Here is a 93,860-nt window from a genome sequence, read left to right on the forward strand (position 1 = left end):
CAACCCACCGAGGCAGGACAGCGCCACCGCCTCGACCAGAAATTGCAGCAGCACTTCGGACGCGACCGCACCGATGGCAAGGCGGATGCCGATCTCGCGGGTGCGTTCGGTCACCGACACCAGCATGATGTTCATAATCCCAATCCCGCCGACCAGCAGGCTGATCGCCGCCACCGCCGACACGATCGTCGTCAGCAGCGTCGTGGTGCTGGTGATGGTGGCGGAGATTTGCGCGGTGTCGAAGATGTTGAAGTCATCTTCCTTCCCGCCCGAAATGTTGCGGCGTTCGCGCAGCAGCTGGGTGAGCGATTGCTGCACCTGTCCGCCGTCATAGGCCGGGTTCACTCCGACCAGCATCAGGCGGATGTCGCGCGTGCCGGTGAAGCGGCGCTGCACCGTCTTGATCGGCATGATGACGACATCGTCCTGATCGCCGCCGAACCCGGCCTGCCCGCGCGTGCTCAGGGTGCCGATCACGTCGCAGCTGACATTGCCGATGCGGAAGCGCGATCCGACCGCCTCTCCGCCGGCGAACAAATTGGTGCGCACGGTATTGCCGATGATGCACACCGCCTTGCCCGCCGCCTCCTCGGCCGGGGTGAAGGTGCGGCCCGACACCAGCGGCCATGGCTGGACGGTGAAATAGGCGTTGGTGGTGCCGTTGATCGTCGTCGACCAGTTGGCCCCGTTATAGATGGCGGTGGCGGCGGATTGCGCCTGCGGGGCGACGGCGGTGACGCCGGCGATCTGGTCGCGGATCCCCTCGACATCGGCTTCGTCGAAATCCGGCGGACGCGGACCGCCACCGCCGCGCCCGAAGCCCTGGCCGGGCCGGACCTGCAGGATGTTACTGCCGAGGCTGGCGATGTTCGACTGGACCGCGCTGGTGGTGGCTTGGCCGAGCGTCGAGATGGTGACGACGGCGGCCACGCCGATGATGATGCCGAGCGTCGTCAGGAACGAGCGGAGCTTGTGGCGCAGGATCGAGCGGATCGCGAGGAGGAAGGTGGTGCCTAGCATGGGGTTATCCTTCCCCAAAGATTTCCGTTTGGTTCGAGCAGCGATCGAGCCTGTCGAGAGCGCGTGTCGAGAACGGGGTTCCGCTGGGGCGACCTATGTCGGTTCCGTTCGGGGCAGGCCGTTCTCGACGGACGCTTCTCGACTGCGCTCGAAGCTGCTCGAACCAAACGGAATGGGAGGATGGTAAGCGTCACGCCACCACCTCGCCCGGCGCATGGTGCGCCTCGATCCGTTCGACCAGTCCGTCCTTGAAATGCACCACCGTCCGCGCAAACACGGCCATGTCGGGTTCGTGGGTCACCATCAGCACGGTGATCCCGCTGGTCCGGTTGAGGTCGGTCAGCAGGTGCATGATCTCGACCGAGCGTTCGGAATCGAGATTGCCGGTCGGTTCGTCGGCGAGCAGCACATCGGGGTTGGTGACGATCGCACGGGCGATGGCGACGCGTTGCTGCTGCCCGCCCGACAATTCGGCGGGGGTATGGTCCCACCATTGGTCGAGCCCGACCTTTTCGAGCGCCGCCATCGACGCGCGTCGCCGCTCGGCCTTGGCATCGCCGCGATAGAGCAGCGGCAGTTCGACATTTTCGAGCGCGGTCGTGCGGCTCAGCAGGTTGAACCCCTGAAACACGAAGCCGAGATAATTGCGCCGCAGCAGTGCGCGCTGGTCGCGGTTCAGCCGTTCGACGTGATGGCCGCGGAACAGGAAGGTGCCGTCGGTCGGCACGTCGAGACAGCCGAGAATGTTCATCGTCGTCGACTTGCCCGACCCCGACGGCCCCATCACCGCGACGAAATCGCCGGCGGTGATGTCGAGGTCGACCCCTTTCAGCGCCTGAAACTGCGTCGCGCCGGTACCATAGCTTTTGGTCACGCCGCGGAGCGCGATGAGGGGGGCGTCAGCTGCCACGCGGACCCCCGCCGCCCTTCGGCGCGCCGCCTTTGCTGCTGCTCTTGCCACTGGGGTCGGCCAGTTGTGCGGTGATGATCTTCATGCCGGCGCGCAGGCTCCCGCCGGTGACTTCGGTCATCGCGCCGTTGCTGTTGCCGGTGGTGATCTGCACCGGCTGCGGCTTGCCGTCGTCGCCGAGGATATAGACGGTCTGTTGCGAGCCACGGCCGATCGTTGCCGCCTTGCCCTGTCCGCCGCCGCCGCGCCGCCGGGGCGGGCCGAAGGCGCTGGCAAGGCCGCCGCCGCCCGCCGCCGCATCGCCGTCCTGTGGGCGGAAGCGCAGCGCCGCATCGGGGATCAGCAGCGCGCGCGGCCGCTCCAGCGTCACGATCTCCGCGGTCGCGGTCATGCCGGGGCGCAGTTTCAGGTTCGGATTGGCGACCGACAGCGTCGCGGCATAGGACACGACCTGCCCGGCGGTGCTCGCCGTGCTGGTCGTGGTGCTGCTCGACGACTGCGCCGACAGGTTGGAGCCGAGATCGACGCGGGTGATCTTTGCCGGGAAAGTTTCCCCGGGGAAAGCATCGACGGTGAAGTCGGCGCGCTGTCCATCCTTGACCTGCCCCACATCGGCCTCGTCGATGGCGACCTCCAGCTTCATCCGGCTGAGATCCTCGGCGATCACGAACAGGGTCGGGGTGTTGAACGATGCGGCGACGGTCTGGCCGGGTTCGACCTGCCGCGCCAGCACCACGCCGTTGACCGGCGAGCGGATGATCGCACGATACCGCTGGGTCTGGCTGGAGTTCAGCTGTGCGCGGGCGGCGACGACGTTCGCCTGCGCCTGTCGCACGCCGGCCTCGGCGCGTTGGACCGCCGCCTGTTGCGTCTGGAGTTCGGTGGCCGACGGCACGCGCCCGCCCGACAGGCGACGCACTTCCTCGAGCCGCTGCAACTGTGCGCGCGCTTCGGACAGCGTCGCCTGCGCGGTCGCGACCTGTGCCTGGTTGGCGTTGACCTGCGCCTGCCCCTGCCGGATCGCATCGTCGAGCTGTTCGGGATCGATCAGCGCCAGCGGTTGCCCGGCACGGACGCGGTCGTTGACGTCGGCGACGACCTGCGTGACGAGGCCCGACAGCTGCGACCCGACCTCGACCTGATTGGTCGGGGCAAGCTTGCCGGTGGCGGAGACGGTGACGGTCAGCGGGGCCTGTTCGATCACCGTCGTCGCATATTTCGGCGCGTCGTCGCCCTTGACGCAGCTGCGCACCGCAAGGCCGAGCAACACCACGCCCAGCGCGATCAACGCCCATTTCAGCCATTTGCGCCAGCGCGGTTGCGCCTTCACGCGCAGGAGCTGATCGAGATCGGGGTCGGTCGGATCGGCCATCAGCGGTCCTCGGTATAAACGGCGCGGTCAGGGACGGGGGCGGTGACGGGATCGGGGATGGCGGCGTCGCTCCATCCGCCGCCCATCGCGGTCATCAACTGCACCAGCGCGGTCGCGCGGTCGGCGCGCGCCTGCACCAGCCCGTTCTGCGCCGACAGCAACGACGATTCCGCCTGGTTGAGCGTCGTGAAATCGGTCAGGCCCGAGCGATATTGCAGCCGCGACAGCAGCGCGAAGTTGCGCGCCGCATCGGCGGCGACCGCGAACTCGCGTTCGCGCGCGGTGGCGCTGTCGACCGAGACGATGGCGTTCTCGACATCCTCCAGCGCGGTCAACACCGTCTGTTTATACGTGGCGAAGGCGGCGTCGGCGGCGGCGCGCTGGCCGCGTACCTGCGCGCGCAATCGCCCGCCATCGAAGATGGTCTGCGCGATCGAGGCGAACAGCCGGCCGTTGATGATGTCGGTCAGCGCGGTGAACGAGGTGGCGTTGGTATCGACCGTCCCGCCGAGGCTGAGCGCGGGATAGAGCTGCGCGGTGGCGACCCCGATCTGCGCGACGGCGGCGGCGAGGTTGCGCTCGGCCGCCCGGACGTCGGGGCGCAGCCGCAGCGTGTCGGTCGGGATGCCGGTGCCGATCCGCGCGTCGGCGGTCGGGATCGCGGCGGCCCGCGCCATCGCCGTCCGCAGCGCGCCTGGTGCCTGCCCGGTCAGCACGCCCAGACGGGCGACGGCGGCGGCGTAGCTCGCCTCGATCTGCGGCAATTGCGCGGCGGTCTGCGCGCGGGCGGTGCGCGCCTGTTCGACGTCGAGCGAGGACACGAGCCCCGCCTGTACCCGAAAGCCGGCAATCTCCAGATTGTCGTCCTGCAGCGCGATCGACGCGCGGGCATTGGCGAGCTGTGCCTGTGCAAGCCGCGCGGTCAGATAGTTGCGCGCAATCTCCGACTGCGCCGACAGCAGGATCGTCGCATAGTCGTAGCGGGTGGCGTCGAGCTGCGCCCGGCTCGCGTCGATGCTGCTGCGCACGCCGCCGAACAGGTCGACCTGATACCGGGCATCGCCGCCGACCGAGAAACTGTCCGACGCACCGATATTGCGCTGGACGATCGTGCCGTCGGGCAGGGTGGTGGTGCCGCCGCCGCCGCGCAGCACCTCGAGTCGCGAATAGCTGCCCGAGGCGGACAGTTGCGGGAACAGCGACGCGCGGCTCTGCACCAGCTGTTCGCGCGCCTGTCGCAGCCGGGCAACCGCCTGCGCGACGTCGAGATTGTCGGCGGCGGCCCGGTCGACCAGCGTCGCGAGCAGGGGATCGTTGAACCGCGCCCACCATCGCGTCAGGTCCTCGCGGGGGGCATCGCTTCGCGTGACCGAAAAGGCAGGCGGCACGCCCAGCGCGGTGTCGACCGGCGCGCGATAGGCGGATCCGGTGGTACAGGCACTCGCCAGGAACGCGAGGCCCAGCAGGGCGGTGCGGCGCAACATCGATAAACGATATGCCGAAACGGTGCGGTCGTCCAGCGCCAAACTGTCGCAGTTTGTCGCCGACGATCGGGCCGGACAATGATCCGAAATGGTGGCGATGATCCGCGCGCCGTGCGACATGGTAGCCCGACGTTAACGACATTGCGCTATGGTTGACGCCAAGCGGATCAGAGTGGCGAATGGGCATGGCAGACAGTATCGGCGTACGGGCGCTGCGGTTTCTCGATGCGCAACGGCTGGATCATAGCCCCGAACATTATGCGTTCGCGCATCGATATCTGACCGGTGCCGATCGCGAATTTTCCGATGCGGTCGATCGCGAGATCGAGGGCGGGGTGCGGCTGCGCGAGGAAGCGGTCCGTTCGCTGATGCCCGACATCGCGTCGCCGTTCAGCGACGGGACGTTCGACCGGCTGACGATCCAGCTGCTCGAATTGCTGACCAAGGTGTCGGCGACGACCGGTGGGCTGAACCAGGACCTGACCCGTACCGCCGCCGAACTGGTATCCGCCGAACCGCAACACATCCACCGCCTGGTCGTGTTCATGATCGACCGCACCGCCGAGGCGGAGACCTCGCTGTCGGCGGCGCTGCAACAGGCGCAGGTGCTGCGCGACACGCTGAACGGCGTGCGCGAGGAGATGGGGCGAGATCCACTGACCGGGTTGCCGGGGTGGGAAGCGATGGTCGAGCGGCTCGACGCGTGTTTCGCCACGATCGGCCATTGTTCGGTGGCGGTGGTCGATATCGACCAGCTCGACGAGTTCGTCGCGACGCATGGGCCGGCGATGGGCGACCGGGTGCTGAAGGCGGCGGCGATGACGCTGAAGGACGCATGCGCGCCGTATCAGGTCGGGCGGTGGGGCGACACGTCGTTCCTGACCGTCATCGACGAACCCGATCTGGCGACCGGGATCGCCCGGCTGGAAAGTGCCTGCGCCGAAATGGCGTCGCGCCACCTGCGGGTACGCGAGACCGACGAGCCGCTGGGACAGGTCACGCTGTCGGCCGGCGTGGCGACCAGTCGCGGACGGCTGCCGCGCGACCTGACCAAGGCGGCGGTCCGCCTGTCGCGCAAGGCCCGCAAACAGGGCGGCAATCGCGTTTTGGCCGAAGCGCGGCTGATCGAAATCGGCTGACGCGCTTCGAAACGGGCGTGTTGCGCCCGCGAAGCGTTGGCCGGATGGGCGAAGGCGTCCCGCGGGACAGGTTGGCGATCGGACGACGACCTCCAAGTACAGTATAGTAACGGCCGTGTCCGTTACTTGAGACGGTCCAAAGGACAGGCGCAGCGTCGACGGCGTCCGGATCCGGACGTCGACACAGCGTCGCGGTCCGTTTCATGCGCCGTCCGCGCAGTGCCGATGCGCCAAAACGGCTCTGGTGCGCCGCAACAGCAATCGTCCTAAGTATCCGATCTATTGAGATATTATAACGTGTTGCGAATCATGGTAAACGGACCGGCGTTATGTCCGACAATGGTTGCCGGCAACCCGGCAAGATGTGGCCGGCGGACCATTTCGACGTACGATGAAGCGGTAGAATTCGTCGATGAATGGCATCGCTCGATTTTGGTTCCGACAACCGTTCCAATTTGGCGCGATTCTTGAACGTCTCATCGCCTGACTGTCGACGGTGAAGGGAGCATCGCATAGCCGCCAGAATAACGGCAACGGGCAACGGTGTCGTGCCGATCTCGTTACGAATAACGGGGCCGGCGGTGCGAACGTGTATCGTTGTAACAAGTATTTCCAAAAGTCGGATTATGGATCGGCGGAAAGCGGCCGGGTTGTCTTCGGGCAACGGGCGGTCGTGTGTTTGGCAACAATCTGGATCGAGCATCTCGAGCGGGGATATTGATGACTATTTCGAGCGCGGTTTCTAATGGTGAAGTGTTCTTGCAGGGTACCTATCTCGGGATAGGGATCAACGAATGGGGCGGGCTTGGCACGACCAAGAATGCACCGAAGGGGTTCGCCTCGGATGCCGACAGCGGGTATCTGCGCACCGGCATGGTCGCCGACCTCGACGGCTTCGGCAAGGGCCAGGAAACGACCCTCGACGACGCGCTGCTGCAAGGCCGCGCGATCGAGGGGTTCAACATCGGCTACAACCTCGGCTCGACCAAGGTCGTGCAGAGCAACCAGCTGCTGACCGGCTATTATCAGGTCAAGGGTTCGCTCAACGAGGCATCGTCCAAGGGTAACGGCGTCGCGAACTGGGCCGGTGAGACCAAGGACAATCTGGGCGTCGCGCAGACGATCACCCTTGCCGACGATGCGAAGTATATCCGCATCGACGTGGTCCTGACCAACAATTCGTCGTCGACGATGAGCGACGTCCGGTACATGCGGACCGCCGATCCCGATCAGTCGGGCAAATATGCCACGACCAACAAGATCGAACAGCAGGACAGCAAGGGCGCGCTGGTAACGGCGCTGCTGCAGAAGGACACGCCGTTCTTCCTGTATTCGCAGGATTCGCGCGCCGATGCGTCGTTCTACGGCTTCGTGAACCTCGATCCCTATGCCGCGAGCGCGACGTCGCAGGCGGAGGGCTATACGAAGACCGTCGACCAGACGCTGAACCTGACCTTCAGCCTCGGCACGCTGCGGGCCGGCCAGTCGACCAAGATCACCATGTACATGGGCGTCACCGACAATCTGTCGGCGACCATCTCGCAGATCAATTCCGGGACGGTCACGTCGCCGCCACCGCCGCCGCCCCCGGTCGAAAACCTCGCCCCGATCGCGGTCGCCGACGCCTTTTCGGGCAAGGAAGACGGTCGCCTGTCGGGCAACGTCCTGTCGAACGACCGCGATCCGGAAGGCAAGTCGCTGAGCGCGAGCCTGGTCGACGGGCCCAGCAACGGTACCATCCAGTTTTCGGCCGACGGCAGCTTCGTCTATGTGCCCAAGACCGGCTGGAACGGCAGCGACAGCTTCGTCTATGCGGCGTCGGACGGCGTCAACAAGACGAGCGCGGTGGTCAAGCTGACCGTCGATGCGGCACCGGTCATCATCGATCCGGTCACCGACCCGACGCTCGACCTGATTCAGAACTATAACATCATCAACGGCAGCCACACCGATAACCAGGTGCTGCGCGGCACGGCCGGTTCGGATGCGTTCTACTTCGAAGCCGCCGCGTCGAGCGGGAACGATCGCGTCGTGAACTTCGGGTCGGACGACCTGCTGGTGTTCGACAAGAAGCTGTACGACGGCAATAACGACAACCTGATCCGCCTGACGAACAACCGGGTTACGATCGATGCCAGCGGCGACACGGTGCAGGTCGACGGCGTGTCCGTGCTGCGTCTGCTGGGCAGCGACGACGAAGGCCACTTTTTCTATCGTGACGACAGCATCCGTCCGCGCGGCGCGAAGGAAGGCACGTTCGCCAACAACGTATTCAACGGCGATGCCGCCAATGAATCGCGGAACATGTTCTTCTTCGACACCCGGCTCGGGATCGATCTGGGCGATGATACGATCAACCGCTTCGGCAAGGACGATCTGATCATCACCACGACCAAGCTGTTCGACGGCAACAACGACGGCATCATCATGGGCAGCAAGGGCAATCTCTCGCTGCCCGACGGCACCGGCACGGTTTCGCTGACCGACATCGACGGCAATGCGCTGACCACCGTCGAGTTCGACGGATCCGTCACCAACGACGGCATCACCTATTATGTCTACTCGCTGGTCGGGTCGAACGCCGGCCTTGGTGGCCTCGTCCTGATCTGATCCGCAGTCCTGCTGCCGAAACGGACGTCGATGCGCTGGCGACAGCGGGTCGGCGTCCGTTTTCGTTTGCCCGCCGGTGCAAACGCACTGGCCGCTGCCGCGTGCGTTCCGCTATTGGGGGTGGAAACGTTCGGGAGGGGATATGTCGATGACGTTCTGGGGCCGGTTGCTCGCGTCCGCCACACTGCTTGCCGCGCTACCGGCGCTCCCCGCCGCCGAGGCGAAGCCGAAACCGCGGCCTGCCGCGCATGTCCGGCCGGCACCCGGCCTATCCGCCGAACGGCTCGCGCGGCTGTCATCGCTGTTGAAGGCCTATGTCGATCAGGGGCGCATCGCCGGTGCGGTCGTGCAGATCCAGCAGGATGGCCGCACCGTCTATGCCGATGCGGTGGGCTGGCGCGATAAGGAAGCGCGCGACCCGATGCGGCAGGATGCGATCTTCCGCATCGCGTCGCAGACCAAGGCGCTGACCAGCGTCGCCATCCTGATGCTGATGGAGGACGGCAAGCTGTTGCTGTCCGATCCGGTCGGCAAATACCTGCCCGCATGGGGCAAGACGACCGTCGCGGTGGCCAACGACAAGGGTGGCTACGACGTCGTGCCGGCGAAGCGCGCGATCACCATCCGCGACCTGCTGACCCACACCGCCGGTATCTCCTATGGTGGGGGAGCGGGCGAAAAGGCGTGGCGCGACGCCGGCATCTACGGATGGTATTTCGCCGATCGCAACGAACCGGTCGCGGACGTCGTGGCGCGCATGGCGGCGCTGCCGATGGCCGAGCAGCCGGGCACCAAATTCGTCTATGGCTACAGCACCGACATATTGGGCGTGCTGGTCGAGAAGATCAGCGGGCAGCCGCTCGACGCGTTCCTGCAGGCGCGGATCATCGGACCGCTGGGAATGCGCGATACGTCGTTCTACCTGCCGCCGGCCAAGGCGGGACGGCTCGCCGCCGTCTATGCCGCCGATCCGGCCGGCGTGCGGCGCAACCCCGATCCGGGGATGTGGGACGGCGGCGGCCATGTCGGGCAGGGCCATTATCTGCGCGGCCCGCGCGTCGCGCTGTCGGGCGGGGCGGGGCTGTTGTCGACCGCGGCGGATTACAGCCGCTTCCTCGAAATGCTCCGGCGTGGCGGGGAACTGGGCGGGCGGCGCTATCTCGGGCGCAAGACGGTCGAGCTGATGATCAGCGACCAGCTGGTCGACATTCCCTATGAACCGGGCAAGGGGTTCGGCCTGGGGTTCAACCTGCGCACCGATCTGGGCAAGGCGGGGGAGCCGGGATCGGTCGGCGAGTTTGGCTGGGGCGGTGCCTATCACAGCAGCTATTGGGTCGATCCGGTCGAGCGGCTGACCGTCGTGTACATGACACAGCTGCTCCCCGCCGGGAGCATCGACGACCATGGCAAGCTGCGCGCGTTGATCTATCAGGCGCTCGAATAGGACATGCGCTGGAGATAGCGAACGATTTCATACCCTTGCCAAGCATCGTCCGCCGCCTATGGTAGCGGTAACGAAATAAGGTGAGCGGGGGGATGATCGTGGGTCGCATGGCAGGGCTGGTTGCTGGGATACGGGTATCGGGCGTGCCGGCGGGGTGGCAGGTGCGCGGCGGGCGGATCGTCCTTGCCGTGGCGCTGTCGCTGGCCGGTCCGGCGGTGGCGCAGAATAGTAAGGAAGCCGCGCGCGCCATCGCCGGCGAACCGGCGACGACGCCGCAACGGCTGACGCTGGTCGACCTGCCGAAGCCGGCGGGCAGGAAGGTCGCATTGTTCGACGGGCGGACGCTGAAGGACTGGCAGCCATGGCTTGGCTATGCCGATCCGGCGTTGACCTATCGCAACCCGCCCGACAAGCCGGTCGGGACGAGCCGCGATACCAGCGGCGATTTCGCGGTGCGGACGGTCGATGGCACCCCGGCGATCTGGGTCCGGGGCGAGACATGGGGCAGTCTGGTCCACCGCGCCGACCTGCGCGACTATCACCTGCGCCTGCGCTTCAAATGGGGCGCGAAGACCTATGCCCCGCGCGAGACGCAGCCGCGCAACAACGGCCTGCTCTATCATACGCACGGGACGCCCGGTGAAGTGTTCGGCACCTGGCAGCCATCGGCGGAGTTCGAGATCATGACCGGGTCGACCGGGATGATCGTCGCGGTCGGTCCGAAGCTGCGCGGGCATACCGATGTCGGCTTCGACCCGTCGCTGATCGCGCCGCACCTTCGCTATCGCGCAGGCGGGCGCACGATCGATATCGTCAACGGCACCCCGACCTGGAATGTCGAGGCGGCGACCGATGCCGAACGGCCGGTCGGCGAATGGAACACGATCGACCTGTACGTCGTCGGCGACCGCGCGGTGCATGTCGTCAACGGCGTGCCCGTCGCCGAAGTCCGCGACCTCGCCACCATCGCCGCCGATGGCCGCCGGCAACCGCTCACCCATGGCCGCATCCAGCTCCAGTCGGAGGGGGCGGAGACCTGGTTTCGCGAGATCACCGTCGAACCGATCCGGACACTGCCGCGCATCGTGGTGGGTAGGTAAGCGGATCAACCAGCCCGGTCGGGCAGGCGAAAGCGGTCGCAGCGGACGCTGTGCGTCGTCGGGTCGATCCGCGCGGCGGCGGGGCTGTCGCAGATGACCAGCAGGTCGCGTCGCCCCTCGGGCAGGTCGATGAGGACCAGCCCCTCCGGGTGATCGTCGCCGCGCCCGAACGGCAGGTCGATGATCCGGTCGGGCCGATGCCGCCGCACGATCTGGTCATGCCGGGGCGGATCGCCCAGCCAGTCCGTCCACCGATACACCGCGCACGGCCCGTCCAGCCCGGTGGTCGGGCCGGCGAGGATCAGCAGGTCGGCCCCGTCGCGCTTCAGGTCGCGAATGCCGAGGCCGTCGAGTTCCAGCAGGCGGATGTGCATCGGGCCGAGGATCTTGAGGCGACCGGTCCGGGTCGGCACGACCTCCACCTCCAGCAGCACGGCATAGGTCTGGATCACCGGACCGCGCATGCCGATGGCGATGCGGTTGCCGGCGACCGCGATCCCCTCCAGATCGACGCCGCCCTCTTTGGCGGCGATGCGGGTGAAGGGGCGCAGCAGCGCGCTTTCCTGCATCAGCCGCGACAGCCGGTTGCCATATTTGGTCTGACGCAGCATCCCCGCGCGGCGATCGCCGTCGCGCCGCACCGGCAGCACCGCGCTGTCCAGTTCGGGGTCGGCGGCCAGCGGCAGGCGCGCAAGCAGGCAGCGCGGCCGGGTATTCTTCAGCGTGGCGAACTGGGTCAGGTCGATCCGGTCGTCGCCCTGCTTGCCGATCTTCGGCCGGGTCCGGGCATGCGATCCCAGCACCCATAGCCAGCCATGCTCCTCGGCCAGCCCCTCGATATCGGCCTCGCCCGACGCGTCGAGGTCGAGGATCGCGTCGAGCGGGAAGCGGCGATGCTGCCCCCAGCCACCCTCGCCATCGCCGATCAGCCGTTCGAGCCGGACGCCCTCGTCGCTGCCGAGGAACATCGTCTGCCCATGCCGCGCCGCTGCCGACAGGTCGAGCGCGGGATCGTCGGCGTCGCCGCGTTCGGCATTCAGGATCAGGCGTTCTGTGCCCGATAGCGGGGTGGTCGCGGGCCATGGCGTGGACGGATCGGACATCGGCAAACCCTCGAAAGCCATGCTATGGTCGTGCCGGACGGAAGGTGGGCGAGCCCCCGGCCCGACCGGACGATATGGCCGAAGGGTACGGCCGTCGGCCGCGATTGCAATTCCCGCTTTCATCGGACCGCGGTGAAAATGCCGAACGGAGCCAGACCGCGCCTTTATCCTGGCGTAAGCGAGACCCTTGCGAACGTCGTACGCTGAGCCAGAAACTCGCCGTACCCCCGCGAAGGCGGGTGTCCAGAGGCAAGCAGAACAACGGCTTGCGCCTGGAACTCTGGACCCCCGCCTGCGCGGGGGTGCGCTGTTGGGCATTTTTGCAGTTGGGCATTTTCGCAGACATTTCGTCCGAGCGCGTCCCGCCGTTCCTGCGGCATCGCTTCCGGCACTCCCCCTTCGCATGCCATACCGGGTGCATATCCGGTCTTGCGGTGATCGGCCGGGTTGACCATCAGCGGTGCACGCCGATCCTTTCAGGGCGTCTGCATGGGGCCTGCCGTTTGACGGTATGATCCTGCTCGCCTTTCCTGCATGAGTTGAACCGATGACCGAACTTTGGAACCATATCGTCGCGGACTTCGCCAATATCGGCAGTCCGTCCGCGCTTGCCGCCTTTACGCAGGTCGTGCTGATCGACGTGATGCTGGCCGCCGACAATGCGATCGTCGTCGGCGCGCTGGCCGCCGGCCTGCCCGCCGACATGCGGCGCAAGGTGATCCTGATCGGCGTCGGTGCGGCGCTGGTCCTGCGCGTCGCCTTTGCACTGGTCGTGACGCAGTTGTTGCAGCTCACCGGCCTCGTCTTTGCCGGCGGGCTGCTGCTGGTGTGGGTAGCGTGGAAGATGTGGCGCGAACTGCGCGATCATGACGATACGCCGGGCGAGCACGGCGCGATCAAGGCCGCTGCCCCGCGCAGCTTCGCCAGTGCCGCATGGGCGGTGGCGGTCGCCGATGTCAGCATGAGCCTCGACAATGTGCTGGCGGTCGCCGGCGCGGCGCGCGAGCATCCCGGCATCCTCGCCGTCGGCCTGATCCTGTCGGTCGCGCTGATGGGGCTTGCCGCCAACGGGCTGGCGCGGGTGATCGAACGCTATCGCTGGGTCGCCTATATCGGCCTTGCCGTCATCGTCTATGTCGCCTGCCGCATGATCTACGAAGGGCTGGTCGATCCGTCGCGCGGTATTCTGGCACTGTTCGGTTGAGCCGGACGGCGGCGGGTGCCACCCGTCGCCGATCGGTCGATAGCGGAACCGAACCGACCGCGCTCCGTTCGTTACCCTAGCGATATCAATCGTCTGGAGGGCATTCCCTCCATCGCATCGGATCACCGGCGGGGACAGCGACATGGTAGCACAGGACGAGACGGGACCGGCGACACAGCGCGGCGGAGGGGGCCGTTGACCGTCGTGTCCGTCGCGATCTGCATCCCGGCGCGTGACGAGGCGGAGCGGTTGCCGCGCCTGTTCGCGGCACTCGACCGGTTGATCGTCCCGCCCGAAACCGCGCTGACGCTATGCCTCTTGCTCGACGGCTGCACCGACGCCAGCGAGGGTCCGATCGCCGCCTATCGTGCGACCGGTCGCCATCCGCTGATCGTCGGGATCGTCGATCGCGCCGCTGCCAATGCCGGCCGCGCACGCGACCGGGCGATGCGACTGGGGCTGGCGAGCGTGGGGCAGGGGGATGCGATCCTGCTGACCACCGATGCTGACAGCCTGCCCGCCCCCGATTGGGTAACGGCAATGACGGCGGCGCTGGAGCAGGCAGACCTCGTCGTCGGCGATGTGGTCCGCAGCGGCCGGGGCGGCAATCCGGATCAGGACCGGATCGAACGTCATTATGCCAACCTCTACGCGCTGCGCCGCCGGATCGATCCGGTCGCGTGGGAGGCACCCGCCGTCCATCATCATGCCAGCGGGGCCAATATGGGCCTGCGCGCCACCACCTATGTCGCGCTCGGCGGGTTCGTGGCCCTGGCGCGGGGGGAAGATGCGCGACTGGTCGACGACGCGGCGCGCGCCGGGCTGCGCGTGCGGCGCGATGCGGCGAGTATCGTCCATACCTCCGACCGGCGGGTCGGGCGGGTGCGCGGCGGACTGGCGACGACATTGTGCGATCTCGATCGCGATGGTCTGGGGTCGGTCAGCGTCGCGCATCCCGCCGACCAGCTATGGCAATATCGCCTGCACGCCGCCGCCCGCCGGGCCTTTGCGGGAGGCGATTTCGTCGCGTTGAGCGCGCAGGTCGGGCTGGATCGCGACCATCTGCTCGGCGTCGCCCGCGACTGCCCGAATGCGGAGGCGTTCGCGATGCGCGTCGTGCCGGTGCCGCCGGGCGGCATGCGCCACATTCCGTTCGTCGCCGCCGAAGCCGCGCTCGCGGCGCTGACCGCTACCCCGGCGGCAGCGGCGTGAGCGACCTGCGCGACCGGATCGCCGGACTGACCACCGAACTGGGCGACCCGGCCGATCCCGCCGATGCGCCGGCGCTGCTCACCCTGTTGCGGCTCCTCTACCGCGTCGGGCGCGCGGACCTGCCGCTCGGGCGATTGTTCGAGGGCCATGTCGATGCCGCGCAGATCGTGTCGCGCTATGGCAGTGCGGCGCAGCGTACCCGGCTGGCCGCGATCCTGCGCGACGGCGGGGCGCTGGGTGTCTGGAATGCCGATCTGCCGGGCGACGGGCTGCGGCTCGACGGCGACCGGATCGATGGCGGCAAGAGTTTCGCGTCGGGCGCGGGGGTTCTCAGCCATGCGCTGGTCAGCGTCGATGCGCCGGGCGGGCGGCAATTGCTGCTCCTCGACCTCGCCCGCGTTCCGCCCGCCATCGACCGCAGCTTCTGGCGCGTGGTCGGCATGCAGCGTTCGGAGACGCATATCGTGCGCTGGGCCGGATTGCCGATCGCGCCCGACGACCGCATCGGCGCGCCCGGCGATTATGTCCGCGAACCATGGTTCAGCGGCGGTGCGCTGCGCTTTGTGGCAGTGCAGGCGGGCGGTGTCGCCGGCATTGTCGATGGCGTCCGCGATCATCTGGTGACGACCGGCCGCGCCGCCGATCCGCATCAGGCGGGCCGGCTCGCCCGGCTGTACGCGCTGGGCGAGGCGGCGGCCGGGGCGGTGCGAACGGCGGCGGCGGCGTGGTTCGCCGACGATGCCGCGCGCCTGCCCGCCGTGTCCGCCGCGCGCGCCGCCGTCTATGCGGCCGGGGGGGAAGCGATCGCGGTCGCGCAGGAGGCGGTCGGCGTCGCCGCGCTGTTCCACGACCATCCGCTGTCCGCGCGGATCACCGACCTTGCCATGTATCTGCGGCAGCCGGGCCCCGATGCGCAGCGGATGCTGGTCGGTGCGGCGGTGGCCGCCGGTACGCTGACGGTGGCGCTGTGATCCGGCCGGGCGGGCTGCTGATGGTTGCGCCGCATCCCGATGACGAGACGATCGGCGGCCATGCCATGATCGCGCGGATGCGCCGGCGCGGCGTGCCGGTCCGCGTGCTGATCGTCAGCGACGGTGCCGGATCGCATCGCGGCAGCACGGCATGGCCACGCCAGCGACTGGTGCGTGAACGACGACGCGAGACGCGGATGGCGCTGCACCGTATCGGCGTGACTGCCCGCGTCATCACGTTCCTCGACCTGCCCGATGGCGATGTCGCCGCGCATGGTGGCGCGATCTCCCGGGGCGTGGCGCGGGCCCTCGCCACTCTGCCGCGACCGGTGCTGGCGCTGGCCCCGTCGCCGCGCGACCACCATCCCGACCACCGCGCCGTCGCCGCCGCTGCGCGACCGGCGCACGGCGTCCGCTGGCTCGCCTATCCGGTATGGCCGACCGGGCAGCGCCTGCCCGCCGCCCGCGCGATGCCGCTGACCGCGCAGGAGCGCCTCGCCAAGCGGCACGCCATCCGCCGCTATCGTACCCAGACGGGGCGGATCACCGACGATCCGACCGGCTTCGCCCTTTCCGCCGCACAGATCGCCGCGTTCAGCCGTCCGGGCGAAGTCTTTGCGGCGATACGGCGATGAGGGCGATCACCCTTGACGGGTTCGAGCGGACCTTCGCCGCCGATCCCGACCCATGGCAGACCTTTCGCAACCGCGACGAGGCGGTGAAGCGACAGGCGATCCTGCACGCGATCGGGCCGGGGCCGTTGGGGCGCATCCTCGAACTGGCGGCGGGTAACGGGTCGAACAGCGTCGCCGTCGCGCCGCGTGCGCTGCGTCTCGATGCGACGGAGGCGACGGCGGCGGGGACGACGCTGGTGGCGAAGGCGCTGGCCGGGACGGCGCGCGCCCGTGCGATCCGGCTCGCGGTGCCGGCGCGACTGCCGCGCGCGACCTATGACGGCGTGGTCGTCGCCGAGCTGCTCTATTATCTTTCCCCCCGCGCGATGCGGCGTACCGCGTGCGATGTCGCCGGCGTGCTGCGGCCGGGCGGGACGCTGGTCCTCGCGCATCACCGGATCGACTTTCACGACTTTGCGCAGCATGCCGCCCCGCTACACCGGCAGTTCCTGCACGCGACCGGTTGCGACTGGCGGGTACGCCCGGTGCACCGCAACCGCCGCTGGGCGGTGCTCGCCTGTATCCGGGCCTGACCGCACCCGTCGTGGACGCTTTGCCGATGCGCGCGGCGTTTACCGAAGTGCAACCGGGTCCGACGTACCCAGGGGGGAATCGTGCCGTTATCGCCGCAGCAGGACTTTGAATGATGCGTTCCATTTCTCCTGCGGACTCCGGCTTCGGTCGCCGGCAACGCCTAAGCCGGGTCGCGCCGCTGCTGCTGCTGGCGCTCGTTCCGGGCTGTGGCGGGGGTAGCACGTCCGGCAGTGGAACGATCGTCGCGCCCGCCGTCACCCCCGCTCCGACACCTACGCCGACCCCGACGCCATCCCCTGTCGCGACCGTGCGCGAACCGGCCACCGGCGCGGATTTCGCGACCTCGGTCGAACAACTCTATACCGCCACCCCCAACATCGCCGCCTGCCAGACGGGGCAGTTGAAACCGGCGGTGGGGGTGCGGGTGCTGGCGGTGGTGAATGATATTCGGGCTCGTCACGGCCTGCCTTCCGTCACCTATTCGACTGCCGAGGAAGCGGCGTCGATGCAGTCGGCGTTGATGATGGCTGCCAATGGCCAGCTCAGCCATACGCCGCCGGTCGACTGGAAATGCTATACCGGCGCGGGCGCGACCGCCGCGGGACAGAGCAACATCTATCTCGGCTATGGCTCCGGCCTGCGCTATTCGCAGGATGCCGACATCATGATCGGGTTCCTGACCGACGTCGACAACCTGATCGCCAACAATATCGGGCATCGCCGCTGGCTGCTCTATCCGTTCCTGTCGAGCATCGCCTATGGTCGCGTCGCCGGGAACGAAGCCATTCGCGGGCGCGCCGACGGGGCGTCGATCAAGGTCATCAACACGACCCAGAACACCGCCGGTTCCTTGCCCGATTTCGTGGCCTATCCGTATCAGGATTACCCCACCCGTTATTTCGCCAACGGCGCGCTGCTGTCGTTCACCGTCATCGCCGACAAGAGCCGCAATTTCGGCGCGAACGCGCAGGTTCGTTTCGCCAACGCGGCGATCGTGATCAAGGCACGCGACGGCGCGGCGCTGACCGTGGGCAATATCGCCTATGACAATGACGGATACGGGTTGTCGAACAACCTGCAATGGAGCGTGGCGGGTCTGGCGGCGAACACGACCTATGACGTGACGATCAGCAATGTCGTGGTGGCGGGCACGCCGCGAACCTACAGCTATTATTTCCGCCTGACGCCCTGACCCTTGCGGTGTCCGCGGGCGCGGGGGTGCGGCACGGCGGATACCGCTGGTGGAGCCGCCATGTCCCGGACAACGCCCCCTTTGCTCAAGGACCTGCTCGGCCCCGGCGCGATCGCGACGATCGCCGATGCCGGCGTCGCAGCGTCACCGCGCTTCGATCGCGAGGCGTTCGTCGCCGCCGCCATGGCCGGGCTCGACGCGCTGTCGGTCATGGAGCGGGTGCGCCATATTGCCGATGCGCTGCATCCCGCCCTGCCGGCCGAATATGCGGCGGCGCTCGACATATTGCGCGCGATGGCACCGCGCCTGACCCATGGGTTTCAGGCGATGGCGATCACCGAATATGTGCCGCGATATGGTCTGGCCGATGCCGACCGGTCGCTGGCGGCGCTGGCCGACCTGACCCGCTTCGGCAGTGCCGAATTCGCGATCCGGCCGTTCCTGGCACAGGATGTCGACGGCACGCTGCGCACGATGCGTCGCTGGGCGGGGCACGACGACGCGCATGTCCGTCGTCTGGCCAGCGAGGGGAGCCGGCCGCGCCTGCCATGGGGCACGCGCATCGCCGCGTTCCGGCAGGACCCGACGCTGGCCGCGCCGATCCTCGATGCGCTGCGGGCCGATCCCAGCGCCTATGTCCGCAAATCGGTCGCGAACCACCTGAACGACATCGGCAAGGATCGGCCCGACTGGCTGGTCGCGCTCGTGTCGCGCTGGCCGGGCGACGATCCGCATACGGCATGGATCATTCGCCACGCGCTGCGCACGCTGGTGAAACAAGGCGATCCGGCCGCGCTCGAACGGATCGGTGCCAGCCACGACGCCAAAGTCGCCGTCGATCGGTTCGCGATCGAACCCGCGACGATCCGCCTTGGCGAACCGATCACCATCGACGTGCGACTGCAATCGACCGCGTCGATCGATCAGCGCGTCGTGGTCGACTACCGGGTCCACTATGCCCGGCCACGCGGCAAGGTCGCGTCCAAGGTCTTCAAGCTGAAGACGTTCGATTTGTCGGCGAACGCGGTGGCGACGCTGACGACGCGACAGATGATCCGCGATTTCAGCACGCGGCGGCATTATCCGGGACGCCATATGGTCGAGTTGCTCGTCAACGGTCGGACATGCGCCACCGCGTGGTTCGATCTGGTCGACCAGGGCGGAACGGTTGGTCGGTAGCCAAACGCCATATTGCGGGCCGATGGTCCCTTTCGGACTGGGCGACGGTCCCGGCAAACAGGGCCGCCACCTTTCTTTCCGACCTGTCGCGCTTGCGCAACGGATGCCTGCCATGGTTGGAATGCGGCAGGCACGACGAAAGGAAGCTGAATGACGAACCCCGAACCGCCGGCGATGCAGCCGGCCATCACCTTGTCACGGTTTCTGATCGAACAGCAGCGCCGCGATGCGGAAAGCTGCCCGGCCGAGCTGCGCCTGCTGATCGAAACGGTCGCGCGCGCGTGCAAGACGATCGGCCATGCGATTTCCAAGGGTGCCCTGGGCGATGTGCTCGGCGCGCTGAGCAGCGAGAATGTGCAGGGCGAGGTCCAGAAGAAGCTGGACGTGATCGCCAACGAACTGCTGCTCGACGCCAATGAATGGGGCGGCCATCTGGCGGGCATGGCGTCCGAAGAGATGGAGACGATCCACCGCATCCCCAACCGCTATCCCAAGGGCGAATATCTCCTGCTGTTCGATCCGATCGACGGGTCGAGCAACGTCGATGTCGACCTGTCGGTCGGAACGATCTTTTCGGTGCTGCGCGCGCCCGAGGATTGCGCCGGCCGCGACGTGACCGAGGCCGATTTCCTGCAGGCCGGGCGCGAGCAGGTGGCGGCGGGCTATGCGATCTATGGGCCGCAGACGTTGCTGGTGCTGACCGTCGGCGACGGCGTGTTCGAATTCACGCTGGACCGCGAAGTCGGTTCGTGGCGGCTGACCGACGGGCGGATGCGTATTCCGGCGGGCACCCGCGAATTCGCGATCAACATGGCGCGCCGCCGCCAATGGTCGCCGGACATCGCCCGCTATATCGAGGATCGCATTCAGGGGTCCGAGGGGCCGGGCGGCGTCGATTACAACATGCGCTGGACCGCATCGATGGTCGCGGACATCCACCGTATCCTCAAGCGTGGCGGCGTGTTCCTCTACCCTTCCGACCATCGCGACCCGGGCAAGGCACGGCTGCGGTTGCTGTACGAGGCGAACCCGATGGCGATGCTAATCGAACAGGCCGGCGGGAAGGCGACCGATGGCTATCGGTCGATCCTCGATATCGAGCCGGAGGGGCTGCACCAGCGGGTCGGGGTCGTCATCGGCGATGCGTATGAAGTGGATGTCGCCAGCGGCACCGGCGGTTAGATACTCATACGGACGATTGTCGGAACGATTCCGGGAAGATAGGGGTCGGTCGATCGCAATATACCGCTTCCCTTCTCGTGCCTGTGCGTCGATACCGTTGGGCAAGGGGGGCGGACGCCGCGGGTAGCGGACCGACCCCCCGGCGAAATGGGGGCGGGGATGTTGGCACCGATCGGGCTCGTGGCGATCGTGGCGTTGCTTGCCGCGATGCTGTCCGGGCGCATAGCGCCGCTGGTCGCGACGGTCACGGGCATGCCTATCGTTGCGGTCCCGTGCTTCAAGGTAAGGACCGGTGCCGCCCTGGGCCCGATCAGCGCAGCCTTGGGTTCGGCGCGGCGTTGCGCGCTCGGTAGCGGCGTCACCCGCTCGCTGACGCTCGACGCCGTTGGCACGGTGCCGGGCGGTTCGATGCCGGCGCTGGAAGCACCGGCGTGATGCGCGCCCGCCACCCCGCCGCTCGTTTCGCGAACATCCCCTCGTCTACGGAGTCCTGCTCGATGAACCGCATCGTCAACGCGCTGATCGTCGCCACTGCCCTGACCGCCATCCCCGCCGCCGCGCAGCCCGCCGGTCCGACCGTTCGCACCGTCGACGGTGCCGTGCGCGGTCAGGCCACCGATGGCGTCGAAAGCTGGAAGGGTATTCCCTTCGCCGCCCCGCCGGTCGGCCCGTTGCGCTGGCGCGCGCCGCAACCGGCGGCGAAATGGACCGGGCTGCGCGATGCGACCCGATATAGCTCGGACTGCATGCAGAAGCCGTTCCCGAGCGACGCGGCCCCGCTCGGCACCACCCCGGCCGAGGATTGCCTCTACGCCAATGTCTGGCGGCCGGCGGGGGCGAAGGGCAAGCTGCCGGTGCTGGTCTGGATCTATGGCGGGGGCTTCGTGAACGGCGGGGCGTCGCCACCCACCTATGCCGGTGCGAACATGGCGAAGAAGGGCATGGTGTTCGTCAGCTTCAACTATCGTGTCGGGCGCTTCGGCACCTTCGCATTGCCGCAACTGACCGCGCAGAATGCCGATGGCGGGCGGCTGGGCAATTACGGGATCATGGATCAGGTCGCGGCGCTGCAATGGGTGAAGCGCAACATCGCGGCATTCGGCGGCGACCCGGCGAACGTGACCATCTCGGGTGAAAGCGCCGGCGGCATCTCGGTCCATGCGCTCGTGACCTCACCCGAGGCGAAGGGACTGTTCAACAACGCGGTGGTGATGTCGGGCGGCGATGCGAAGGCGTTCAGCCCCAACACGCTGGCGGATGTCGAGAAGATCGGCGGCAATTTTGCAAAGACCAAGGGGATCGATCCCGCCGCGCCCGACGCACTGCAACGGTTGCGCGCGCTGTCGGCCGAGGACGTGCTCGACGGTCTTAACATGGCGCAGATGTCCGGCCGGGCCGGCGCTCCGCCGACCAATTCCGGGCCGTTCGTGGACGGCAAGGTCGTGGTCGACCTGCGCAAGGCCTATGAACAGGGCAATTTCGCGCGGGTGCCGATGATGATCGGGGCGACCAGCGCCGATATCGGCGGCAAGAGCGGTTTCATGATCGCGGGCGGGCGCGAGGCATCGGCGATGATCGCCGACAAGGGCGTGCCCGTCTGGGAGTATCGTTTTTCCTATGTCGCGGATTCGGTCGGGCAGGGCGGGGCGCAGCACGCGACCGATATCCCCTATTTCTTCGACAACACCCGGATCAAATATGGTGCGCAGACGACCGCGAAGGACGAAGGGGTGGGTCGGGCGATGAGCGGCTACCTCGGCAATTTCGTCAAGCGGGGCGACCCGAACGGCGGCGGGCTGCCGGGGTGGCCGCGCTATACCCGTGCCAGCGACACGCTCGCCGACTTCGCCGCCGACGGCAAGGTCGTGGTCGCGCGCGACCCGTGGGGTGCGGACATCGACCGCCTGTCACAGGCACTGGCGGCCGCCAAGGCATCGGGGCGCTATACCACGCTGACGACGCCGATCGGCGAGTTGCTCGACAATCCCGCGACCCGCGCGGTGCTGGAACGGCATGTGCCGGCGTTCCTGAAGAACCCGCAGCTCGACATGGCGCGGGGCACGACGCTGTACGGGCTGCAGACCTATCTGCCCGACCAGTTCACCGACCCGTTGCTGGCGACGATCGACCGCGATCTCGCGACCGTGCCGGTCAAGAAGTAGGGGGACGAACGGCGCGAGGGTGTGGTCGCCGGCGTAGGGGTGCCGGCGGCCAGCGCGAAAGACTGCCGCCGCCTTGCCGGTGATCCTGACCCGCCTACACCGCCTTTTTCAGCGGCTCGGGCTTCTTGTCGTCCGGCAAGATCTTGTTGAGATGTTCATGCACCATGCGCTGGTTGAACGGCTTGGTGATGAACGTCGCCCGCTCCGGCATGTCGCCTTCGGCGGGGGAGACATGACCGGACGCGATGACGATCTCGATCTGCGGCCACCGCACCGCGACCTGTCGCGCGAGCGCGAAACCGTTTATCGATCCCGGCATGTCGACGTCGGAAAACAGGAGCACCGCACTTTCCCAATGTTTCTCAAGCAGGACGACCGCTTCATCGCCGTCGAAGCTTTCATGAACACGGAACCCGGCATCCTCAAGGATATAGGTCGTCTCCATCATGATGATCGGGTCGTCCTCGACGACGATGGCATAGGGAACGGTGGACAGGGTCATGACGGTTCAACCGCCATGGACCATCGGAGTTTCCATCGCCGACGTCGTTTCCGGGCACGGCGGTCGTCGGGCGCTTGGCCGCGGGTCTGAACCGGCCGTTCGCCGCCGAGGTTGCGAAGTGCCGGGACGTGTGAAATCGTTATCGCCATGGTCCTTCACGGCGTTCATGATTCATATCTCGTCATCCTGTCGACGATCGTCGCGATCATCGCCGCCTTCACCGCGCTCACCCTCGCCGGACGGGTTCGCGAGTCGCGGGATCGTGCCCGGCGCGTGTGGCTGGCCAGCGCGGCGACGGCGCTGGGCGGCGGCATCTGGTCGATGCACTTCGTCGCGATGCTCGCCTTCAGCATGCCGGGCATGGTCGTGCGCTACGACCTTGTGCCGACCCTCGTCTCGCTGGCGCTCGCGATCGGCTTTACGGGCGGCGGCCTTGCGCTGATCGACTGGTCGGCACCGACGACGCGCCGGACGCTGGTCGCGGGCGTCCTGATCGGTGCGGGTGTCGCGACGATGCACTATGTCGGCATGGCGGCGATGCGGATGCCGGCCATCGTCCGCTACGATCCGTTATGGGTGGCGATCTCGGTCATTGTCGCGATCGGTGCCGCCACCGGCGCGGTCCGGCTCGCGACGCGGGACCAGCAGGTCGGTCGCCGCGCCATCGCCGCCGTGGTGATGGGCATGGCAATCGCCGGCATGCACTATTCGGGCATGTATGCCGCGACGTTCACGCAGGCGCACGCGCCCGATGTCGCCGCAGGCGGCGTGACGGGTCTGCATCCGGCGTTTCTGGCCACGGCGATCAGCCTCGTCACGCTGATCGTGCTGTTGCTGGCGCTGGCGGCGGTGCAACTGGAGCGCGTGCTGCGGGGCATGGCGCGTCGGGAAACGCGCGTCCGCTTCTTCAGCGATCTCAACGATCGGCTGTTCGTCGCCGGCCGCGCGACGGAGGCGATGACCATCGCCACGACCGCGCTCGGGACCGTGCTCGGCGCTTCGCGTTGCGCCTATGCCGATGTGCATGCCGATGGCGACCGCTTCTGGATCCGCAGCGATTATACGGCCCCCGAGCATGACAGTTCGGCCGGCGAATACAGTCTCGATCGCTTCGGGCCGGATGCGGCGGCGGCGCTCCGGTCCGGATCGCCGATCGTCCTGCGCGACATCGCTGTGGACACCGGTCCGGGCGACGGGCGCGAAATGTTTCACGCGATCGGCATCAACGCGATCATCTGCTGTCCGCTCATCAAGGACGGTCGGCTCGCCGCGATGATGGCGGTCCATCAGGATCGCGCGCGGCGGTGGACCGTCGAGGAGATCGAGCTGGTCAAGGAGGTGGCCGATCGCTGCTGGGTGCATGTCGAGCGGATCGGGGCGGAGGCAAGGCTTCGGACGAGCGAGGAGCGGCTTCGGCTGGCCGTCGACAACGCCGATGTCGGCTTCTGGGACGTCGATCTGGTCGCGGACGAGCTGATCTGGCCACCGCGTACGAAGGCGATGTTCGGCATCGCCCCCGATACGCCGGTCACCCTCAAGGACTTTTACGACGGCCTGCACCCCGACGACCGCGACGTCACGTCGCAGGCGTTCGCCGCCGCGACCGATCCCGCGCGACGGGCGTATTACGACGTCGAATATCGGAGCATCGGCCGGGAAGACGGCGTCATCCGGTGGGTGTCGGCCAAGGGGCGCGGTATCTTCGACGATCAGGGCAACTGCATCCGGGTGGCCGGCACCGCGCTGGAGATCACCGCGCGCAGGGAGGCGCAGGACGCGCTGCGCGAGCTCAACGCAACGCTGGAGGCGCGGGTCGACGCGGCGATCCGCGCGCGCGAGGAGGCGCAGGCGGCGCTGCGTCAAAGCCAGAAGATGGAGGCGATGGGCCAGTTGACCGGCGGCGTCGCGCACGACTTCAACAACCTGCTCACCCCCATCCTCGGCAGCCTCGACATGCTGCAGCGCAAGGGGCTGGGCAACGAGCGTGAGCGGCGGCTGATCGACGGCGCGGTGCAATCGGCGGAACGTGCGCGGACGCTGGTGCAACGGCTGCTGGCGTTCGCGCGGCGGCAGCCGCTGCAACCCGTGCCGGTCGATGTCGCGGCGCTGATCGAGGGCATGGGGGACCTGGTGGCGAGCACGACCGGGCCGCAGATCCGGGTGATCGTCGATGCCCCGGCCGATCTGCCGCCGGCCAAGGCGGACCCGAACCAGCTCGAAATGGCGATCCTTAACCTTGCGGTGAATGCGCGCGACGCCATGCCGGACGGTGGCACGCTGCGCATTTCGGCAAGCCGCGAATCGATCCGGACGGCGCATCGCGCCAACCTGCGGACCGGCCATTATCTGCGCCTGTCGGTCGCCGATACGGGGCTGGGGATGGACAGCGAAACGCAGGCACGGGCGATCGAACCGTTCTTTTCCACCAAGGGGGTGGGCAAGGGGACCGGGCTGGGCCTGTCCATGGTCCATGGCCTTGCCTCGCAGCTGGGCGGGGCGCTCACCATCCAGAGCAGCCCGGGTCGGGGCACCAATGTCGAACTGTGGCTACCGCAGAGCGCGACGGCGGCCGAAGCCGGTCGGGTGCCGGACGCCATCGCACCGACGACCGCATCGGGGGTGGTGCTAGTGGTCGACGATGAGCGGCTGGTGCGGATGAGCACCGCCGAGATGCTGTCCGACCTCGGCTATGCCGTTATCGAAGCCGAGTCTGGCGAAGCCGCGATGCGGTTCGTCGAGGAAGGCCGGCCCTTCGACCTCGTCGTCACCGACCATTTGATGCCCGGCATCAGCGGGACCGATCTGATCCGGCGGATCCGGACGCTGCGGCCGGGAACGCCGACGCTTCTCGTATCGGGCTATGCCGATATCGAGGGGCTCGACCCGGCCTTGCCGCGATTGAGCAAGCCGTTCCGCAAGGACGAACTGGCGGCCGGTCTTCGCGAGGCACAGTCGGTTCGCATGACGGCCGAGGTGCCTGCCGGCGTCTGATTTCGGCGCAGCCTTAGTGGGGACGAGCCGATCGGCAGCAGATCACTTCGGGGCGGAAATACGACCTTCCCGCCCCCAAGCGTGATCGGTTATGGGATCACGGGTGTCCTGCCGTGTGGACGGGTTCACGCTTCGCAGCCACCCCGCCTTGCGACAGCGAGCAGGGCGCTGCCCGCAACACCGGATTGCACCGCTCCATGACGCCACCGGGGAGTGTCACCTTGAAGTCGACTCCCGACCGCAGGGGCGCACCGGGATAATAGTCGGTGCTGACCGCCTGCGCCCCGCTCGCCGCCGCTGCCTCGGCGCGGGTGTGGCTGCCGGTACGGGCGTCGGTGGTCGGCAGGTCGCTGCGTGTCCGCACGATCACGCCCTGCCGTACCCAGTCGCGGATTCTGGCCCCGTCGACCAGCGGGTCCTGCACGATCTGCACCACCCCTTCGGCGGTGGCGGTGTCATACCATCCGAAGATCGGACGCCCCCGCAGCGAGGGGTGGCCGGCGCGATAGAGCTCGCCGACCTCCGGCCGCACGTCTAGGACGAAATACAGGCGACCGCGCGTGCGATCCAGCGTCGGCCAGCCCTGTGTGCGGACGTTGTCGCGCAAGGTCGGTGCAGTCCCGCGCACCTCGTCCGGCGTGACGATCCGGCCGGGTGCCAGCGTCGTGCGGATCTCGTCGTCCAGCGCGTCCAGCAGCGGCGCGGTGAGCGGGAGCGGATCGGTGATCCCGGCGCGTCCCGACGGCCGGTCGGCGGCGTTGATCGTAATCATGATCGGCAGATGGTGCGGGTGCGCGCGCGACCAGTCGTCGATTTCCTTCAGGCACCGGCGAAAAGTGACGCAGCCCGACAGATAGTCGACGTCGGGAATGTGGAACACCTTGAACCCCGGTCGCCGCATCGCCGCACGATCGAACCCGGTCGCTTCGCCCGCCGCCCTTGCCAGCCGTTCGCCGGCGGGGTCGGCATAGCGCCCGCCCGCCGGGTCGGCGAAGATATCGAGTTCGAGCTGGCGCACGCCCCGATCAAGCTGCGCGGTCAGCGACAGATGGTCATAATCCAGCGCATCGGCCTCCGCCGGCGATCGCGTCCGGATCGCCGCCATCACCGCATCGGGGATGCGGCGCTTGAAGCTGTTGTGCGAGCCAACGACCTGTACGTCGTTCATCCGCAGCGGCGGGCGCGGGGCCGCCGCCGTGCAGGCGACGGCGGCAGCCAGCAGGGCGGCGATGCGCATCAGAACGCGGTCCGCACGCCGAACAGGATCGTCCGGCCGTAATAGTTGATCTCGCCGAACCGGGCCTTGCTGTCGTTATAGGTATATTGCCGCGCGCCGGCGAGGTTGATCCCTTCAAGGCTGACCGTCACCTGGTCGTTCGCGCGCAGCGACAGATTGCCGTCGAGCGAACCGAACGCATCGACATAGGTCGGTGCCTGCGTCGTGCTGCCGGTGCCCGAGAGATATTTGTCGCGCCAGACATAGGACAGGCGCGCCGATACCGGACCGTTGTCGTAGAAGCCGACGAGATTGAAGCTGTTCTTCGACAGGCCGAGCAGCTGGTCGCGGATCGTCCGCGATCCCGCGGTATATTCCGCCTGTACCGAGGTGTGGGTGTACGACCCCTGCATCCCGAGACCATTGAGCGGCGCGGGCAGGAAGCTGAACACCTGCGTATAGGCGACTTCGGCACCATACACCTTGGCGCGGCCGCCATTCACCTGTGTCGCGAGGCGGACGAGGCCGCGGCCGGGAATCGTGATCTCGGTATTCTGTTGGGTGATGTAATCGTCCAGCGTCTTGTAGAATACCGCGCCCGACAACATGCCCGTGCGCGCGAAATACCATTCGAGCGACCCGTCGACCTGTGTGGCGAGGAAGGGAACGAGTTCGGGGTTGCCGCCGCTTGCCGTCGGCGCATCGGTCGACACCGTGATGCGCGGGGCCGTGTCGGTGACGTTCGGCCGGGTCAGCACCCGGCTGGCCGCCAAGCGCGCGACGAGCGTCGGCTGCAGTTCGGCGCGGAGGTTGAAGCTTGGCAGGACGTTATTGAACGTCTTGGGAAAGCTAACCGGCGTGAAGGTCGTACCGCTGGTCAGCGTCCCGCTCGACACCTGATCGGTGTGAACATAGCGCGCGCCGATATTGCCGGTGATGGGCACGCCGCCGACGCGGAAGTCGTAATCGGCGCGGACATAGGCGGCGGCGATCTTTTCGGTGACCACGAACGACGACCGGCGATCGCCGAGCGTCAGGGCGCTATTTTCGACAGCAGGCGTGAAGAACCGTGCGAGATACGCCTCGGTCACCGGCACCAGCCAGTTGCGCGGGGCATTGCCGTCGACGCCTTTCAGGAAATCGTCGTACGGCATCGCCTCATACCCGCCGCCGCCCAGGACGGCGAGCGGGGTGCCGCTGGCGGGATTGACGTTGTAGTCGCGCCGGAAATAGTCCCGCTTGCGCCAGTGATATTCGCCGCCGGCCGCCAGTTTCGACAGGAAGCCATCGAAATCGCGCGCCACGTCGCCGCGGACATAGCTGTCCCAGTCCTTGCTGTTCTTGGGCGCGATATTGAACGGGTAGAGGGCGTAGCTGGCCGGATTGGTGACATCGACGGTGGTCGTAAAGGTCGGCATGACCTTGTACCCGCCGCGCGCATCATAGGTGAGCGGCCCGTTGAAGAAGGCGCGACTGCGCACCGTGCCCCGGCGATAATCGGGATGATAGCTGTGCGCGCTCGACCAGTTGCCGTTCAGCGACAGGTGCCAGCGGTCGGGATTCCACACCTGCTTCAACCCGATGGTCAGCAGGTCGTGGCGGTTCAGGCTGTATTCGCGCGACGCCATGAACCGGGCGCGGTTGATCGTCGCGGCGACCAGCGTGTCGCCTTCGATCACTGCCGACCCCGGCACGACCGACGTCCCCGAATCGTCCGGATAGATATCGAGGCCGAATTCGTCATAGGCGACGTCGAGCTGCGTCGCGAGGATGTCGAGCGTCGTTTCCAGTTCGGGCGACGGCCGCCACTGCGCCGAGACGATGCCCGACACGCGCTTGCGGTCCTCGGTCTCGACGGTCGGGCGGGTGCGCGTCGGCGAATACAGCCCGGCGGCAAGGCCACCCGCGCCGGCCGCCGTGTAGCGGTTCAGCAGCCATCCGAAATTCATGAAGCGATCGTTGCGGACCGTCTTGCCCCAATATTGCACGCCGGCCAGCACGCCGAAGGTGCCGTCGTCGTTCTTGGCACTGGTCAGCGCGGTCATGTTCGGGCGGACGTCATGGGTCTGCGACGTGTAGGTGCCGCGCAGGTTGATCGTCGTGGTGTTGCCGGTGTCGAGCGGATGGAAGGTCTTGACGTCGATATTGCCGCCCAGCGCCCCTTCGACCATGTCGGCGGTCGGCGTCTTGATGACGTCGATGCTGGCGGTGAATTCGGCGGGCAGCATTTCGAACCGGAACTGCCGTCCCTGCGCGCCGCCATTTTCGATCAGGTCGTTGAGCGCGACGCTGCGCCCGTTGAGCTGCGTGTTCTGGAACTGCGGTCCCAGACCGCGGACGCTGACGTACAGCCCCTCGCCACGCGGGCGGGTGATGGCGACGCCGGGGATCAGCTGCAATGCTTCGGCGACGTTCTGCGTCGGGAATTTGCCGATGTCGGTCGAATTGATCGAATCGACGCCGAACGCGGCGCGGCGCTTGGTCTCGATCGCCGCCGACAGGCTGCGCGCATAGCTGCCGTTGACGACGATTTCGGCATCCGCCTCCGGATCGGTCCCGGCCGTGCTCTCGGCGGTCTGCGCATGGGCGGCGAACGGCGTGGCGACGACGAAGGCAAGCGCGGTCGTGGCGCGAAGCAGGCGCAGAAACGGTAACATGCAATTCCCCTTTGGACGGCGGATATCGCGTACCGTCCTGTTCGGGGCCGCTAACCGCTGTCCATTTCACCTTGGTGACGGAGCCGCGTCAGATTATTTGCAGGCTGAAATGAAGGGCGCGAGCGACGGTGGCCGGCACCGCCCTTCAGACGGACGTTACCTCGACGGTCAGATGCTCGAGTTCGTGCACGGGCTGGAGCCGACGCCGGATCTCGCCGGGGTCGACATTGCCCGTCGCGGCGACGCTGACGATGGCGGAACGTGCGTCGGGTCCGACCCGCCAGACGTGGAGGTCGACGATCCTCGCGTCGCCGATTTCGACGCATTCCCGGACCTCCTGCGCGACATGGTCGTCGGTCCGGTCGAGCAGGACCCCGGCGGTATCGCGCATCAGCGACCACGACCAGCGTGCGATCACGATCCCGCCGACGATCCCCATGACCGGGTCCATCCAGATCCAGCCGAGATAACGTCCCGCGAGCAAGGCCGCGATCGCCAGCACCGACGTCAACGCATCCGCCAGAACATGGACATAGGCCGAGCGCATATTGTTGTCGCCGCCATGGCCATGATGATGGCCGTGGTGATCGTGGCCGTGATGGTGACCGTGATGATGTCCATGATCGTGCCCATGCCCGCCGGACAGCAGAAAGGCGGAAGCGATGTTGACCAGCAGGCCGAGCGCCGCGATCCATGTAGCCTCACCGAACGCGACGTCGATCGGTTGGAACAGGCGCAGGATCGATTCGACGCCGATCCCCAGCGCGACCAGCCCGAGGACCATGGCGGAGGCGAAACCGGCAAGGTCGCCGACCTTGCCGGTTCCGAAACTATAGGCGCTGCTGTGCGCGTGACGCTTCGCATAGGCATAGGCGGCGGCCGCGATGCCGAGCGCGCCGGCATGGGTCGCCATGTGGAACCCATCGGCCAGCAGCGCCATCGATCCCGTGAGATAGCCCGCGGCAATCTCGCCGATCATCATCGCGGCGGTCAGCAGGACGACCCACACCGTCCGGCGCGCGTTCGCATCGTGCGCCGCGCCGAGGAAGACATGGTCGTGCCGGAGGTGTTCGGTATCGGGCAGCATCGCGGTCGGCCCCTTCACTTGGCGTACCGGCGGATGACGGTCATCAGGTCGTCGGCACCCTTGCGGCGTTCCTCAGCCGACAGCCGGTCGTCGGCGACATGCGCCTCTAAGTGTTCGACGATGATCTCGTCGAGCAGGCCGTTCACCGCGCCGCGTACGGCGGCAACAAGGTGGAGAACTTCCGCACAGTCGGCGTCGGTTTCCAGTTTCCGTTCGACCGCGTTGACCTGCCCCGCGATCCGCTTCACGCGGGCGAGCAGCGCCTCGCGATGATCGTTGATATGCGCCATTTTCTTTCCTCACGCGGCCGGTCGGGCAGGGCACAGCTTCTCGCTGGTGCCAACGGGCCGTATAGTATAGGGGGATACCCTATGCAACGGGATGGATGTTGATGCGCTCGCCTTGTGTCGAACTCTGCGGTTTCGATGCCCGTACCGGTTGGTGTCGGGGGTGTGGACGTACGCGCGACGAAGTCCGGCGCTGGCGCAATCTGCGGCCGGGCGATGCCCGTCGGGTCGCGAGCGATCTGCCGCATCGTCTGACGAAGCTGGCGTCGCGTATTGGCGAGGAGGATGCGCGCTGATGTTCTACCTTGTCGTCAAGGCGCTGGTGTCGGGTATCCTGATCGCGGCTGCATCCGAAGTGGCGAAGCGGTTTCCGGGCTTCGGCGCGCTGATCGCCTCGCTGCCGCTGGTGTCGGTGCTCGGCATGATCTGGCTGTGGCGCGACAAGCCCGATGCCGAGAACATGGCCGCGCATGCCGGGGCGACCTTCTGGTACGTCCTCCCGTCGCTGCCGATGTTCCTGCTCATCCCCGCGCTTTTGCGGGCGGGGTTGCCGTTCTGGCTGGCGCTGACCCTGGGGTGCATCCTGACGATCGTGCTCTACTCGGCGATGACCGTGCTGGCACCGCGGTTCGGGCTGCGCCTGTGATGTGGGGGGCATTCCCGCCGTGGTTCCCCGTTCGCGACTGCCGTCCTCGCCGGACGGATCACGCAGCCACCACGGCGGAGTAGCTAAGCCTCGTATCTGCAGCGGCGCGGATGCGCCGTTGCAGACAGGGCTGTCTCTATTCTTCGCTTGCGGCCGCGCCGCGCGGCTTGCGACCGAGGCCGATCGTCTTGGCCATCGCCCGACGGCTTTCGCTGTAGGTCGGCGCGACCATCGGATAGTCGGCCTTCAGATTGTATCGCTTGCGATATTCGTCCGCGGTCAGGCCGTTGCTCGAAAGATGGCGACGCAGCGTACGATAGGGCTTTCCGTCGATCATCGACAGGATGTGGTCCGGCGAAGCAAGCGATTTGCGCACCGACACTGCCGGCACATATTCCTCGTTCTCGTTCCGCGTTTCCGCGACGGCGGTCTCGGGCGCGTCGAGCTTCGTCAACGTGTCGTGCATCGCCTGAAGGAATGCCGGTACGTCGGTCGTGGTCACGCGCGTATTGGAATTGCCGAGCCACGCTATCGTCAGTTCGGTTGCGAGTTCGATCGTGTTCGTTACTTCGGTCATTCGGTTACATCCGGTACTATTGTTATGTTTACATTAGATCGAAATGATACGGATTCAATATCTACACCTGTATCCGGATCGGATTAAAGGCTGATCCCTCGTTTCATCATTTCGAATTTGGCGATTTCCTTGAGCGGATTGTCCGCCTTCGCATCGAAGATATCGGCAAGATCGAGAAGGTCGTCATTGTCGAGCGCCACGATCGCAGCTTCGATGGCGACGACACGCTGCTCGGTCCGTTCGCTTTTTTCAGCGATCCGCTTCATTCTGGTTCTCAGCATATTGCATGTCCTATGCGGCCGTTTTGCCATATCGTCCAGTGCAATACGACCTCCGCCAGGCTTGTTCCCGCAATCGATCTTGATTCGTAGCGGGTGCCGCTGTCGTTAGTCGGGATTACGGCCGATCGATCGACGCGTCATACTGTCGGAGGCCGCTTCGCCGAATATTGGGAACGGCGTTTTTCTGCCCGGATTGCGCCGCTATTAACCGCGATCGACGTTGCGTCGGTCGTCGGCGACCGACAATGCTTTCCTTCGACCACAATTCTGTCGGCCATTCGGATGGTACAAGGGTGAGGCTTTTGTCGAAAGGTCTTGCGCGATGGTCGTCCGACCGCGAAGCGAGAGGCGCCGAACGCCATCTTGCCCGCATGGTCCCGTTCGCCGATAGTCAGGACGTCGCGGCGCGACGGGTCGGGGCTAACAATTCGGCTCCCGCCGTATGAACAAACGCCTTATAAACAAACATTGTCAGGAAGAGGATGACCGATATCGTGCAGCATTCGTGGCTTTCACCGCGTACCGGTTGGAACGCCGGCCTCGCCGTGTTCGCGATCGGGCTGATTACCGGCTGTTCCGGCACCGGCAATGCGTCGGGAAGCGTGTCGGCCCCGCCAACCGCGACGGTCACGCCGGGCCCGATACCCACACCGGTCGCGACGCCGTCACCGACACCGGTCGCGACGTCGTCACCGACGATGACCGCGACGCAGTTCGCCGCGCGGATGGTGCCCGGCTGGAACCTCGGTAACTCGCTGGAGGCGATCGGTGGTGCGCCCGCCCCGACGACCGTCTCGCAGGAGACGGCATGGGGCAATCCGGTCGTGTCGCAGGCGCTGTTGAACGCGGTCGCAGCGGCGGGTTTCAAGAGCATTCGCGTGCCCGTTTCGTGGAAACAATATGCCGACGCCAACGACCGGATCGGGGCGGCATGGTTCGACCCCGTCGCGCAGGTGGTCGATCAGGCGCGTCAGGCCGGGCTGATCGTCATTATCAACGTCCATTGGGACGGGGGCTGGCTGCAACCGACCTATGCCGATCAGGCGGCAGCCAATGCGCGGCTCAAGACCTTCTGGACGCAGATCGCGACCCGGTTCCGCGATCAGGACGACCGCCTGTTGTTCGCGGGTACCAACGAAGTCATGGTCAAGGACAATTACAACGCGCCAACCGCCGAACATTGCGCCGTACAGAATGGTTTCAACAAGGTCTTCGTCGACGCGGTGCGCGCGACCGGCGGCGGCAATGCCAGCCGCTATCTGATCGTGCAGGGCTATAATACCAACATCGACCACACCATCGCGTGCAACGCCACGCTGCCTACCGACAGCGTTGTCGGACGGATGATGATGGAGGTGCATTATTACGACCCCTATGATTTCGCGCTGAACGAGAAGAGCGCGATCTGGCAATGGGGCGCGGGCGCGACCGACCCGAAGGCCGTTCAGGCGTGGGGGAACGAAGAGGGGGTCGATGCGGCGTTCCGGAAGGTGAAGGTGACCTTCGCCGACCGGGGCATTCCCGTCATTCTGGGCGAATATGGCGCGATCGCCAAGACGAAGTATGATCCGGCCGGCAAGTACCGGGCCGCATGGGACCGTTATGTCACCCGGTCGGCGGTGCAGCACGGCATGGTCCCGATCTATTGGGACAATGGTCCGACCGGCAATCACACCCTCGGCCTGTTCGATCGCGCGGCGGCCCGCGTGGTCCATGCCGATATCGTCGAGGCCATCGTGCAGGCAGCGAAATGATGACCGTTCCGACGGGCGGTTTCCTGCGACGCGCGATGCTCGCCCCGGCGATGGCGTTGGGGCTGATCGTGACGCCGGCGAGCAGCGTCCCGGGGACGGCGCAACGTGCGGCGGCGCGCGCGATCGTTATCGACGTGCGCGGGGACACCACACCGCGCGATCGCATGGCGCAGATGTCGATCGGGTCCGACTTCCCCGGCACGCTGATCCGCGAGGACAGTCTGGCGCAGTTGGCGACGGTGCAGAAGGAGCTGCGGTTCCGCTACATCCGCTTCCATCACGTCTTTGCCGACGAACTGGGTACCTATCGCGAGCAGAATGGCAGGCCGGTCCATGACTGGACCCGGCTGGACCATCTCTACGACCGTCTGCTCGGCATGGGGCTGAAACCGTTCGTCGAACTGGGCTTCACGCCCGATGCCATGAAACAGTCGGATCAGACCATCTTCTACTGGAAGGGCAACACCTCGCATCCGCAGCCCGAAAAGTGGACGGCGCTGGTCGATGCGTTCGTGCGGCATATGATCGCGCGCTACGGCCAACAGGAAGTCCGCAGCTGGTATTTCGAATTCTGGAACGAGCCCAATCTGGCCGGTTTCTGGGAAAAGGGCGACCAGCAGGCCTATTTCGACTATTATGGCCGCACCGCGCGGACGATCAAGGCGATCGACCCCGCGCTACGTGTCGGCGGACCGTCGACCGCGGGTGCCGCGTGGGTGCCCGAATTCCTACGCTATGTGGAGCGCGAGAAGCTCCCGATCGATTTCGTCACGACGCATACCTATGGCGTCGAAGGCGGGTTCCTCGATGAAAAGGGCGAAGGCGACAACAAGCTGTCGCGCAACCCCGACGCGATCGTCAACGACGTCCGCAAGGTGCGCGGGGAGATCGACGCGACGCGCTATGCCGGCCTGCCGCTGTTCTTCACCGAATGGAGCACCAGCTACAACCCGCGCGATCCGATCCACGACGATTACATGGGTGCCGCCTATATCCTGTCCAAACTGCGCCGGACCGAGGGTCTGGTGCAGGGCATGAGCTATTGGACCTATAGCGATCTGTTCGAGGAGCCCGGGCCACAGCGCAAGCCGTTCGAGGGCGGCTTCGGGCTGATGAACCCGCAGGGCATTCGCAAGGCGGCGTGGTTCGCGTACAAATATCTGGCGGAACTGGGCGACCGGGAACTCCGGACGGGTGACGAGGCGAGCATCGCGACGTTGCGGGGCAACGCGTTGCAGGTGCTGGCGTGGCGCGACGTGCTGCCCGATCAAAACGTCAGCAACCGGCCGTTCTTCACCAAAATCCGCCCGCCGGCCGCCGCACCGGACCTGACGATTCAGGCGCGCGGGTTGAAGCCGGGGTCCTATCGCCTGTCGGTGCGGCGAACCGGATATGAACGCAACGACGCCTATACCCGCTATCTTCAGATGGGCAGCCCGACGAAATTGACGTCGGCGCAACTCGGCGCGCTGCAATCGCTGACGAAGGACACCGCCGTGGTCCGTAGCATCGCCGTCGGGCGCGACGGCGTCGCGCGCGTCGATCTACCGATGCACGATCACGACGTCGTGATGATCGAACTGACCAGATCGTAACGCGCTTCGACGGGAGGGCGGGCGGACAGGCCCCGGCATCGTCCCTTCGTCGCGCCCGATACGGCTGACGGTCAGCGCAGGATGACGTCGGCTCCGTGTTTGTGCGCGCGAATTTCCGCTTCGCTCAGGCCGTTGATCTCGTGCGGGAAGATCAGCCAGTCGTTGGTCTCATGGACGTAATAGTCGGGCTTCAGGTCGGTCACGTTGCGCGATGGTTTGAAATAGACGGTCGCGACCTTCACTTCGTCCGGGATGTTGTTGCGGCAGCGTTCTTTCAGCTCCTTCAGCACCGCACGGATCGATCGGCCGGAATCGAAGACGTCATCGATCAGCAGCAGGCGATCCTCGGGGTTGAGGACGTCGATCAGATAGCCGAGGCCGTAGATGCGGACCTGCGGGTCCTGCCGGTCGATGCCGGTATAGGAGGTGGTGCGGATCGCGATGTGATCGCTCTGGATACCGCGATATTCCAGCAGTTCCTGCACCGCGATGCCCACCGGCGCGCCCCCGCGCCAGATGCCGACGATATGGGTCGGCCGGAACCCCGAATCGAAGACGAGATTGGCGAGGCGAAAGGAATCCTCAAGCAGGCGATCGGCGGACAGATAGACTTTGGTGACCACAAGACTTCCAGTATCGTTGCACGGTTGGCGCGCGCGAAAAATCCGTCCGAAACGCCGCGATCATATTGTCGGCCGTCCGCCGAAAGCGCAAGCGACCCGGTAGTTGCGAGACCTTTGCGAAGGTCGCAAACGTGGCCGAGACCTCGCCGTACCCCCGCGCAGGCGGGGGTCCAGAGCAAAGCAGAACAACGGCTTGTGCCTGGAACCCTGGACCCCCGCCTGCGCGGGGGTACGGCAGGGGGGCGGGATCGGTACTTCCGCAGAGGTTTCGCATTTGCAGAGACGCAGGAAGGAACCTGCCTAGTCGGCGGTCCGGGCAAAGGCGTCGAGGCTGGCGAGGTGGCCGGCGATCGCGGCATCGTCCATGAACGACCCGAGAAAGCTGTTGCGCGCCAGCGTCACGAGGTCCGCACGGGAGAGTTGCCGGGACCCGGCGACGGCGCGGTAGTTCGCGGCGACATAGCCGCCGAAATAGGCCGGATCATCCGAATTGATCGTCGCGCGCAGCCCGAGGGCGAGCATCCGGTCGATCGGATGATCCGCCATGTCCTTCACCACGCACAATTTGTGGTTGGATAGCGGGCAGACGGTCAGCGTCATCGCTTCGCGGGCGAGGCGGGCGGTCAGCAGCGGGTCTTCGAGCGCGCGATTGCCATGGTCGAGACGGTCGATCCGCAACAGGTCGAGCGCTTCATGGACATAAGCGGGCGGCCCTTCCTCGCCGGCATGGGCCACGCGCTTGAGACCGGCATCGCCGGCCGCCGCAAACACCCGCGCGAATTTCGACGGCGGATGGCCGACTTCCGAGGAATCGAGCCCGACGCCATCGATGCGGTCGAGCCACTTCTCCGCCTGCGCGAACGTGGCGAAGGCGGCGTCCTCGTCGAGGTGACGCAGGAAGCACAGGATCAGCTTCGACGTCAGGCCATGGCGTTCCTGCGCGCGGGTCATGCCGGCGAGCAGTCCCTCCATCACCACGTCGAACGGGATACCGCGATCGGTATGGGTTTGCGGATCGAAGAAGATTTCGGAATGCACCACGCCATCAGCCGCCGCCCGGTCGAAATAGGCGACCGCGAGGTCGTGGAAATCCTCGGCGGTGTGCAAGACGTCGGCACCGGCATAATAGATGTCGAGAAAGTCCTGCAGGTTGGAAAAGGCATAGGCGGCGCGGACCTCGTCCACCGAACGGAACGGGATGTCGACGTGGTTCCGCCGGGCAAGGTCGAACATCAGTTCCGGTTCGAGACTGCCCTCGATATGCAGATGCAGTTCGGCCTTGGGCAGGGCGGTGATGAAATCGTCATCGGTCATGCGGGCAGGCTCCATCGATTGCGCATCGTGGCGCGATGTTGCCCACCATGCGCAATCGCCGCCGCCGGCGATAGCCTCCCGACCCCAAATTCTGCCGGCGATCGGCCGGATGCGGCACCCCGGCGGCGAGCGATGCCTTTTCTCGATCGCTTCGTGCCAGAAACGGCGCTGGTGGCGGGCGGTTCGATGTCGATACCATGACCGTCATCGATCAGTGGACGGAGACCCACCCCATGCAATCGGCGACGACGGAGTTGCCCCTCGCGGGGAAAGGGCTGGCCGATGCGGCGTTCGTGCCGGCGGATGACCGGATGGCGGACGGCGTCGACGCGGTATTGCCCGCCCGGCGGCTGGTGCCGCTGGCGCTCCAGCACGTGCTGGTCATGTATGCCGGGGCGGTCGCCGTGCCGCTGGTGGTCGGTCGCGCGCTCGACCTGCCGCCCGCGCAATTGGGGCTGCTCATCAGCGCCGATCTGGTCGCCTGCGGCTTTGCCACGTTGATCCAGACGCTGGGCTTGCCCAGGGTCGGCATCCGCCTGCCGATCGTGATGGGGGTGACCTTTGCGTCGATCAGCCCGATGCTGGCGATGATCGCCACCGGCCATGCCGAAGGATCGCCGCCCGAGACGGTGCTGCGCGGTATCTACGGGGCGGTCATCATCGCCGGGCTGTTCGGGTTCCTGATCGCGCCGTTCGTCGGCCGGGTGTCGCGCCTGTTTCCGCCGGCGGTGACCGGGACGGTGATCCTGTCGATCGGATTGAGCCTGATGCGGGTCGGGATCAACTGGACGGCGGGCGGACAGCCGACCGATCCCGGATATGGCGCACCGGCGCATCTGCTGCTCGCGCTGCTGACGCTCGGCGTCGTGCTGTGCCTGATGCGGTTCGGGCATGGCCTGTTGCGCAGCGGTGCGGTGCTCGTCGGGACGGTCGCGGGGACGGCCGTTGCCGGGGCGATGGGGCATGTCGATCTGACGCCGGTCCGCGATGCGCCATGGTTCGCGCTGGTGCGTCCGTTCCAGTTCGGATGGCCGACCTTCGAAGTACCGGCGTCGATCGCGATGTGCCTCGTCATGATGACGGTGATGATCGAATCCTTCGGCATGTTCATGGCGGCGGGGCAGATGGTCGGGCGGCCGGTCGATCGCGGGCAGATGGTGCGCGGGCTGCGCGGCGACGCGGCGGGCACGCTGCTGGGCGGGGTGTTCAATACCTTTCCCTACACCTCGTTCGCGCAGAATATCGGGCTGTTGAGCATCACCGGCGTGCGGTCGCGCTTCGTTTGTGCAGGGGCGGGGGTCATCCTGCTCGCGCTCGGGCTATGCCCGAAGCTGGCGGCGCTGGTCGCGGCGGTGCCCTTGCCGGTGCTGGGCGGCGCGGCGCTGGTCATGTTCGGGATGATCGCGGCGACCGGCATTCGCATTCTGGGGTCGGTCGATCTGACCTTCGAACGGCTGGTCACCGTCGCGGTATCGATCGCCGTCGGGTTGATCCCGGTCTTGTCCGACCGGTTCTTTCAGGCGATGCCGACCGCGCTCGCGCCGTTGCTGCATTCGGGCATCGTGCTGGCGTCGATCAGCGCGGTCGGGCTCAATGCCTTTTTCAGCGGGCGGTCGAGTAGCGACGATCCGATGGCGTGACGATCAGGTGGCGCGGAGCCGCGCGATCGACCGGCGCGCGTCGGCGAGGATCGCGGACAGCGGCGCGCTGCGCAATTCGCCACCCGCTACGATGGTCCGCCCCTCGACGATCAGGTCGCGGACGCCGGCGGGCGGGCAGAGCACCAGCCCGGCCACCATGTCCCACGCGCCGGTATTCGACGCGCTCGCCACGTCCCACACCGCCAGATCCGCGCGCCGGCCGACGGTCAGTGCGCCGCAGTCGTCGCGTCCGAGCATCTCCGCCCCGCCGCGCGTCGCGAGCCGCAGCGCGGCGCGTGGGCATAAAGCGTCGGCACCGCCGACGACGCGCTGGAGCAGCAGCGCCTGCCGCGCCTCCTGCAACAGATTTCCGCTGTCGTTGGAGGCCGATCCGTCGACGCCCAGTCCCAGCGGCACGCCCGCCGCCAGCATCCGCTGTATCGGCGCGATCCCCGCGCCCAGTCGACAGTTCGAGCAGGGGCAGTGCGCGACACCGGTGCCGGTCGCGGCGAACAGCGCGATCTCGTCGGCGTCGAGCTTGACGCCGTGCGCCATCCACACGTCCGGCCCGGTCCAGCCCAGCCGTTCGGCATAGACGCCCGGCCGGCAGCCGAACCGTTCGAGCGAGAAGGCGACGTCGTCATCGTCCTCCGCCAGGTGGGTGTGCAGCATCACGCCCTTGTCGCGCGCGAGCAGTGCCGCGTCGCGCATCAGCCCCTCGCTGACCGAAAAGGGCGAACAGGGCGCGACGCCGATGCGGACCATCGCGCCGGGGGCCGGGTCGTGGAACCGGTCGATCACGCGGATGGTGTCTGCAAGGATCGCGGGTTCGCGCTCGACCATCGCGTCGGGCGGCAGGCCGCCGGCGCTTTCGCCGACGCTCATGCTGCCGCGGGTGGGATGGAAGCGCAGCCCGATATCGTCGGCGGCGGCGATCGTGTCGTCGAGGGTGACGCCGTTCGGGAAGAGGTAGAGATGGTCGCTGCTGAGCGTGCAGCCCGACAGCGCCAGTTCGGCGAGGCCCAGCCGGGTCGCGGCATGGACGTCGTCGGGGCGATAGCGCGCCCAGATCGGGTAGAGCCGTCGCAGCCAGCCGAACAGCGACGCATTGGTCGCGCCGGGCACCGCGCGGGTCAGCGACTGGAACAGGTGATGGTGCGTGTTGACCAGTCCCGGCGTGACGACGCAGTCGCGCGCGTCGATCGTCCGGTCGGCGCGCTGTCGTAGCGGTGCCAGATCGGCGGTCGCGCCGATGGCGGTGATGACCCCGTCCTGCCACGCGACCGCGCCGTCGGCGATCTCGCGACCGTCATCGTCCATGGTGACGAGCATGGCGGCCGAATGCAGGACGGTCAGGGTCATGTCGGTAGCGTCATTTGGGCGGCGTCTTGCCGTAGCGATCCCAATGGGCGAGCAATTCGGTCACCACCTTGTCGCCGACGCGGTACAGGCTTTCGACCGATGCGTTGAGACCGGCATAGCCTTCATTCTCGCGCAGCAGATAGTCGGCCGCGGTGACGCCGGGCGGCGGCAGGGTATAGTTGCTGCCGGTGCGCAGGACGAGGACGCGATCCTTGTCGACCCGCCCGATCCGCGACAGATACTCGATCGCCTGCAGCGTCCCGGTTTCCTCCATCGCGCTGGTCACGAACTGCCCCTTGGCTCCCGTGAAATAGCGGGTGTGGTCGTTGGCCCAGCGATTGAGCAGGCTCCCATGCCAGAAGGTCATCGCCGAGAACTGGTCGCCGATCAGCACGAAGGGCGGCTTTCGCGCATTGGGATGGTCGGTATAGCGCGCGCGTTCGCGGGCGATGCCCGGATCGTCGGGCAACGCCACGTCGCGGGTCAGCCGATAGGCCCACTCGGTCAGGTCGGGGTTGAGCGCGAAAACCTCACCGCCATCGGTACGCGGCGGAGCGGGATCGTCCGGCCCCTTGCGATCGAGCGGGAAATAGCCGCTTTTCCAGTCCTTGGGAATTTCGCGCGCGTCGATCTCGTGCGCCAGATCGCCGTCGACGACATAGCGCGCCCATGCCGCCGAACCGATCGAGGCATCCTCCGGATCGATGCCGGCGATGCCCGCGACCAGCCAATAGGCACGCGACAGGTCGAGCCGGGTGTCGAGCCCGAGCGCGGTGATCGCCGCCGCCGACCGTACCGATCCGACCCCGGTGACGACGCCCAGTATCTGCGTGTCCGGGTTGTAATACAGGTCGTGAAAGCCGTGGGGGAAGGGGATGCGCTGGTGCAGATTGCGCCGCGTTTTCCACAACTGGAACTCGCCGGCGGTGTCGCCTTCGTCCTTGCCGATTTCGAACATGGTCACGACGACCATCCGCACCGGCAGTGGCCGGGCGCATGGGGCGGCGATGGCGCAGAGCGGCGCGGTGACGGGGGGCTGCGCGGCGGGCGCGGCCGGTGCGGGCAAAGCGGGCGCGGCCGCAGCAAGCAACAGGCCGGTGACGAAAGCGTGCATGATCGATACTCCGGCGGGCGGGGAGGGGGCGTTCGGCCCCCTCCCCGGAAACGCCATCAGAATTTATAGACGGCGGACGCGAGGAAGCTGCGCGGACGTTCCGGCAGGACGATGGTGCTGCCGAACAATTCGGTGAAGTTCGCGCGGAAATAGCGGGCATTGGTCGCGTTCTTGACGACCCCGCGGAACAGCCACGGGCCGGTCTGGTACGAACTCGACAGGTCGAGCAGCGTATAGCCGGGCAGGCGCACTGCCTGCGACTGACCCGAAAATACCGAATCGACCTTCACCAGACTGCCGCTGAACGACAGGCCGTTGTCGAAGCCATAGGTCGCCGTCGCCGAATAGAGATTGGCGGGAATGCCGGCGCGGCGCGCGTCGCTGCGGCTGTTGATCGGGACCAGCCCGATCGGTTGCCCGCCCAGATGGAGCGTCGGGTTGGTGACGTTGACCAGATCGTCGATGCCGAAGAAACTGAACAGCGATCCGTTTTCCAGCCCGGTCAGGTTGACCACTTCGGTATGGGTATAGGCGGCGGTGATGAGGAGATGACGGTCGACCGCCCAGCGCGTCTCCGCTTCCACGCCCTTCGTCTCGACCGCCTGGTTGACGGTGATCGACTGGATGTTGAAGTCGGTCCGGTTCTGTTTGTAGACCGACAGCGCCGCATACAGCGTATCGTTCAGCCAGCTCCCCTTCACGCCGCCTTCATAAAGGCGCGAGGTGGACATGAACGCCGATGCCACCGCCTCGGGCAGGACTTCGGCACCCTGGCCGACAACGATCGTCGATTGCTGCGACGCGGTTGCATAGGGGATGATGCCGAATGGCAGCTTGTACGATGCGCTCGCGGTCCACGACCAGCCATCGTCGCTGCCTTTTGCCGAATTCAGGGTCGGCACCCGGTCCATCACCGCCGCGTCGTAGCGCGACGATGCGTCGACCTTGTCATAGCGTCCGCCCAGCAGCAGATCGAGCCCGAAGGTGAAGTCGAGGTCGAACAGCCCGGCGATGCCATAGTCGGTGGTGTGGCCAAAGACCCGGTCGGTATAGCCGCAATTGCATTCGTTCGCGAGCAGCCGGTTCGATGTCGGGGTATAGCCTTGGGTCAGGTCGACCCGGTGGAAATATTCAAAGTCGAAATCGTCGCCATAGTCGAAATTGACGTAGCGGATCGACGGCGACACCTGTGCCGAGAATTTGCCGACGCTCGTCTCGATCGATTTGGCGACCACGATCTTGTCTTCGATGACGTAGGATTTTACCCGCTGGGAAAAGCCGTAATCATTGTTGTTGATGTTCTGCGTATTGTCGAAGAACAGCTGGTTCTTGACCGTCAGATTGTCGGCACCATCGTAGGTGACGTCGTAATAGAGCGTCGTCTGCTTGTTGGTCAGCTTGTCGTTCACGCCGGTCAGCACGTCGCGGCGGCTGAGCTTGGTGGTGCCGGTGTTGACGAGGTTGAGCTGCGGATAGGTCTGGGTGAAGCAGGCGTCGGTAAAGCCGCTGGCGAACGGGCTGAAACTGCTGTTCGGGCAGGTAAAGTTGCCGAAGACCGACAGGCCGCCGGGGATCGACGCGTTGATTTCCCCCTGCGAAATCTGGCCGTCGCCGCTGGTGTCGAGCGGCTTGGCGGTGCCGGTGATGTAGGTGCCGTCATCGACCAGCTGCTGGGTCAGGCGGTTCCAGCCTCCATTTTGCTGCCCTTTGAAATTCTGATACTGGCCGCCGAATTCGATGCGGATGCGGTCGGTCAGCTGATGGTCGAACGAGCCCTGCAAAATCGTCTGCTTCGTCGACATGTTGCGGTAATAGCTGCCCGAATCCTCGATCTCTGCATACAGGCTGTAGCCGAGATCGGCACCGAGGATGCGGGCGGGGCCGCGCACTTCGGCGCGCAGATTGTTGCGGTCCCAGCTGCCGCCGGTGTAGCTGACCTCACCGCGCGGCGCGCCGAGCAACGCGCCGCCCGCGACCCGCGCCGATTTCGGCACGAAGTTCAGGTAACCGCCGGTCTTGGACGGGCCATAGATGGGCGAGGCGGGGCCGCGGACGATATCGATCCGGTCGGCGGCGGCGATCGGCGTCGGATAGTTGCCGGCATTGTCGAGCCGGCGGACGCCGCGGAAATAGGTTTCGCCCGGCGTGCCGCGAATGTCGAGCGCGCCGCCGACCCCGAAGAACGAGTTGGTGAAGGTGCCGGGCGACTGCGCGACCAGATCGTAGATGTCGGTGATGCCGAAGCGTTCGATCTGTTCGTCGCTGATCGTCGAGGCGGAGCGCGGCGTTTCGACCAGCGTCTTGTCGAACCCGAAGACCGATCCGACGTCCTTGACCGGCAGCGCGTTCAGCGATCCGGTGACGACGATCTCGTTGCCGTCCTGCGGCTCCGCCTCGGCAGAAGTCGCGGTTGCCGCTATTTCCTGCGCCTGTGCCGGTGCGGCGAGAGCCGTCCCGCACAGCAGCGACAGGAGCAGCGCGGCCCCGGTGCGACGCGTCGATTTCGGATCGTTCCCGACGATGGATACCGAACGAGCAAGCATGGTCATGGTCAGCCCCCCTGTGACGTCCGATCGGTTCCCCCGGACCGGTCCGTCGCTGTTGTTCCCCGCCTCTCCCGGCATGTGCGCGGCGTTGTCCGCCGTCGTCGCCAGCCCGTTTCGAACGGGCAGCCAGACGGCGTCCGCGTCACAATTCTGACTTCATAATTGACGTACGGGGGGCGATCGTTGCATTCAAACGCAATGATGACGACGATCCGTTGCAAAAATTAGCGCATGCCAGCCCTATCGCGGTTCATCCGGTATTTCATGGCGGTGGGGCGGCTCGGGTCGATCCGGCGCGCCGCCGATGAACTGTCGGTATCGGCGTCGGCGATCGATCGGCAGATCCTGAATGCCGAAGCGCGGCTGGGCGTGCAGTTGTTCGAACGCCTGCCGACCGGGCTCCGGCTGACGGCGGCGGGCGAGGTCATGATGTCGGCGGGCGGTCGCTGGCAAAAGCAGCTGGGCGACACGCTGTCGCAGATCGAGGATCTGCGCGGGCTGAAGCGCGGCCATGTCGACATCGCGGTGATCGATGCGCTTGCAAAAGGGTATATGCCCGCCGCGATCCATGCGATCCAGCAAAGCCATCCCGGCATCACCATCGGCGTACAGGTGCTGGGCAACGAGCAGGTGCGCCGTGCCATCGCCGCCAACGACGTCGATTTCGGTATCCTGTTCGACCCGCAATCCTATCGCGAGCTGACGGTGCGCGCCTTTGTCGATGTCGTGCTGGGGGTCGTCTCGCCGCCCGACCATCCGCTGGCGCAGCGGTCGGACGTCCGCTTCTCCGACTGCGACGGCGAGTCCGTGATCCTGCCTGCCGCCCCGCTGGCGGTGCATCAGCAGGTCGACGTGCTGCAGGCGACGTCGGGCGTCTCGCTCCACCGCCGGGTGACGTCCGACAATATTCAGATGATCGCCTCGCTGATCCAGGAGGGGGGCAGCGTGGGCATCCTCACCTCGCTGGACGTGTCGACCGAGGTTCGTGCCGGCACGCTGGCCTTCACCCGCATCGTCGACAAGGTGCTGCGACCGATGACGCTGGCGCTGTGCACCGCGACCGCACGCACCCCGTCCTATGCCGCCACGATGGTGTTGCGCGAGATCGAGGCGGGGTTCACCCAGTTCGCCTATATTCCGCCGGCGTAGGGCCGAGCGACGTTCGGTAAGGTTTCGACTACTCCCCTCCCTGACAAGGGAGGGGAGTAGCAAGCGACCGGGTCCGATGAAGGTCGATCGGTCCTATCGCGCCGCCGGACGGGCGAGCAATCGCAGCATCATCGCCTCCAGACGGGCGGGGTCGATCGTGCGGATCACTTCGGCGCGCTGTTCGCCGATACCCGGTTGATAGCCGGCGCTCCACGACAGCATGTCGCCGTAATTCGGCCCGAACTGCGTGTCGTAATCGACGAAGGCGGTGTCGTGCGCGGTGACGATGGTCGGGTCGAGCCAGACCCCGGCGGCGATTTCGTCCCACAGCGGAAAGCCGGGTTCGAGCGCGGCGATCCACGCGGCGACGGCGGGCGGCGACACGCCCCGCAGCCGGGCGATCAGCGCGGGCGTCAGCTCGGTCGCGGTCGACGGATCGGCCGGGATGATCGTGATGCGCCGCCACGGGCTGCGCGAGACGATGCTGGCCGCTTCGGGATCGAAGCGCGCGTTGAATTCGCGGCGCGGTGAGTGGAGGAATTCGCGGGCGAACTGGCTCGCCGAAACGCTGTCGCGCACCTGCCGGGGGTTCAGGCTGCCGCCCATATAGACCAGCTCCTTCGCAAGGCCGGCAAAGGCGGGGTCGAGCCGCTGGGCCAGCGCGAGGTTGGTGAGCGGCCCCATGGCGATGATCGTCACCTGTCCCGGATGCTCCCGCACCATCCGCAACAGGAAATTGGCGGCGATTTCGGGAGAGGGGCGGGTGGTCGGATTGCCGCCGGGCAGGTCGACCGGATCGTCGGCGCGGTAATAGGGCGGGGTGCTTTGCCGGGTCGGCTCGACCCATTGCCGCATCCATGCACCTTTCCATGTCAGCTTGCCGTACAGGCTTTCCCAACGCTGCGTCAGCACCTCGGAATTGACCAGCGGATAGGTCGCGCCCTGCATGACCGGGACGGTCCGCCCCATCCGCTCGACGCCCTTCAGCGCCATCGCCGTCGCGCGATTGGCCCAGACGTTGCCGGTCACGGTCGTGATGCCGAGGACCTCGACATCGGGGGCATCGAGCAGCATCGCATGGGCGAGGCCGAAGCCTTCGTCGTCGATGATGACGAGGCGGCGCGCCGGTTGCGCCTGCGCGGGCATCGCCGCCGCCAGCAGAAGGATCAGGCCCCACCAGAATTGGCGCATCAACCTGTCCCCCGATCCCAGGCGCATTCGCCCATTACATAGGTCCGTCGCACGGTGCGGTCGTCGCCCAGCACCTGCATCGCGAACAGCCGCGCCGCGAGATCGGCCCCGGCGGTCCGCCGCGCGAGCAGCGGCGTGCCGGCGTCGTCGAGCACGACGAAATCGGCCTCCTGTCCCGGCAGCAGCGCGCCGACCCGGTCGGCGATGCCGAGCAGCGCCGCGCTGCCCCCGGTCGCCAGATAGAGGGCGCGGAACGGATCAAGCCGCATCTCGCGGGCGAGCGCGGCCTGATAGGCGACGCCGGCGGTGTGCAGCATCGAAAAGGATGTGCCCGCGCCGATATCGCTGCCAAGACCCAGCCGCATCCGGTGCGCGTCGGCCTGTCCGAAATCGAAGAAGCCCGATCCGAGGAAGAGATTGGAGGTCGGGCAGACTGCGATCCCCGCGCCGGTTTCGGCGATCCGCGCGCAGCTGCGATCGGTCAGGTGGATGCCGTGCGCGAACACCGACCGGGGACCGACCAGCCTGAACCGGTCATAGACGTCGAGATAGTCGTGCGCCGCGGGGAAGCGTTCGGCGACGGCGGCGCACTCATATCTGTTTTCGGCGAGATGGGTGTGCAGCAGAACATCCGGGTTGGCGTCCAGCACGGCGGCGGCCTGTCGCAACTGTTCGTCGGACGAGGTCAGCGCGAAGCGTGGCGTCACCGCATAGCCGAGCCGCCCGCGCCCGCGCCACCGCCGGATCAGCGCCTCGCTGTCGGCGCGCGCCGCTTCGGGCGTGTCGCGCAGGCCGTCGGGGCCGAGGTCCATCAGTACCTTGCCCGACACGATCCGCATCCGCCGGTCGAGCGCCGCGTCGAACAGCGCGTCGACCGATCCGGGATGGACGGTCGGGAACACCAATGCACTGGTGGTGCCGTTGCGCAGCAACTCGGTCAGGAACGCATCGGCGACGGCGGCGGCGCGCACCGGATCGGCAAAGGCCATTTCGGCGGGGAAGATATGGCGTTCGAGCCAGTCGAGCAGCTGTTCGCCGTGCGAGGCGATCCGGTCCATCTGCGGATAATGGACATGCGCGTCAACGAAGCCGGGGACGATGATGCCGGGCAGGCGTTCGACCGGCAGGCCGGCGAAGCGCGATGCCAGGGCCGCATGATCGCCACGGGCGACGACCAGCCCGTTTTCGACCACCAGCAACCCATCGGGTTCGTGCCGGATCGCGCCGGGATCGTCACGGGGATCGGCCGAAACCGACAGCAGTTCGGCGCGGAAGAGGCGGAGGGTCATGGATATTCCGGCGTGATGCGCGCGTCGGCGGTGCCGAGCGTGAGAAGCTGGGCAAGGAGCGACAGGGCGATAACGTCCGGTTCCTTGCCGGGGATCGTGGTTAGCCCGATCGGACAGGTGAGCCGCGCGCGGGCGTCGGTCGATATCCCTTCGCGGGTCAGCCGGGCGAGAAACCGGGCACGCTTGGTCGCCGATCCGATCAGCCCGACATAGGCGAGCGGGGGACGCCGCAGCGCGGCGCTGGTCAGCGCATAGTCGAGCGCGTGGTCGTGCGTCAGGATCACGACCGCCGCGTCGTCCGGCGCGTCGGACAGGCAGGTCGGCAGGCGATTCGCGTCGACGATCGTCACGCCCGGTGTATCGGCCAGCTCCGCTCGGCTGTCGAACCATGCGAGCCGCAGCGGCAGGCCGGCGGTCCGGCGGGCGATCGCCTGTCCGACATGGCCGGCCCCGAACAGATAGAGCGGCCGCTGCCACGCGCCGGGCCGTTCGGACCATGTCGCGCCCGCCGCAGGACGCTCGCCACGGGCCGATAGCGGGACGATCGCCGCCGTCGGATCGGGCGCGCGCGCAATGTTTCCGACGTGCAGCGTCGTGGTCATCGTCGTGCCGGTCGCCGCCGCATCGATCCAGTCGCGCGCCGCGGGATCGACCCGCTCGATCAGCAGTCGCACCCGCCCGCCACAACATTGGCCGAGCAGCGGGCCGAGCGGATAATCCTGCACCCGCCAGCTGCCCGGCGGATAAGCGAGGATCGCACGTGCCTGCTCGATCGCCTGATGCTCCAGCGCGCCGCCGCCGATCGTGTCGAACGAGGCCGCTGCGTCGACCGCCATCCGCGTGCCCGCACCGCGCGGGGCCGATCCTTCGGTGGCGAGGATGGTGACCAGCGCGACTGGTTCCTGCGGCGCGGCAAGGCGCAGGCGCGTGATCCAGTCGCCGGTCATGCGCAATGCGCGGCGATCGCGCGCAGGATCGCCTCGGGCGTGGCGGGCGCGTCGAGCGGGGGAAAGGCGCGCCGATCGGGGACGGTCGCCGCCACCGCTTCGCCCAGCGCCGACAGGACGCACTGGGCCAGCATGAACGGCGGTTCGCCGACCGCCTTCGACCGGTTGATCGTCGGTTCGACATTCTCCCCGTCCCACAGCGCGATCGACAGGCGGTCGGGACGGTCGGCGGCGGTCGGGATCTTGTAGGTCGCGGGCGAATGGGTCAGCAACCGGCCGTCGTCGGCGAACACCAGTTCTTCGGTCGTCAGCCAGCCCTGTCCCTGTACGAACCCGCCCTCGATCTGCCCCAGATCGATCGCGGGGTTGAGCGACCGGCCGACGTCGTGGAGGATGTCGACTGCCAGCACGCGATGCTCGCCGGTCAGCGTGTCGACCACCACTTCGGCACAGGCCGCGCCATAGGCGAAATAGTAAAAGGGGCGGCCGCGATGGGCGGCGCGGTCATAGGCGATGTGCGGCGTGGCATAGAAGCCGGTCGACGACAGCGACACGCGCGCCAGATGCGCCTTGCGACACAGGGTGGCGAAGGGGATCGTCTCGACCCCCGCGACGATCCCCGCCGCGGTGAAGCGCACGGTGTCGGGTTCGCAGCTGCCGATCGATGCGGCGACCCCCGCCAGCCGGTCGCGGATCGTGCGCGCGGCCTCGAACGCCGCCATGCCGTTCAGGTCCGCCCCCGACGAGGCGGCGGTGGCGGAGGTGTTGGGCACCTTGTCGGTGCGCGTCGCGGTGATGCGGATGGCGCTGGCGGAAACGGCGAACACGTCGGCCACGACCTGCGCGACCTTGATATACAGGCCCTGCCCCATTTCGGTGCCGCCATGGTTCACCTGAATACTGCCATCGGCATAGACGTGCACCAGCGCACCTGCCTGATTGAGATGGGTCGTCGTGAAGCTGATCCCGAATTTGACCGGGGCGAGCGCGATCCCCTTTTTCAGCACGCGGTGGCGCGCGTTGAAGCCGTGGACGGCGGCGCGGCGCGCGTCATAGTCGCTGTCGCGGCGCAGGCGGGCGATCAGCGCGGGCGCGATATTGTCGGTGATCGTCATGCCATAGGGCGTGACGTCGCGCCCCGGCCCGTACAGATTGGCGATGCGCACGTCGATCGGGTCGCGCGCCAGCGATGCGGCGACGACATCAACGACGCGTTCGATCGCCAGCATCCCCTGCGGCCCGCCGAAACCGCGAAAGGCGGTGGCCGAGACGGTGTTGGTCTTCAGCCGTTCGGACACGATCTCGACTGCCGGCAGCCAATAGCTGTTGTCGGCATGGAACATGGCGCGATCGTTGATCGCCGGCGACAAGTCGACCGTCGCGCCGCACCGCGACGCGAGCCGCAGGCTGAGGGCGAGAATATGGCCGTCATCGTCGAAGCCGACATCATAGTCGACGTTGAAGTCGTGGCGCTTGCCGGTCAGCACGATGTCGTCGTCGCGGTCGCAGCAGAATTTGGCGGGGCGGCCGGTTTTGGCCGCGACCAGCGCGGCGGCGGCGGCGAAGGGCGCGGCCTGTGTCTCCTTGCCGCCGAACGCGCCGCCCATGCGGCGGACCTCGACCGTCACATCCGCCGACGTGACGCCGAGCAGATCGGCGACCAGATGCTGCACTTCGCTGGGATGCTGGGTCGAGCTGGCGATATGGACCTGTCCGTCCTCGCCCGGTCGGGCGAGCGCGATCTGGCCCTCCAGATAGAAATGATCCTGTCCGCCCATCGCGAAGCTGCCCGAGCGACGATGCGGTGCGGTGTCGAGCGCGGCGGCGGCATCGCCGCGCGCCATGCGCTGGGTTGGTTCGATCGACGACGCGGCGGCGCGGGCGTCGGCGATGGTCAGCAGCGCGGGGCGGGGGGCGTATTCGATCTTGCCGAGCCTGGCCGCTCGCCGCGCCGCACCCCGGCTGGTCGCCGCCACCAGAAACACCGGCTGGCCGCGATACAGCACCTCACCATCGGCGAGCAGCCGGTCGTCATGTGCGACCGGGCTGACGTCGTTGTGGCCCGGTATGTCCGCGGCGGTGAAGACCGCGACGACGCCGGGCGCGGCGCGCACCGCCGACAGGTCGATCGTGACGATCGCGGCATGGGTCTCGGTCGACTGGCCGAAGGCGAGGTGCAGCAGGTCGGTAGACTCGGGTTCATCGTCGATGTAGCGCGCGGTCCCGGTGACGTGCAGCAGCGCGCTGTCATGCGGCAGTGACGGCTTCACGTCCGATCGGACCGGGGGCGGCGCGGCACGTTCGGCCATCACAACACCGCCCGGACCGACACCGGTTCACCCTGTTCGCGGTGCCACAGACGCCACAGCAGATTGCCGGCGGCTTCCTGTCGATAGGCGGCGCTACCGCGGACATCGGTCAGCGGCGCGAAATCCTCGCGCAGCGCCGCGACGGCGCGGGCGATGGTGGCGTCGGCGAAGGGCGCACCGGTCAACGTCGCCTCGCACGCCGGGGCGCGGCGCGGGGTCGCGGCCATCCCGCCAAACGCAACCAGCGCCTCGGCGATGATCCCATCGCGCAACGTCAGATGGAACGCGCCGCAGACCGCCGAAATATCGCTGTCGAACCGGCGCGACAGCTTGGCGATGTGGACGATCGCGTCGGGGGCGGGGCGGGGGATGTGGATGCGCTCGACGAACTCGCCGGCCGCGCGGTCCTGTTTGCCATAAGCGAGGAAATAATCCTCCAGCGCCAGCGTCCGCCGCTGGTCGCCCCGGCGCAGGACCAGCGTCGCGCCGAGCGCGATCAGCGCTGGCGGACCGTCGCCGATCGGCGAGCCATTGGCGATATTGCCGCCGATCGTGCCCGCGTTGCGCACCTGCAACCCGCCGATCCGCCGTACCAACTCGCCGAGATCGGGATGGAGGCGGGCAAGCACGTCATGCGCTTCCGCATAGCGGACCGCCGCGCCCAGCGTGACCCCGGCGGCATCTTCGGTGATCGTGCGCAGTTCGGGCACGTCGCCGATGAACACCGGCACGTCGATGTCGCGCAGTCCCTTCGTCACCCACAGCCCGACGTCGGTGGCCCCGGCGATCAGCCGGGCATGGGGGTGTTCGATCAGCAGCGCGGCGAGATCGTCGGTCGATCGCGGGGCGAACCATGTCGGCCGCGCTTCCGGTGCATCCATCGCCGCAAGACCGCGCAGTGCCACGGCCAGTTGCCGGTCGTCGCGATCGATCTGCGGCACCGCACGCGCGGCGTCGAGGATCGGGCCATAGCCGGTACACCGGCACAGATTGCCCGCGATCACATCGGCGACGGGCAGGTCGTGCCCCGCCGCCCCGACGGCGCGACCATACAGCGACATCACGAAGCCCGGCGTGCAGAAGCCGCATTGCGAGCTGCCGTTGCGCGCCATGCACGACTGGAGCGCGGTCGGCGCGCCGCCCTGCGACAGGCTCTCGACGGTCAGCACCGCCTTGCCGTGGATCATCGGCAGGAACAGGATGCAGGCATTGACCGCGCGCCACGCGACGCCGTCGTCGACCGGCTCCCCGACCAGCACGGTGCAGGCCCCGCAATCGCCCTCGGCACAGCCTTCCTTCGTTCCGGTACGGCGCAGGCGATAGCGCAGGTGATCGAGCAGCGTCGCGGTCGGGGCGGCATCGACGATCTCGACGATCGTATCGTCGAGGAGGAAGCGGACCGTCATCGTTCTACGCCGCCCCCATCCATGCGAAGCGCGCGACGAAGAGCGCGGCGAGCAGGAACAGGAACCAGTCGGCGCGCGTCGCCTGTCCGCGCATCGCCTTCAGCACGGCATGGGCGGTGATGCCGAACGCCAGCCCGTTGGCGATGGAGAAGGTCAGCGGAATCATCGCCACGGTCAGGAATGCCGGGATCGCCGCCAGCGGATCGTCCCACTGCACCTCGACCAGCGGCAGCAGCATCAGGCCGCCGACGACGATCAGCGCCGGTGCGGTCGCGGCCAGCGGCACCAGTTGCGCGTACGGGGCGACGAACATGGTCAGCAGGAACAGGATGCCGGTGACGACCGCGGTCAGACCGGTGCGCCCGCCCGCCTGTACGCCCGCCGCGCTCTCGACATAGCTGGTGACGGTGCTGGTACCCGCCACCGCGCCGACCATGGTCGCCACGGCATCGGTCAGCAGGATGCGGTTCAGCCGGGGAATGCGGCCGCCCGCGTCGATCAGCCCGGCGCGCTTGGTCACCGCGACCAGCGTGCCGATATTGTCGAACAGGTCGACGAACAGGAACACGAACAGGATTTCGAACAGGCCGAGCCCGTGCCGCCCCCCTGCGCCGAACACGCCGGCCAGATCGATCTGAAACGCGGTCTGGGTGAGCATGGTCAGGCTATAGGGTTCGGGGGCCATGGTGACCTGCCCGGCCATCCACGCGACGGCGGTCGTAATGACGATCCCGATCAGCATCGCGCCGCGCACGTTCCAGACGCTCAGCACCGCAATCACCAGCAGGCCGAGCAGGCCGAGCAGCGCGCCCGGCGCGGTCAGCGGGCCGAGCGCGACGAGGGTCGCGGGGCTGGCGACGACGATGCCGGCGTTGCGAAGCCCGATAAAGCCGATGAACAGGCCGATCCCGCCCGCCACCGCCGCGAACAGATGCGGCGGAATGACCGAGACGATGAGCTGTCGCACACCGGTAAGCGTCAGGATAAGAAAGCAGAAGCCCGAAATGAACACGCAGCCGAGCGCGACCGGCCACGCTATGCCCATCTGCTGCACGACGGTGAAGCTGAAATAGGCGTTCAGCCCCATGCCCGGCGCGAGGGCCAGCGGCACGTTGGCGACCGTCCCCATCAGGATCGAGGCGAAGGCGGCGGCGAAGCAGGTGGCAGCGGCGACCGCCGCCACCGGCATCCCGGCCTGTCCGAGGATCGCCGGATTGACCAGCACGATATAGGCCATGGTCAGGAAGGTGGTGGTGCCCGCCAGCACTTCGGTCCGGACCGAGGTCCCGCGTCCGGTCAGGTCGAACCGGCGCTCCAACATGGTCGCTGCCGGTGTTTCCGTCGCTACCGTCTGTGTCATATCATTCCCCGACCGCCCTGCGCCTGTCATGCCAGCGGGTAGCCGCCCGATCTACATCAATGATCGGCATTCCGCGTTGCAAAAATGAGCGCACCATCCAGCTCGTGCGTTCGTCCGGGCGAGCGTTTTACGGCAACGCGACGTCCCGGATATTGCGATGGGCGCGCCACGATCCGTCCCATAGACAGGCGGCAAGGGGGCCTGCGCCACGACCGGCGGGCATCATCAAAGGGGGAATGACGATGAACGCCCGTTGGAATGACGGCCGCATCCGCGCGTGCTTCGGCGCGGTACAGGCGGGATGGATGCTCGCGGCGGCGATGCTGTGCGGTGCCGCCGCGCCGCGCGATGCGGCGACGCCCGAAGCGCGGACCGCCGCGTATCTCGACCGGATCGCCGACAGTCCGCCACGGCTGCGCATGTTCCTGCAGACCATGCCCAAAGGGGGCGATCTGCACAATCACGCCGGCGGCGCGATCTATGCCGAGGATATGCTCGGCTGGGCGGCGGCGGAGGGGCTGTGCCTGTCGATCGATCCGGCGGGGATGGCACCGCCGCCGTGCGACGCGCCCGGCCGGGTCGCGGCGGCGGATCTGGCGCGGGACTATCCGCGCTATGCCGCGTTCGTCGACGCCTTCTCGACGCGCGGTTTCGAGGGCGGCACCGGCGATCCGCGCGTGTCGGGCTATGATCGCTTCTTCTCCACCTTCGGCGCGTTCTGGCCGATCGCCGCGCGCCATGGCGGCAAGGTGATGGCGGTCAGCCGCCAGCAGGCCGCCGCCGACAATCTGTCCTATGCCGAATTGAGCACCGGTTCGGCGGCGACGCAGCCGTTGCTGGCGAAGGTCGGCGATGGCGACGTGCGTGACCTGGCGGCGCTGTACGCGCGGATCGCGCCCGAATTGCCCGACGCGGTGCGGACGACTCGCAAGGAATATGACGGCTATGATGCGGAAATGGCGGCGATCGACGGCTGCGCCACGCCCGCGCCCAAGCCCGCCTGCGCGACCGAAATCCGTTATCAATATGCCGCGATCCGGACCCGGCCGCCGGCACAGGTCTTTGCCGAACTGGCGCTGGGCTTCGCGCTGGTTGAGGCCGATCCGCGCTTCGTCGCGGTCAACATCGTCGCGCCCGAACATGACCCGGTCGCGCTGCGCGACTATGCGCTGCACATGCGGATGCTGCGGTTCCTGAAGGAACGCTATCCCGCCGTGCCGCTGTCGCTGCATGCCGGTGAACTGACACTGGGGCTGGTGCCGCCGCGCGATCTGGCATTCCATATCCATGATGCGGTGACGGTCGCCGGCGCGCGGCGGATCGGGCACGGGATCGACATTTCCTACGAAACCAATGCCCGCGCGCTGTTAGCGCGGATGGCGCGTGACCGGGTGGCGGTGGAAATCAATCTGACCAGTAACGCTGTGATCCTGGGGGTGAAGGGACGCGACCATCCGCTGTCGCTCTATCGGCAGGCGGGGGTGCCGGTCGTGCTGTCGACCGACGACGAAGGCGTTTCGCGCAGCGACATGACCAACGAATATCTGCGCGCGGTGACCGAGCAGAACCTACGCTACCGCGATCTGAAGCAGATTGCCCGCGATTCACTTCATTATGCGTTCCTGTCGGGCGACAGCCTCTGGCAGGATCGGGTGGGCGGTTCCCGCGTGCCGGCGTGTCGGGTCCTCGATTCGGACGCCTGCCGCACCTTTACCGCTACCCATGCGAAGGCGCGGCTTGAAGCGCGGTTGGAGCGCGACTTCGACCGGTTCGAGCGTCAGTCGTTCGACTGACCGCGCCGGTGCGCGAAAAATGCGCGCACTCGAAGCGCAATATTGTGCTTCCGATACGCGATTCGTCACCGCTACCAAGGGCCCGCTGCGGTCCGGTGCGGCACGCGATAGGAGAATGTGGCATGACCCCGGCAACCGACGACGAACGGCGACTTGCCCTGCTGCTGGCCGATCGCCTCGGGCTGACGATCCCTCCGGCGGCGCTGGACGGGGTGGTCGCCAACCAGCGGTTGCTGGCGCGGCATCATGCGGCCGTGCGCGAGGCTGCGCGATGAGTGACGCCGGCTCGGCGACGGTGATCGCTGCCGATGTCCGTGCGGCGCGGCGCTCCGCGCACGCGGTCGCGATCGAAACGCTCGACCGCATCGTGCGCCACGACCGGCTGAACGCCGCCACCCGACTGCTGCGGCAGCGGGCGCTGGCGGACGCGGCGCGGGTCGATGCCGCCGTTGCCGCCGGGCGCGATCCCGGACCGCTGGCCGGCGTCCCCTTTGCGGTAAAGGACCTGTTCGACGTTGCCGGCGAGCCGACCACGGCCGGCGCACGGCAGCTGGCGACTGCTCCTGCCGCGACGTGCGATGCACCGGTCGTCGCGCGGCTGTGCGCGGCGGGGGCCGTGCTGGTCGCGACGACCAACATGGACGAATTCGCCTATGGATTTTCGACCGAGAACGCGCATTTCGGCATCACCCGCAACCCGCACGACCTCGACCGGCTGGCGGGCGGATCGTCGGGCGGATCGGCGGCGCTGGTCGGGGCCGGGCTGGTGCCGCTGGCGCTGGGATCGGACACCAACGGATCGATCCGCGTACCGGCGAGCCTGTGCGGCATTTACGGCCTGCGTCCGACCTTTGGCGCGGTGCCGGTCGACGGGGTCTATCCCTTTGTCGAGCGGCTCGACACCGTCGGCTATTTCGTGCGGTCGGTTCAGGATCTTGCCATTGCCCATGCGGTGATGGCCGGCACGGTACCGGCATCGGACCCGATCGAGCGCATACGCGTCGCGGTGCTCGGCGGATGGTTCGCGACGCGCGCCGATGCCGCGATCTTTGCCGGGATCGATCGCATCGCCCGCCATTTGCGCGCTGGGCCGGCGGTCGTGCTGCCGTCCGCCGCCGCTGCGCGGTCGGCCGGTTTCGTGCTGACGGGGGCCGAGGGGGGACATCGCCATCTGCCGGCGCTGCGCCGCGATGCGATGGCGTTCGATCCGGTCACGCGCGACCGGCTGATCGCCGGGGCGCTCCAGCCGGTCGCCGCCGTCCGCGAGGCCGAAGCGGTCGCCGATCGCTTTGCCGGCGAAGTCGCCGACGCGCTGGCCGGGCACGACTTGTTGCTGGCCCCCGCAACGCCGATGGCCGCACCGCGGACCGATGCGACGACGGTCGTGATCGACGGCGAAACGCTGTCCGCGCGGGTCGATCTGGGCCTGCATACCCAACCGCTGAGCATTGCCGGCGTGCCGATCCTGTCGGTGCCGCTGCGCCAGCGCGACGGCGCGATGCCGATCGGCGTGCAACTGATCGCCGCGCGGGGACGCGAAGCGTTGTTGTTCGACACGGCGGCGGCGTTGGTCGCGGCCGGGCTGGTCGCCTGTACGCCGGCACCGCGATGGGCGCAGGCCGCATGACGCGCGCGACGCCCCGGTCGCTGCGCGGCATGGTCAGCGCGCCGCATCATCTGGCGGCGCAGGCCGGGCGCGATGTGCTGGCCGATGACGGCAGCGCGGTCGAGGCGGCGGTGGCGACCGCCGCGTGCCTTGCCGTCGTCTATCCGCACATGACCGGCATCGGCGGCGACGGGTTCTGGCTGGTCGCCGAACCGGACGGCCGCAACTGGGCGATCGACGGCAGCGGCGCGGCGGCGATGGCGGCGGACCGCTCCCTGTACCAGGGCCATGCGACGATCCCGTGGCGCGGGCCGCTGGCGGCGAATACCGTGGCGGGGACGGTCGCGGGATGGCAGGCGGCACTGGCTGAGAGCCATGCCACGCTGCCGCTGGATCGGCTGCTGCGCGATGCGATCCACCATGCGCGGGCCGGGGTGGTCGTCACCGCCGGTGGCGCGCAGATCGCCGCCACCGTGTCGGATGCGCTGCGCGACCTCCGCGGCGACTATGCCCGCATCTTCGAAGCCGAAGGCCGGCCGCTGATCGAAGGCGACCTGTTGCGGCAACCGGCGCTGGCGACGACGCTGGAACGACTGGCGCGCGACGGGCTGGACGGTTTCTATCGTGGCGAACTGGCACAGGCGATCGCCGAAGATCTCGTGCGGCTCGGCAGTCCGCTGGTGGCCGCGGACCTTGCGGCGTTCGATGCGCGGCCGGTGGAGCCGCTGTCGGTGGCGATCACCGGTGCGCGGCTGCTGAACCTGCCGCCGCCGACGCAGGGCGTCGCGTCGCTGCTGATCCTCGCGCTGTTCGGCCGGATGCGGGACGTCGAGTGCGACGGGTTCGACCATGTCCACCGGTTGGTGGAGGCGACGAAACAGGCGTTTCGCTGGCGCGATGCGCATGTCGGCGATCCGGCGACGATGGCGCAGGATGCGCAGGCGCTGCTGGGCGATGCCGCCGCGATCGACCGGATGGCCGGTGCGATCGACATCGGGCGGGCGGCACCATGGCCGCATCCGCCGGCGCTGGGCGACACCACATGGTTCGGCGCGGCGGATGCGCGGGGTCAGGTCGTCAGCTGTATCCAGAGCACCTATTTCGAATTCGGGTCGGGCATCGTGCTGCCGCAGACCGGCATCGTCTGGCAGAATCGGGGATGCTTGTTCGCGCTCTACGGAGATGGTCCCAATCGACTGCGGCCCGGCGCGCGGCCGTTCCATACGCTCAATCCGGCGCTGGCGCGGTTCGACGATGGTCGCGTCATGGCCTATGGCACGATGGGCGGCGAGGGGCAGCCGCAGACGCAGGCGGCGGTCTTCACCCGCCACGCGCTGTTCGGTCAGCCGTTGCAGGCGGCGGTGGATGCGCCGCGCTGGCTTTTGGGCCGGACATGGGGCGATCAGAGCACGACGCTGAAGATCGAGGCGGGGTTCGATCCGGCGCTGTACGAACGACTGGCGGCGGCGGGCCATGCGGTCGAGCGCGTGCCGGCGTGGTCGTCGATGATGGGCCATGCCGGGGCGATCGTGCGCCACCCCGGCGGCATGATCGAGGGGGCGACCGATCCGCGCAGCGACGGGATGGTGGCGACATGGTGATCGCATCCGGCGCCCGGGCGGCGGCACGCTGTCTCGACCTGTCGCGCGCGCCCTATAGCGACAGTGCGGACCGGTTGTTCCGCGGCTGGCTGACCCCGGCCTATCGCGCGACGATCGATCGGGTCGGGGCATGGATGGAAGCGGCGGGCATGACCGTGCGCCACGACGCCGCGATCAACCTGATCGGCCGGTATGAGGGCACGCACCCGGACGCGCCGGCGCTGGTGATCGGCAGCCACCTCGACAGCGTGTGCGATGGCGGGGCCTATGACGGTCCGCTGGGGGTGATGCTCGGCATCGAATGCGTCGCGGCGCTCCATGCCGAAGGACGCCGCCTGCCGTTCGCGATCGAGGTGATCGGCTTCGGCGACGAGGAAGGATCGCGCTTCCCCGCCGCGATGCTCGGCAGCCGGGCGGTGGCGGGAACGCTGGCCCCGCACGCGGCCGACATGGCCGATGCGGCGGGGATCGGCGTCGACGCGGCGCTGCGCGAGTTCGGGAGCGAGGCGGCGGCGCTGGCCTCCGCACGCCGGGCACCGGGCACCATGCTCGCCTATCTCGAAACGCATATCGAACAGGGGCCGGTGCTGGAGGCCGAAGGGCTGGCGCTGGGCACCGTTACCGGCATCGCCGCGCAACTGCGCCTCGAAGTCACGGTCGGGGGGGTGGCGGGACATGCCGGTACAGTGACGATGTCGCTCCGCCGCGACGCGCTGGCCGCCGCCGCGCGCATGGTGTCGGCGATCGAGGATATCGCGGTCGCCGACGCGTCCGATCTGGTCGCGACGGTCGGACGGATCGAGATTGCGCCGGGGGCGGCGAACGTCATCGCTGGCGAGGTGCGCTTCACCGTCGATATCCGCGCGGGCGCGACCGACCGGCGCGACCGGGCGGCGGCCGCGATCGGCACGGCGATGGACGCGATCGCCGGGGAACGGGGCGTGTCGATCATCGTGGCGACGATCCACGACCTGCCGCCATGCCCGTGCGACACGAAACTGATGGACCTGCTCGACGCCGCCATCGTCGCCACCTGGCAGCCGTCGCGGCGGTTGATGTCGGGGGCGGGGCATGACGCGATGGCGATGGTCGCGCTGGGGCCGGTGGCGATGCTGTTCGTCCGCTGCGCCGGCGGGATCAGCCATCATCCGGCCGAGCATGTCGATCCGGCCGATGCCGACGCCGCCTTTGCCGCGATGCGCGGCTTCATCGACCGATTGGGAGAAGAGTATCGTGACGCCTGACCTGTTCGGCGAGATCGATCCGCCGCAGCGGCTGTTGATGGGGCCGGGCCCGGTCAACGCCCATCCGCGCGTGCTGCGCGCGATGAGCGCCGAACTGCTCGGCCAGTTCGACCCGGAAATGACCGGATACATGAATCAGGTCATGGCGCTGTACCGTCCGGTGTTCGGGACGGAGAACCATTGGACCTTCCTGATCGACGGCACCGCGCGCGCGGCGATCGAGGCGTCTTTGGTGTCGTTGCTCGCTCCCGGCGACCGGCTGCTGGTGATCGATTTCGGCCGGTTCGGATTGCTGTTGCAGGAGATCGGCGAACGGATCGGCGCGACGGTCGAGCGGCTGTCGGTACCATGGGGGCAGACGGTGCCGATCGACGCCATCGCCGATGCGATCGAGCGTAGCGCGCCGATGGTCGTCGCCTGCGTCCATGGCGATACCTCGACCACCATGGCGCAGCCACTGGACGGGGTCGGGGCGCTGTGCCGCGGGGCGGGCGCGTATCTGTATGTCGATGCCACCGCGACGCTGGGCGGCATGGAAATCGCCACCGATCAATGGGGCGCGGACATCGTGACCGGCGGGTTGCAGAAATGCCTGGGCGGTCCATCGGGGTCGGCCCCGATCACCGTCTCGCCACGCGCGGCGGAACGCATTCTCGGGCGGCGGCATGTCGAAAAGGGTATTCGCCGCGACGACCTGACCGATGCCGGCGGGGTGCGGATCGGCAGCAACTATTTCGACGTCGCCATGATTATGGACTATTGGTCGGACAAGCGGCTGAACCACCATACCGAAGCGACGACGATGCTGTACGGCGCGCGCGAATGCGCCCGGATCGCGCTGGGCGAGGGGTTGCCGGCGCGGTTCGCGCGCCATGCGGCGGCGGGGCGGGCGGTCGTGGCGGGCGCGCGGGCGCTGGGGCTGGAGGTGTTCGGCGACGACCGTTTCCGCATGACCAACGTCACCGGCATCGTCATCCCGCACGGTGTCGACGGCGAGCGGGTCCGCGCCCGGATGCGCGAGGATTTCGAGATCGAGATCGGAACCGCGTTCGGACCGCTTCAGGGCAAGGTCTGGCGGATCGGCGCGATGGGATATAACGCCATGAAGCACAAGGTGCTGCTGACGCTGGCGGCACTGGAGGCGGTGTTGCGCGCCGAAGGGCTGGCGCTGCCCGCCGGGGCCGGGGTCGATGCCGCGCTCGAAAGCTATGACGGATGATCGCCGAACGCGATCTGATCGGATATGGCGCATCGCCGCCCGACCCCCGCTGGCCGGGTGGCGCGCGCGTCGCGGTCCAGTTCGTCGTCAATGTCGAGGAAGGGGCGGAGAACAGCGTCCTGAACGGCGATGCGGGTTCGGAAGCGTTCCTGTCGGAAATGGTCGGCGCGGCGAGCCACCCGGCGCGCGCGATGGCGATGGAAAGCCTGTACGAATATGGTTCGCGCGCCGGATTCTGGCGGCTGCACCGGTTGTTCGCCGAACGGCAGGTGCCCGTCACGGCGTTCGCGGTCGCCACCGCCATGGCCGCCAATCCGGCGAGCGTCGATGCGATGCTGTCGGCGGAATGGGAGATCGCCAGCCACGGCCTGCGCTGGATCGACTACCAGCGCGTTCCGCCGGAGGTGGAGCGCGCGCATATCGCCGAGGCGATCGCGCTGCACACCCGGCTGACCGGCACGCGGCCGCTGGGTTGGTATCAGGGGCGGACCTCGCCCGCGACCGCCGCTTTGGTCGCGGCCGAGGGCGGGTTCGTCTATGACGCCGACAGCTATGCCGACGATCTGCCCTATTGGGACCATCGCCATGCCGCCGCCAATGACGGGCGCGCGCAGTTGATCGTGCCCTATACGCTCGACGCCAACGACATGAAGTTCGTGGCGTATAACGGCTTTGCCGATGGCGAACCGTTCTTCCGCTATCTGCGCGACACGTTCGAGCAATTGCGAAGCGAAGGCGGGCGGATGATGTCGGTGGGATTGCACGGGCGCATCGCCGGCCGGCCCGGCCGCGCGGCGGCACTGGCCCGCTTCGTCGACCATGTGATCGCCAGCGGCGATGCGTGGATCGCGCGCCGCATCGATATCGCGCGACACTGGCAGCAGGTGCACCCGACATGACGATCGACGATCCGCAGGTAGTGGCCGAAGTGACGGCCGCGTTCATGGCCTATGAAGCCGCGTTGATGGCCGACGACGTGCCGGCGATGGACGGGCTGTTCCACGATCATCCGACCACCATCCGCTATGGCGTGGGCGAGGTGCTGTACGGCGCGGACGCCATTCGCGCGTTCCGTACGGGACGGGGCGGATCGCCGCAGCGCCGGTTGGGCGTTGTCGCGATCCACAGTTTCGGCCGCGACCATGCCACTGCCAATGCCGAATTCTTTCGCGAGGGCGACGCGCGGCGCGGGCGGCAGAGCCAGAGCTGGGTCCGCTTCGCCGATGGCTGGAAGGTCGTCGCCGCGCATGTCTCGATCGAGGGGGCGGGATCATGACCGAGCCTGATTTCAACGCATTGTCCTCCGAAGCATTCGTCCAACGCTACGCCGCGATCGTCGAGCATTCGCCATGGGTGGTCGAACGCGCGGCGGCACGGCGACCCTTTGCCGATCTGGCGGAGGGGATCATCGCGACGCTGGCCGATGCCACGCTTGACGAGCGGCTGTCCGTGATCCGCGCCCATCCCGAACTGGCCGGCCGCGCCGCCATCGCCGGTACGCTGACCGTCGAATCACAGAGCGAACAGGCGTCCGCCGGGCTGGACCGGATGACGCCTGACGAGTTCGAGCGATTTCATGCGCTCAACGCCGCCTATCGCGCGCGGTTCGGTTTTCCGTTCGTCATTTGCGTCCGGCGGACCGACCGGGCCGGCATCCTGCGGGCGATGGCCGAGCGGCTGGGCAACGACGATGCGACCGAGATGGCGACCGCATTGGAAGAGATCGGCCATATCGTCCGCCTGCGACTGGAGACCGTGGCATGACCCGACCCATCGGCCTTGCCGCCCTCGCCGAACAGGTCGCGCGCGACCTCGAACGCCTCGCGCATGGCGGTCCGGCATGGACCGTCCCGCAGGAAAGCGCGGAGGGCCATGTCCACGACGTCGTCATCGTCGGCGGCGGGCAGAGCGGGCTGGGCGCGGCGTTCGGGCTGCTGCGCGAACGGGTGTCGAACATCCTCGTGCTCGACGAAAATCCGGCGGGCTATGAAGGGCCGTGGGACACCTATGCGCGGATGATGACGCTGCGCACGCCCAAGCATCTGACCGCGATCGACATGGGGCTGCCGTCGCTGACCTTTCGCGCGTTCTGGGAGGCGCAGCATGGGCGCGCGGGCTGGGACGCGCTCGACAAGATTCCGCGCCGTGACTGGATGGCGTATCTGCGCTGGTATCGCGCCGTGCTGAAACTGCCGGTGCGCAACGATGCGCGCGTCACGCTGATCGAGCCGCTGGGCAGGCGGTTCCGGGTCCATCTGGCCGAAGGTGCGCCGCTGCTCGCGCGCAAGGTCGTGCTGGCGACCGGGATTCAGGGGGGTGGCCATTGGCACGTACCGCCGTTCATTCGCGATCGGCTGCCGACGACGCGCTATGCCCATACCTCGGCCACGATCGACTATGCGGCGCTGGCGGGCAAGCGGATCGCGTTGCTGGGGGCGGGGGCATCGGCGTTCGACAATGCCCATGCCGCACTGTCCGCCGGTGTGGGCGAAGCGCATGTCTTCGTCCGTCGCCCGGCGTTGCCGCAGGTCAACCCGATCCGGCATATGGAGCGCAGCGGGATCATCGGGCGCTTCCCGGCGCTGGACGATGCCGCCAAATACCGGATGATGGTCGCGTTCTTCGACCGCAGCCAACCGCCGACCAACGACACGTTCGAACGGGCATCGGCGCTGCCCGGCTTTCACCTCCATCTCGGGACGCCGTGGCTCGACGTGGCGGACAGCGGCGAAGGGGTCGTGGTCACCACGCCCAATGGGACCGAGACGTTCGACTTCCTCGTGCTGTCGACGGGGCTGGTCACCGATCCGGCGCTCCGGCCCGAGCTGGCGCTGGTCGCCGACGGTATCGCGCGCTGGGCCGATCGATTTCGCCCGGCGGACGCGGCGGCGACCAATCCGCTGATCGATGCCCATCCTTATCTGGGGCCGCAATTCCAGTTCCTGCCACGTGACGCCGATCATGCCGACAAGCTGCACGGCCTGTTCGCGTTCAACTATTCGGGTCTCATCAGCCTTGGCCTGTCGGCATCGGCGCTGTCGGGATTGCGCCACGCGCTGCCGCGATTGGTGGCGGGCGTGGCGGACCAGCTGTTCCTCGACGACCGCGAGGCGATGATCGCCGCGTATCTGGCGTATGACGAGGTCGAATTCGTCGGTTCGTGGCCGCGCGGGGAGGCGGCGGCATGACCGCGACGCTGTCGACCCATATCCTCGATACCGCGCATGGCAGACCGGCGGCCGGGGTCGCCGTCACGCTGCTCGACGGGCGCGGCACGGCGTTGTTCGACGGCGTGACCAACGCCGATGGTCGCTGTCCCGACCTCGCCGCGCTGCGGCTGTCGGCGGGTCGCCATGCGCTGTGCTTCGCGGTGGCCGAGTATTTTCGTGCCGCCGGGGTGGTGCTGGCCGATCCGCCGTTCATCGACCGGGTGACGATCGATTTCGGCATTGCGCAGGACGGCGGCCATTATCATGTGCCGTTGCTCGTTTCCCCGTACAGCTATTCCACCTACCGGGGCAGTTGATCCCGTATTGCGTACCGGAGTGCCCCGATGATCCGCCGATTGTTCGCCACCATCGAACCCTATGTGCTGATGCTGCTCGCGACCGTCGTGATCGCGACGCTGTTGCCGCCGCGCGGGATGGGCGTGCCGATTTTCGACATCGCCGCCGATACCGCGATCGTCGCGCTGTTCTTCGTCCATGGCGCGAAACTTTCGCGCAGCGCGCTGCTGGCCGGGGCGCGGCACTGGCGATTGCATGCCGCGATCCTCGCGACCAGCTTCGTCGTGTTTCCGCTGCTCGGCCTTGCGATTACCGGCAGCGGGTTGCCGGCACCGGACCTGGCCACCGGATTGCTGTTTCTGACGCTGCTGCCCTCGACGGTGCAATCGTCGATCGCCTTTACCGCGATTGCGCGTGGCAACGTGGCGGCTGCGGTATGCAGCGCGTCGCTGTCTAATCTGCTCGGTATCGCGGTCACGCCCGCGCTGGCCGCGTTGCTGTTGCCGGGTACGGGAGGCGTCAACCTGTCGTTCGGCAGCGTGCAGGCGATCGTGTTGCAGTTGCTGGTGCCCTTCGCGGCCGGGCATTTGCTGCGCCCGTGGATCGGCGACTGGATCGCCGCGCGCAAACGGTTGGTGACCACGCTCGATCGCGGGTCGATCCTGCTGGTCGTTTATACCGCGTTCGGCGCGGCGGTGACCGAAGGGCTGTGGTCGCAGGTCGGGGCGGTGGAGCTGGCCGAACTGGTCGGATGGTGCGCGGCGCTGCTGGCGGTGGTGCTGGTGCTGACCGGGCTGATTGCGCGGGCGATGAAGCTGGACCCCGCCGACGCGGCGGTGATGCGCTTTTGCGGTTCGAAGAAGAGCCTCGCGACCGGGGTGCCGATGGCGGGGGTGCTGTTTCCGCCGGCGCAGGTCGGCGTCGTGCTGCTGCCGGTGATGGTGTTCCACCAGTTGCAGCTGATCGCCTGTGCGTTTCTGGCGCGGCGACTGGCTGACGCGGCCGATGCCGCCGATGCGGTCAGGCCGGTGCCGGTGTCGCCAGCAGCGCGAACTCTTCCTTGAGCAGGTCGACGAAGCTGCTGAGATAGATCGGCATCACCCGCCCGCGTTGCAGTAGGATCGACATGCTGGCCGGGCGGACCACGCCCTCCGCCAGCGGCACCCAGCAAAGCTCGCCCGCCGCCAGCTCGCGCTCCAGCCCGATCCGCGACAGGAACGCGATGCCGATCCCCGCGCGGACGAGGTTCTTGAGCGTGTCGATCCGTTCGACCGTCGCGACCCGTTTCAGCGGCATGTCGCCCGCGTCGAACAGGTCGTGCAGCACGCTCTGCTTCAGCCAGTCGTCGTTCGGCGCCACGATCGCATGGGGGATACAGTCGGGCAGGGTGATCCGCTCGAGCGCGGCCAGCGGGTGGCCGGGCGGCACGATGACGCCGATCGGCGTCTGGACATGCGCGACGGTCGCGGTGCGCGACGTTCCCGTCAGATCGAACGCGCAGATCACGTCGGCGTCCTTCGACAGCAATTCGGCCTTTACCCGGTGATTATCGCCGGCCAGCAGCGAAAATTCGATCAGCGGAAAGCGCGACTGATACCGGGCGATGGTCCGCGGCACGAGGTCGTCGGCCAGGCTTTCGGCGGCGGCGATGCGGATCAGCCCGCGCTCCCCGCCGCGCAGCCGCAGCATCTCGTGGCGCAGCGCGACGCTCTCGCGCTTCCACCGCCGGATATAGCCGAGCAATGCCTCGCCCGCGGCGGTCGGGCGGATCCCGCGCGGCATCCGGACGAACAGCTGCACGTCGAGCTCTTCCTCCAGCTGCAACAGCTGGCGATTGACCGCCGACGACGCGATGTTCAGCGTTTCCGCCGCCTTGCGGATCGAACCGTGGCGGATCGCCTGATCGAAATAGAGTAACCCGGTCTTGATCAGGATCGCCACCTCCGCACCGAACCGGCCGGTTCGCCCGTCATCGACCGGATGCCGGTGCCGGTCGCTGGTCTGCGCCAAATCGGAGCCGCCGTCGAGCTTGCGCAAGAACTCCCTGTCAAGGTTACGAAGTTGGCACGTTGAAGGGGGTACGTTGGTCCTCGATACCGGAAACACCGCCTGATTTTACATAATAAGCATTATCGAATTTGGCTCCAGCCGCGGTCGGCGGTTCAACGGACCGAATTGCGAGGCGGCGCATCTGCCGCTTTGTTCTTTGCCGCCTGCGGATTTTGTCATAGCATTCGCGGATGATTGATCGGCGCACCGTCCTCGGCTCTTCCCTCGCGCTCGGCGCTACCGCGGCCATGCCCGCGCCGTCGGCCAATGCCGGCCGGCTCAAACAGTCGGTAAGCCGCTGGTGTTACCAGGATATTCCGCTCGACCGGCTGTGCGCGGCGGCGGCGGGCATGGGCTTGCAGGGCATCGACCTATTGCAGCCCGCCGAATATGACGTGCCGCGCCGCTACGGGCTGCGCTGCACGATGGGTTATGCCGCCGACGTGATGACGATCGCGAACGGCCTCAACCGCCGCGAGAACCATGCGGCGATCGAGCAGGCGTTCCGCGTCGGCATCCCGCAGGCGGCGAAGGCGGGCGTGCCCAACGTCATCGCCTTTTCGGGCAATCGTCGTGGCCTGTCGGACGAGGAAGGTGCGGCGAACGCCGTCATCGGCCTGAACCGCGTCAAGCGGATCGCCGAGGATCACGGCGTGACGATCTGCATCGAACTGCTCAACAGCAAGGTCGACCATGCCGACTATATGGCCGATCACACCGCATGGGGGGTGCGCGTCGCCAGCGAGGTCAATTCGCCGCGCGTAAAGCTGCTCTACGACATCTATCATATGCAGATCATGGAAGGCGACCTGATCCGTACCATCCGCGACAACATCCGCTGGCTGGGCCATTTCCATACCGGCGGCGTGCCGGGGCGTCACAATCTGGACGCGACGCAGGAAGTGAACTGGCAGGCGGTCGCCCGCAGCATCGCCGATCTGCAATTCGACGGTTATTTCGCGCATGAATTCGTGCCCGTCGGCGATCCGTTGACCGCGCTGGCTCAGGCGGTGCGTACCTGCACGGTGTGAGCGGCGGGATGGTTTCGTTCCCGTTTCCTTGACGTCACGCCGGACGTGATCCGCCGTGCCGATGCACGATCGATGCCGCGACGTTTTCGAACGCGTCCTATCGCGGCGGTTCCTGCGCGCCACCTCCCGCACAAGCCGTCCGAAACGGCAGACGCGTCCGGCGGCAGGGCGACATACAAAAAATTGTTTTCACAATCCCTTGGGTCCTTAAAGCGTTGGTAACGACCCCGGCAATAACGGGTCCACCGTGTCGTGACGAACGACGCATGGGGACAGGCGGTACATCCGTCGCGTTATTTGAGGGAAATTCTCGGTGCATCTGTTCAACTCGGTATCCGCCACCTTGCGTTGCGGGATCTCGACCGCTGCCTTACTGACCGCGACGGCTTTTCCGGTGCATGCGCAGCAAGCGGTGCCGGCACCGGTCGCTACCACCGCCGATCCCGCAGCGGTGCCGCAGGTCGATGGCGCGGCAGAAGCGCCCGTCGATGCCGGGCCGCCCGCGACCATCGTCGTCACCGGTACGCTGTTCCGCGATTCGAACGCGAGCTCGATCTCGCCGGTGACCGTGCTGACGTCGGAGACGCTCGAACGCGCCAACATCACGACGGTACAGGACGCGATCCGTTCGGTTTCCGCTGACAGCGCCGGTTCGATCTCGACCGGGTTCCGCAACGGCTTTTCGGCCGGCGGTGCCGCCGTGTCGCTGCGCGGCCTCGGCGTTTCATCGACCGTCGTGCTGATCGACGGGCTTCGTTCGGCGAACTTTCCGCTGAACGATGACGGGCACAATGCCTATGTCGACCTGAACTCGATCCCGTTCAGCGTCGTCGACCGGGTCGAGGTGCTGAAGGACGGCGCGTCGTCGACCTATGGCGCGGACGCGATCGGCGGCGTCGTGAACCTCATCAGCAAGAAGCAGTTCCAGGGCGTCGAAGGCTCGATGCAGGGCGGCACGACCGAAAAGGGGGACGGCTCGCGCTACCGCGCCACGATGACCGCCGGCTATGGCGATTATCGCGAACAGGGCTTCAACTTCTACCTGAACGGTGAATACACCTACGACGCGTACATCACCAACAACTCGCGCGGCTATCCCTTCAACACGCTCGACCTGCGGCGAAGCGGCCTGTCCGACCGCAACCTCAACGACGAATCGCTGGTCGCGCAGAACCCGCAGGCGGTCGTGGTCCGGGTCAGCCAGAGCGATCTGAACAACCCGTTGTCGGGCAAGGTCGGTGCCCCGCTGTCCAACCAGTATCAGCTGCTCAATCCCGGTTCCTGCCCGTTCGGCACCTATACGGTGAACACGGCGGCGGCGCAGGGAACGGGCTGCGCCCACAACCTGCCCGACGAATATTCGATCATCCAGCCGCAGCAGCAACGCTATTCGACCACCGGTCGCCTGAGCATCCGCCTGAGCGACAGTTTCGAAGCGTTCGCCAGCGGCAGCTATTCGCATTCCGAAGTCGACATCAAGGGCGCGCCGACCGGCATCCGCCAGACGCAGCCGTTCGGCGGGTCGGCGGCGCTCGCGTCCAGCAGCCCGGGCATCGTCCTGCCGGTCTATGTCTGCTCGGCCGGCGTCAATTGCGCGACCGCGGCCGACCGACGCCTGAACCCCAACAACCCCTATGCCGCCGCCTTTGCTAACAATCCCGGTCAGGGGGCGGCGCGCATCTATTATTCGTTCGGCGACATCCCGGCGAACAGCCACCGCTATGTCGACGTGTTCCGCACGACGGCCGGTATCTCGGGCGATCTGGGCGGCGGTTTCAAGTTCCGTCTGAACGGCGTCTATGCCCGCGACAATTTCAGCGTCACGCAACGCGGGTTCCTGAACATTCAGGGCCTGCTGAACGCGGTCAACACCGGCAGCTACAATTTCGTCAATCCGGAGCAGAACACGGCGGCGGTGCGCGAACAGGTTTCGCCCGATCGCACCACGCCGTCCTATTCGACGGTCGCGACGATCGGCGGTTCGCTGCTCAAGTCGGTGATGGTGCTGCCCGGCGGCGACCTGAACGCCGGTGTCGGTTTCCAGGTCCGTCGCGAGACGCTGATGAACCGCAACCAGAACCGCGACCTCAGCTATTACGGGCTGAACACGTCGTCGGCGCGGGGCGCGCAGACGGTGGCTGCGGGCTTCTTCGAAGTCGACGCACCGTTCTTCCGCGAATTCGACCTGAACGTGTCGGGCCGCTACGACAGCTATTCGCAGGGCTATAGCCGCTTCTCGCCGAAGGTCGGCATGAAGTTCATGCCGATCGACCAGTTCTCGCTGCGGGCGACCTATTCCAAGGGGTTCCGCGCACCGACCTTTGCCGAAAACAACCCGGCCAGCAGCTATTCGGGCTTCTCGTCGTTCACGCCGCCGGCCAGCTTCGTCGCGGCGCATCCCGGTAACACGGCCTATACCGCGACCTACAGCATCGGCGGCGGTTCGACCGGCAATCCCGACATCCTGCCCGAAGTCTCGCGCAGCTTCTCGGCCGGCGCCATCTTCAAGCCGGTGCGCTGGTTCAACCTGACCGTCGACTATTACAACATCAAGAAGTCGGACCTCATCATCAGCGGCCCGCTGCGCGCCAATGCGATCAAGGCCTATTACGAGCAGACGAACGCGACCGCCGGCTGTGCCGCGCTGGCGGCGGTGGGCGACGGCTATCGGTGCAACGTCATCGACGCGCCCGATCCCAACAACCCGGGCGCCCTGCCCCGCCTGCTCGTGTTCAACGTGCCCTATGTCAACGCGAACTATCAGGTCAGTTCGGGCGTCGACATGCAGGCGAACCTGAACGTCGCGCTGTCGGACCGGGTGCGCCTCATCAGCCGGCTGGACATCACGCAGGTCATCAATCTCGACCTCGTGACCCCGGCGGGCGTGGTGCAGAAATATGCCGGTACGCTGGGGCCGTACCAGCTGTCGTCGGGCGGCGGTACGCCGCGCACCCGTGGCAATTGGCAGAACTCGGTTGAAATCGGCAACTTCGCGCTGACCTCGACCACCTATTATGTCGGCCGGATCAAGCAGGTTGCCGCCGACCAGATCCCCGACGTCAACGGAGTGATCGACCTGTCGTGCAGCAAGGCGCTGACCGCGCAATGCTATATCCGGCCGTTCATCTATGCCGACCTGAACGCGGCGGTGGCTGTGAACGATCAGTTCCGCTTTTTCGTCAACGTCCAGAACGTGACCAACAACCGCGCACCGCTCGCATCGGGGGCCTATACCAGCAATCCGAACTATCTGAGCAGCTGGCATTATGCCGGTCTGGTCGGCCGGGCGTTCAGCGCAGGGGCCAATTTCAGCTTCTGAGCTTAAACGTCGATGCGTCCAGCGTCAGTCGGGACCGATCGCAGCGATGCGGTCGGTCCCGACATCGTCGAAGTGGAGCGTCACGCGGAAACCGGGGCGGGTATTGCGAAACTCGATCCGGCCGCCCAGTCGCTGGGTGGCCGAGCGGACGATCGCGAGGCCCAGGCCACTCCCTTCCCGGCCCGCACTCGTCGCGAGCCGCACGAAACGTTGTCCGACCCGGTCGAGGTCGTCATCGGGCAGACCGGGTCCGTTATCGGCGACGCTCAGCGTCACGCTGCCGCCTGCTTCGGCGATGCCGATCGTGACCATGCCGCCGTCGCCATTGTACCGGATCGCGTTGTCGAGCAGGTTCGACAGGATTTCGAACAACAGCGTGCGGTGGCCGGCGATCGCCACGTCGGCTTCCGGCGCATCCAGATGGATGTCCACTCCCGCCTCGATCGCCTGACCGATCCGGCGATTGATGACGGCCACCACCACCTCGCGCACGTCGATCCGTTCGCGGGGGGGCGATGCACCGGCTTCCTCGGCCCTGGCTAGGGCAAGAAGTTGCGTGACGAGGCGTTCGAGCCGGTCGGCCGCATCGGCGATCTCGCCAAGCGCCGCCGGATCGCCGCGTCGCGCCAGCGCGACCTGTACCTTCAGCACGGCCAGCGGCGTGCGCATCTGATGCGAGGCGTCGGCGGTAAAGCGGCGGATGCCGGCCGTAGCGGTGTCGAGGCGCGCTAGGAGGTGGTCGAAGGCCTCGGCTAGCGGGCGTAGTTCCACCGGGAGCGGACCGGTATCGAGGGGCGACAGATCGGGCGTCGCCCGCGTGTCGCGCGCCGCCACCGTGCCGCGCAGCCGGGCGAGCGGACGCAGGCTCCAGCCCAGCGCCGGGCGGATCAGCAGCATCGCCACGCCCACCAGCAACACCTCGCCCAGCAGCAGCGCGACCAGCAGCCGGCGTTGCAATGCGTGGCGTCCGTCGAGCGTCTCGGCGACCTGCACGATCACCGGCCCGTCGATGCGTGGCAGGTCGCGACGCACCTCGGCGATGCGGATCGGCTGATCGCGATAGCTGGCATAGCGGAAGCGCGGCGTATCGATCGCGAGATCGGCGATGCGCGGTGCCGACAGGCCGGCATAGCCGGTCAGCAGCCGCTCGCCGACCGCGATCCGGTAATAGACATTGTCGCGTTCGCTGTTTTCCAGCATCCCGAACGCGGCGGCGGGCAGGTCCATCGTCACCTCGCCGCGTTCGACCTGCACCGTTTCGGCGACCGCGCCCAGCGCGCCGCCCAGCACCCGGTCGTTGGTCCGCCGCACGACATCGGCGATCAGCGTCGCCCCGGCGAGACCCAGCAGCACCGCGATGCCGAGCAGGGGCGCCAGCATCGCCGCCAGCAGCCGGGTGCGCAGCGCCAGCGCACGACCGCGATGGTTTTCGGTGCCGGCAGGACGCTTAGCCGGCATCGAGCAGATACCCGACGCCGCGCACCGTGCGGATCGCCGGTCCATCGGGGGCGAGCTTTCCGCGCAGCCGGGTGATGTTGACCTCGATCGCGTTGGGACCGACCGGATCGTCATAGCCGAACACTTCGGATTGCAGCGTTTCGCGCGGGACGATCTGTCCGGCCCGCGCCGCCAGCGCGTCGAGCACCGCCCATTCGCGCCGCCGCAGGTCGAGCACGCGGTCGCCGATCTGTGCCTGTCCCGTCGACCGGTTGAGCACCAGCGATCCGATCACCAGTTCCGGGGTCGGATCACCGCCGCGCCGGCGGCCAAGCGCCCGGATGCGCGCCTCCAGTTCCTCGGGCGCGAACGGTTTGCGCAGATAATCGTCGGCACCGAGATCGAGCCCGCGCACCCGGTCGTCCAGCGCGTCGCGCGCGGTCAGCATCAGCACCGGCACCTTGTCGCCGCGCCGGCGCAGCGCCTGCAAGACCGCGAACCCGTCGATGTCCGGCAGCCCGACATCGAGAATGACCAGCGCATACGGCTCGTCGGCCAAGGCGATGAGCGCGTCTTCGCCCCGCGCGACCGGATCGACCGCGTGGCCGGCGCTGCGCAGCAACGCGACGATGCTGCGCGCCAGCGCGGCATCGTCCTCGACGATCAATATTCGCATCGGAAACCAATCCGGTGAAAGGTGGCTGACAGGTTCGATGCGTACGACATGCCCCAGTGCTTACCCGAACCGAGAGACGGGAAGCGAGAGGATGTGCATGAAACGACTCCTGATCCTGTTGATGACGCTGATCGGTCTGGCCGGGCCGGCGGTGGCGCAACGCCCGGCGGGCTATCCGCAGTCGTACGACGCGCTGATCGAGGCGGCGCGGGCCGAGGGCGGCGTGCGCATCTATGGCAATGCCGATGCGGCGGCGATGGCGGCGCTGATCGCCGCGTTCCGCCGCACCTATCCCGGCGTCGCCGTGCGGTACGAGGTACTCGAGTCGCGCGACATCTATCGCCGCGTCGTCACCGAAGCGCAGCGCCGGGTCCCAAGTGCCGACCTGATCTGGTCGTCGGGCATGGATTTGCAGGCCAAGCTGATCAACGACGGCTATGCCCAGGCCTATCACAGCCCCGAAAAGCCCGCTTTGCCCGCCGATGCGGTGTGGAAGAACATGGGATATGGCGTCACCTCCGAGCCGGTCGCCTTCGTCTACAACCGCCGGCTGATCCCGCCGGGGCGGGTGCCGCGGACCCATCAGGCGTTCGAGGCATTGTTGCGCGCCGGCCGCGTGCCGCTGACCGGCAAGGTCGCGACCTATAATCCGGCGCGATCGAACGTCGGCTATCTGTATCTGGCCGAGGATTATGCCATCACCCGCGACACCCGTTCGCTGGTACAGGCGATGGCGGCGACGCGGCCATGGCTGTCGCCGCAGACCGAACCGATGCTCGCGGCGGTCGCGGATGGCCGCATCGCCATCGCGTACAACGTCGTCGGCCCTTATGCGCTGGCCGCCGCGCAACGCGACCGCCGCATCGGCGTGGTGTTTCCCCGCGACTATACGTTGATCGCCTCGCGCGTCGCCTTCATCGCGCGCGATGCGCGGCGTCCGGCGGCGGCCAAGTTGTTCCTCGATTTCCTGCTGTCGCGCACCGGGCAGACGCTGCTGGCCCGGCAATGGCTGTTGCCGGTGCGCAGCGACGTGCGCGCGCCGCGCCTGTCGGCCGGACAGCAGCGCCCGATCCGCGTCGGGCCCGAACTTCTCGTCAATCTCGATACGATCAAGCGCCGCCGCTTCCTGGCCGACTGGCGCGCGATCCTTACCGAAGGAAGCAAATGATGACGCTTTTCCGAAGCGGTTGCGCGCTCGTCGCGCTGGTCGCCGCCACCCCGGCGCTGGCACAGACGCCCAGCGCCGCCGAACTGGCCGAACTGGTGCGCGCACAGGCCACCGAGATCGCGACGCTGCGCGCCCGGCTCGACCGGTTGGAGAGCGCAAGCGCCGTTGCCGCCCCGGCCACGCCCGCCACGCCCGCCGCCGTCGCACCACCGCCGGCACAGCTTGCGCAGGTGCCGTCGCAGTCGGGCGGCAACGTCACCAGCCCGTTCGCGCCGCAGTTGGTTCCCCCCGGCCCGGCCGAACGCGACGTCGCGCAGGCGCGGCAGGCCAATGCCGCCGGCGTTACCACCGAATGGGGCGCGGGCCTGCCCGTGTTCCATTCGGCCGACGGCATCTATACCTTCAAGCCGCGCGGCCGCATCCTGACCGATGTCAGCTCGACCTTCGGGTCGGACTATACCGCGCGCAACATCACCACCACCGGCATGCGCGCGCTGCGCCTCGGCCTCGAAGGCGGGGTCGGCACGCATTTTTTCTACCAGTTCGAAAGCGATTTTTCGGAGAACGAGGTCGACATCGTCACCGCGTTCATCGGGTGGCGCAACCGGATCGCGCCGGGCATCGATTACGACGTCCGCGCCGGCCACCTGTTCAACGATCGCGGGTTCGAAGGATCGACGGGTTCGGATTCGACGCCGTTCATGGAACGCACCGTCGTGTCGACCGCGATCATCCCGCAGCGCGGCTTCTATGGCATCGGCATCATGCCGCGCCTGTTCTGGAAGACCGGCCACGCGTCGCTGACGCTCACCGGCGACCGGATCGACGGTAACCAGTCGGGCAACGACAGCCGCACCGTGCTGGCCCGCGCCCATTGGAACCCGATCAAGACCGGCAACAGCGTCCTGCATCTGGGCGCATGGGGGTTCGACGAAGGGCTGGCCGCGGGCGCGACCACGCTGACCCGCAACACCGTGATCGGCGGCCGGTTCAACGGCGCGCTGCGCGTATCGTCGGGCGCGCTGACCGGCGGCACCGGCACCACCGGCTATGGCCTCGAACTCGGCGGCTATGTCGGCCCGGTGTGGCTGATGGGCGAAGCGGGGCAGCGCCATGCCCGCCTCGACGCCGGTCGCCCCGATTTCGTCAGCAAGGCGTGGAGCCTGTCGGGCGGATGGTTCGTCACCGGCGACCTGCCGCCCTATAATCCGCGTCTCGGCAGCTTCGGACAGCCGCGCGTGCTGCGTCCGATCTTCGAAGGCGGGCCGGGCGCGATCGAGCTGACCGCGCGCTACGAGAATCTCGATTACGCCGATCTGCTGACCGGTGGACAGGGCTGGGCCGCGACGATCGGTGCCAACTGGTATCTCAACAGCTTCACCCGCTTCCAGGCCAATCTGGTCCACTGGAACACCGACAATCGCGCCGGCGCCTATGTCGGGCCGGACGACGGCCAGACCGTCATGACCCGCATCGCCGTCACCTTCTGATCCCTCGGGGAGCATTACGCATATGGATCTCGCCCTGCTCGGCTTCCTGATGGTCGCCACCTTCATGACGCTCATCATGACCAAGCGGATGACCCCGCTGGTCGCGCTGATCACCGTCCCCACCGCCTTTGCCCTGCTCGCCGGTTTTGCCGGCGGCTTGGGCGACATGATGATCGACGGGATCAAGAACCTCGCGCCGACCGGCGTGATGCTGTTGTTCGCCATCCTGTTCTTCTCGATCATGACCGATACCGGCCTGTTCGACCCGCTGGTCAACCGATTGCTGAAGGTCGTGCATGGCGATCCGATGCTGATCCTGATCGGCACGGTCGTGCTGTGCGCGATCGTCAGCCTCGATGGCGATGGGTCGACGACCTACATCATCACCATCGCCGCGCTGCTGCCGCTCTACAAACGCTATGACATGAACCGGCTGTATCTGTGCTGCCTGCTCATGTGCACCAGTGGGGTCATGAACCTGACGCCATGGGGCGGCCCGACCGCGCGTGCCGCCAGCGCGCTCAAGATCGATCCCGCCACGCTGTTCCTGCCGCTGATCCCCGGCATGCTCGCCGGTCTCGCCTTCCTGATCGGTCTCGCCATCTGGTTCGGCCGCAAGGAACGACGCCGCATCGGCCATGTGAAGGCCAACGGACCGACCGCCTTCACCGGCATGGCGGTGTCGCAATTCCCCGAAGCGCGCCGCTATCACCTGCGCTGGTTCAACGGTGCGCTGACGCTGGTGCTGATCGTCGGGCTGGTGGTCGGCCTGCTGCCGCTGTCGGTGCTGATGATGCTGGCGTTCGCCATCGCGATGATCGTCAACTATCCGCAGGTCGCCGAACAGAAGGAACGCATCGCGGCCCATGCCGGCAACGTGCTGTCGGTCGTGTCGCTGATCTTCGCCGCCGGCATCTTCACCGGCATCCTGTCGGGCACCGGCATGGTCGAAGCGATGAGCAAGGAAGTCGTCGGCTTCATCCCGCCGGCGCTGGGGCCGTATATGGCGCCGATCACCGCGCTGCTCAGCCTGCCCTTCACCTTTTTCATCTCCAACGACGCCTTCTATTTCGGGATGCTCCCGATCCTCGCGGAAGCCGGCGCGCATTATGGCGTGTCGCCGATCGCCATCGCTCGCGCCTCGCTGATGGGACAGCCGGTCCATCTGCTCAGCCCGCTCGTCCCCTCGACCTATCTGCTGGTCAGCCTTGCCGGCATCGACCTTGCCGATCATCAGCGGTTCACGCTGATCCCGGCGACGGCGGTCTGTGTCGTGATGACGCTGGTCGGGATGATCGTGCTCGCCTTCCCGTTCGTCAGCTGAACCGATGACCGAACTCTGGAACCATATCGTCGCGGACTTCGCCAATATCGGCAGTCCGTCCGCGCTTGCCGCCTTTACACAGGTCGTGCTGATCGACGTGATGCTGGCCGCCGACAATGCGATCGTCGTCGGGGCGCTGGCCGCTGGCTTGCCGGCGGACATGCGGCGCAAGGTGATCCTGATCGGTGTCGGTGCCGCGCTGGTCCTGCGCGTTGCCTTCGCACTGGTCGTGACGCAGTTGTTGCAGCTTACCGGCCTCGTCTTTGCCGGCGGGCTGCTGCTCGTATGGGTCGCGTGGAAGATGTGGCGCGAACTGCGCGACCATGACGACACGCCGGGCGAAGACGGCACGCTGAAGGCGGCTGCCCCGCGCAGCTTTGCCAGCGCCGCATGGGCGGTGGCGGTCGCCGATGTCAGCATGAGCCTCGACAATGTACTGGCGGTCGCCGGCGCGGCGCGCGAGCATCCCGGCATCCTTGCCGTCGGCCTGATCCTGTCGGTCGCGCTGATGGGGCTCGCCGCCAATGGGCTGGCGCGCGTGATCGAACGCTATCGCTGGGTCGCCTATATCGGCCTTGCCGTCATCGTCTATGTCGCCTGCCGCATGATCTACGAAGGGCTCGTCGATCCGTCGCGCGGCGTGCTGAGCCTGTTCGCTTGAAACGGGACGCGGCGAACATCGTCCTACGCTTCGTCGCCGCGATCGCGGTGGGCGGAGCCGGCGGCGCGATCTTCGCCGCGATTGGCGCGCCGCTGCCATGGGTGCTGGGATCGATGGCCGCCTGCGCCGTCGCCAGCATCGCCGGCCTGCCGATCGCCGCCAGCGGCGCGACCCGCCGGCCGATGGCGGCGGTGATCGGTCTGGTGCTCGGCAGTTCCTTCCATCCCGGCCTGATCGCGCTGGCGCGCGAATGGTGGCTGCCGCTGCTGTTGCTGCCGCCGTTCCTCGCGCTGGCCGGGTTGCTGTGCGTCCTGTGGTTCCGGCGGGTCGCCGGCTTCGATCGCGCCACCGCCTATTTCGCGGGCATGCCCGGCGGCATCGCCGAAATGGTGGTGATGGGCGGCGAACGCGGTGCCGACGAACGCACCATCGGCCTGATCCATGGCGCGCGGATCTTTCTTGTCGTCTTCCTCCTGCCCTTCGTCATCCGTCATTTCCATGCGGCGGCGGCGATCGCCGCGGCACCGGTCACGTCGATCAGCCCATGGCCGTCGCCCGCGCTGTTCCTGTGGGGCGGGATCAGCCTGGCGGTGGGCCTGTTCCTCGGTCGCGCGCTGCGTCTGCCGGCATGGCATCTGATGGGGCCGCTGGCGATCAGTGCGGCGCTGCACATGACCGGCGTCACCGATTTCCGCGTGCCCGGCTGGCTGCTGGCGGCGGCGCAGATCGGGTTGGGCGCGACGATCGGCTGCCGCTTCGCCGGGCTGGATCTGCGGGCGTTCGTCCGCCTGCTGGCGCTGGCCGCCGGATCGACGCTGATCCTGATGGTGCTGACCTTCGTCGTCGCGATCCTGCTGGGCCGGGCCGCCGGGCTCGACATCGCGCTGCTCGCGCTCGCCTATTCGCCCGGCGGGCTGGCGGAGATGAGCATGGTCGCGATCAGCCTGTCGCTCGAACCCGGTATCGTCGTCGTCACCCATCTGGCGCGGGTCGCCATCGTCCTGCTGTTCGCCCCCCTCGCCTTTCGTTCGGAGAAGCCGTCATGACCCCAAAACCGACACCGCTCGTCCTGCTCCCGGCCATGGGTTGCGACGGCCAGCTATGGGCGCGACAGGTCGTCGACCTCGGCGACATCGCCCATCCCGAACTGGGCGACCTGAGCGTCGACGACAGCCTGTCGGCGATGGCCGCCCGCGTGCTGGCCCATGCCCCGCCGCGCATCGCGGTCGCCGGGGTCAGCTTGGGCGGCTATGTCGCGCTGGAGATGATCCGGCAGGCACCCGAGCGGATCGAACGCGTCGCGCTGTTCGGGACGCGGGCGACGATGGCGATGCGCGCGCGCACCGTCGATGAACAGGGGCTGCTCGCCACCGCGCCGCATGCCGATCCGATGCTGACCCCGATCGTCAGCGGTCCGGTGCAGGCGATGGCCGAACGCGTCGGTGCCGAAGTGTTCGAACGGCAGCAGCGCGCGCTGCTCGCCCGCCCCGATCTCGACCTCGCCATCGCTGCGGTCCATGTGCCGACGCTGGTCGCGGTCGGGGATCGCGACCGCATCTGCAAGGTCGAGGATGCGCAGGCATTGGCGGATCGTATTCCCGACGCCCGCTTCCATGTCATCCGCAATTGCGGACACCTGTCGCCGATGGAGCGATCGGGCGAAGTGACCATGTTGTTGCGCCACTGGCTGACCGACCGCTTGCGCTGACCACGGTGTCGCCTATGCAGGTCCGATGCAGCCAATGCGCAACATCGTCGTCCTGACGGGAGCGGGCGTTTCCGCGGAGTCGGGTATCGCCACGTTCCGCGGTCCCGGGGGCTTATGGGAAGGGCACCGGGTCGAGGATGTCTGCACCCCCGAAGCGTTGCGGGCCGATCCCCGGCTCGTGCACCGCTTCTACGATCTGCGGCGCGCGGCGCTGGCGGACGTGGCTCCCAACGCGGCGCATGTGGCGTTGGCGGAACTCGAAAGAAGCTGGACCGGCGAACTGCTGATCGTGACGCAGAATGTCGATGACCTGCATGAGCGCGCGGGGACGCGCCGGCTGCTGCACATGCACGGCGCGCTGCGGTCCGCCCTGTGCGCAATATGCGGCACCCGTGTAGCGCATACCGGCCCGTTGCCGCCGAACAGCCCCTGCGGCGTATGCGGCGGAGCGGCGTTACGGCCCGACATCGTGTTTTTCGGCGAGATTCCGTACGCGATGGACCGGATCGTCGACGCCATTGGCACCTGCGATCTGTTCGTGTCGATCGGCACGTCGGGCGCGGTCTATCCCGCCGCCGGGTTCGTCGAATGGGCCAATGATCGCGGCGCGGCGACGCTCGAACTCAACCTCGAACGCTCGGCAGGGTCGGGCCGCTTCGACGAAAGCCGCCTCGGCCCGGCAAGCGAACTGGTGCCGACATGGGTCGCGCAGGTGCTGGCCGGACGATGACGGCGACTGGAAGGCGACGCGTCGCAGCGGTGTCGTGCCCGCGCCAACCGACCGGAACCCGCCGATTTTCCCCGGCGGCACACTCGCATCGTCGACCCGCATGCCTTATGTGGACAGCATGTTGTTCTGGTCCTTCCCGCCCGTCGCGCGTCGCAATGGTGTCCCGCAATGACCTGGCTCGAAAAAATCGCGATCGTCGCCTTCATGGTCCTGTTCATGGAGTGCTTCGCGTGGGCTGCGCATAAATACGTCATGCATGGCTGGGGTTGGGGCTGGCACAAGTCGCATCACGAGGATCACGCCGGGTGGTTCGAGAAGAACGACCTTTATGCGGTGGTCTTCGCGATCGTGCCGATCGCGCTGTTCGTCGTCGGCCTGTGGTGGGAACCGCTGTGGTGGGCCGCGCTCGGCATCACCGTCTATGGCGGCATCTACGCCTTCGTCCACGACATGCTCGTCCATCAACGGGGCGGATTTCGATGGGTACCCAAGCACGGCTATTTCAAACGGCTGCTGCAGGCACATCGGCTGCACCATGCGGTCGAGGGCAAGCATGGCACGGTCAGCCACGGGTTTCTGTTCGCCCGCAAACCGGCCGTGCTGAAGGCGCAGTTGCGGGCACATGCCGACCAGCGCCAGCGCGTTCCGCAGCGCGACCGACAGGATGACCTTTTACCGTCAGACGCTGAGCGGTGAGGTCGATCGCGTCCGGATCGAAGGCGTTGCGGCGTCAGACACTGATCGGCGTATCGCTGTCGGTTGCGATCGTCGTCACCTGGCTGGCGATCCACATCACCGGCATATTCTTCTGGCAGTGGAGCATCGGCACGCTGCCGATTGCCGTTGCGCTGATCCTGATGCAGACATGGCTCAGCACCGGGCTGTTCATCATCGCGCACGACGCGATGCATGGCGCGCTGGCGCCGACCCATCCCGTCCTGAATCGGACGGTTGGTACGCTGTGCCTGTCGCTCTATGCGTGCCTGTCCTACGCCGCGCTACTGCCGCAGCACCATCTGCACCACAAGCATGCGGGCCGGCACGGCGACCCCGATTTCCACGGCGGCGATCCCCGTCTGGCGGCATGGTTCCTGCAGTTCTTCCGGACCTATTACTCGCACGGACAAATCGCCCGCATCACGGTGATGGCGCTGATCTACATCTTCGGGTTCGGCGCATCGCTTGGCAACATCGTGGTATTCTGGGCGGTGCCTGCCCTTGGCGCGGTCGGGCAGTTGTTCGTGTTCGGAACATGGCTGCCGCACCGCGAACGCGACGCGCCGTTTCAGGACGCGCATCGCACGCATAGTATCAAGGTCGGTCCGGCACTGTCGCTATTGACCTGTTTTCATTTCGGCGGCTATCATCACGAACATCATCTCTCGCCCGGTACGCCGTGGTGGGGGCTGCCCGCCCGACGCCGGGCGATCGTCGTGCGGACCGACCGGCGCTGAGCGTCGATGCGTACCACGTGATTTTCGCGATCCGTCACGCCACGCTCAGGGTCGATTGCATCAGTGCGTCGTCGGGCGTCCGGCGGTGATCGATCCACCATTTCGCATCGACCTGCGCCGCGAGTCCGGCGATGCGGGCGGGGTGCGAGCGAACAAGTTTCGCCAGCCGTTCGGTGCGGATCGTGTCGGCCCACGCCACCTGTCGCGCACTGCCGGTCAGGGGTGGCAGCGCATATCCGGCAATGGCGGCTCGATCGGCGGCGGCCTGTTCGGCCCGGGCCGTCGCCATACAGTCGGCGCAACGCTGCCGCTCCAGCCGCAATTCGGTGCGGGTTTGGTCGGCGGCGGTGAAGGTGAAGATGTCATGGTGCTGCAGATGGCCGCAGCGATGCCGGATGGTTCGTTTCATGCGCGCGACGATGAGTCGGCGAGTCGGGCCGATCCACTGGCTTGAGTCGAGACGAGTCGCCCGCGCGGCGAACCGAATCAGCCGATGGCGAACAGCCGCAGGAAATAGCCGGCGAAGCGCCGCGCCTCCGCCTCCATCCCGTCCGCCGGCGCGGGTTCGACCCCCCACAGGCGACGATTTTGTTGCGCACCGGTCATGCCGATCAGCATCCGCGCCATGTCGGTCGGTCCTTCGTCGCGCAGCCGGCCCGCCGCGATCTGTTCGGCGATGTAGGTGGCGAGCGCGCGTTCGATATGGCCTGCCGCCTGTTCGTAGAAGATCGCCCCCACTTCGGGGAAACGGCCGCTTTCGCCGACGACCAGACGCCATGCCGCCACCGCGTCGGGATGCGCGGTCTTGTTCATGAACACCCGGCAGAAATTGACGAGCGTCGCCGGCATGTCGCCGGGCGTCAGCAGCTCGTCGGTCACCCGCTGGCGAAAGGCGGCGGTGACGTCGGCAATCACCGCCGCGAACAATTCCTCCTTCGACCGGAAATAGCTCCACAATGTCGCCTTCGACCCGCCCAGCGTCTTGAGCAGGCCCGACATCGATGTCGCGGCATAGCCGTCGTCGAGGAACGACCGACGCGCGGCGGCGACGATCGCGTCGCGGCGATCCTGTTTGCGCGCTTCCCGCTTGCCGGGCGCGGTTTCTTCGGTCGTACTCATAAACTGTACCGTCGAGTACAGATAATCGTTGACAGGCGCAAGCCGCAGGATCATGGCACGCGGCGTACCCACTAGTACGGTTTTCGCATGACAACTGAGATTCTCCGGAACGCCCGTTCGCTGGTGCCGCTTGCGGTCCTGTTCCTGTCCGGCTGCGCGACCGTACCCCATCTTGCGGATGCGCCGGTGCCGCGGACGTCGGCCAGCTTCGCCGCCGACCGCAGCCTTGCGGCAACGGGCGATGCCGCATGGCCGGTGCAGAACTGGTGGCAGGGCTATGGCGACACCCAGCTCGATACGCTGATCGCCGAGGCGCTGGCCGGATCGCCCGACCTTGCCGCCGCGACCGCGCGGATCGCGCAGGCCGAGGGCTATGCGCAGCAGGCCGGCGCCGCGCAGCTGCCGACGCTCGGCGCATCGGGCAATGTCGCGGCGACCAAGCAAAGCTATAACAACGGCATTCCCGCCGATTTCGTGCCGAAGGGCTGGAACGACACCGGCCGGGTGCAGGGCGAACTGGGCTTCGATCTCGATCTGTGGGGCCGCAACCGTGCGGCCTTTGCGGCGGCACGGTCGGACGCGGCGGCGGCGCAGCTCGATCTGGCGCAGGCGCAGCTGACGCTGTCGACCAATATCGCCGATGCCTATGCCGATCTGGCGCGGCTGTTCGCCGAACGCGCGGTGGCGCTGGCGGCGCTCGACGTGCGGCGGCAGACCGCGAAGCTGACCGCCGACCGGGTGACCGGCGGTCTGGATACGCGCGCCGAGCAGAAGCAGGCGGACTCGGCGGTGCCGGCAGCGCGTGCCGATGTAGCGGCAACCGACGAAGCCATCGCCCTGACCCGCAACCGCATCGCCGCGCTGCTTGGCAAGGGGCCGGACCGGGGGCTGGCGATCGCCCCGCCCGCCGCGACCATCGCCGCGCGCGGGCTGCCGATCGGCGTCACCACCGACCTGATCGCGCGCCGTCCCGATATCGTCGCGGCCCGGACCCGGGTCGAGGCGGAGGCGCGCCGGATCAAGGTCGCGCGCGCCGATTTCTATCCGTCGTTCAGCCTGTCTGCGGTGTTCGGCCTGCAATCGCTGGGTCTGAGCAATCTGGTGAAGGGCGGATCGACCGCAGGCAGCATCGGTCCGGCGTTCAGCCTGCCGATCTTTCGCGGCGGCGAATTACAGGGCCGCTACCGCGTCGCGCGGGGCAGCTATGACGCGGCGGTCGCCGATTACGACCGGACCGTCACCGACGCCTATCGCGCGGTCGCCGATGCGGTGGTCAGCCAGCGCGCACTGACCACGCGGCTGACCGAATCGCAACAATCGCTGACCGATGCGCAGGCCGGGTATGATGTCGCGCGGCTACGCTTCGAAGGCGGGCTGTCGCGCTTCACCGACGTGCTGGTCGCGCAGGACCGGGTGTTGCAGGCGCGGCGGATCGTCGCCGACCTGCAGGCACGTGCCTTTACCCTCGATATAGCGCTCGTCCGTGCCCTGGGCGGCGGTTTTACCGCGCCGGCCACCGCACAGCAGAACAAGGACCTGACCCATGGCTGATGCCGATCCCGCCGACCGCAGCTTCGCCGAGGCCAAGGCCGCATCCGACACCCCTGCCCCGTCCAAGCGCAAGAAGCTGTTGACCGGCATCGCCGCGATCGTCCTGTTGGGCGGCGCGGGCTATGGCACCTGGTATGCGCTTGTCGGCAGCAACTATGTCGAGACCGACAACGCCTATGTCGGGGCCGAAACCGCGCAGATCACGCCGATGGTCGCCGGACAGGTGATCGCGATCGGCGCGTCGGAAACCCAGGCGGTGAAGCGCGGCGACGTGCTGGTCCGGCTCGACGACAGCGACGCGCGGATCGCGCTGGCGAGTGCGCAGGCCGATCTGGCCAAGGCACGCCGCGAGTTCGGCCAGACGTCGGCGACCAGCGGCGCGCTGTCGGCGCAGGTCCAGGCCAAGGGGGCCGAGGTGACCAGTGCCCGCGCGCAACTGGCATCGGCGCAGGCGTCGTTCGACAAGGCGCAGGTCGATTTCAACCGTCGGCAGCGGCTCGCCCCCAATGGCGCGGTATCGGGCGACGAACTGACCGCCGCGACCAATGCGCTGGCGTCCGCCCGTGCCGCGCTCGAACAGGCGCGCGCGGCAGTGGCCGAGGCCGGGTCGCAGCGGGTCGCGGCGGCGGGCAATCTCGCCGCCAATCAGGCACTGATCCAGGGGGCGACGGCCAACAGCGCGCCCGACGTGCTGGCGGCGGAGGCACGCGTGCGGCAGGCGCGGCTCGACCTCGACCGCACCATCGTCCGCGCCCCGATCGACGGCGTGGTCGCCAACCGCACCATCCAGGTCGGACAGCGCGTCGCGGCGGGCACGACGATGATGCGGATCGTGCCGGTCAACAGCGCCTATGTCGACGCGAACTTCAAGGAAGGCCAGCTGACGAAGGTCAAGCCGGGTCAGCCGGTGAAGCTCACCTCCGACCTGTATGGCGACGAGGTCGAATATCATGGCCGGGTGGTCGGTTTCTCGGGCGGCACGGGATCGGCCTTCGCGCTGATCCCGGCGCAGAACGCGACGGGCAACTGGATCAAGGTCGTGCAGCGCCTGCCGGTGCGCGTCGCGCTCGATCCGAGGGAGTTGGCGGCGCACCCGCTGCGCGTCGGGCTGTCGATGACGGCAGAGGTGGATGTTTCGGGGAAGTGATCCCGCTTCCGGCAAACCGTACCCCCGCGCAGGCGGGGGTCCAGAGTCCGACAGGATAACGGTTCGTGCTTGGCCCTGGACCCCCGCCTGCGCGGGGGTACGGGGAAAGCCGTTTCGGGGACCACCCCACCCAAGGGAGCAAGGCGGCATGGCCGGCCAGGACGATTTCAAACCCTTTACCGGCCCCAAGCTGCTGTTTGCCGGGCTGGTGCTGGCGCTGACCAATTTCATGGTCGTACTCGACACCACGATCGCCAACGTCTCGGTCGGGCATATCGCCGGGTCGCTGGGCATCTCGACCAGTCAGGGAACGTGGATCATCACCTCCTATGCGGTGGCGGAGGCGATCTGCGTGCCGCTGACCGGGTGGTTGGCCGGGCGGTTCGGGGCGGTGCGGACCTTTGTTATCGGGATGATCGGCTTCGGCATCTTTTCGATCTTGTGCGGGCTGTCGACCAGTCTGGCGATGATCGTGGTCGCCCGGATCGGTCAAGGGCTGTGCGGCGGGCCGTTGATGCCGCTGACCCAGACGATGTTGCTGCGGATCTTTCCGCGCGAACAACATGGGCAGGCGATGGGGATGTGGGCGATGACCACGGTCACCGCGCCGATCCTCGGCCCGATCCTTGGGGGCACGATTTCCGACAGCTGGTCGTGGCACTGGATCTTCTTCATCAACATTCCGGTCGCGATCTTCTGCGTGTTCGGTGCGCTGCGCCTGCTGAAACCCGCCGAGACGAAGCGCGAGAAGCTGAAGGTCGACAAGATCGGCCTCGCGCTGCTGATCCTGTGGATCGGCGCGTTGCAGATCATGCTGGATATCGGCCGCGAACATGACTGGTTCAGCGATCCGACGATCGTCGTCCTCGCGATCGTGGCGGCGGTGGGCGCGGCGGTGTTCATCGTATGGGAACTGACCGAGCGACAGCCGATCGTCGACCTGCGCGTGTTCCGACACCGGGGGTTCACGGTCGCGGTCGCGGCGCTGGCCTTTGCGTTCGGCACCTTTTTCGCCTCGGTCGTGCTGATCCCGCAATGGTTGCAGGCGAGCCTTGGCTACACGTCGACCTATGCCGGCTATGCCACCGCATTTAACGGCGTGGGGGCGGTCATCATGTCGCCGTTCGTGGCGAAGATGCTCAAGAAGCGCGATCCCCGCGCGCTGGTGTGTTTCGGCATCTTCTGGATCGCGGCGGTCAACCTGCTGCGGGTCGGGTGGACGACTGGCTCCGATTTCTGGACGCTGGCGTTTCCGCAGATGTTGCAGGGGTTCGGCATGCCGTTCTTCTTCATCCCGCTGACCACGATTGCGCTGGGCGCAGTCGATCCGAAGGAGACGGCATCGGCGGCGGGCGTTATGAGCTTCCTGCGGACGATGGCCGGGGCGATCGGGACGTCGGTGTCGATGACGCTGTATGCCGACAACATGACCGTCGCGCGCAGCGAGATGGTGTCGCGGCTGAACACCGGCGCGACCGAACAGGCGCTGACCGCACAGGGATTTTCGATCGATCAGGTGCGCGGCGCGGTGGAGATGACGGTGGCGCAGGAGAGCAGCACGCTGGCGATCAACCATATGTTCCTGTTGTCGGCGATCATCTTTGCCGGCGCGGCGCTCATCATCTGGCTGGCACCGCGGCCACAACGGGTGGCGGGACCGGGCGCGGCGCACTGACGGTAGGGTAACCGCCCGGCCGGATCACCACCCCATGCTGCCCGACACGCCCTTAAACGGTCCGGCGAGGTCGGGGGTGATCCAGCCCCCGTAGAAGCCGCCCGGTTGCGGCACGACGCGCTGGCCGTCGATGCTGCACCGGTCGAGCGGCCCGGCGTAGAAGGCGACATGATCGCGCAGCATCGCGAAGGCCGGCGTCGGATCGGGATAGCTCCACGCCACATCCCGCAGTATCTCGCCGCCGATGGCGAGGTGCCAATAGACCGCCTGCCCCTTCCATTCGCACAGCGATCGGCGGGGCGAGCGTTGCAGCACGCCCGCCGCAATGTCGCCGGGCGGGATATACCAGCTGGGCGGATGGCTGGTTTCGAGCGTGCGGATCGCGGCGCGGGTATCGGCGACCACGACGCCGCGATGCTCGATGCGGACATGGCGGTCGCTCGGCTCGGCGATGGCGGGGCGCGGATAGTCCCAGACGCTTTCCTGCCCCGGCCCGACCGGATCGGGTTGCGGCCACAGGCTCATCGCTTGTTCTCCTGCCAGATGCGGGTGGCGAGCAGCGTGGCAAAACCCAGCCACGCGACGAACGGCACGCCCAGCGCCGCCGCCGGGCGATCGACCTTGGCGGCGGTCACGACATAGGCGGTGCCGGTCGCGATCATCGCCCCCGATGCCGCCGCGCTCGCCCCGAGTTTTCGTTCGCGGAAGAATAGCTGCGTCCAGCCCCCAACCATCGCGCTGTTGACCAGCCACGCCCCAACCGCCGCGTTGCGCATCGGCCCGGCGGGTTCGCGCAACAACCGATAGCCGCCGACCGCAAGACCGGTTTCGAGCACCGGCCACACCGCGCCGAACGCGGCGTCGGGCGGGGTGAAGTCGGGCTTGTCGAGCCGGCGATACCAGCGGCGGATGCCGGGATGCGATGGATCGGGGGCGTTGCGCCGCCCGACCACCGCACTGACGCCCAGCACCGCGCCGACGATGCCCAGCGCCAGCAGTGGCGACAGACCGGTCTTGTCCGGTGCTTCTGGCGGTTGCTCGCCCTTCGGCAGATAGCGCGCCAGATCGGGCTCGGGCGTATCGCCGCCGAACATCTTGCCCGACAGCTTGCGCACCGCCGGACGGCTCGCAAGGTCGAGCGCCCCGTGCAGCAGGCGAATGCCGAGCCGGCTGTGCGGGTTCATCAGCCGCGGCGCTATCTTCGGCACGCCCTGCGCATCCTCGACCATCGGCCGCATCTGCTGTTCGTACGCGGCGAAGGCGGCAGGGACAACAGGCTGTCGGATCAGCTCCTGTGCCAGGACATAGGCCCCGGTCACCGCCAGCGTCGTACCATAGCCCGCGATCGGCGTGGCGCACCATGCGGCATCGCCGGTCAGCGCCACCCGGCCGTTCGACCAGCGCGGCATCCGCACCTGTCGCAGCACATCCAAATAGAAATCATCGGTGTCGGCCATGCCTTCCAGCACCCGCTGAGCCTGCCATCCGGCATCGGCGAAGCGTTCGCGCAGCCATGCTTTCTGCCGCGCGACGTCCCAATCCTGTTCGCCGCCGGGCGGCTGTTGCACCGACAGCATCGCGCGGGTCGTGCCGTGCCGATCGGGGCGGAGCGACACGCTGCGCCCGCCCGGCGCATTGTACCAGCGCCACAGCCGGTCGTCGTCGGCGGTGCGCGGGATGGTGAAATAGGCGATGGTCAGGTCCATCCAACGCGGATCGTTCTTGCCCGCAAACACCCTCTCACGCGTCGTCGATCCGACCCCTTCGGCGACGATCACCGCGTCATAGCGTTCGGTCGTGCCGCCGGCGAAGCCGACCGTCACGCCATCGCCATCCTGGTCGACCGTCGCGATATGGTCGCCGAAGCGATAGGTCGCGCGTTCGCTGGCCGGTTCGTAAAGCAGCCGCGCCAGATCGCCGCGCAATATCTCCATCTCGGCGGTCGGGCCGTCCTCCTCCTGATCGGCGGTCAGGAACTGCGCATCGACCTTGCCATCGGCATCGACCCAGGCGGTTCCCTCCTCGCCGGTGCCTTGTTCCAGCGCGATCCGCTCCAACCCCATGCGCCGCAACACTTCGCGGCCGGGTCCGCGCACGTCGATATTCTGCCCGCCATCGCGAAATTCGCTCGCACGTTCGACGACGGTGACGTCGAAACCGGCCCAGCCGAGCCACCACGCGACGATATTGCCGGCGACGCTGGCACCGGTAATCAGGACGGAACGGGACATGGACGACACTCCTTCGCCGCGCATAACGGTCGAAGGACGTTCGGGTCCCCTGCCCTTATTTCGGAAAGACCAGCGCGTCGGCAAAGAACGGGATCACCACCGTCTGCATCTGCGTCGCGACGCCGCTGGTATGGTCGCCGGCATAGACCTGATAGCGATGTTTGATGCCGTAGCGGTCCATCGCCGCGTGCAGCAGTTCGGCGCCTTCCTTCAATCCGTCGCGGTCACCGACGTCGAGGCCGATCGCGCGGTAACGGCGCAGGTCGGCGGCATGCTGATCGAACATCGCAACCCGATGTGTTGGCGCTCCAGCGCGCCAACACATCGGGTTGCGGCACGCCGTCCCTGATCGGCAGGTCGAGATAGAGCGGCGGCGCCTTCGGATTGGGCGACCATGCGGCGGCCGTCGCCAGTTGCGCCCGCTGTCCCCAGTTCAGCTTTTCGCTGTCGGCGGGCGACGTCATCGCCCGGAAAATCTTCTCCTGCGCGGCATCGGTGACGCCCAGCGCGCGGGTCATCAGGCAGCACGGGCTCATGATATAGAGCGCGCCGAACGTGTCGGGGTGCAGCATGCCGATGCGGGTCGTGCCATAGCCGCCCATCGAATGACCGGCGAGACCGCGGCTCCGGCGGTCGGCGACGGTGCGGTAATGGCTGTCGACATAGCCGACCAGATCGCGGGCGATGAAGTTCTCGAAATCGCCGACCGTCGCCGATCGCGAATAGAAGCTGCCGTTATGCATCGTCTTGGTATCGGGCATCGCCACGATCATCTCGCGCGCGCCCTTGGCAAAGGCGGCCTCGATCGTTTGCGGGACATGGATCTCGCGTGCCCATTGGTCGGCCCCGATCGAATAGCCGTGGAGCGCATAGACCACCGGATAGCGGCGGTTGGGCGATGTCCGGTAGCTCGGCGGAAGCAGGACCAGCACCGGCCGGTCGGCGCTGTTGCCTTCCAGATTGCCTTCGACGGCGGGCGAATGGACGGTGATGCGTTCGATCGTGATCGGTTTGGCCCCGGCGACCGTGGCAGGGGCCGGGGTTGCGACCTGCGCGGCGGCGAGGGCAGGCGACAGCAGCGCGAGGGCGGCGAGAATCGTTTTCATGGCGGCTCCGGGGTTCAGGCGACGATCAGCCGCTCGCCGCGCAGGCGGACGGTGCGGCCGGGGATCAGGTCGATATCGATCTTCATATCGTTCAGGCGGACCTGCCGCCGGCCGGCGACGCTGGCGCGCAGCACCGCTTCGTCGAGCCGCCCGCCCCGCCAGCGCAGATCGACGTCCAGCCCGCCGCGGGCGCGCAGGCCGGTGATCGATCCCTGGCCCCACGCGCGCGGCAAGGCCGGCAACAGCAGCAGTTCGTCGTCGCGGCTCTGCAACAGCATCTCCGCCATCGCCCGCGTGCCGCCGAAATTGCCGTCGATCTGGAACGGCGGATGCGAATCGAACAGGTTGGGATAGGTTCGCGCCGGCCCCAGCAGATAGGCGAGGATGCGGTGCGCATGATCGCCATCCTTCAGCCGTGCCCATAGATTCGCGCGCCACGCCGTCGCCCAACCGGTCGATTCGTCGCCGCGCAGTTCCAGCGACCGGCGCGCGGCGGCGGAGAGGTCGGGGGTATGGTCGGGGCTGATCTGGTCGCTGGGGAACAGGGCATAGAGGTGCGAGACATGTCGATGCTTCGGCTCGGGCGCGGCCATGTCCCAATCCTCGCGCCATTCCTGCAACTGGCCCGCCGCACCGATCTTGTCGGGCGCGAGGCGCGCGCGGGCGGCGGCGACCTCGGCGGCGAAGGCGGCGTCGGTGTCCAGCAGCTTGGCGGCGCGACCGACCTGATCGAACAGGTCGCGCAGGATCTGGTTGTCCATCGCCGGCCCGGCACAGATCGACGCGCCCCTGGGATGGATATTCTCGGGCGACAGCGACGGGCTGGTCAGCAACCCCCCGGTCGTCGGATCGACCTGCAACGTATCGAGGAAGAACAGCGCGGCTCCGCGCAGGATCGGATAGACCGACCGCAGGAAATCGAGGTCGCGGCTATAGTCGTAATGATCCCACAAATGGGTGCACAGCCATGCCCCACCGGTCGGCCACAGCCCCCATTGCGCGCCGTCGACCGGTGCCGTCGCGCGCCAGAGGTCGGTATTGTGGTGGCACACCCATCCGCGCGCGCCGTACATCGTCCGAGCGGTCCGCTCGCCGGTGATCGCCAGCTCGCGCATCATCGCCACGAACGGTGCCATGCATTCGGGCAAGGCGGTGACCTCGGCCGGCCAATAATTCATCTCGGTATTGATATTGACGGTATATTTCGACTGCCATGGCGGATCGACCTTGTCGTTCCAGATGCCTTGCAGGTTCGCCGGCTGTCCGCCTTTCCGCGACGATGCGATCAACAGATAGCGGCCATAGTTGAAATACAGCGCGGCCAGCGCCGGGTCGTCGGCCATCCGGTCGATCGCGACGCGTTCGTCGGTCGGCCGCAGTGCGGCGGGCGTCTCGCCGAGATCGAGCCTAACCCGATCGAACAGCGCGCGGTGCGCCCGCAACGCCTGTTGCCGGATCCGCGGCTCTCCTTTCGCCCGGGCGCGCTCGAGCATGGCGTTCGTGCTCGCTTCGGGATCAGCGCCGACATCGTCGAACCGGCGGAAACTGGTCGCCATGGTCAGCAGGATCGTCACGCTGCGGGCGTTGCGGACCTCGATCCGATCGCCGGCGGCGGTCACCTGCCCCCGCACCGCCGAAACATGCGCCCGCGCGGCGAAGCGGAGCGCGCCCGCTATTCCCGTCCGCGCGCCGTTGCGACCGGTCATCGTCAGAACGCCGTCGCTCGCCGAGATGTCGATGCCCGATTGCGGCGACGTCATCCCGACCGACAGCCCGAACGCTTTATCGCCCTGCAGCCGGACCACGATCACATCGTCGTCGGGCGCGGCATAGACTTCGCGCCGGAACCGCGTGCCGCCGATCCCGAACTGCGTTTCCGCCGTCGCGGTTTCCAGATTGAGCGAGCGGCGATACTCGCTGGCCTCCCCTGCCCCGACCAGTTCGAGGATCAGGTCGCCGAGCGGCTGATACGCCATCTGCGTCAACGGCGTCGCCATCACCCTGGCATTCGCCAGCTTTTCCGCATCGGCATAGCGTCCCGCCGCGATCAAAGCACGGACCTCGGGCAAGGTCGCACGCGCCGACGGGTTGACCGGGTCATAAGGGCCGCCGCTCCACAGGGTCGCCTCGTTCAGCTGCAATCGCTCCCGCGCGACCCCGCCGGACACCATCGCCCCCAGTCGCCCGTTCCCGACCGGCAGCGCCTCGGTCCACAGCGTCGCGGGTTGCCGGTACCACAGGGTGGTCGCGGTCGATCGCGGCGCAGCCGCTACCGCCGGAGAAAGGGCGGCGGTCGCGACGCCGACGGCCGCTCCTTTGAGAATGGTCCGGCGGTTCGCATGGGGAAGCTCAGTCATGTCGCGGAGACTAGGCGGTAAATCAGGGCGCACAAGCGCCGTGGAGGGCCCGCCAGACGTCGCCGCGACTACATTGCGAAGATTTTGGTCCGGCGAATCGAAGAAAGCTGTTGACCTCCCAATCGCCTCCCCCTAGATGGGTGTCACCGCAGCGGTGGCCGACACGGTCGCTTCTGCATCCTCCGGGACCTGGTACTGACCTGATGGTTGGTGCCATGTGTTCCGGTCTCTCTATCGCCGGCTTGCTGGCGCTTCGACCTTAGGGGTTTGGAGCAGGGAGTGCTATTTGACATTGTTGATGTAGATGAAGGGACATGTGGGTG

General features: G+C 67.4%; 80 protein-coding genes (1 of these 80 only partly in view). 47 read left to right on the forward strand and 33 right to left on the reverse strand.

Annotated features, from left to right (window positions below; translation table 11 throughout):
• The 4 genes from ASE70_RS18600 to ASE70_RS18615 all read right to left on the reverse strand — a co-directional run.
• Positions 1–1,020 carry the 5' portion of an ABC transporter permease gene (locus ASE70_RS18600; RefSeq protein ID WP_056507979.1) on the reverse strand. Its footprint begins 189 nt before the window's first position, so the window shows 1,020 of its 1,209 coding nt (coding positions 1–1,020); it begins with the start codon at positions 1,018–1,020; its stop codon lies beyond the left edge, outside the window.
• 190 nt (positions 1,021–1,210) lie between these two features.
• A complete protein-coding gene (locus ASE70_RS18605) occupies positions 1,211–1,930 on the reverse strand; it encodes an ABC transporter ATP-binding protein (protein WP_056507981.1) in 720 nt (239 codons plus the stop codon).
• Positions 1,920–3,302 carry an efflux RND transporter periplasmic adaptor subunit gene (locus ASE70_RS18610; RefSeq protein ID WP_056507984.1) on the reverse strand — a complete coding sequence of 461 codons (1,383 nt, stop codon included), beginning with the start codon at positions 3,300–3,302 and terminating at the stop codon, positions 1,920–1,922. The genes ASE70_RS18605 and ASE70_RS18610 overlap by 11 nt, the downstream gene beginning before the upstream one ends.
• Positions 3,302–4,786, reverse strand: coding sequence for an efflux transporter outer membrane subunit (locus ASE70_RS18615; protein ID WP_056508089.1), 1,485 nt, complete (start codon positions 4,784–4,786; stop codon positions 3,302–3,304). Before ASE70_RS18615 ends, ASE70_RS18610 begins: the two co-directional genes overlap by 1 nt.
• Positions 4,787–4,971: 185 nt before the next feature.
• Here ASE70_RS18615 and ASE70_RS18620 point away from each other — a divergent pair, with 185 nt between their 5' ends.
• From ASE70_RS18620 to ASE70_RS18635, 4 genes are all read left to right on the forward strand, one after another.
• A complete protein-coding gene (locus tag ASE70_RS18620) occupies positions 4,972–5,925 on the forward strand; it encodes a GGDEF domain-containing protein (protein ID WP_162236014.1) in 954 nt (317 codons plus the stop codon).
• A 720-nt stretch (positions 5,926–6,645) separates the two neighbouring features.
• A complete protein-coding gene (locus ASE70_RS18625; RefSeq protein ID WP_156356341.1) occupies positions 6,646–8,535 on the forward strand; it encodes an Ig-like domain-containing protein in 1,890 nt (629 codons plus the stop codon).
• A 142-nt stretch (positions 8,536–8,677) separates the two neighbouring features.
• The gene (locus tag ASE70_RS18630) at positions 8,678–9,979 is read left to right on the forward strand and encodes a serine hydrolase domain-containing protein (protein WP_200925686.1); all 1,302 of its coding nucleotides are present in this window, start codon (positions 8,678–8,680) and stop codon (positions 9,977–9,979) included.
• A gap of 107 nt (positions 9,980–10,086) precedes the next feature.
• Complete coding sequence (locus ASE70_RS18635) at positions 10,087–11,079, forward strand: 3-keto-disaccharide hydrolase (RefSeq protein WP_056508095.1); 993 nt, start codon at positions 10,087–10,089, stop codon at positions 11,077–11,079.
• Between the two features lie 5 nt (positions 11,080–11,084).
• Here ASE70_RS18635 and ASE70_RS18640 read toward each other — a convergent pair whose 3' ends face one another.
• Positions 11,085–12,182, reverse strand: coding sequence for a DUF3616 domain-containing protein (locus ASE70_RS18640; RefSeq protein WP_162236015.1), 1,098 nt, complete (start codon positions 12,180–12,182; stop codon positions 11,085–11,087).
• Between the two features lie 547 nt (positions 12,183–12,729).
• Between ASE70_RS18640 and ASE70_RS18645 the strand changes: the two genes are divergently transcribed.
• From ASE70_RS18645 to ASE70_RS18690, 10 genes are all read left to right on the forward strand, one after another.
• Positions 12,730–13,386 (forward strand): YjbE family putative metal transport protein, encoded by a 657-nt coding sequence (locus ASE70_RS18645; protein ID WP_056507991.1) that lies wholly within the window; start codon positions 12,730–12,732, stop codon positions 13,384–13,386.
• Between the two features lie 204 nt (positions 13,387–13,590).
• Entirely contained in the window at positions 13,591–14,598 is a 1,008-nt protein-coding gene (locus ASE70_RS19415) for a glycosyltransferase (RefSeq protein ID WP_082438870.1), read from the forward strand.
• Positions 14,595–15,569 (forward strand): hypothetical protein, encoded by a 975-nt coding sequence (locus tag ASE70_RS18655; RefSeq protein WP_056507993.1) that lies wholly within the window; start codon positions 14,595–14,597, stop codon positions 15,567–15,569. The genes ASE70_RS19415 and ASE70_RS18655 overlap by 4 nt, the downstream gene beginning before the upstream one ends.
• Positions 15,566–16,204: a PIG-L deacetylase family protein gene (locus tag ASE70_RS18660; protein ID WP_235520066.1), complete on the forward strand. Its 639-nt coding sequence runs from the start codon at positions 15,566–15,568 to the stop codon at positions 16,202–16,204. The genes ASE70_RS18655 and ASE70_RS18660 overlap by 4 nt, the downstream gene beginning before the upstream one ends.
• On the forward strand, positions 16,201–16,776 hold the full coding sequence (locus tag ASE70_RS18665; RefSeq protein ID WP_056507996.1) for a class I SAM-dependent methyltransferase: 576 nt from the start codon (positions 16,201–16,203) through the stop codon (positions 16,774–16,776). Before ASE70_RS18660 ends, ASE70_RS18665 begins: the two co-directional genes overlap by 4 nt.
• Before the next feature lie 110 nt (positions 16,777–16,886).
• On the forward strand, positions 16,887–17,969 hold the full coding sequence (locus ASE70_RS18670) for a CAP domain-containing protein (protein WP_082451144.1): 1,083 nt from the start codon (positions 16,887–16,889) through the stop codon (positions 17,967–17,969).
• A 60-nt stretch (positions 17,970–18,029) separates the two neighbouring features.
• The gene (locus ASE70_RS18675) at positions 18,030–19,148 is read left to right on the forward strand and encodes a DNA alkylation repair protein (protein ID WP_056508000.1); all 1,119 of its coding nucleotides are present in this window, start codon (positions 18,030–18,032) and stop codon (positions 19,146–19,148) included.
• Positions 19,149–19,322: 174 nt separating this feature from the next.
• Complete coding sequence (locus ASE70_RS18680) at positions 19,323–20,330, forward strand: class 1 fructose-bisphosphatase (RefSeq protein WP_056397692.1); 1,008 nt, start codon at positions 19,323–19,325, stop codon at positions 20,328–20,330.
• 159 nt (positions 20,331–20,489) lie between these two features.
• Positions 20,490–20,765, forward strand: a complete 276-nt coding sequence (locus ASE70_RS18685) for a hypothetical protein (protein ID WP_056508002.1) — start codon at positions 20,490–20,492, stop codon at positions 20,763–20,765.
• 62 nt (positions 20,766–20,827) lie between these two features.
• A complete protein-coding gene (locus ASE70_RS18690; protein WP_056508004.1) occupies positions 20,828–22,492 on the forward strand; it encodes a carboxylesterase/lipase family protein in 1,665 nt (554 codons plus the stop codon).
• Between the two features lie 94 nt (positions 22,493–22,586).
• Here ASE70_RS18690 and ASE70_RS18695 read toward each other — a convergent pair whose 3' ends face one another.
• The gene (locus ASE70_RS18695; protein WP_056508006.1) at positions 22,587–22,994 is read right to left on the reverse strand and encodes a response regulator; all 408 of its coding nucleotides are present in this window, start codon (positions 22,992–22,994) and stop codon (positions 22,587–22,589) included.
• A 147-nt stretch (positions 22,995–23,141) separates the two neighbouring features.
• Here ASE70_RS18695 and ASE70_RS19420 point away from each other — a divergent pair, with 147 nt between their 5' ends.
• A complete protein-coding gene (locus ASE70_RS19420; RefSeq protein WP_082451145.1) occupies positions 23,142–25,985 on the forward strand; it encodes an MHYT domain-containing protein in 2,844 nt (947 codons plus the stop codon).
• 97 nt (positions 25,986–26,082) lie between these two features.
• Here ASE70_RS19420 and ASE70_RS18705 read toward each other — a convergent pair whose 3' ends face one another.
• From ASE70_RS18705 to ASE70_RS18720, 4 genes are all read right to left on the reverse strand, one after another.
• Positions 26,083–27,222: a Ca2+-dependent phosphoinositide-specific phospholipase C gene (locus ASE70_RS18705; RefSeq protein ID WP_056508008.1), complete on the reverse strand. Its 1,140-nt coding sequence runs from the start codon at positions 27,220–27,222 to the stop codon at positions 26,083–26,085.
• On the reverse strand, positions 27,222–29,858 hold the full coding sequence (locus tag ASE70_RS18710; protein WP_056508010.1) for a TonB-dependent receptor: 2,637 nt from the start codon (positions 29,856–29,858) through the stop codon (positions 27,222–27,224). The genes ASE70_RS18705 and ASE70_RS18710 overlap by 1 nt, the downstream gene beginning before the upstream one ends.
• A gap of 145 nt (positions 29,859–30,003) precedes the next feature.
• Entirely contained in the window at positions 30,004–30,945 is a 942-nt protein-coding gene (dmeF, locus tag ASE70_RS18715; RefSeq protein ID WP_056397686.1) for a CDF family Co(II)/Ni(II) efflux transporter DmeF, read from the reverse strand.
• Positions 30,946–30,959: 14 nt separating this feature from the next.
• Positions 30,960–31,235 carry a metal/formaldehyde-sensitive transcriptional repressor gene (locus tag ASE70_RS18720; RefSeq protein WP_056397367.1) on the reverse strand — a complete coding sequence of 92 codons (276 nt, stop codon included), beginning with the start codon at positions 31,233–31,235 and terminating at the stop codon, positions 30,960–30,962.
• 101 nt (positions 31,236–31,336) lie between these two features.
• Between ASE70_RS18720 and ASE70_RS18725 the strand changes: the two genes are divergently transcribed.
• Both ASE70_RS18725 and ASE70_RS18730 read left to right on the forward strand, forming a co-directional pair.
• On the forward strand, positions 31,337–31,528 hold the full coding sequence (locus tag ASE70_RS18725) for a DUF1289 domain-containing protein (protein WP_082438869.1): 192 nt from the start codon (positions 31,337–31,339) through the stop codon (positions 31,526–31,528).
• Positions 31,528–31,878, forward strand: coding sequence for a DUF3147 family protein (locus ASE70_RS18730; protein ID WP_056397359.1), 351 nt, complete (start codon positions 31,528–31,530; stop codon positions 31,876–31,878). Before ASE70_RS18725 ends, ASE70_RS18730 begins: the two co-directional genes overlap by 1 nt.
• A gap of 136 nt (positions 31,879–32,014) precedes the next feature.
• On the opposite strand, the gene ASE70_RS18735 is transcribed toward ASE70_RS18730, so the two are convergent.
• Positions 32,015–32,455 (reverse strand): MucR family transcriptional regulator, encoded by a 441-nt coding sequence (locus ASE70_RS18735; RefSeq protein WP_056508012.1) that lies wholly within the window; start codon positions 32,453–32,455, stop codon positions 32,015–32,017.
• Between the two features lie 83 nt (positions 32,456–32,538).
• Entirely contained in the window at positions 32,539–32,721 is a 183-nt protein-coding gene (locus ASE70_RS18740; protein ID WP_056397353.1) for a hypothetical protein, read from the reverse strand.
• Between the two features lie 497 nt (positions 32,722–33,218).
• Between ASE70_RS18740 and ASE70_RS18745 the strand changes: the two genes are divergently transcribed.
• Both ASE70_RS18745 and ASE70_RS18750 read left to right on the forward strand, forming a co-directional pair.
• Positions 33,219–34,490, forward strand: a complete 1,272-nt coding sequence (locus tag ASE70_RS18745) for a glycoside hydrolase family 5 protein (protein WP_056508014.1) — start codon at positions 33,219–33,221, stop codon at positions 34,488–34,490.
• Positions 34,490–36,085 carry a GH39 family glycosyl hydrolase gene (locus ASE70_RS18750; protein WP_235520069.1) on the forward strand — a complete coding sequence of 532 codons (1,596 nt, stop codon included), beginning with the start codon at positions 34,490–34,492 and terminating at the stop codon, positions 36,083–36,085. The genes ASE70_RS18745 and ASE70_RS18750 overlap by 1 nt, the downstream gene beginning before the upstream one ends.
• Positions 36,086–36,156: 71 nt before the next feature.
• Here the strand turns inward: ASE70_RS18750 and ASE70_RS18755 are convergent, their stop codons facing one another.
• A complete protein-coding gene (locus tag ASE70_RS18755) occupies positions 36,157–36,708 on the reverse strand; it encodes a phosphoribosyltransferase (RefSeq protein WP_055998110.1) in 552 nt (183 codons plus the stop codon).
• Between the two features lie 300 nt (positions 36,709–37,008).
• Positions 37,009–38,022 (reverse strand): adenosine deaminase, encoded by a 1,014-nt coding sequence (locus ASE70_RS18760; protein WP_056508016.1) that lies wholly within the window; start codon positions 38,020–38,022, stop codon positions 37,009–37,011.
• 197 nt (positions 38,023–38,219) lie between these two features.
• Here ASE70_RS18760 and ASE70_RS18765 point away from each other — a divergent pair, with 197 nt between their 5' ends.
• Complete coding sequence (locus ASE70_RS18765; protein WP_200925687.1) at positions 38,220–39,662, forward strand: nucleobase:cation symporter-2 family protein; 1,443 nt, start codon at positions 38,220–38,222, stop codon at positions 39,660–39,662.
• Positions 39,663–39,665: 3 nt separating this feature from the next.
• On the opposite strand, the gene ASE70_RS18770 is transcribed toward ASE70_RS18765, so the two are convergent.
• The 3 genes from ASE70_RS18770 to ASE70_RS18780 are packed head-to-tail and all read right to left on the reverse strand — an operon-like array spanning position 39,666 to position 44,687.
• On the reverse strand, positions 39,666–41,024 hold the full coding sequence (locus ASE70_RS18770; protein ID WP_056508018.1) for an 8-oxoguanine deaminase: 1,359 nt from the start codon (positions 41,022–41,024) through the stop codon (positions 39,666–39,668).
• A gap of 10 nt (positions 41,025–41,034) precedes the next feature.
• Entirely contained in the window at positions 41,035–42,138 is a 1,104-nt protein-coding gene (locus tag ASE70_RS18775; RefSeq protein WP_082451147.1) for a purine nucleoside permease, read from the reverse strand.
• Between the two features lie 56 nt (positions 42,139–42,194).
• A complete protein-coding gene (locus tag ASE70_RS18780) occupies positions 42,195–44,687 on the reverse strand; it encodes a TonB-dependent siderophore receptor (RefSeq protein ID WP_082451148.1) in 2,493 nt (830 codons plus the stop codon).
• A gap of 228 nt (positions 44,688–44,915) precedes the next feature.
• On the opposite strand from ASE70_RS18780, the gene ASE70_RS18785 reads away from it, so the two are divergent.
• The gene (locus ASE70_RS18785; RefSeq protein ID WP_056508020.1) at positions 44,916–45,833 is read left to right on the forward strand and encodes a LysR family transcriptional regulator; all 918 of its coding nucleotides are present in this window, start codon (positions 44,916–44,918) and stop codon (positions 45,831–45,833) included.
• Positions 45,834–45,926: 93 nt separating this feature from the next.
• Here ASE70_RS18785 and ASE70_RS18790 read toward each other — a convergent pair whose 3' ends face one another.
• Genes ASE70_RS18790 through ASE70_RS18815 form a run of 6 tightly spaced genes read right to left on the reverse strand, consistent with a single transcriptional unit; the run spans position 45,927 to position 54,335 of the window.
• Entirely contained in the window at positions 45,927–47,024 is a 1,098-nt protein-coding gene (locus ASE70_RS18790) for a nucleoside hydrolase (protein WP_056508022.1), read from the reverse strand.
• The gene (guaD, locus tag ASE70_RS18795) at positions 47,024–48,313 is read right to left on the reverse strand and encodes a guanine deaminase (RefSeq protein WP_056508024.1); all 1,290 of its coding nucleotides are present in this window, start codon (positions 48,311–48,313) and stop codon (positions 47,024–47,026) included. The genes ASE70_RS18790 and guaD overlap by 1 nt, the downstream gene beginning before the upstream one ends.
• Entirely contained in the window at positions 48,310–49,260 is a 951-nt protein-coding gene (gene xdhC, locus ASE70_RS18800) for a xanthine dehydrogenase accessory protein XdhC (protein ID WP_056508026.1), read from the reverse strand. The genes guaD and xdhC overlap by 4 nt, the downstream gene beginning before the upstream one ends.
• Entirely contained in the window at positions 49,257–51,569 is a 2,313-nt protein-coding gene (gene xdhB, locus ASE70_RS18805) for a xanthine dehydrogenase molybdopterin binding subunit (protein WP_056508030.1), read from the reverse strand. The genes xdhC and xdhB overlap by 4 nt, the downstream gene beginning before the upstream one ends.
• The gene (gene xdhA / locus ASE70_RS18810; RefSeq protein ID WP_056508032.1) at positions 51,569–52,975 is read right to left on the reverse strand and encodes a xanthine dehydrogenase small subunit; all 1,407 of its coding nucleotides are present in this window, start codon (positions 52,973–52,975) and stop codon (positions 51,569–51,571) included. Before xdhA ends, xdhB begins: the two co-directional genes overlap by 1 nt.
• 4 nt (positions 52,976–52,979) lie before the next feature.
• Positions 52,980–54,335: an NCS2 family permease gene (locus ASE70_RS18815; RefSeq protein ID WP_056508034.1), complete on the reverse strand. Its 1,356-nt coding sequence runs from the start codon at positions 54,333–54,335 to the stop codon at positions 52,980–52,982.
• 242 nt (positions 54,336–54,577) lie between these two features.
• On the opposite strand from ASE70_RS18815, the gene ASE70_RS18820 reads away from it, so the two are divergent.
• The 12 genes from ASE70_RS18820 (at position 54,578) to ASE70_RS18870 (ending at position 66,368) form a co-directional block, all read left to right on the forward strand.
• Positions 54,578–56,128, forward strand: coding sequence for an adenosine deaminase family protein (locus tag ASE70_RS18820; protein ID WP_082451155.1), 1,551 nt, complete (start codon positions 54,578–54,580; stop codon positions 56,126–56,128).
• Between the two features lie 122 nt (positions 56,129–56,250).
• Positions 56,251–56,403, forward strand: a complete 153-nt coding sequence (locus tag ASE70_RS20080; RefSeq protein ID WP_156356343.1) for a hypothetical protein — start codon at positions 56,251–56,253, stop codon at positions 56,401–56,403.
• Positions 56,400–57,755 carry an AtzE family amidohydrolase gene (locus tag ASE70_RS18825; RefSeq protein WP_056508036.1) on the forward strand — a complete coding sequence of 452 codons (1,356 nt, stop codon included), beginning with the start codon at positions 56,400–56,402 and terminating at the stop codon, positions 57,753–57,755. The genes ASE70_RS20080 and ASE70_RS18825 overlap by 4 nt, the downstream gene beginning before the upstream one ends.
• Positions 57,752–59,335, forward strand: coding sequence for a gamma-glutamyltransferase family protein (locus tag ASE70_RS18830; protein ID WP_056508038.1), 1,584 nt, complete (start codon positions 57,752–57,754; stop codon positions 59,333–59,335). The genes ASE70_RS18825 and ASE70_RS18830 overlap by 4 nt, the downstream gene beginning before the upstream one ends.
• Positions 59,329–60,579 (forward strand): allantoate amidohydrolase, encoded by a 1,251-nt coding sequence (locus ASE70_RS18835; RefSeq protein ID WP_056508041.1) that lies wholly within the window; start codon positions 59,329–59,331, stop codon positions 60,577–60,579. Before ASE70_RS18830 ends, ASE70_RS18835 begins: the two co-directional genes overlap by 7 nt.
• A gap of 37 nt (positions 60,580–60,616) precedes the next feature.
• Positions 60,617–61,798: a pyridoxal-phosphate-dependent aminotransferase family protein gene (locus ASE70_RS18840; protein WP_200925692.1), complete on the forward strand. Its 1,182-nt coding sequence runs from the start codon at positions 60,617–60,619 to the stop codon at positions 61,796–61,798.
• The gene (gene puuE / locus ASE70_RS18845; RefSeq protein WP_056508044.1) at positions 61,795–62,697 is read left to right on the forward strand and encodes an allantoinase PuuE; all 903 of its coding nucleotides are present in this window, start codon (positions 61,795–61,797) and stop codon (positions 62,695–62,697) included. The genes ASE70_RS18840 and puuE overlap by 4 nt, the downstream gene beginning before the upstream one ends.
• Positions 62,694–63,074, forward strand: coding sequence for an oxalurate catabolism protein HpxZ (hpxZ, locus tag ASE70_RS18850; RefSeq protein ID WP_056508046.1), 381 nt, complete (start codon positions 62,694–62,696; stop codon positions 63,072–63,074). The genes puuE and hpxZ overlap by 4 nt, the downstream gene beginning before the upstream one ends.
• Positions 63,071–63,562, forward strand: a complete 492-nt coding sequence (gene uraD / locus ASE70_RS18855; protein WP_056508048.1) for a 2-oxo-4-hydroxy-4-carboxy-5-ureidoimidazoline decarboxylase — start codon at positions 63,071–63,073, stop codon at positions 63,560–63,562. Before hpxZ ends, uraD begins: the two co-directional genes overlap by 4 nt.
• The gene (locus ASE70_RS18860; RefSeq protein ID WP_156356344.1) at positions 63,559–64,986 is read left to right on the forward strand and encodes an FAD/NAD(P)-binding protein; all 1,428 of its coding nucleotides are present in this window, start codon (positions 63,559–63,561) and stop codon (positions 64,984–64,986) included. Before uraD ends, ASE70_RS18860 begins: the two co-directional genes overlap by 4 nt.
• Positions 64,983–65,324 carry a hydroxyisourate hydrolase gene (gene uraH / locus ASE70_RS18865; RefSeq protein ID WP_056508114.1) on the forward strand — a complete coding sequence of 114 codons (342 nt, stop codon included), beginning with the start codon at positions 64,983–64,985 and terminating at the stop codon, positions 65,322–65,324. Before ASE70_RS18860 ends, uraH begins: the two co-directional genes overlap by 4 nt.
• A 27-nt stretch (positions 65,325–65,351) precedes the next feature.
• Complete coding sequence (locus tag ASE70_RS18870) at positions 65,352–66,368, forward strand: bile acid:sodium symporter family protein (protein ID WP_056508050.1); 1,017 nt, start codon at positions 65,352–65,354, stop codon at positions 66,366–66,368.
• Here the strand turns inward: ASE70_RS18870 and ASE70_RS18875 are convergent.
• Positions 66,325–67,341 (reverse strand): LysR family transcriptional regulator, encoded by a 1,017-nt coding sequence (locus tag ASE70_RS18875; RefSeq protein WP_056508052.1) that lies wholly within the window; start codon positions 67,339–67,341, stop codon positions 66,325–66,327. The two genes, ASE70_RS18870 and ASE70_RS18875, sit on opposite strands and share 44 nt — an antisense overlap.
• A 260-nt stretch (positions 67,342–67,601) precedes the next feature.
• Here ASE70_RS18875 and ASE70_RS18880 point away from each other — a divergent pair, with 260 nt between their 5' ends.
• Together ASE70_RS18880 and ASE70_RS18885 are read left to right on the forward strand one after the other, a co-directional pair.
• Entirely contained in the window at positions 67,602–68,384 is a 783-nt protein-coding gene (locus tag ASE70_RS18880; protein ID WP_082451156.1) for a hydroxypyruvate isomerase family protein, read from the forward strand.
• Between the two features lie 394 nt (positions 68,385–68,778).
• On the forward strand, positions 68,779–71,703 hold the full coding sequence (locus ASE70_RS18885) for a TonB-dependent receptor domain-containing protein (protein ID WP_235520071.1): 2,925 nt from the start codon (positions 68,779–68,781) through the stop codon (positions 71,701–71,703).
• 24 nt (positions 71,704–71,727) lie between these two features.
• Here the strand turns inward: ASE70_RS18885 and ASE70_RS18890 are convergent, their stop codons facing one another.
• On the reverse strand, positions 71,728–73,161 hold the full coding sequence (locus ASE70_RS18890) for a sensor histidine kinase (protein WP_056508057.1): 1,434 nt from the start codon (positions 73,159–73,161) through the stop codon (positions 71,728–71,730).
• Complete coding sequence (locus ASE70_RS18895; protein WP_056508059.1) at positions 73,151–73,816, reverse strand: response regulator; 666 nt, start codon at positions 73,814–73,816, stop codon at positions 73,151–73,153. The genes ASE70_RS18890 and ASE70_RS18895 overlap by 11 nt, the downstream gene beginning before the upstream one ends.
• A gap of 97 nt (positions 73,817–73,913) precedes the next feature.
• Here ASE70_RS18895 and ASE70_RS18900 point away from each other — a divergent pair, with 97 nt between their 5' ends.
• The 9 genes from ASE70_RS18900 to ASE70_RS18940 all read left to right on the forward strand — a co-directional run bounded on the left by ASE70_RS18900 (position 73,914) and on the right by ASE70_RS18940 (position 82,351).
• Positions 73,914–74,984: an ABC transporter substrate-binding protein gene (locus ASE70_RS18900; RefSeq protein WP_056508062.1), complete on the forward strand. Its 1,071-nt coding sequence runs from the start codon at positions 73,914–73,916 to the stop codon at positions 74,982–74,984.
• Positions 74,981–76,474 (forward strand): OprO/OprP family phosphate-selective porin, encoded by a 1,494-nt coding sequence (locus ASE70_RS18905; protein ID WP_056508064.1) that lies wholly within the window; start codon positions 74,981–74,983, stop codon positions 76,472–76,474. Before ASE70_RS18900 ends, ASE70_RS18905 begins: the two co-directional genes overlap by 4 nt.
• 22 nt (positions 76,475–76,496) lie before the next feature.
• Positions 76,497–77,798 (forward strand): CitMHS family transporter, encoded by a 1,302-nt coding sequence (locus tag ASE70_RS18910; protein WP_056508066.1) that lies wholly within the window; start codon positions 76,497–76,499, stop codon positions 77,796–77,798.
• A 4-nt stretch (positions 77,799–77,802) separates the two neighbouring features.
• Positions 77,803–78,459: a YjbE family putative metal transport protein gene (locus tag ASE70_RS18915; protein WP_056508068.1), complete on the forward strand. Its 657-nt coding sequence runs from the start codon at positions 77,803–77,805 to the stop codon at positions 78,457–78,459.
• Positions 78,456–79,505, forward strand: a complete 1,050-nt coding sequence (locus tag ASE70_RS18920) for an AbrB family transcriptional regulator (protein WP_056508070.1) — start codon at positions 78,456–78,458, stop codon at positions 79,503–79,505. Before ASE70_RS18915 ends, ASE70_RS18920 begins: the two co-directional genes overlap by 4 nt.
• Positions 79,502–80,167: an alpha/beta fold hydrolase gene (locus ASE70_RS18925; RefSeq protein ID WP_056508072.1), complete on the forward strand. Its 666-nt coding sequence runs from the start codon at positions 79,502–79,504 to the stop codon at positions 80,165–80,167. Before ASE70_RS18920 ends, ASE70_RS18925 begins: the two co-directional genes overlap by 4 nt.
• Positions 80,168–80,192: 25 nt before the next feature.
• Positions 80,193–80,897, forward strand: coding sequence for an NAD-dependent deacylase (locus ASE70_RS18930; RefSeq protein WP_056508074.1), 705 nt, complete (start codon positions 80,193–80,195; stop codon positions 80,895–80,897).
• Positions 80,898–81,065: 168 nt separating this feature from the next.
• A complete protein-coding gene (locus ASE70_RS18935; protein ID WP_055998190.1) occupies positions 81,066–81,593 on the forward strand; it encodes a sterol desaturase family protein in 528 nt (175 codons plus the stop codon).
• On the forward strand, positions 81,590–82,351 hold the full coding sequence (locus ASE70_RS18940) for a fatty acid desaturase (RefSeq protein WP_235520073.1): 762 nt from the start codon (positions 81,590–81,592) through the stop codon (positions 82,349–82,351). The genes ASE70_RS18935 and ASE70_RS18940 overlap by 4 nt, the downstream gene beginning before the upstream one ends.
• Positions 82,352–82,385: 34 nt before the next feature.
• Here ASE70_RS18940 and ASE70_RS18945 read toward each other — a convergent pair whose 3' ends face one another.
• Positions 82,386–82,760 carry a hypothetical protein gene (locus ASE70_RS18945; protein ID WP_056508075.1) on the reverse strand — a complete coding sequence of 125 codons (375 nt, stop codon included), beginning with the start codon at positions 82,758–82,760 and terminating at the stop codon, positions 82,386–82,388.
• A gap of 77 nt (positions 82,761–82,837) precedes the next feature.
• Positions 82,838–83,470, reverse strand: coding sequence for a TetR/AcrR family transcriptional regulator (locus ASE70_RS18950; RefSeq protein WP_055998251.1), 633 nt, complete (start codon positions 83,468–83,470; stop codon positions 82,838–82,840).
• 87 nt (positions 83,471–83,557) lie between these two features.
• Between ASE70_RS18950 and ASE70_RS18955 the strand changes: the two genes are divergently transcribed.
• From ASE70_RS18955 to ASE70_RS18965, 3 genes are all read left to right on the forward strand, one after another.
• Positions 83,558–85,021 carry an efflux transporter outer membrane subunit gene (locus ASE70_RS18955; RefSeq protein ID WP_056508077.1) on the forward strand — a complete coding sequence of 488 codons (1,464 nt, stop codon included), beginning with the start codon at positions 83,558–83,560 and terminating at the stop codon, positions 85,019–85,021.
• Complete coding sequence (locus ASE70_RS18960) at positions 85,014–86,168, forward strand: HlyD family secretion protein (protein ID WP_056508079.1); 1,155 nt, start codon at positions 85,014–85,016, stop codon at positions 86,166–86,168. The genes ASE70_RS18955 and ASE70_RS18960 overlap by 8 nt, the downstream gene beginning before the upstream one ends.
• Before the next feature lie 148 nt (positions 86,169–86,316).
• A complete protein-coding gene (locus tag ASE70_RS18965) occupies positions 86,317–87,843 on the forward strand; it encodes a DHA2 family efflux MFS transporter permease subunit (RefSeq protein ID WP_056508081.1) in 1,527 nt (508 codons plus the stop codon).
• A 24-nt stretch (positions 87,844–87,867) separates the two neighbouring features.
• On the opposite strand, the gene ASE70_RS18970 is transcribed toward ASE70_RS18965, so the two are convergent.
• From ASE70_RS18970 to ASE70_RS18985, 5 genes are read right to left on the reverse strand one after another with little or no spacing between them, the layout of a single operon-like run.
• Complete coding sequence (locus ASE70_RS18970) at positions 87,868–88,362, reverse strand: DUF427 domain-containing protein (RefSeq protein ID WP_056508121.1); 495 nt, start codon at positions 88,360–88,362, stop codon at positions 87,868–87,870.
• A gap of 2 nt (positions 88,363–88,364) precedes the next feature.
• Complete coding sequence (locus ASE70_RS18975; RefSeq protein WP_082451150.1) at positions 88,365–90,074, reverse strand: tryptophan-rich sensory protein; 1,710 nt, start codon at positions 90,072–90,074, stop codon at positions 88,365–88,367.
• 55 nt (positions 90,075–90,129) lie between these two features.
• Positions 90,130–90,360, reverse strand: coding sequence for a hypothetical protein (locus tag ASE70_RS20835; protein ID WP_235520074.1), 231 nt, complete (start codon positions 90,358–90,360; stop codon positions 90,130–90,132).
• Positions 90,299–91,180, reverse strand: a complete 882-nt coding sequence (locus ASE70_RS18980; RefSeq protein ID WP_235520075.1) for an alpha/beta hydrolase — start codon at positions 91,178–91,180, stop codon at positions 90,299–90,301. The genes ASE70_RS20835 and ASE70_RS18980 overlap by 62 nt, the downstream gene beginning before the upstream one ends.
• Positions 91,181–91,194: 14 nt before the next feature.
• Positions 91,195–93,537, reverse strand: coding sequence for a glycoside hydrolase family 95 protein (locus tag ASE70_RS18985; RefSeq protein WP_082451151.1), 2,343 nt, complete (start codon positions 93,535–93,537; stop codon positions 91,195–91,197).
• Between the last annotated feature and the right edge of the window lie 323 nt (positions 93,538–93,860).

Origin of the sequence: Sphingomonas sp. Leaf22 (assembly GCF_001421715.1) — a bacterium.
GTDB lineage: Bacteria > Pseudomonadota > Alphaproteobacteria > Sphingomonadales > Sphingomonadaceae > Sphingomonas.

What these genes read in the sequence shown, in the direction of transcription:
- ASE70_RS18610 (WP_056507984.1), bottom strand. Translation starts at nt 3,302, where the DNA reads ATGGCCGATCCGACCGACCCCGATCTCGATCAGCTCCTGCGCGTGAAG.
- ASE70_RS18615 (WP_056508089.1), bottom strand. Translation starts at nt 4,786, where the DNA reads ATGTTGCGCCGCACCGCCCTGCTGGGCCTCGCGTTCCTGGCGAGTGCC.
- ASE70_RS18620 (WP_162236014.1), top strand. Translation starts at nt 4,972, where the DNA reads ATGGCAGACAGTATCGGCGTACGGGCGCTGCGGTTTCTCGATGCGCAA.
- ASE70_RS18625 (WP_156356341.1), top strand. Translation starts at nt 6,646, where the DNA reads ATGACTATTTCGAGCGCGGTTTCTAATGGTGAAGTGTTCTTGCAGGGT.
- ASE70_RS18630 (WP_200925686.1), top strand. Translation starts at nt 8,678, where the DNA reads ATGTCGATGACGTTCTGGGGCCGGTTGCTCGCGTCCGCCACACTGCTT.
- ASE70_RS18635 (WP_056508095.1), top strand. Translation starts at nt 10,087, where the DNA reads ATGGCAGGGCTGGTTGCTGGGATACGGGTATCGGGCGTGCCGGCGGGG.
- ASE70_RS18640 (WP_162236015.1), bottom strand. Translation starts at nt 12,182, where the DNA reads ATGTCCGATCCGTCCACGCCATGGCCCGCGACCACCCCGCTATCGGGC.
- ASE70_RS18645 (WP_056507991.1), top strand. Translation starts at nt 12,730, where the DNA reads ATGACCGAACTTTGGAACCATATCGTCGCGGACTTCGCCAATATCGGC.
- ASE70_RS18665 (WP_056507996.1), top strand. Translation starts at nt 16,201, where the DNA reads ATGAGGGCGATCACCCTTGACGGGTTCGAGCGGACCTTCGCCGCCGAT.
- ASE70_RS18670 (WP_082451144.1), top strand. Translation starts at nt 16,887, where the DNA reads ATGATGCGTTCCATTTCTCCTGCGGACTCCGGCTTCGGTCGCCGGCAA.
- ASE70_RS18675 (WP_056508000.1), top strand. Translation starts at nt 18,030, where the DNA reads ATGTCCCGGACAACGCCCCCTTTGCTCAAGGACCTGCTCGGCCCCGGC.
- ASE70_RS18680 (WP_056397692.1), top strand. Translation starts at nt 19,323, where the DNA reads ATGCAGCCGGCCATCACCTTGTCACGGTTTCTGATCGAACAGCAGCGC.
- ASE70_RS18685 (WP_056508002.1), top strand. Translation starts at nt 20,490, where the DNA reads ATGTTGGCACCGATCGGGCTCGTGGCGATCGTGGCGTTGCTTGCCGCG.
- ASE70_RS18690 (WP_056508004.1), top strand. Translation starts at nt 20,828, where the DNA reads ATGAACCGCATCGTCAACGCGCTGATCGTCGCCACTGCCCTGACCGCC.
- ASE70_RS18695 (WP_056508006.1), bottom strand. Translation starts at nt 22,994, where the DNA reads ATGACCCTGTCCACCGTTCCCTATGCCATCGTCGTCGAGGACGACCCG.
- ASE70_RS19420 (WP_082451145.1), top strand. Translation starts at nt 23,142, where the DNA reads ATGGTCCTTCACGGCGTTCATGATTCATATCTCGTCATCCTGTCGACG.
- ASE70_RS18705 (WP_056508008.1), bottom strand. Translation starts at nt 27,222, where the DNA reads ATGCGCATCGCCGCCCTGCTGGCTGCCGCCGTCGCCTGCACGGCGGCG.
- ASE70_RS18710 (WP_056508010.1), bottom strand. Translation starts at nt 29,858, where the DNA reads ATGTTACCGTTTCTGCGCCTGCTTCGCGCCACGACCGCGCTTGCCTTC.
- dmeF (WP_056397686.1), bottom strand. Translation starts at nt 30,945, where the DNA reads ATGCTGCCCGATACCGAACACCTCCGGCACGACCATGTCTTCCTCGGC.
- ASE70_RS18720 (WP_056397367.1), bottom strand. Translation starts at nt 31,235, where the DNA reads ATGGCGCATATCAACGATCATCGCGAGGCGCTGCTCGCCCGCGTGAAG.
- ASE70_RS18725 (WP_082438869.1), top strand. Translation starts at nt 31,337, where the DNA reads ATGCGCTCGCCTTGTGTCGAACTCTGCGGTTTCGATGCCCGTACCGGT.
- ASE70_RS18730 (WP_056397359.1), top strand. Translation starts at nt 31,528, where the DNA reads ATGTTCTACCTTGTCGTCAAGGCGCTGGTGTCGGGTATCCTGATCGCG.
- ASE70_RS18735 (WP_056508012.1), bottom strand. Translation starts at nt 32,455, where the DNA reads ATGACCGAAGTAACGAACACGATCGAACTCGCAACCGAACTGACGATA.
- ASE70_RS18740 (WP_056397353.1), bottom strand. Translation starts at nt 32,721, where the DNA reads ATGAAGCGGATCGCTGAAAAAAGCGAACGGACCGAGCAGCGTGTCGTC.
- ASE70_RS18745 (WP_056508014.1), top strand. Translation starts at nt 33,219, where the DNA reads ATGACCGATATCGTGCAGCATTCGTGGCTTTCACCGCGTACCGGTTGG.
- ASE70_RS18750 (WP_235520069.1), top strand. Translation starts at nt 34,490, where the DNA reads ATGACCGTTCCGACGGGCGGTTTCCTGCGACGCGCGATGCTCGCCCCG.
- ASE70_RS18760 (WP_056508016.1), bottom strand. Translation starts at nt 38,022, where the DNA reads ATGACCGATGACGATTTCATCACCGCCCTGCCCAAGGCCGAACTGCAT.
- ASE70_RS18765 (WP_200925687.1), top strand. Translation starts at nt 38,220, where the DNA reads ATGACCGTCATCGATCAGTGGACGGAGACCCACCCCATGCAATCGGCG.
- ASE70_RS18770 (WP_056508018.1), bottom strand. Translation starts at nt 41,024, where the DNA reads ATGACCCTGACCGTCCTGCATTCGGCCGCCATGCTCGTCACCATGGAC.
- ASE70_RS18775 (WP_082451147.1), bottom strand. Translation starts at nt 42,138, where the DNA reads ATGCACGCTTTCGTCACCGGCCTGTTGCTTGCTGCGGCCGCGCCCGCT.
- ASE70_RS18780 (WP_082451148.1), bottom strand. Translation starts at nt 44,687, where the DNA reads ATGACCATGCTTGCTCGTTCGGTATCCATCGTCGGGAACGATCCGAAA.
- ASE70_RS18785 (WP_056508020.1), top strand. Translation starts at nt 44,916, where the DNA reads ATGCCAGCCCTATCGCGGTTCATCCGGTATTTCATGGCGGTGGGGCGG.
- ASE70_RS18790 (WP_056508022.1), bottom strand. Translation starts at nt 47,024, where the DNA reads ATGCGCCAATTCTGGTGGGGCCTGATCCTTCTGCTGGCGGCGGCGATG.
- guaD (WP_056508024.1), bottom strand. Translation starts at nt 48,313, where the DNA reads ATGACCCTCCGCCTCTTCCGCGCCGAACTGCTGTCGGTTTCGGCCGAT.
- xdhC (WP_056508026.1), bottom strand. Translation starts at nt 49,260, where the DNA reads ATGACCGGCGACTGGATCACGCGCCTGCGCCTTGCCGCGCCGCAGGAA.
- xdhB (WP_056508030.1), bottom strand. Translation starts at nt 51,569, where the DNA reads ATGGCCGAACGTGCCGCGCCGCCCCCGGTCCGATCGGACGTGAAGCCG.
- xdhA (WP_056508032.1), bottom strand. Translation starts at nt 52,975, where the DNA reads ATGACGGTCCGCTTCCTCCTCGACGATACGATCGTCGAGATCGTCGAT.
- ASE70_RS18815 (WP_056508034.1), bottom strand. Translation starts at nt 54,335, where the DNA reads ATGACACAGACGGTAGCGACGGAAACACCGGCAGCGACCATGTTGGAG.
- ASE70_RS18820 (WP_082451155.1), top strand. Translation starts at nt 54,578, where the DNA reads ATGAACGCCCGTTGGAATGACGGCCGCATCCGCGCGTGCTTCGGCGCG.
- ASE70_RS20080 (WP_156356343.1), top strand. Translation starts at nt 56,251, where the DNA reads ATGACCCCGGCAACCGACGACGAACGGCGACTTGCCCTGCTGCTGGCC.
- ASE70_RS18825 (WP_056508036.1), top strand. Translation starts at nt 56,400, where the DNA reads ATGAGTGACGCCGGCTCGGCGACGGTGATCGCTGCCGATGTCCGTGCG.
- ASE70_RS18830 (WP_056508038.1), top strand. Translation starts at nt 57,752, where the DNA reads ATGACGCGCGCGACGCCCCGGTCGCTGCGCGGCATGGTCAGCGCGCCG.
- ASE70_RS18835 (WP_056508041.1), top strand. Translation starts at nt 59,329, where the DNA reads ATGGTGATCGCATCCGGCGCCCGGGCGGCGGCACGCTGTCTCGACCTG.
- ASE70_RS18840 (WP_200925692.1), top strand. Translation starts at nt 60,617, where the DNA reads ATGGGGCCGGGCCCGGTCAACGCCCATCCGCGCGTGCTGCGCGCGATG.
- puuE (WP_056508044.1), top strand. Translation starts at nt 61,795, where the DNA reads ATGATCGCCGAACGCGATCTGATCGGATATGGCGCATCGCCGCCCGAC.
- hpxZ (WP_056508046.1), top strand. Translation starts at nt 62,694, where the DNA reads ATGACGATCGACGATCCGCAGGTAGTGGCCGAAGTGACGGCCGCGTTC.
- uraD (WP_056508048.1), top strand. Translation starts at nt 63,071, where the DNA reads ATGACCGAGCCTGATTTCAACGCATTGTCCTCCGAAGCATTCGTCCAA.
- ASE70_RS18860 (WP_156356344.1), top strand. Translation starts at nt 63,559, where the DNA reads ATGACCCGACCCATCGGCCTTGCCGCCCTCGCCGAACAGGTCGCGCGC.
- uraH (WP_056508114.1), top strand. Translation starts at nt 64,983, where the DNA reads ATGACCGCGACGCTGTCGACCCATATCCTCGATACCGCGCATGGCAGA.
- ASE70_RS18870 (WP_056508050.1), top strand. Translation starts at nt 65,352, where the DNA reads ATGATCCGCCGATTGTTCGCCACCATCGAACCCTATGTGCTGATGCTG.
- ASE70_RS18880 (WP_082451156.1), top strand. Translation starts at nt 67,602, where the DNA reads ATGCCCGCGCCGTCGGCCAATGCCGGCCGGCTCAAACAGTCGGTAAGC.
- ASE70_RS18890 (WP_056508057.1), bottom strand. Translation starts at nt 73,161, where the DNA reads ATGCCGGCTAAGCGTCCTGCCGGCACCGAAAACCATCGCGGTCGTGCG.
- ASE70_RS18895 (WP_056508059.1), bottom strand. Translation starts at nt 73,816, where the DNA reads ATGCGAATATTGATCGTCGAGGACGATGCCGCGCTGGCGCGCAGCATC.
- ASE70_RS18900 (WP_056508062.1), top strand. Translation starts at nt 73,914, where the DNA reads ATGAAACGACTCCTGATCCTGTTGATGACGCTGATCGGTCTGGCCGGG.
- ASE70_RS18905 (WP_056508064.1), top strand. Translation starts at nt 74,981, where the DNA reads ATGATGACGCTTTTCCGAAGCGGTTGCGCGCTCGTCGCGCTGGTCGCC.
- ASE70_RS18910 (WP_056508066.1), top strand. Translation starts at nt 76,497, where the DNA reads ATGGATCTCGCCCTGCTCGGCTTCCTGATGGTCGCCACCTTCATGACG.
- ASE70_RS18915 (WP_056508068.1), top strand. Translation starts at nt 77,803, where the DNA reads ATGACCGAACTCTGGAACCATATCGTCGCGGACTTCGCCAATATCGGC.
- ASE70_RS18925 (WP_056508072.1), top strand. Translation starts at nt 79,502, where the DNA reads ATGACCCCAAAACCGACACCGCTCGTCCTGCTCCCGGCCATGGGTTGC.
- ASE70_RS18930 (WP_056508074.1), top strand. Translation starts at nt 80,193, where the DNA reads ATGCAGCCAATGCGCAACATCGTCGTCCTGACGGGAGCGGGCGTTTCC.
- ASE70_RS18935 (WP_055998190.1), top strand. Translation starts at nt 81,066, where the DNA reads ATGACCTGGCTCGAAAAAATCGCGATCGTCGCCTTCATGGTCCTGTTC.
- ASE70_RS18945 (WP_056508075.1), bottom strand. Translation starts at nt 82,760, where the DNA reads ATGAAACGAACCATCCGGCATCGCTGCGGCCATCTGCAGCACCATGAC.
- ASE70_RS18950 (WP_055998251.1), bottom strand. Translation starts at nt 83,470, where the DNA reads ATGAGTACGACCGAAGAAACCGCGCCCGGCAAGCGGGAAGCGCGCAAA.
- ASE70_RS18955 (WP_056508077.1), top strand. Translation starts at nt 83,558, where the DNA reads ATGACAACTGAGATTCTCCGGAACGCCCGTTCGCTGGTGCCGCTTGCG.
- ASE70_RS18960 (WP_056508079.1), top strand. Translation starts at nt 85,014, where the DNA reads ATGGCTGATGCCGATCCCGCCGACCGCAGCTTCGCCGAGGCCAAGGCC.
- ASE70_RS18965 (WP_056508081.1), top strand. Translation starts at nt 86,317, where the DNA reads ATGGCCGGCCAGGACGATTTCAAACCCTTTACCGGCCCCAAGCTGCTG.
- ASE70_RS18975 (WP_082451150.1), bottom strand. Translation starts at nt 90,074, where the DNA reads ATGTCCCGTTCCGTCCTGATTACCGGTGCCAGCGTCGCCGGCAATATC.
- ASE70_RS20835 (WP_235520074.1), bottom strand. Translation starts at nt 90,360, where the DNA reads ATGTTCGATCAGCATGCCGCCGACCTGCGCCGTTACCGCGCGATCGGC.
- ASE70_RS18980 (WP_235520075.1), bottom strand. Translation starts at nt 91,180, where the DNA reads ATGAAAACGATTCTCGCCGCCCTCGCGCTGCTGTCGCCTGCCCTCGCC.
- ASE70_RS18985 (WP_082451151.1), bottom strand. Translation starts at nt 93,537, where the DNA reads ATGACTGAGCTTCCCCATGCGAACCGCCGGACCATTCTCAAAGGAGCG.